The 114,478-nt window shown below is 44.4% G+C and carries 107 protein-coding genes and 1 pseudogene (1 of these 108 running past the window's edge); 66 read left to right on the top strand and 42 right to left on the bottom strand.

Going from position 1 to position 114,478, the window contains the following annotated elements; genetic code table 11:
* A protein-coding gene (locus E4665_RS01380; protein WP_135347003.1) for a DUF58 domain-containing protein crosses the window boundary here: on the bottom strand, positions 1–246 show its 5' end (the start). Its footprint begins 957 nt before the window's first position; the window shows 246 of its 1,203 coding nt (coding positions 1–246); its start codon is at positions 244–246; its stop codon lies off the left edge, out of view.
* Complete coding sequence (locus E4665_RS01385; protein ID WP_135347115.1) at positions 246–1,187, bottom strand: AAA family ATPase; 942 nt, start codon at positions 1,185–1,187, stop codon at positions 246–248. Before E4665_RS01385 ends, E4665_RS01380 begins: the two co-directional genes overlap by 1 nt.
* A gap of 165 nt (positions 1,188–1,352) precedes the next feature.
* Here E4665_RS01385 and mutS point away from each other — a divergent pair, with 165 nt between their 5' ends.
* From mutS to E4665_RS01400, 3 genes are all read left to right on the top strand, one after another.
* Positions 1,353–3,983, top strand: coding sequence for a DNA mismatch repair protein MutS (mutS, locus tag E4665_RS01390; RefSeq protein WP_135347004.1), 2,631 nt, complete (start codon positions 1,353–1,355; stop codon positions 3,981–3,983).
* A gap of 37 nt (positions 3,984–4,020) precedes the next feature.
* Positions 4,021–5,892: a DNA mismatch repair endonuclease MutL gene (mutL, locus tag E4665_RS01395; protein WP_135347005.1), complete on the top strand. Its 1,872-nt coding sequence runs from the start codon at positions 4,021–4,023 to the stop codon at positions 5,890–5,892.
* 270 nt (positions 5,893–6,162) lie between these two features.
* A complete protein-coding gene (locus tag E4665_RS01400) occupies positions 6,163–7,047 on the top strand; it encodes a G1 family glutamic endopeptidase (RefSeq protein WP_135347006.1) in 885 nt (294 codons plus the stop codon).
* Between the two features lie 758 nt (positions 7,048–7,805).
* On the opposite strand, the gene E4665_RS01405 is transcribed toward E4665_RS01400, so the two are convergent.
* A complete protein-coding gene (locus E4665_RS01405) occupies positions 7,806–8,990 on the bottom strand; it encodes a trans-sulfuration enzyme family protein (protein WP_135347007.1) in 1,185 nt (394 codons plus the stop codon).
* A gap of 759 nt (positions 8,991–9,749) precedes the next feature.
* On the opposite strand from E4665_RS01405, the gene E4665_RS01410 reads away from it, so the two are divergent.
* Positions 9,750–10,736 carry an aldo/keto reductase gene (locus E4665_RS01410; RefSeq protein WP_135347008.1) on the top strand — a complete coding sequence of 329 codons (987 nt, stop codon included), beginning with the start codon at positions 9,750–9,752 and terminating at the stop codon, positions 10,734–10,736.
* Positions 10,737–11,011: 275 nt separating this feature from the next.
* Here the strand turns inward: E4665_RS01410 and E4665_RS01415 are convergent, their stop codons facing one another.
* The gene (locus E4665_RS01415) at positions 11,012–11,326 is read right to left on the bottom strand and encodes an AzlD domain-containing protein (protein WP_135347009.1); all 315 of its coding nucleotides are present in this window, start codon (positions 11,324–11,326) and stop codon (positions 11,012–11,014) included.
* On the bottom strand, positions 11,319–12,008 hold the full coding sequence (locus tag E4665_RS01420; protein WP_135347010.1) for an AzlC family ABC transporter permease: 690 nt from the start codon (positions 12,006–12,008) through the stop codon (positions 11,319–11,321). The genes E4665_RS01415 and E4665_RS01420 overlap by 8 nt, the downstream gene beginning before the upstream one ends.
* Before the next feature lie 197 nt (positions 12,009–12,205).
* Between E4665_RS01420 and E4665_RS01425 the strand changes: the two genes are divergently transcribed.
* Positions 12,206–12,778: a helix-turn-helix domain-containing protein gene (locus E4665_RS01425; RefSeq protein WP_135347011.1), complete on the top strand. Its 573-nt coding sequence runs from the start codon at positions 12,206–12,208 to the stop codon at positions 12,776–12,778.
* A gap of 58 nt (positions 12,779–12,836) precedes the next feature.
* Here the strand turns inward: E4665_RS01425 and E4665_RS01430 are convergent, their stop codons facing one another.
* Positions 12,837–13,523 carry an aspartate/glutamate racemase family protein gene (locus E4665_RS01430; RefSeq protein ID WP_135347012.1) on the bottom strand — a complete coding sequence of 229 codons (687 nt, stop codon included), beginning with the start codon at positions 13,521–13,523 and terminating at the stop codon, positions 12,837–12,839.
* Positions 13,524–13,822: 299 nt separating this feature from the next.
* On the bottom strand, positions 13,823–15,061 hold the full coding sequence (fabF, locus tag E4665_RS01435) for a beta-ketoacyl-ACP synthase II (protein WP_135347013.1): 1,239 nt from the start codon (positions 15,059–15,061) through the stop codon (positions 13,823–13,825).
* 126 nt (positions 15,062–15,187) lie between these two features.
* On the opposite strand from fabF, the gene E4665_RS01440 reads away from it, so the two are divergent.
* The gene (locus E4665_RS01440) at positions 15,188–16,021 is read left to right on the top strand and encodes a helix-turn-helix transcriptional regulator (protein WP_135347014.1); all 834 of its coding nucleotides are present in this window, start codon (positions 15,188–15,190) and stop codon (positions 16,019–16,021) included.
* A gap of 125 nt (positions 16,022–16,146) precedes the next feature.
* Here the strand turns inward: E4665_RS01440 and E4665_RS01445 are convergent, their stop codons facing one another.
* From E4665_RS01445 to E4665_RS01455, 3 genes are all read right to left on the bottom strand, one after another.
* Positions 16,147–16,779, bottom strand: coding sequence for an NADPH-dependent F420 reductase (locus E4665_RS01445; RefSeq protein WP_135347015.1), 633 nt, complete (start codon positions 16,777–16,779; stop codon positions 16,147–16,149).
* Positions 16,780–16,797: 18 nt separating this feature from the next.
* Complete coding sequence (locus tag E4665_RS01450) at positions 16,798–17,637, bottom strand: aldo/keto reductase (RefSeq protein ID WP_135347016.1); 840 nt, start codon at positions 17,635–17,637, stop codon at positions 16,798–16,800.
* A gap of 95 nt (positions 17,638–17,732) precedes the next feature.
* Positions 17,733–21,512: a hypothetical protein gene (locus E4665_RS01455; protein WP_135347017.1), complete on the bottom strand. Its 3,780-nt coding sequence runs from the start codon at positions 21,510–21,512 to the stop codon at positions 17,733–17,735.
* Positions 21,513–21,794: 282 nt separating this feature from the next.
* Here E4665_RS01455 and miaA point away from each other — a divergent pair, with 282 nt between their 5' ends.
* The 7 genes from miaA to glnA all read left to right on the top strand — a co-directional run bounded on the left by miaA (position 21,795) and on the right by glnA (position 28,772).
* On the top strand, positions 21,795–22,745 hold the full coding sequence (gene miaA / locus E4665_RS01460) for a tRNA (adenosine(37)-N6)-dimethylallyltransferase MiaA (protein ID WP_135347018.1): 951 nt from the start codon (positions 21,795–21,797) through the stop codon (positions 22,743–22,745).
* A 174-nt stretch (positions 22,746–22,919) separates the two neighbouring features.
* Complete coding sequence (hfq, locus tag E4665_RS01465; protein ID WP_100487826.1) at positions 22,920–23,153, top strand: RNA chaperone Hfq; 234 nt, start codon at positions 22,920–22,922, stop codon at positions 23,151–23,153.
* A gap of 215 nt (positions 23,154–23,368) precedes the next feature.
* The gene (locus E4665_RS01470) at positions 23,369–24,334 is read left to right on the top strand and encodes an AAA family ATPase (protein WP_135347019.1); all 966 of its coding nucleotides are present in this window, start codon (positions 23,369–23,371) and stop codon (positions 24,332–24,334) included.
* Positions 24,335–24,349: 15 nt separating this feature from the next.
* On the top strand, positions 24,350–25,603 hold the full coding sequence (gene hflX / locus E4665_RS01475) for a GTPase HflX (protein ID WP_135347020.1): 1,254 nt from the start codon (positions 24,350–24,352) through the stop codon (positions 25,601–25,603).
* A 5-nt stretch (positions 25,604–25,608) separates the two neighbouring features.
* A complete protein-coding gene (locus E4665_RS01480) occupies positions 25,609–26,880 on the top strand; it encodes a methionine gamma-lyase family protein (protein WP_422067237.1) in 1,272 nt (423 codons plus the stop codon).
* A 115-nt stretch (positions 26,881–26,995) separates the two neighbouring features.
* Positions 26,996–27,382: a MerR family transcriptional regulator gene (locus tag E4665_RS01485; protein ID WP_135347022.1), complete on the top strand. Its 387-nt coding sequence runs from the start codon at positions 26,996–26,998 to the stop codon at positions 27,380–27,382.
* Between the two features lie 55 nt (positions 27,383–27,437).
* Complete coding sequence (gene glnA, locus E4665_RS01490) at positions 27,438–28,772, top strand: type I glutamate--ammonia ligase (protein ID WP_135347023.1); 1,335 nt, start codon at positions 27,438–27,440, stop codon at positions 28,770–28,772.
* Positions 28,773–29,279: 507 nt separating this feature from the next.
* Here glnA and E4665_RS01495 read toward each other — a convergent pair.
* Entirely contained in the window at positions 29,280–29,483 is a 204-nt protein-coding gene (locus E4665_RS01495) for a hypothetical protein (RefSeq protein WP_135347024.1), read from the bottom strand.
* 946 nt (positions 29,484–30,429) lie between these two features.
* On the bottom strand, positions 30,430–30,705 hold the full coding sequence (locus tag E4665_RS01500) for a hypothetical protein (protein ID WP_241654583.1): 276 nt from the start codon (positions 30,703–30,705) through the stop codon (positions 30,430–30,432).
* A 529-nt stretch (positions 30,706–31,234) separates the two neighbouring features.
* Between E4665_RS01500 and E4665_RS18035 the strand changes: the two genes are divergently transcribed.
* Positions 31,235–31,396: a hypothetical protein gene (locus E4665_RS18035; protein WP_167815072.1), complete on the top strand. Its 162-nt coding sequence runs from the start codon at positions 31,235–31,237 to the stop codon at positions 31,394–31,396.
* A 24-nt stretch (positions 31,397–31,420) separates the two neighbouring features.
* Positions 31,421–31,627 (top strand): hypothetical protein, encoded by a 207-nt coding sequence (locus tag E4665_RS01505; protein WP_135347025.1) that lies wholly within the window; start codon positions 31,421–31,423, stop codon positions 31,625–31,627.
* A 150-nt stretch (positions 31,628–31,777) separates the two neighbouring features.
* Here E4665_RS01505 and E4665_RS01510 read toward each other — a convergent pair whose 3' ends face one another.
* Entirely contained in the window at positions 31,778–31,936 is a 159-nt protein-coding gene (locus tag E4665_RS01510; RefSeq protein WP_135347026.1) for a YjcZ family sporulation protein, read from the bottom strand.
* A gap of 150 nt (positions 31,937–32,086) precedes the next feature.
* Positions 32,087–32,356: a polysaccharide deacetylase family protein gene (locus E4665_RS01515; RefSeq protein ID WP_241654584.1), complete on the bottom strand. Its 270-nt coding sequence runs from the start codon at positions 32,354–32,356 to the stop codon at positions 32,087–32,089.
* A 203-nt stretch (positions 32,357–32,559) separates the two neighbouring features.
* Here E4665_RS01515 and E4665_RS01520 point away from each other — a divergent pair, with 203 nt between their 5' ends.
* Positions 32,560–33,246: a YetF domain-containing protein gene (locus E4665_RS01520; protein ID WP_135347028.1), complete on the top strand. Its 687-nt coding sequence runs from the start codon at positions 32,560–32,562 to the stop codon at positions 33,244–33,246.
* Between the two features lie 143 nt (positions 33,247–33,389).
* On the opposite strand, the gene E4665_RS01525 is transcribed toward E4665_RS01520, so the two are convergent.
* The 4 genes from E4665_RS01525 to E4665_RS01540 all read right to left on the bottom strand — a co-directional run bounded on the left by E4665_RS01525 (position 33,390) and on the right by E4665_RS01540 (position 34,602).
* A complete protein-coding gene (locus E4665_RS01525; RefSeq protein ID WP_241654586.1) occupies positions 33,390–33,506 on the bottom strand; it encodes a YjcZ family sporulation protein in 117 nt (38 codons plus the stop codon).
* Positions 33,503–33,736, bottom strand: a complete 234-nt coding sequence (locus E4665_RS01530) for a hypothetical protein (RefSeq protein ID WP_135347030.1) — start codon at positions 33,734–33,736, stop codon at positions 33,503–33,505. The genes E4665_RS01525 and E4665_RS01530 overlap by 4 nt, the downstream gene beginning before the upstream one ends.
* Before the next feature lie 65 nt (positions 33,737–33,801).
* Positions 33,802–34,140, bottom strand: coding sequence for a hypothetical protein (locus E4665_RS01535; RefSeq protein WP_135347031.1), 339 nt, complete (start codon positions 34,138–34,140; stop codon positions 33,802–33,804).
* A 249-nt stretch (positions 34,141–34,389) separates the two neighbouring features.
* A complete protein-coding gene (locus E4665_RS01540; protein ID WP_135347032.1) occupies positions 34,390–34,602 on the bottom strand; it encodes a hypothetical protein in 213 nt (70 codons plus the stop codon).
* 234 nt (positions 34,603–34,836) lie between these two features.
* Here E4665_RS01540 and E4665_RS01545 point away from each other — a divergent pair, with 234 nt between their 5' ends.
* Positions 34,837–35,442: an ECF transporter S component gene (locus tag E4665_RS01545; protein WP_135347033.1), complete on the top strand. Its 606-nt coding sequence runs from the start codon at positions 34,837–34,839 to the stop codon at positions 35,440–35,442.
* A gap of 140 nt (positions 35,443–35,582) precedes the next feature.
* On the opposite strand, the gene E4665_RS01550 is transcribed toward E4665_RS01545, so the two are convergent.
* Both E4665_RS01550 and E4665_RS01555 read right to left on the bottom strand, forming a co-directional pair.
* Positions 35,583–35,930 (bottom strand): hypothetical protein, encoded by a 348-nt coding sequence (locus E4665_RS01550; protein ID WP_135347034.1) that lies wholly within the window; start codon positions 35,928–35,930, stop codon positions 35,583–35,585.
* A gap of 149 nt (positions 35,931–36,079) precedes the next feature.
* Positions 36,080–36,514, bottom strand: coding sequence for a DUF4395 domain-containing protein (locus tag E4665_RS01555; RefSeq protein WP_135347035.1), 435 nt, complete (start codon positions 36,512–36,514; stop codon positions 36,080–36,082).
* Between the two features lie 162 nt (positions 36,515–36,676).
* Between E4665_RS01555 and E4665_RS01560 the strand changes: the two genes are divergently transcribed.
* From E4665_RS01560 to E4665_RS01570, 3 genes are all read left to right on the top strand, one after another.
* Entirely contained in the window at positions 36,677–37,624 is a 948-nt protein-coding gene (locus E4665_RS01560) for a putative RNA methyltransferase (protein ID WP_338325991.1), read from the top strand.
* Between the two features lie 91 nt (positions 37,625–37,715).
* Positions 37,716–38,501 (top strand): DeoR/GlpR family DNA-binding transcription regulator, encoded by a 786-nt coding sequence (locus tag E4665_RS01565; RefSeq protein WP_135347037.1) that lies wholly within the window; start codon positions 37,716–37,718, stop codon positions 38,499–38,501.
* 138 nt (positions 38,502–38,639) lie between these two features.
* Positions 38,640–40,541, top strand: a complete 1,902-nt coding sequence (locus E4665_RS01570; RefSeq protein ID WP_135347038.1) for a PTS fructose transporter subunit IIABC — start codon at positions 38,640–38,642, stop codon at positions 40,539–40,541.
* A 255-nt stretch (positions 40,542–40,796) separates the two neighbouring features.
* Here E4665_RS01570 and E4665_RS01575 read toward each other — a convergent pair whose 3' ends face one another.
* On the bottom strand, positions 40,797–41,987 hold the full coding sequence (locus tag E4665_RS01575) for an MFS transporter (protein WP_135347039.1): 1,191 nt from the start codon (positions 41,985–41,987) through the stop codon (positions 40,797–40,799).
* Positions 41,988–42,185: 198 nt separating this feature from the next.
* Here E4665_RS01575 and gnd point away from each other — a divergent pair, with 198 nt between their 5' ends.
* Positions 42,186–43,085: a phosphogluconate dehydrogenase (NAD(+)-dependent, decarboxylating) gene (gene gnd / locus E4665_RS01580; protein WP_135347040.1), complete on the top strand. Its 900-nt coding sequence runs from the start codon at positions 42,186–42,188 to the stop codon at positions 43,083–43,085.
* A 307-nt stretch (positions 43,086–43,392) separates the two neighbouring features.
* Here the strand turns inward: gnd and E4665_RS01585 are convergent, their stop codons facing one another.
* Positions 43,393–45,120, bottom strand: a complete 1,728-nt coding sequence (locus E4665_RS01585) for a pyruvate oxidase (protein ID WP_135347041.1) — start codon at positions 45,118–45,120, stop codon at positions 43,393–43,395.
* A gap of 265 nt (positions 45,121–45,385) precedes the next feature.
* Between E4665_RS01585 and E4665_RS01590 the strand changes: the two genes are divergently transcribed.
* Positions 45,386–45,976: a hypothetical protein gene (locus E4665_RS01590; protein WP_135347042.1), complete on the top strand. Its 591-nt coding sequence runs from the start codon at positions 45,386–45,388 to the stop codon at positions 45,974–45,976.
* 127 nt (positions 45,977–46,103) lie between these two features.
* Entirely contained in the window at positions 46,104–47,363 is a 1,260-nt protein-coding gene (locus tag E4665_RS01595; RefSeq protein ID WP_135347043.1) for an MFS transporter, read from the top strand.
* A 19-nt stretch (positions 47,364–47,382) separates the two neighbouring features.
* Here E4665_RS01595 and E4665_RS01600 read toward each other — a convergent pair whose 3' ends face one another.
* The 3 genes from E4665_RS01600 to lexA form a co-directional block, all read right to left on the bottom strand.
* Complete coding sequence (locus E4665_RS01600) at positions 47,383–49,062, bottom strand: ABC1 kinase family protein (protein WP_241654589.1); 1,680 nt, start codon at positions 49,060–49,062, stop codon at positions 47,383–47,385.
* A gap of 5 nt (positions 49,063–49,067) precedes the next feature.
* On the bottom strand, positions 49,068–49,421 hold the full coding sequence (locus E4665_RS01605; protein WP_135347044.1) for a phasin family protein: 354 nt from the start codon (positions 49,419–49,421) through the stop codon (positions 49,068–49,070).
* 181 nt (positions 49,422–49,602) lie between these two features.
* Positions 49,603–50,214 carry a transcriptional repressor LexA gene (lexA, locus tag E4665_RS01610; RefSeq protein ID WP_135347045.1) on the bottom strand — a complete coding sequence of 204 codons (612 nt, stop codon included), beginning with the start codon at positions 50,212–50,214 and terminating at the stop codon, positions 49,603–49,605.
* Positions 50,215–50,384: 170 nt separating this feature from the next.
* On the opposite strand from lexA, the gene yneA reads away from it, so the two are divergent.
* The 7 genes from yneA to acnA all read left to right on the top strand — a co-directional run bounded on the left by yneA (position 50,385) and on the right by acnA (position 57,963).
* Positions 50,385–50,678, top strand: coding sequence for a cell division suppressor protein YneA (gene yneA, locus E4665_RS01615; RefSeq protein WP_135347046.1), 294 nt, complete (start codon positions 50,385–50,387; stop codon positions 50,676–50,678).
* Positions 50,679–51,090: 412 nt separating this feature from the next.
* Positions 51,091–51,312: a YneF family protein gene (locus E4665_RS01620; RefSeq protein ID WP_135347047.1), complete on the top strand. Its 222-nt coding sequence runs from the start codon at positions 51,091–51,093 to the stop codon at positions 51,310–51,312.
* A gap of 195 nt (positions 51,313–51,507) precedes the next feature.
* On the top strand, positions 51,508–52,437 hold the full coding sequence (locus E4665_RS01625) for a Gfo/Idh/MocA family protein (protein ID WP_241654591.1): 930 nt from the start codon (positions 51,508–51,510) through the stop codon (positions 52,435–52,437).
* Between the two features lie 55 nt (positions 52,438–52,492).
* Positions 52,493–52,972, top strand: a complete 480-nt coding sequence (locus tag E4665_RS01630; RefSeq protein ID WP_135347118.1) for a CcdC family protein — start codon at positions 52,493–52,495, stop codon at positions 52,970–52,972.
* Positions 52,973–52,990: 18 nt separating this feature from the next.
* Positions 52,991–53,827, top strand: a complete 837-nt coding sequence (locus tag E4665_RS01635) for a DUF72 domain-containing protein (RefSeq protein WP_135347049.1) — start codon at positions 52,991–52,993, stop codon at positions 53,825–53,827.
* An 84-nt stretch (positions 53,828–53,911) separates the two neighbouring features.
* Positions 53,912–55,087: an N-acetylglucosamine-6-phosphate deacetylase gene (gene nagA / locus E4665_RS01640; RefSeq protein WP_135347050.1), complete on the top strand. Its 1,176-nt coding sequence runs from the start codon at positions 53,912–53,914 to the stop codon at positions 55,085–55,087.
* A 134-nt stretch (positions 55,088–55,221) separates the two neighbouring features.
* Entirely contained in the window at positions 55,222–57,963 is a 2,742-nt protein-coding gene (gene acnA, locus E4665_RS01645; protein ID WP_135347051.1) for an aconitate hydratase AcnA, read from the top strand.
* Between the two features lie 302 nt (positions 57,964–58,265).
* On the opposite strand, the gene E4665_RS01650 is transcribed toward acnA, so the two are convergent.
* Entirely contained in the window at positions 58,266–59,636 is a 1,371-nt protein-coding gene (locus E4665_RS01650) for a dipeptidase (RefSeq protein ID WP_135347052.1), read from the bottom strand.
* A 209-nt stretch (positions 59,637–59,845) separates the two neighbouring features.
* Between E4665_RS01650 and E4665_RS01655 the strand changes: the two genes are divergently transcribed.
* From E4665_RS01655 to dat, 4 genes are all read left to right on the top strand, one after another.
* Positions 59,846–59,965, top strand: a complete 120-nt coding sequence (locus E4665_RS01655; RefSeq protein ID WP_135347053.1) for an FbpB family small basic protein — start codon at positions 59,846–59,848, stop codon at positions 59,963–59,965.
* A 128-nt stretch (positions 59,966–60,093) separates the two neighbouring features.
* Positions 60,094–60,621 (top strand): GrpB family protein, encoded by a 528-nt coding sequence (locus tag E4665_RS01660; protein ID WP_167815073.1) that lies wholly within the window; start codon positions 60,094–60,096, stop codon positions 60,619–60,621.
* A gap of 135 nt (positions 60,622–60,756) precedes the next feature.
* Positions 60,757–61,401, top strand: a complete 645-nt coding sequence (locus E4665_RS01665) for an SGNH/GDSL hydrolase family protein (RefSeq protein WP_241654609.1) — start codon at positions 60,757–60,759, stop codon at positions 61,399–61,401.
* A 124-nt stretch (positions 61,402–61,525) separates the two neighbouring features.
* The gene (dat, locus tag E4665_RS01670; RefSeq protein WP_135347056.1) at positions 61,526–62,380 is read left to right on the top strand and encodes a D-amino-acid transaminase; all 855 of its coding nucleotides are present in this window, start codon (positions 61,526–61,528) and stop codon (positions 62,378–62,380) included.
* Positions 62,381–62,513: 133 nt separating this feature from the next.
* Here dat and zwf read toward each other — a convergent pair whose 3' ends face one another.
* Positions 62,514–63,986, bottom strand: a complete 1,473-nt coding sequence (gene zwf / locus E4665_RS01675; RefSeq protein ID WP_135347119.1) for a glucose-6-phosphate dehydrogenase — start codon at positions 63,984–63,986, stop codon at positions 62,514–62,516.
* Positions 63,987–64,357: 371 nt separating this feature from the next.
* Here zwf and cshA point away from each other — a divergent pair, with 371 nt between their 5' ends.
* Together cshA and E4665_RS01685 are read left to right on the top strand one after the other, a co-directional pair.
* Entirely contained in the window at positions 64,358–65,815 is a 1,458-nt protein-coding gene (cshA, locus tag E4665_RS01680) for a degradosome RNA helicase CshA (RefSeq protein WP_135347057.1), read from the top strand.
* A 196-nt stretch (positions 65,816–66,011) separates the two neighbouring features.
* Positions 66,012–66,239, top strand: coding sequence for an IDEAL domain-containing protein (locus E4665_RS01685; protein WP_135347058.1), 228 nt, complete (start codon positions 66,012–66,014; stop codon positions 66,237–66,239).
* 210 nt (positions 66,240–66,449) lie between these two features.
* Here the strand turns inward: E4665_RS01685 and E4665_RS01690 are convergent, their stop codons facing one another.
* Positions 66,450–67,358: a DMT family transporter gene (locus tag E4665_RS01690; RefSeq protein ID WP_135347059.1), complete on the bottom strand. Its 909-nt coding sequence runs from the start codon at positions 67,356–67,358 to the stop codon at positions 66,450–66,452.
* Positions 67,355–67,780 (bottom strand): reverse transcriptase-like protein, encoded by a 426-nt coding sequence (locus tag E4665_RS01695; RefSeq protein WP_135347060.1) that lies wholly within the window; start codon positions 67,778–67,780, stop codon positions 67,355–67,357. The genes E4665_RS01690 and E4665_RS01695 overlap by 4 nt, the downstream gene beginning before the upstream one ends.
* Before the next feature lie 177 nt (positions 67,781–67,957).
* Between E4665_RS01695 and E4665_RS01700 the strand changes: the two genes are divergently transcribed.
* The 4 genes from E4665_RS01700 (at position 67,958) to E4665_RS01715 (ending at position 71,891) form a co-directional block, all read left to right on the top strand.
* A complete protein-coding gene (locus tag E4665_RS01700; protein WP_135347061.1) occupies positions 67,958–69,649 on the top strand; it encodes a formate--tetrahydrofolate ligase in 1,692 nt (563 codons plus the stop codon).
* Positions 69,650–69,725: 76 nt separating this feature from the next.
* Positions 69,726–69,992, top strand: a complete 267-nt coding sequence (locus tag E4665_RS01705) for a DUF2164 family protein (protein WP_135347062.1) — start codon at positions 69,726–69,728, stop codon at positions 69,990–69,992.
* A 192-nt stretch (positions 69,993–70,184) separates the two neighbouring features.
* Complete coding sequence (locus tag E4665_RS01710) at positions 70,185–71,111, top strand: VIT1/CCC1 transporter family protein (protein WP_135347063.1); 927 nt, start codon at positions 70,185–70,187, stop codon at positions 71,109–71,111.
* Positions 71,112–71,135: 24 nt separating this feature from the next.
* Positions 71,136–71,891: an SDR family oxidoreductase gene (locus E4665_RS01715; RefSeq protein WP_135347064.1), complete on the top strand. Its 756-nt coding sequence runs from the start codon at positions 71,136–71,138 to the stop codon at positions 71,889–71,891.
* A 17-nt stretch (positions 71,892–71,908) separates the two neighbouring features.
* Here E4665_RS01715 and E4665_RS01720 read toward each other — a convergent pair whose 3' ends face one another.
* Positions 71,909–73,180: a BaiN/RdsA family NAD(P)/FAD-dependent oxidoreductase gene (locus E4665_RS01720; protein WP_135347065.1), complete on the bottom strand. Its 1,272-nt coding sequence runs from the start codon at positions 73,178–73,180 to the stop codon at positions 71,909–71,911.
* 213 nt (positions 73,181–73,393) lie between these two features.
* Between E4665_RS01720 and trhO the strand changes: the two genes are divergently transcribed.
* Positions 73,394–74,332 (top strand): oxygen-dependent tRNA uridine(34) hydroxylase TrhO, encoded by a 939-nt coding sequence (gene trhO / locus E4665_RS01725; RefSeq protein WP_135347066.1) that lies wholly within the window; start codon positions 73,394–73,396, stop codon positions 74,330–74,332.
* Between the two features lie 21 nt (positions 74,333–74,353).
* Here trhO and E4665_RS01730 read toward each other — a convergent pair whose 3' ends face one another.
* The 3 genes from E4665_RS01730 to E4665_RS01740 form a co-directional block, all read right to left on the bottom strand.
* A complete protein-coding gene (locus E4665_RS01730) occupies positions 74,354–74,701 on the bottom strand; it encodes a YhjD family protein (protein WP_135347067.1) in 348 nt (115 codons plus the stop codon).
* 486 nt (positions 74,702–75,187) lie between these two features.
* Positions 75,188–75,988 carry a protein-glutamine gamma-glutamyltransferase gene (locus E4665_RS01735; RefSeq protein ID WP_135347068.1) on the bottom strand — a complete coding sequence of 267 codons (801 nt, stop codon included), beginning with the start codon at positions 75,986–75,988 and terminating at the stop codon, positions 75,188–75,190.
* Positions 75,985–76,968, bottom strand: coding sequence for a hypothetical protein (locus tag E4665_RS01740; protein ID WP_135347069.1), 984 nt, complete (start codon positions 76,966–76,968; stop codon positions 75,985–75,987). The genes E4665_RS01735 and E4665_RS01740 overlap by 4 nt, the downstream gene beginning before the upstream one ends.
* A gap of 144 nt (positions 76,969–77,112) precedes the next feature.
* On the opposite strand from E4665_RS01740, the gene E4665_RS01745 reads away from it, so the two are divergent.
* From E4665_RS01745 to E4665_RS01760, 4 genes are all read left to right on the top strand, one after another.
* On the top strand, positions 77,113–77,907 hold the full coding sequence (locus tag E4665_RS01745) for a thymidylate synthase (RefSeq protein WP_135347070.1): 795 nt from the start codon (positions 77,113–77,115) through the stop codon (positions 77,905–77,907).
* The gene (locus tag E4665_RS01750) at positions 77,904–78,389 is read left to right on the top strand and encodes a dihydrofolate reductase (RefSeq protein ID WP_135347071.1); all 486 of its coding nucleotides are present in this window, start codon (positions 77,904–77,906) and stop codon (positions 78,387–78,389) included. The genes E4665_RS01745 and E4665_RS01750 overlap by 4 nt, the downstream gene beginning before the upstream one ends.
* 84 nt (positions 78,390–78,473) lie before the next feature.
* Positions 78,474–78,695 (top strand): hypothetical protein, encoded by a 222-nt coding sequence (locus tag E4665_RS01755; protein ID WP_135347072.1) that lies wholly within the window; start codon positions 78,474–78,476, stop codon positions 78,693–78,695.
* 439 nt (positions 78,696–79,134) lie between these two features.
* Positions 79,135–80,586 (top strand): NADP-dependent glyceraldehyde-3-phosphate dehydrogenase, encoded by a 1,452-nt coding sequence (locus tag E4665_RS01760; protein ID WP_135347073.1) that lies wholly within the window; start codon positions 79,135–79,137, stop codon positions 80,584–80,586.
* 301 nt (positions 80,587–80,887) lie between these two features.
* On the opposite strand, the gene E4665_RS18770 is transcribed toward E4665_RS01760, so the two are convergent.
* Positions 80,888–81,250 carry an LSm family protein gene (locus E4665_RS18770; RefSeq protein ID WP_135347074.1) on the bottom strand — a complete coding sequence of 121 codons (363 nt, stop codon included), beginning with the start codon at positions 81,248–81,250 and terminating at the stop codon, positions 80,888–80,890.
* Positions 81,251–81,395: 145 nt separating this feature from the next.
* On the opposite strand from E4665_RS18770, the gene E4665_RS01770 reads away from it, so the two are divergent.
* The 5 genes from E4665_RS01770 to E4665_RS01790 all read left to right on the top strand — a co-directional run bounded on the left by E4665_RS01770 (position 81,396) and on the right by E4665_RS01790 (position 85,146).
* Entirely contained in the window at positions 81,396–81,884 is a 489-nt protein-coding gene (locus E4665_RS01770) for a GNAT family N-acetyltransferase (protein WP_135347075.1), read from the top strand.
* 318 nt (positions 81,885–82,202) lie between these two features.
* Positions 82,203–83,771 carry an ABC-F family ATP-binding cassette domain-containing protein gene (locus tag E4665_RS01775; RefSeq protein WP_135347076.1) on the top strand — a complete coding sequence of 523 codons (1,569 nt, stop codon included), beginning with the start codon at positions 82,203–82,205 and terminating at the stop codon, positions 83,769–83,771.
* Between the two features lie 85 nt (positions 83,772–83,856).
* Positions 83,857–84,186, top strand: a complete 330-nt coding sequence (locus tag E4665_RS01780; RefSeq protein WP_135347077.1) for an ArsR/SmtB family transcription factor — start codon at positions 83,857–83,859, stop codon at positions 84,184–84,186.
* A gap of 88 nt (positions 84,187–84,274) precedes the next feature.
* On the top strand, positions 84,275–84,520 hold the full coding sequence (locus tag E4665_RS01785; protein ID WP_135347078.1) for a hypothetical protein: 246 nt from the start codon (positions 84,275–84,277) through the stop codon (positions 84,518–84,520).
* Positions 84,521–84,687: 167 nt separating this feature from the next.
* Complete coding sequence (locus tag E4665_RS01790) at positions 84,688–85,146, top strand: Fur family transcriptional regulator (RefSeq protein WP_135347079.1); 459 nt, start codon at positions 84,688–84,690, stop codon at positions 85,144–85,146.
* On the opposite strand, the gene E4665_RS01795 is transcribed toward E4665_RS01790, so the two are convergent.
* Both E4665_RS01795 and E4665_RS01800 read right to left on the bottom strand, forming a co-directional pair.
* A complete protein-coding gene (locus E4665_RS01795; protein WP_135347080.1) occupies positions 85,133–85,582 on the bottom strand; it encodes a hypothetical protein in 450 nt (149 codons plus the stop codon). The two genes, E4665_RS01790 and E4665_RS01795, sit on opposite strands and share 14 nt — an antisense overlap.
* A 2-nt stretch (positions 85,583–85,584) precedes the next feature.
* Positions 85,585–86,349 (bottom strand): hypothetical protein, encoded by a 765-nt coding sequence (locus E4665_RS01800; protein WP_135347081.1) that lies wholly within the window; start codon positions 86,347–86,349, stop codon positions 85,585–85,587.
* A gap of 209 nt (positions 86,350–86,558) precedes the next feature.
* On the opposite strand from E4665_RS01800, the gene E4665_RS01805 reads away from it, so the two are divergent.
* The 10 genes and pseudogenes from E4665_RS01805 to E4665_RS01850 all read left to right on the top strand — a co-directional run bounded on the left by E4665_RS01805 (position 86,559) and on the right by E4665_RS01850 (position 98,025).
* Positions 86,559–87,215: a DUF4004 family protein gene (locus tag E4665_RS01805; RefSeq protein ID WP_277752198.1), complete on the top strand. Its 657-nt coding sequence runs from the start codon at positions 86,559–86,561 to the stop codon at positions 87,213–87,215.
* Positions 87,208–87,948 carry a hypothetical protein gene (locus E4665_RS01810; RefSeq protein ID WP_135347083.1) on the top strand — a complete coding sequence of 247 codons (741 nt, stop codon included), beginning with the start codon at positions 87,208–87,210 and terminating at the stop codon, positions 87,946–87,948. Before E4665_RS01805 ends, E4665_RS01810 begins: the two co-directional genes overlap by 8 nt.
* Positions 87,949–87,959: 11 nt before the next feature.
* Positions 87,960–88,685, top strand: coding sequence for a polymer-forming cytoskeletal protein (locus tag E4665_RS01815; RefSeq protein ID WP_135347084.1), 726 nt, complete (start codon positions 87,960–87,962; stop codon positions 88,683–88,685).
* A 10-nt stretch (positions 88,686–88,695) separates the two neighbouring features.
* Positions 88,696–90,222: an MDR family MFS transporter gene (locus tag E4665_RS01820; RefSeq protein WP_135347085.1), complete on the top strand. Its 1,527-nt coding sequence runs from the start codon at positions 88,696–88,698 to the stop codon at positions 90,220–90,222.
* A 158-nt stretch (positions 90,223–90,380) separates the two neighbouring features.
* Positions 90,381–91,301, top strand: a complete 921-nt coding sequence (locus E4665_RS01825) for a S66 peptidase family protein (RefSeq protein WP_135347086.1) — start codon at positions 90,381–90,383, stop codon at positions 91,299–91,301.
* A gap of 54 nt (positions 91,302–91,355) precedes the next feature.
* A pseudogene (locus tag E4665_RS01830) lies at positions 91,356–92,440 on the top strand (mandelate racemase/muconate lactonizing enzyme family protein).
* 17 nt (positions 92,441–92,457) lie between these two features.
* Complete coding sequence (locus tag E4665_RS01835) at positions 92,458–93,360, top strand: C40 family peptidase (RefSeq protein WP_135347087.1); 903 nt, start codon at positions 92,458–92,460, stop codon at positions 93,358–93,360.
* A gap of 178 nt (positions 93,361–93,538) precedes the next feature.
* Positions 93,539–95,521 carry an NAD(+) synthase gene (locus E4665_RS01840; RefSeq protein ID WP_241654594.1) on the top strand — a complete coding sequence of 661 codons (1,983 nt, stop codon included), beginning with the start codon at positions 93,539–93,541 and terminating at the stop codon, positions 95,519–95,521.
* Between the two features lie 46 nt (positions 95,522–95,567).
* Entirely contained in the window at positions 95,568–97,286 is a 1,719-nt protein-coding gene (locus E4665_RS01845) for an ABC transporter ATP-binding protein (RefSeq protein WP_135347121.1), read from the top strand.
* 316 nt (positions 97,287–97,602) lie between these two features.
* Positions 97,603–98,025, top strand: coding sequence for a GNAT family N-acetyltransferase (locus tag E4665_RS01850; RefSeq protein ID WP_174845431.1), 423 nt, complete (start codon positions 97,603–97,605; stop codon positions 98,023–98,025).
* A gap of 122 nt (positions 98,026–98,147) precedes the next feature.
* On the opposite strand, the gene ald is transcribed toward E4665_RS01850, so the two are convergent.
* On the bottom strand, positions 98,148–99,287 hold the full coding sequence (ald, locus tag E4665_RS01855; protein WP_135347089.1) for an alanine dehydrogenase: 1,140 nt from the start codon (positions 99,285–99,287) through the stop codon (positions 98,148–98,150).
* 297 nt (positions 99,288–99,584) lie between these two features.
* Between ald and E4665_RS01860 the strand changes: the two genes are divergently transcribed.
* The 3 genes from E4665_RS01860 (at position 99,585) to E4665_RS01870 (ending at position 104,949) form a co-directional block, all read left to right on the top strand.
* Positions 99,585–101,258 (top strand): PucR family transcriptional regulator, encoded by a 1,674-nt coding sequence (locus E4665_RS01860; RefSeq protein ID WP_338325992.1) that lies wholly within the window; start codon positions 99,585–99,587, stop codon positions 101,256–101,258.
* A 108-nt stretch (positions 101,259–101,366) separates the two neighbouring features.
* Positions 101,367–103,112, top strand: a complete 1,746-nt coding sequence (locus E4665_RS01865; RefSeq protein WP_135347090.1) for an ABC transporter ATP-binding protein — start codon at positions 101,367–101,369, stop codon at positions 103,110–103,112.
* A complete protein-coding gene (locus tag E4665_RS01870) occupies positions 103,105–104,949 on the top strand; it encodes an ABC transporter ATP-binding protein (protein ID WP_206663545.1) in 1,845 nt (614 codons plus the stop codon). Before E4665_RS01865 ends, E4665_RS01870 begins: the two co-directional genes overlap by 8 nt.
* Positions 104,950–104,973: 24 nt before the next feature.
* Here the strand turns inward: E4665_RS01870 and E4665_RS01875 are convergent, their stop codons facing one another.
* Together E4665_RS01875 and hpaB are read right to left on the bottom strand one after the other, a co-directional pair.
* Positions 104,974–105,687, bottom strand: coding sequence for a DUF421 domain-containing protein (locus tag E4665_RS01875; protein ID WP_135347091.1), 714 nt, complete (start codon positions 105,685–105,687; stop codon positions 104,974–104,976).
* Positions 105,688–105,785: 98 nt separating this feature from the next.
* On the bottom strand, positions 105,786–107,225 hold the full coding sequence (gene hpaB / locus E4665_RS01880; RefSeq protein ID WP_135347092.1) for a 4-hydroxyphenylacetate 3-monooxygenase, oxygenase component: 1,440 nt from the start codon (positions 107,223–107,225) through the stop codon (positions 105,786–105,788).
* Positions 107,226–107,449: 224 nt separating this feature from the next.
* On the opposite strand from hpaB, the gene E4665_RS01885 reads away from it, so the two are divergent.
* The 3 genes from E4665_RS01885 to E4665_RS01895 all read left to right on the top strand — a co-directional run bounded on the left by E4665_RS01885 (position 107,450) and on the right by E4665_RS01895 (position 111,781).
* On the top strand, positions 107,450–108,019 hold the full coding sequence (locus tag E4665_RS01885) for a winged helix-turn-helix domain-containing protein (RefSeq protein ID WP_135347093.1): 570 nt from the start codon (positions 107,450–107,452) through the stop codon (positions 108,017–108,019).
* 91 nt (positions 108,020–108,110) lie between these two features.
* On the top strand, positions 108,111–109,361 hold the full coding sequence (locus E4665_RS01890) for an MFS transporter (protein ID WP_135347094.1): 1,251 nt from the start codon (positions 108,111–108,113) through the stop codon (positions 109,359–109,361).
* A 410-nt stretch (positions 109,362–109,771) separates the two neighbouring features.
* On the top strand, positions 109,772–111,781 hold the full coding sequence (locus E4665_RS01895; RefSeq protein ID WP_135347095.1) for an acyltransferase family protein: 2,010 nt from the start codon (positions 109,772–109,774) through the stop codon (positions 111,779–111,781).
* 27 nt (positions 111,782–111,808) lie between these two features.
* Here E4665_RS01895 and E4665_RS01900 read toward each other — a convergent pair whose 3' ends face one another.
* From E4665_RS01900 to E4665_RS01910, 3 genes are read right to left on the bottom strand one after another with little or no spacing between them, the layout of a single operon-like run.
* Positions 111,809–112,495: a DUF1361 domain-containing protein gene (locus tag E4665_RS01900; protein ID WP_241654595.1), complete on the bottom strand. Its 687-nt coding sequence runs from the start codon at positions 112,493–112,495 to the stop codon at positions 111,809–111,811.
* A gap of 29 nt (positions 112,496–112,524) precedes the next feature.
* Positions 112,525–113,397, bottom strand: coding sequence for a DUF3307 domain-containing protein (locus E4665_RS01905; protein WP_135347096.1), 873 nt, complete (start codon positions 113,395–113,397; stop codon positions 112,525–112,527).
* A gap of 19 nt (positions 113,398–113,416) precedes the next feature.
* Positions 113,417–114,190: a hypothetical protein gene (locus E4665_RS01910; RefSeq protein WP_135347097.1), complete on the bottom strand. Its 774-nt coding sequence runs from the start codon at positions 114,188–114,190 to the stop codon at positions 113,417–113,419.
* Positions 114,191–114,478 lie beyond the last annotated feature (288 nt).

The raw sequence follows: 114,478 nt of genomic DNA on the forward strand, positions 1-114,478 counted from the left end.
CGTCAGCACAAGGCGGCCGCTTTCGCCGGTGGACAGCCGTACAGGCAGTGCTGAATTATCCAGATAAAAGTGCACGACCATATACATCAAATATTTTTTTGAAAGAAAAGCGATCCCCAATAAAAAAAGGCCAGCAGAAATAAGAATCAGCGTATTCATGAAAAACCCGAGCAGAAATACGATGAAGCCCAGCGTATAGAGAAATGACTGAATCTGCGTTTTCTGATCTTCCACGGACCAATTCATTAATGTCGGACACCCGATTCAAGAGGGACCTCAATTTGTTCCATCAATTGGTTCATCATCTGTTTTTTGGTCGTGTGCAGATCCCCCTCCATTGACAGGACGAGACGGTGCGAGAGGATGACGGGTGCCATTTCCTTTACGTCTTCGGGTACTGCAAAATTCCGTCCGCTTAAAAAAGCTTTGCCCTGAACGCCGCGCATCAGGGCAAGAGTACCTCTCGGGCTAACGCCGCTCGCGATCCATTCATGATCCCGGGTCGCGCGAACAATCTTCAGCAAATAATCTTCGACTGGTGTGTCAATCTGAACTTGTTTTACTTTCTCCTGTAAGGACTGGATCTTATCCAGTGAAAAGACAGGTTTTAGAGTTTCGAGAGGATCATTCTCACGGTACAGATGCATCATTTTTCTTTCTTCATCAAGAGAAGGATATCCGGCCGAAATTTGCATGAAAAATCGGTCCATCTGTGCTTCAGGAAGTGTAAATGTTCCCTGAGATTCAATCGGGTTCTGAGTGGCGACGACCATAAAAGGGGCACCTACAGGCAATGTTTCGCCTTCGATGGTTACCTGACGTTCCTCCATCACTTCCAGCAGGCTGGATTGAGCGCGCGGTGTCGCGCGATTGATTTCATCCGCAAGCAGAATATTGGTCATCACCGGACCTGGCTTAGTTTCAAAGTCCTGTGTCTTCGGATTGAAATATTGAATGCCTGTAATATCCGAAGGCAGGATGTCAGGCGTAAACTGTATCCGCTTGAAAGTGCCTTTGATCGATTTTGCCAAGGCTTTGGCAAGCATTGTTTTACCGGTACCGGGCACATCTTCCATCAGCAGATGGCCGCGGCAGATCAGTGCAATCATCATCTGTTCGACAAGTCCATCCTTCCCAACAAGGACCTGCTGCACATTTTGCTTCAGCTGCTCCAGCTCTTCGATCATGGTTACCAACCTTCTTCCCCCATTTGTTTTTATCATTATAACATTTAATGGACATCACCTTATGGGAAAAAATCTCATCTTGGGGAGCAGTTTCAAAGTATCCCGTTTGGGCGTACGTGTGTGCTATAATAAAACGATGAACACAAGAGGCTGGGGTGGACGCGGATGAGTTATACACCAATGATTCATCAATATTTGGATATAAAAGCGCAGTATCCGGACGCTTTTTTATTTTTTCGTTTAGGCGATTTTTATGAACTGTTTTTTGACGACGCAGTGAAAGCTTCGAAAGAGCTGGAAATTGCGCTAACGTCACGCAACGGAGGAAAAGACGAATACATACCGATGTGCGGCGTGCCCTATCACGCTGTCAAACAATATATTAAAGTGTTGATCGATAAAGGGTACAGGATTGCGATCTGCGAGCAGATGGAAGATCCCAAACTCGCAAAGGGCATGGTTAAGCGTGAAGTGATTCAGATGATCACGCCGGGGACGATCATGGAAGACGAGTCTCTTGAGCCTAAGAAAAATAATTATCTAGCGGCACTCAGCTCGTTTGACGATGGCTCGTATGGCTATGCGATGAGCGATCTGACAACCGGAGAAACGAAAGTGACGATGATTTCTGCATGGGACGGTGTCATTGAGGAACTGGACGCCAACGATGTCCGAGAGATTGTGCTTGATCCCGCTTTTGATCAAAACAGGAAAGAGTGGCTGACTGAACGGCTGAATGTGACTCTCTCGGAAGACGCTAATGATATTGTTCCGGAACATCTGAAAGCGATCGTTTCTGGCATTGATCAGGAAAAACTGCTGCGGCCGCTCGGCAGACTGCTGAATTATCTTGTGATCACGCAGAAACGTTCGCTGGACCATCTTCAGCAAGCCGATGTCTATCATATTAACGAATATATGATGATTGATCCGCATTCGCGGCGCAATCTTGAACTGACTCAGACGAACCGCGATAAAAAAACATATGGCTCATTGCTCTGGTTGCTCGACGATGTGAAAACTGCCATGGGCGGCAGGCGGCTGAAGCAATGGATCGAAAAACCGCTTCTAAGCGAGAAAAAAATCGAAGACCGGCTCAATGCAGTCTCGGCTCTTAAAACACATATGCTGGAACGTGAAACGCTTCGTGGATCGTTAAATGAGGTATACGATCTAGAGCGCTTGGTCGGAAGGGTTTCTTTTGGAAACGTGAATCCTCGCGAGGTATTGCAGCTGAAGCGTTCACTGGATCAGGTGCCTGACATTAAAAAAACACTCGCGGAAATTTCTGACGAAGCTCTGAAAACCTACGGAGATGAAATGGATCCGTGTGAAGCTGTCCGATCCCTTATTGCCCAAGCCATCGTTGATGATCCGCCATTCTCAACTGCTGATGGAGGAATAATCAGAAAGGGCTACGATGAGACGCTTGATCGTTACCGGGACGCCTCAAAAAACGGCAAGCGCTGGATCGCTGAACTTGAAGCGAAAGAGCGACAGGAAACCGGCATCAAATCACTGAAAATCGGATATAACCGTGTTTTCGGTTATTATATTGAGGTTTCCCGGCCTAATCTGAAACTGCTTCCCGAAGGCCGCTATGAACGGCGGCAGACCCTGTCAAATGCCGAACGGTTTATTACACCGGAACTGAAAGAGAAAGAACAGGTGATCCTGGAGGCAGAGGAAAAGCGGGTCGGGCTTGAGTATCAGCTTTTCAGTGATGTCCGTATGAAAATTAAGGAATTTGCGGCCAGATTACAGAAGTTGGCTCGGTTGGTCAGCGGTCTTGATGTACTGCAGAGTTTTGCCTCAGTCAGTGACAAAAATGGTTATGTCCGGCCCACATTTTCAGAAGATCGTACACTTGCGATTGAAAACAGCCGCCATCCGGTGATTGAGAAAGTGATGAAAGACGGCGCGTTTGTTTCTAATAATGTACATATGGACAAAACCTGCGATATGTTGCTGATCACCGGTCCTAACATGGGCGGAAAAAGCACGTATATGCGCCAAGCTGCGCTGACAGCAATCATGGCCCAGATTGGCTGTTTCGTGTCTGCAGATCAAGCGGTCCTTCCAATTTTTGACCAGATCTTCACCCGAATCGGTGCGGCAGATGATCTAGTGTCCGGGCAAAGTACCTTTATGGTTGAAATGGATGAGGCGAGGTATGCGCTCACCCACGCGACACAAAACAGTTTGATTTTGCTTGATGAAATCGGACGGGGAACTTCGACCTATGACGGAATTGCCATCGCACAGGCTATTGTTGAATATATTCATCAGCATATTTCTGCTAAAACTTTTTTTTCAACACATTATCATGAACTGACATTTCTGGAAGATAAATTGCCCCGACTGAAGAATGTTCATGTCGGCGCTATGGAAGAAAAGGGCAATGTAGTTTTTCTACACAAAGTCCTGAGCGGTCAGGCGGATAAAAGTTACGGGATCCACGTTGCAAAGCTGGCCGGGCTTCCCGGGGATCTAATTGATCGTGCAGACGAAATATTGGAAGGACTGGAGAAAGAGAAGGGGAAACAAGTTCCGTCAGATCAGGTTGCAGTAATCAGGGAAGAAGCAGCAGCCGAAGAACATCCTGTATCCCGTCCTCACGATGAAAAACCGGAACAGCTTGACCTGTTTGGTAGTCCTGAGCCGAGCCGTATCGCAAAAATAAGCCGCCGCGAGCAGAAAGTCATTCATGAACTCGGAAAACTGGATCTGATGACGATGACACCGATGGACGCGATGAATCAGCTGTTCACGCTCCAAAAAGAATTGAAGAAATGAATCCTTTGCCGAGATGAATTGAAAGAAGGGGAACAGATTGGGTGTAATCAAAAGACTGAGTGAATCGCTCGCCAACAAGATTGCCGCCGGTGAAGTGGTGGAACGCCCGGCATCTGTTGTCAAAGAGTTAACAGAAAATGCGATCGATGCCGGAGCGACGACGATCAGAATTGACATTGAAGAAGGCGGTCTTCAATCCATCAAAGTGACAGACAACGGACGGGGTTTTGCACCAGAAGACTGCCTGATCGCTTTTGAACGTCATGCGACGAGCAAAATTCATGAGGATTCCGACCTCTTTCATATTAGTACACTCGGCTTCCGTGGAGAAGCGTTACCGAGCATCGCTGCCGTTTCATACCTGGAACTAAAAACTTCGGACGGCGTGAATTCTGGTACCCACCTTGTCCTGCAGGGCGGACATGTGATTCAGTCGGGACACACTCAGAGCCGCAAGGGAACGGAAATAACGGTCAGCCGTCTTTTTTACAATACACCGGCAAGGCTGAAATACCTGAAAAGCATTCATACCGAACTCGGCCAAATTACAGATGTGGTTAACCGCATGGCACTGTCTTACCCGCATGTCCGTTTTATCCTGACTCACGATGATGGAAAAGTTGTTTTCCAGACCAACGGCAGCGGAGAACTGAGCCACGTGCTTGCTTCAATTTACGGCGTTAAGACGGCCAAAGCCGCCGTTCCCTTTACCGGTGACTCTCTTGATTTTCATGTGGAGGGTTTGGCGGTTCATCCGCAGATTTCCCGTGCCGGGCGCCAGTATGTCTACATTTTTGTCAATGACCGTTTTATCAGGAACTATCCAATCTTTAACAGTATTACTGAAGGCTACCATACTTTGCTGATGATTGGGCGTTATCCGATCTGTGTCATTCATATTAAAATGGATCCCTCACTGATTGACGTCAATGTTCATCCGGCTAAACTGGAAGCCAGAATCAGCAAGGAAAAAGATCTGTGTGAATTGATCACAAAAACAATCCGCGAAACCTTTCACCAGGAACGGCTGATACCGACTGTAAACACAAGGGAACGCCAGCCGCGTCTTCAAAATACGCAGCAGTCGATGGATTTCTCTCCTGACGTTGCCATCGGTCCGGATATTTCTGGCGTTCATGAGTCTTTTCAGGAATCGTCACCGATCGGTGAGAAAGAAAATTTTCTGGAGCAGGTTCATGAACAAGGGCCTGAAGAATTATCTGAAGACAAATTTTTTCGGCAAGCCTCGGTTTCTGCTGAAACAGATGATTTGAGAGAACCCACGGATTATCCGAAACAGACGGATGAAGAGCCCGAAACATCCAGACGTATGCCGGAGCTCTATCCGATCGGGCAAATGCACGGAACATATATTTTTGCCCAGAACGAAGACGGTCTGTACATCATCGATCAGCATGCCGCCCAGGAACGGATCAATTATGAATATTACCGTGAAAAAGTGGGCGAGAATGCGCGTGAAGTGCAAGAACTGCTTGTCCCGATGACTTTTGAATTCACGGATTCAGAATATGAAGCCGTGATGGAGTACCATGATTACCTGAAAGAAATTGGTCTTGATTTCGAACCCTTCGGCGAGCGTTCATTGATTGTCCGTTCACACCCGACCTGGATGCCGAAAGGACGCGAGCCCCAGATGATTGAGGATACTGTTCAACAGCTGATTGAAAGCGGAAAAATCTCAATCAAAAAGCTGCGGAATGATTTGGCCAAAATGATGTCCTGCAAGCGGGCAATCAAGGCTAATCACTATCTGCGCCCGGATGAAATCCAGGCGCTGCTTGATTCACTCAACAAAGCGAAAGATCCTTTCACTTGTCCGCATGGACGGCCAGTGCTGGTGCACTTCACCCCCTACGAAATGGAAAAGATGTTTAAACGCGTTCAATAATACATTTCTGAGATGGATAAATTCGATCTGCTCATGATTTGTCCATATGATTTTTATTTGTCCAGATGCTAGCAACCAATGTTCATATTCTTCTTACTTCCCTGGCTTTGCCGGGATACATAATAAAATCCGGTCAGTGAACTTCTGATAAATAAGTTAAAGATTAGACTATGTAATTTTTTTAGATAAGTTTATAGATTTTATAGCATAGCAGTACGATGACTTTTGTAAGGAGGTAAATACGTAAATTTGTAGAAAGGAGAAAACATTTTGAGAGCTAAATTAATTTCCATGATTTTATTGACATTTGCCGTTACTTTTACAGTTTCTATTCCGACAAGTGCCAATTCCGTTAAAGCCTATATCGCTCACAATGCCGTATATGAAGGACACGCGCGAAAAATTGTGGCGGCTAAAGCTTTTCAGATCAAACTTCCTGTCGGGACTGAAGAATCATCGAATTGGGCCGGATATGCGGTTACTCGTACTGATTCTCATTTCTACACAAATGTAGGCGGTAGTTGGACTGTTCCAAGTGCTTCTGTTATTTCCTCTTCACTTGGATCTCAGTGGATTGGTCTTGGTGGTGTAAGCTCTGGAGACCTTCTTCAAATGGGAACCATTGAGCAGTTTCAAGGAAAACGTGAAATAACCACTCTTTTTTGGGAACAGCTTCCTGCTAATGCCCAAGACATTATGACGGTTCCTACTGGATCCAGAATTAATGCGAAAATCTATCAGGGGCACAATAATACATGGTCGCTACAATTTCAGGTCATTGAACCAAATGGTAAGAGAGTCATGAAAAATATTTCGACTAAGCTTAACAGTGCTTATGCTCAAGGAATAGGGACTTCAGCAGAATGGATCAGTGAAGATCCATCTGATGGAAATGGGAACCTGTATCCATTAGCTAATACAGATGTTGTCAGATACACAAATACAACAGCAAATAATGAAGCAATCGACGGTAAGGGTAACAAAGTAGATCCATTAGCCGTTGTGAATTCTCAAAACAGAATTTTGATTGCTCCGTCGGCCTTAAGCTCAAAGGGCACGGCATTTTCTACAACTAATATTGGAAACAGATATGTATCATTGAGAGCGCACGGTATCCATCATTTCCGTGGAGGGCGTCATTGCTTCAGAAGATAAAGATTAGAAAAACTGTGATGTGTAGTCAAGTGAATATGATTAGATCCTTTGTCAATTTTGATAGGGGGTTTATTTTTTATATCATAAAAAATTCAGTGTAGGAATAAACGCTCTCAGAAGTTGTTCATATCAGATCAGCTTAGATAAAGCAAGGCAGTAAAAGTAAAAACAATGTGCTGGTAGACCGAGAAGCTGTTGTCCTGCATCTCAAGAATTTGGCCATTGCAAAATAAAAAACCTATACCGAAGTGTAGGGAAGCTGTTATGCTGTATAATCTTTATTAATTAACAAATGACGAACGTGAGGGTTATCAGTGAATAACGAAAAGCAATTAAGAATTAAACATGTACTCAGTATTATTCAAACAATATTATTTCTCATTTTTCTATTCTTTTTTGTACAATTATTTTTTGTTAAACCCGCGTTAGATTTCTCGTCGATACGAACCAAAGCAGGCTTATTTTGCTTTTTATATGTCACCCTTACACTGTCGAAAAATTTTATCGCAAGAGAATTTTCAAAAGACAATTAATTAGACAGCATAAAGATTAATTTCGCAATGATGCCGAACTCATCAAAGACAATCATCTGACGCGTGATCATCATGCTAGCCCAAATTCTCTTTTTTAATGTTTGGATATTGTCCTCACAGTTGCCCTAATTTGCCCATGTCGATTTGCGTGCAGTAAAAGAATTTTAAATGAGAAAAATACAAACGAAAAAAGAACCCGTTTGCACGGGTTGTAAAAAGTGATGATTATAATCCTACCTTTTCGAATGCCTGTTTCAAGTCTTTGATAATGTCGTTTGCACTTTCAAGGCCGACGCTGAAGCGCAGGAAACCATGGTTGCGAAATTCTTCGGGATAAAAATCAATCCGTTCATCATCCGGCCCGGTATAGACGATCAAACTTTCATCGTGACCGATGGAGACAGCGGAGATGATCAGTTGGAGTGCGTTCACAAAATCATTGTGACGTTGGACATCTCCTTCAATGCCAAAAGAGAGCACACCGGAATACAAACCATGCATCTGTTTCTCAGCAATCGCGTGTTGCGGATGGCTTTTGAGGCCAGGATAGGCGACAAAAGTGACTCCAGAATAAGATTCAAGGAATTCGGCAACCTTTTGCGCGGTTTCGCTGTGCTGCTTCATACGCAGCGGCAGGGTAACGATGCCGCGCATAATGAGCCAGGCGTTAAACGGACTGATTGCCCCACCGAGGTTGACCATTGCTTCGCGTTTAATTTTATCGATCAAGTCGTGTCGTCCGATTACGGCTCCTCCCATCGCATCGCCGTGACCGTTAATGTATTTGGTAAGGCTATGTACCACCAGATCGGCACCGAGTTCTAGCGGACGCTGAATATAGGGTGATGCAAATGTGCTGTCAACGGAGACCAGTGCCCCTGCTTCGTGTGCCAGTTTGGTGATTGCAGCAATATCGCTTACCCGTGTGGTGGGATTCCCTGGTGTTTCCAGATGGATCAGCTTGGTATTTGGACGGATCGCTTGCCGAACCTGTTCCAAATCTGACGTGTCAATTAGCGAAACTTCGACACCGTATTTTTCTGGAAAGTATTCATGGAGCAGCCTATAGACTGCAATATACGAAACATCCGTGCAAATCACATGTGCGTTTTTGTCAATAAAACTGAAAAATACGCCTGCCAGCGCAGCGACTCCCGTAGCGAGTACGACACAATCTTCGCCGCCTTCGAGTGAGGCAAGACGCTCTTGCAGATACAATTGGTTCGCCGATGTCGTCCGTGTATAAATAATATTATTTGGATCGCTCCAGTTGAGTGTTGATGCGTCGTCTGGCAAGCGATAGCTGTTAGCCATTGTAATTGGTCTGCGAATGGCTCCTGTCTCTTTATCAATATCATTCCCCACATGAATGCATCGAGTTAAAAACTCGGCATTGTTGAAATTGACCATAAGGTTCGCCCCCATTTTAGTTTCCGGATCCGTCAAGAATTTTGTTTACGGATTCTAATATATTCATCGTAAATTCCGCTTATCAATTAGTCAACGATTAATCTCAGTATTCTTCTGTTCTTTGTAAGCTTAGATTTGGAGACAGACCTTGATGTCATAGGATAAAACAGCTCTTCATGCGATTAATTGGCACTTATTAGAGCATGTTCAAGGGGAAAAGTATAAAGCCGGTCATTGAACGGAATAAGAATTTATCATCCGCATTGTATTTTAACGATGAGAAGGAGAGAATGAAACAGACCTTAAAACGGGCAAGTTTAAATATTTGTAAATGACGATCAGTAATCGATTGTTGATCGTTTTTAGGGTGTTGACTGTATGACAGAGTCCATGAGTGTGTGGACTCCTTTTAAATCACTTTTGTTTATAATCCACATGGGACAACGATTCAAGCATTGAAATCGATAAACCATCTGACGTCTGACACGATTGGTCCTGATCAGAAACTTTATTTGAAATAATCGAGCCCCCTTGGAACTGAAGGGGGAATACATAAATATGCTAATATCTCTGCGTTGAACGTCTGACTGAAATGAGTCTGGAGACTCCTTATAATGCTTAAAGATAATGTAATATCCTTTACTCTCATACCATCGTATATTTAATAAAACAAAATATTGGCTTGGATCGCACTCCTCGTTGTAAAGTTATCTTGTAACCCGAAAAATTAATGCCATGTTAAAGCGGGGAGGATTAAGCGTGGAAAAAAGAAAACTTGGTAAGACAGGACTGGAAGTTTCAGCTCTGGGACTGGGCTGTATGGGAATGTCTGAGTTCTACGGAACGACAGACGATAAGGAATCGATCCGAACGATTCTTTATGCACTCGAATTGGGTCTGGATTTTCTGGACACGGCGGATATGTATGGCAATGGTGTAAACGAGAAACTGATTGGGCGGGCTATCAAGGGCCACCGTGACCAGATTATTCTGGCCACTAAGTTTGGAAACGTCCGTGACGAGACAGGTGCTTTTCTAGGGATCAATGGACGTCCGGAATATGTAAAAAAAGCTTGTGATGCTAGTCTGAGGCGCCTCGGTGTTGATTATATCGATCTGTACTATCAGCATCGCGTAGACACGGATACGCCGATAGAAGAAACAGTAGGTGCCATGTCTGATTTAGTGAAGGCGGGGAAAATCCGTTACATTGGTCTCAGTGAAGTTTCCGCGGAAACGCTTAAAAAAGCGAATAAGGTTCATCCGATTGCTGCTGTACAAACGGAGTATTCCTTATGGTCCAGGGATGTAGAAGACGAAATTTTGCCTGCCTGCCGGGAACTGGGTATCGGGTTTGTTTGCTATAGTCCACTGGGAAGAGGTTTTCTCACTGGACAAATTAAAAAGTTTGATGATCTCGCGGAGGATGATTTCCGGCGCTATTCACCGCGATTCCAGGGAGAAAATTTTCAAAAGAATTTGCAGCTTGTGGATCGCATTCAGGCAATAGCTCAGGAAAAGAATTGCAAAGCTTCGCAGCTGGCCTTAGCCTGGTTGCTTGCACAGGGCAAAGATATCGTTCCTATTCCCGGAACGAAAAGAATAACCTATCTGGAAGAAAATTTGGGTGCCGTTGATATCCGGTTGACGGAAGAAGACTTGAAACGGATCAATGAAGTCATGCCGAATGGAGCTGCCTCAGGAGAACGTTATCCAGAAGACGGTATGAAAAAAGTCAATCTGTGAATTAATACGGCTGCTATCTAAGGCCAAATAACGAGAGGTATCAGTCAAACCCGATTGATGCCTCTTGTGTTCTGATTTCAAGAAGAAGTGATCGTCCGTTTATTAATTGTAAAACGAACATAAAGGGAGATTAGATAATATGTCCCTGCGTACGGTTGGTATGCTGTTGTTCAATGAGGTGGAAGTATTATGTATGATTGGAAGCTATTGAAAATAATAACTTACAAGTTTCATTCTGCTTTTTGTGCACTCGCCCATTGTATGTAAACGGATCATTACAATAAGTAACGAGAGAGTAATCCTATCAGTATACCTATAACAGCGGAGAGTAAGAACTTTTTCGTGATTTTTATTACAATTGCCGTCGAAATACAACTTATAAGGACAGGAAATGAAAGGTCAAGATGTCCCTCTGATGGAATGAAAATCTGCTTCACAATCAGAGCAGATATAATAGCAATCGGCACATAATTAAAATAAAGGCGTAAAGCGGGGCGCATTTTTCGTCCAGCCATAACTTCCACACCGATAATCCGGGACAGATACGTGGAAACAGCAAGTGCTCCAATTAACATCCACTGATTAAGCATGCTTTGACCTCCTCTCTATATAAAGACCCACAAGGGGTGCAAGAAGGCCAGTAATGATAATGGTTAGTTGATTACCCGGTGCAAAATATTCAAGCACGATGGAGATAATCACCGCTGCAAGCGCGGTTCCGATGATCGGTTTCCCTTTAAGACCAGGAACAAGCAAAGCTGCAAAGGTAACCGGAAAAGCGAGATCCAATCCCCACTTTTGCGGATCCATTTGATTGCCCATTAAAGCGCCAAGAAGTGAGGCGAAGATCCAGGCGAAGTAGAAAAGACTTGCGACAACTGCAAAATAGAGCGGGTCCGGTCCCACTTTTTTAAATCGTGAACTGGCTAAAACGAAAGGTTCATCCGACACTCCAAATGCAAGCAGCCTTTTCCATTTCTTGGACGGAGCGAGTCCTTCGGCAAGTGCCGCGCCATATAGCAAATTACGTAAATTGAGCAGTAGTGTCGTCAGAAGCACACTAATCAGACCTGCACCGCCAGCCAGCATAGCGACCGTGACCAATTGCGCAGATCCGGAAAACACCAAAAGAGACATGGCAACTGCTGTGACAACGCTGAATTTGGCTTGTACCGCTAGTACGCCGTAGGATAGACCATATGTCGCGATCGCAATTGCGAGCGGCAAAGCTTCCATAAAAGCTGATTTTATCGTTTCTTTTTTGTTATCCAAGTTGTCTCATCCCTTATCCCTTTATTTGATTTTGTTCGACTAAGTCAGGTTATTCATTTGGTGTAAAGGAAACGAAATAATAGTATAATATAATTAACTTATTTGTTTATTATAATATGAAAAATTGGTTTAGTATAGTTTAATTTACTATTAGTAAATAATAATATTTTGAAATGAGTATGAGGAGGAAGGAAAAAATGAATGCCGAAAACCCTTGGGAAGAAGGCGATGCAGGGAAACGCATTGGAGTAAACCTGCGGCAAATTCGATTGAATCAGGGATTTAGCATAGAGAATCTGGCTCAAAAAATCGGGGTTAGCAAGTTAACATTGATCAAGATCGAACGTGGAGATGCAAACCCCACATTGTCGGTCATCTGGAAAATCGCTAATGGTTTAAAAATCCCGGTAACCGCTTTGTTATCTATTGAATCAGATGTCTCTATTAGCAGGAAGAAGGATGGGTTGAAACTGAGCAGCTCAAATGATGTATTTATCGCGGAGCCTTTGTTTCCTTCTCATGGCATGTTTGAACTTTATCGAGGGTACTTGCAGCCCCAGGGAGAATATAGTTCAGAACCACATCAGTCAGGAGTTATGGAATACGTTACCGTTATGTCCGGTCGATTGATGATGGAAGTGGATGGCGATACTTATGATTTGAACGAGTATGACTCCATTCGTTTTAAAGGTGATCGTCCTCATAAGTATGGCAACCCCACCTCTTCCTTAACGATTTTACACTTTGTCATTTCTTATCATAATCTTTAACTAAAAATCACCGTCCTTTTTATAGGGACGGTGAATTGTTACTTCATTTATTAACTGTCTACAACACGAAAGAAGCAACTTCTTTCGCATGAAGATAGGTTGTATCAAATAATGTGACTGGGCTATCTTGTTGTTTGATGAGCAGAGGTATTTCAGTGCAGCCAAGAACGATACCTTCTGCACCTTGAGAAACGAGTTTATCAATGATCCTTAAACACTTATCTTTTGAAGATTGTGAACAAATACCCTTGCAAAGTTCATCGTAAATCATATTGTGAACAACCAGACGATCATTTTCATCGGGAATAATCGTTGAAATACCGTGTTTTATCAAGCTATCTTTATAAAAACTCTGCTCCATTGTAAATTTTGTGCCGAGTAAGCCGACTTTCGTTAATCCTTGTTTCTGAATGGCTTTGGCTGCCGCGTCCGCAATATGAATCAGCGGGACGGAAACGGCGGCTTGCACTTCCGGTGCCATTTTATGCATGGTGTTTGTGCAGATGACAAGAAGGTCCGCTCCCGCTTTTTCCAGTTTGATGGCCGCCTGGACCATGAGATCCGTTGCTTTTTCCCAGTCTCCTGCTTTTTGAAGAGTGGCAATCTCATCGAAATCAAAAGAATACATGAAGCATTTGGCGGAATGCAGACCACCCATTCTCTCTTGTACCATTGTATTTATATAGCGGTAGTAATCTACTGTTGACTCCCAGCTTAATCCGCCGATCAACCCAATTGTTTTCATAGAGACAATCGTCCTTTGTATTTTTACTAAATACTAGCATGGTATACTGGCATTTAACAGGTCCAATTATTAAAAATTTCAATAATAATTAATCAGGTAATTGAGTGTGCCGTTTATCTGTGTCAATCGCAATTGAAAAAAGTCTGACACCACTGGCTAAGTAAATTTATGAGCAAATTTTCAGAGACGTTCTGAGTCGGGATGAAAAAAATAGGGGACTTATGGCTTCATAAGGTCCTCTATCAAGATGGTTCTTCGTCTTGAAAGTTCATAAAAACAATTTGTGGTCACAGACTCAGTTATGATGAATATTTCTTCAAGACAAGAACTGCATTATGTCCACCGAAACCGAAAGAGTTGGAGAGTCCAATCTTCAGTTCCTTTTTACGAGCGACATTCGCGGTATAGTCCAGATCACATGCAGGATCTGTCTTTTCTTGATTTATGGTCGGAGGAATGATGTTTTCCTGAAGGCTTTTGATCAGGGCAATGGCTTCCACACCCCCTGTTGCGCCAAGCATATGTCCGGTCATTGATTTGTTTGCCGTGATCGGAATGTCGTATGCTTTTTTACCAAACAAATGCTTAATGGCTGCAGTTTCGGACAAATCACCCGGTTTCGTACTCGTCGCATGTGCACTGATCACGTCGATTGTGTCAACTGATACTTCAGCATCGTCTATGGCTTTCTTCATCGCCAGGTATGCACCTTTTCCTTCGGGATCAGGAGCAACCATATTATAAGCATCTGAGCTGGCACCATAGCCAATCATCTCAGCATGAATGGATGCCTTTCTGTTTAAAGCGTGGGTCAAAGATTCCAGAATAATGATGCCTGCACCGTCAGCCATGACGAATCCATCTCTGCCTGCATCAAAGGGCCGGCTCGCTTCCTCTGGATGATCGTTTCTGGCGGATAGCGCGGTCGCATTCTCGAAACCTGCTAATGAAAGTTCTGTAACTGCAGCTTCTGTTCCGCCGGCAAACATGACATCCGTTTCACCGTCTTGAATGAGTTTATATGCTTCACCAATCGATGTATTGCCAATCGCGCAGGCGGTTACGGGTGACATCGAGGGACCCAATGCCTGCCATTTGATACTGATTTCGGCAGCCGCCATATTTGCGATCATCGTTGGCACCAGCAACGGACTGACTCTCCGTGGGCCACGTTCTCGCAGCTTTTCGGCATTGCTCAGCAAGGTTTGAATGCCACCAATACCCGAACCCACGTATACACCCATCCGATCAGGTTTAACCATACCAGAATCAAGCCGAGCATCATTCCAGGCTTGTGCAGCTGCTGCCAGTGCATAATGGCAGAAGGGGTCGAGTCTTCTTGCGTCTTTTTTCCCAATTAATTTTGCTGCATCAAAATTCCTTACAAGGCCGGCGATTTTCGTTTTATAGAGCTCTGTATTGAATGTATCTATTTTGCGAATACCTGATTTTCCGGTGACTAAATGATTCCAGAATGTTTCTACATCGTTTCCTATTGGAGAAATGACTCCCATCCCAGTAACGACAACTCTTTCCAATCCCAGCTCCCCCTTAAACTAATTGATGATCTTCCATTTTATTTTTACTCCAAAGTTATCCTATTACAAGTTGTCTTTTATACTGGTATAATTGATAACAGAATAAGATGCAGTGAGGGATGAAACATGAGTGACAAAGTAAGACATGAAGCTCTTTCAAGTTTTTTAAAAAAGAAACGTGCTTTAATTTCACCCCAGTCTGCAGGTTTCCCAATAGGAGTCAGGCGCAGAACACCAGGACTCAGGCGGGAAGAAGTCGCTCAATTAGCAAACGTTAGTACCACCTGGTATACCTGGCTGGAACAGGGAAGGGATATCAAGGTTTCATCGATCGTATTGGACAGTGTTTCTTCCGCTTTACAACTGACTGAAGACGAGCGGACATATCTTTACAATCTGGCACTTGATGTAAATGCAAAACTCTTACCAAAAAAGACGATACAAACAAAGATAAACCCATCTTTGAAGACGATATTAAAAGCACTGAACTATTGTCCGGCTGTCGTTACTGACCGCTATTGTCAGATTGTCGGCTGGAATGCTGCGGCTGCCTATGTTTTTCTTGATTTTGAGCAGATTCCGATTGATCAGCGCAATCTGATTCGCCTGCTGTTTACTCGAAAGGAACTGAAATCCCTTGCTGTCAATTGGGGACACTTTGTCAGAGGATTCCTTGCTATCTTCCGTGTCTATTATGGGCGGTATGTAGAAGATGAATGGTATAAACAGTTTATTGATCATATGAGCCTGCTGCACCCTGAATTTCAGCCGCTTTGGCAGCAGAGTGAGGTCAATACCGCTCCTGATGTACTCATTGAATTCAGGCATTCAAAAGCCGGTAAAATGGAATTTAATCTAACATCCCTTGAGGTACAGGGAAACGCTGATTTGCGTCTCAGTATTTATACACCAGTGCCAGAAACGTCAACAGAGAAAAAGCTAAGAGAATTTGTGCACTAATTACATGGCTTCATTTGCTTGCCTATCTTGGATTTCCTATTTGAACTCTTTTGAATCGATCAGATAGCAAATTTTATATGCCAAAAAAGGCATCACCTGATTAATAGGCGATGCCTTTCTAAGTATTAACCTTTGGCCTGTTCTAACAGTTGGACCAGTTTTTCACGGTTAACTCTGGCGCAATAGGCAGGGGTTCCATTTTCAAACCTGAAACCCTCGTGAAGCGTTCCGGCGTCATAAACATCAAAGCCAATGGACTGAATCAGATCTATAACCGTCCTTTTTGCAGCCGCATCATCTCCGGCAATTGGGAGTGTACGGCGCTGTGGATCGTCCTCAGGCCAGGCAGTTGTCTCAATGTCCGCTGCATAAATGGAGTTAAATGCCTTGACCACGTGAGATTGGGGCAGGTGCTTTGCAGTCAATTCACTGGTTGTCGTCGAACCGTTGTCCAGTTCCTGAATGTGACCGTCCCGCTGCGGGTAATAATTCATCGTATCAATCACCGTTTTTCCGACAAGTGGCTCGACCGGAACTTTTGGAAGAGCAAACAGTGGTACCGTGACCACTACGATTTCACCTTCACGCGCTGCCTCTTCTGCCGTAGTTGCCGTTGCCTGAGGGCCGAGTTCCTCAACCAAGTCTGATAAGGTTTCCGGACCGCGCGAATTTGACATCACGACTGAATGGCCAGCGCGAATCACACATTTTGCTACTGTTTTACCAATATTACCACTGCCAATAAAACCAATTTTCATTTTTACACTCTTCTCTTATTAAAATTCTTCATATCTTGCAGGGTCCTGATCAAAGGTTCGGCCATCCGGTCGGCTCAGCGAGGCAATGGTCTGCATCTCGCTTTCACTCAACTCAAAATCAAACACAAACAGATTCTCTGCCTGTCGCTTTGGAGAAGAAGATTTCGGCAAGGGAAGTGCCCCAAGCTGAAAATGCCAGCGCAAAATAATTTGTGGAATCGATTTATGATGATTTTCAGCAATCTTCAGGATTGCTTGATCCTGTAATAAGTTATTGGCCCGCCCTAGTGGACTCCATGATTCGGTTAATATTCCATGCTCCTGGTCCCATGCGCGCTGTTTCTCTTGAGAAAAATAAGGATGCAGTTCAACCTGGTTCACACTCGGTGTTACACCAGTTTCATCAATAATTCGTTCCAAGTGTTCCGGCAAAAAGTTGCAGACACCGATGGATCGGATCAGGCCCCATTTTTTTGCATCAATGAGTGCTTTCCACGCTTCAACATACAGATCCTTGCTCGGGTTTGGCCAGTGAATCAAATACAGGTCATAATAATCAAGCCCGGCGCGATAAAGGGATTCCTGAATCGTCGTCAGCGCTTCATCATAGGAGTGGTGCCTGCCAGGCAGTTTTGACGTAATTCGAAGCTGTTCCCGCGGCACGGAACTCCTGCGAATGGCTTCGCCAAGCGCACCCTCATTCTCGTAATTAAACGCAGAATCAAGCAAACGATACCCCGTATCAATGGCGCTCACGATTGAGTTGACCCCGGCAGCACCGTTCAGCTTATAAGTTCCAAAGCCTATGGCCGGAAGTGTCAATCCGTCATTGAGTGTAATTTCAGGTATTGCAGTCACAGTGATCACTCTCCTTTTTATGCATCCCAAGTTTAGCATTACAGATTAGCGGTGTCGAAGAAAATGGCTCTGATTGGTATTTTCATATTTTCCAGTCAGTGCCAGGAACTTAGATAGCTTTTTAATCTCTGCAGAAACGTTGTTCTGGGCGGCCGTCCCTGTCTCTGGCGCCTGATTTTGTCCTGCCGGTTCCACTCCACACCGCTTGCCAATGTAATCAGTGCAAACCCTCCAATGACAAGGTAAAACCACCAGGGCAATTCGATCCAGATATGCCGCCTGTTATAGAGCAGACTGATCAGCAGCGCAACAATACCGACAAAAAAGTAAGCTTTATATTTTAAGAGAAATCCGATGATCGTCCCTACCAGTGCCACAATAGCGAAAGTGAGTAATGTCCATGTGCCTCCGGTAAAAAGGGCGAGCAACATTAAGCGCAGATAGACAAGGCCTGCCGCCGACCATTCAATCCACGGCATTTTTTCAATGATGTTCCATAACCTGCGGCTGGATACCGAAATAATTAAAAGCAATAGAGCGAGAAAGAGTACATTGTTAATAAATGATGGAAATGGGCTTTTTTCAAGTGCAATGGCCGCGGGCCAAAGCAGAAGAATAAGGGCTCCGTTCAGCCATAACTTACTTTCAAGAGCACTTGTACTTCGACGTGAAATTAATAAGCAATAAGTAACAGACAGGCATGCTGCAGACAACTTGCCAAGGAAAAGAGCATGATTCGCCATAAAACCATAAAAGGCGAGCAAATAAATGAATGATGTGATCAGCTCATAATTAATCGAGAACGGTATGGTTTTCTTCTGAATCTGAAAAACAGAGGTCCGCTGCCAGAGCGACAGTAGGAGTAACGAAACAGAAGCAAACAGAAAAGCTGTTGTTTTCCATACAAAAGTGGCGGTATCGAAATTTCCCCAGAGCAAAAGCGACAGGAACACCATAGGTAGGAAAACCCAGTCTTTATAGCGATACAAATACATAAAAATCAGCAGCAAAATGACTGCGGTGACTCCGATCAGTGTATCGAGAATGAATGCAGCATGCCATGATGTATTGACCGCTGCCAGAGCGGAAAGGGAAAGAGTAACCAGAATGAACAGATGCAGGATTCTCCTCCATTCTTTGAATAGAAACCAAACGATGAGTTCAACGGCTGCAGTGAGCGCTAAGGCATCAATCAGTATATCCGTCAGCTGCAGCTGGTACAGAATACGCAGCCACCAGAGAAAAATCAATGAGAATACGAGATGGCTGAAAATATATTTTTGATGGATTTTTATTGATTTCCAGGCAAACCACGTAAAACCGGCAACCGGGATGATCATCCAATAAAATTGATCACTGAATGTGGTGATGACAGACAAACCAAGAAAAATCATTGCCGGACCAAAGGCCGTTTTTCGTCCTGCCTGATTGGTTCTAAGAATAAACAAGAAGATGATTAATGCGGTAAGTGGAACACAGTGCCAGAAACTAATCGTTGTTATAAACCAATAGCTTCGTATATTTTCTAAAAAACCTAAAATGAGTAGGGATGAATAATAGCCGGATATGCTGCGAAATATGGAATTCTTTGTTTTAAAAGTATAATAAATGTAAGAAGCGGCCGAGATAGCTGAGACAACAGGGAAAGCGGGTTCGGCCATAAAGCTGATCCATGTAAGGGTAATAACAGGCAGCATAAGCGTGTGTGCGAGCCAGTAGTAAACTGCGTAAGGGATTGGCGTCTTTTTTTGCTTGAGAAGAATACTTACAGCCGCGGATCCTAAAGCTAAGGCCTCGATAAAAAGAATGATCCAGGTATCGGAGATTCCATGAAATTCAAGCAGCCAGGCCAGGTAAAGCAAAGCTGCTCCTGTGAACACTCCATGAAAAATCTGCCATAAAGCTTTAGCTTTTTGTGCACTGGTCGTAAAAATAACGGACAGAGCCGATCCGAAACACAGAATAATAAATGCGGGGACATTGGGATGATCCATTATGGATATGAGATCAAGAAGACCTATGGCGTAAAAGCTTCCGCTCGTATAAAGTATCGTTGAATGATATGAACGGTATTCTGTACGCTGAATCACAATTCTGTAGATCAACAGAGCCACACTGACCAAGACGAGCTGAACATAAGTCGGCCAAGTCTCCGGAAATAACACAATCAGTACAATCCCAAGCCACGCCGGGTTAGAATGTCCTGCCCATTTCCTGACTATCCCGGTTTTCAGACCGCAGGTCAAAAGCAGAATGACCCAGGCTGCTGCGCCCCACAGCGCCCACTCCCCGTTTGTAATCAGATTGAAGGAAGAGAACAGGCTGATAAAAAAGACACCTCCTGTCAATATAGGGAGTGATACCCGATATTTTTCTGAAAGATGAGCCCCCTGTTTCGACAGATATAATGAAGTGTAGAGGAGCAGACTGATCAGCATCAGGGTGCGTAACTGGGCAGTCAGAGAAAATCCATAAATGATATATGCATTGACTTCAATCAAGTAAAAGTTAAGGATGGCCATATAAGGAAACCATGGTTCACGATGTTTTTTTGCCAGATCGATTAAGAGGACATCTATGACCGACAAGGATAAGAGTGAGATTCCGAACGAATTACCTGGAAAATAAGCTAACGGGTTTATAAGTGTGTTATAGGCCGTAATAATAAGCGTCCAGAAACAGAGGGAAGCCACATTGAAATTTGTGTAGATGCGTTTCCATGTTGTACTGGAGATTCGCTGCATCACGATTTCTCCAAAGAGAGTATACAAGATCAAGAGGATCGTCCACAAACTTACTCTTTCAGCATAATCATTGGCAAAAAAAGTTGCCTGCAGAAACCCTAATACATAAAAAAACAAATATCCCGCATGATAGCCTCTCGACAACTTTTTAAAAATACACCATGAAAAGGCACCTGACAAAATGAGGGTGACCGTGATGTAACTGATGCCTGATTGCCAGAATATCAGGGCCAAAAGGGCATTCATGCCAATGATGCACTGGGTGAGTATCTTTTCATTTTTTGGAGAAAATTCGAAAAACTTTGAGCGGCGCGCTGCCAGCCAGAATTGAAGCACTGCGAGCCATACCATTCCTGCCAGATTGATCAGTATCAACCAGGCGGTCAGCTGATGTGTAACAAAGTAGGCAGCAAAGCACAGGGCACCATAAACAGATAACAAAGAAAGACCCTCAAAAATGCGTGAAACATACCGTTTAGCGATCCATCTATAGATGAGTACAAACAGGGACGAAGCAATAAAACCAAGCAATGAAGCGCCATAACCATTAAGTGACAAATAGCTGCCTAATAACTGATAGTAAGAGGCGCAGACAACGACTATAGGAAGGAACAGTGCAGAAAGTGTTGTGAAAGCGAATGCAGTTTGGCGTATGTTGAGCTTTCTCGCAATGTAACTCATGATCAAGAAAAGAATTGAAACGGAAAGGATGCTCATCATTTTAACAAAAGCATTCATGCTGCCCCAATTGGTCGTGGCCAGAATCAATCCACCAAGCAAGAGAAATGACACGCCGAGAATCAGGATCAGTGTCAGATTTCTTTCACGGATCTGCTCTTTTGTCAGTGGTGTTCTGACCGGAAGTTTTCTTTTGGTGGGATTAAAATTGGTCCCTGTCTGTCCGTTTGACTGAGCCGCATTGTCAGCAGTTTTTAAAGCAGCGGAAACGGGCTCCAATTTACCACCGCTTCCAGGTGTGGCAATTTCAGCTTGGAGATTTTTCAGGTTCGTGTCGTATTTTTCATAGGCTCTCCGGATCATTTCCTCGTCATGACTCGTAATATAACCCTTTTTTAGCAGCGTTTTCAGTTCGATTAAAAAAATTTGTTTGCGTTTTTCCCGCTCATCCACACTCGTCCGCCTCCATTTGAAGGATGCTATTCAGTTCTGTTTGAGTCACTTAAAAAGCACTCTTCCCTAAGTATCTTTCTTCAACAATGTAGCGTCAATTATTTTCATCATAAATTAAGAAAACACTTTCAATGGTGCTTTCTTTTCTGATCAGTATTGTGCGCAAGGACATCGTGTTTGGCAGATCTTATGGTTTCTTCAAGAAAAGAAACGTCCTGTGCTATACTGGGTATAAACATTCTATCGCAAGGAAATCATTGATTATTAGGAGTTTATGACTTTATGAAAGATAAGCTGGTGGTCCTTGTCGGGCCGACCGCAGTCGGTAAAACAAAACTAAGCATTGAACTTGCGAAGCATCTTAATGGTGAAATTGTTAATGGTGATGCTTTCCAAATATACAGGGGGATGGATATAGGGACAGCCAAAGTTTCTGTTGAGGAAGCCGGGGGTGTGCCGCATCATCTGGTCGACATCCGCGACCCCGGAGATAATTATTCAGCCGCCGAGTATCAGCGTGATGCTCGCCGGGCCATTCACGGGATCGCTGAACGGAGGAAGCTTCCGATCCTTGTTGGTGGCACTGGATTTTATGTCAAAGCTGCGGTCTATGATTATCATTTTTCGGCCAATGGATCAGATCCGGCATATCGAGCGGAATTAGAAGAATTCGTGGATCGGGAGGGAGCGACTGCTCTTCATGCAAAGCTCCAGGCTGTCGATCCATCATCTGCAACCAAAATTCATCCTAATAATACTGTAAGGGTGATCCGAGCTCTTGAAGTATTTCACGAAACAGGGAAACCCTTCAGTCTACAACAGCCGGACGAGAAGCCTTTGCCAATCTTCGATACGGTGTTTATTGGCTTGACAATGGGCAGGAATCTTTTATATCAGAGAATTGACAGTAGGGTGGATCAGATGATTGCAGAGGGGCTGCTCGATGAGGTTCAACTTCTCTATTCCCGCGGACTGAAGGATGAGCAGGCCCTTCAGGCTATCGGTTACAAGGAATTTTTCCCGTACTTTGAAAACAAGTGTTCTTTGGAGCAGGCTGTTGAGAGGTTGAAACAGAATTCGCGGCACTATGCGAAAAGGCAGTTTACCTGGTTCCAGGGACAAATGGATGTCCAGTGGTTTGATATGAGCAGCGCACTGGATCAGTTTAACGAGAAAGCGGGTGAGATCATTCATTTTGTTAAGGAACGTCTCAAACGTTCATCATCCTCTTGATTATTTGCGGAGAGCCTTTGCAAATGATGGAAAATTAAAATATAATCATGTTGAGCGATCTTTCTGATTGGACAGAATTTTCCTTCTCAGAAATAAGTCATTCGCATTTTTTTTGCAGGAAAGTTGGATCAAAAATCGAAGTATCTTTACTAGAGAGAAAAGAGGAGGAATAAAATGAAACAGTCGATCAATATTCAGGATACCTTTCTGAACCAATTGCGCAAGGAAGGAACGTTCGTGACTGTTTTTCTGGTCAGCGGCTTCCAGCTTAAAGGAAAGGTCAAGGGTTTTGACAATTTTACCGTCCTTTTGGACAGTGAAGGCAAGCAGCAATTGATTTTTAAACATGCGATTTCAACTTTTACACCATCAAAACCGGTGAATTGGACAAATCAGGACGAAACATAATAGATTTGGGGAGGCAGCGGTGAGCTGTCTTTCTTTCTTTTTAAGCTCTTCTTGGTTCTTCCTTCTGAACGGCCGCGGGCAGTCATAAAATGATGGAGTTCACAGATGTTTTTTACATGGATTCTGCTCATGAATCACGGCGATGTCCGGGCTTGCCTGTTTCGGCATAGCTGATGTCGCTGACCGACAGTCAAAGAAGCGGGGTGGTTGGAAAGATGCGGGAGGCTTACACATATACGCAGAACAGCCAAATTAATGTGGTTTTTAACCGGAAAGAAGAAAACAGAGTGGCTGCGCCCTTTCCTATGGATGAGAAAGTAAGCCATGCGCCGCTTGAAAAACTGGAGTCGTCGCTCGATCAAATGGTTGGCATGAGTGACGTTAAGAAAATGATCAAAGAACTTTATGCCTGGCTATATGTCTATAGAAAACGTGAAGAGGCGCAGTTGAAAGTGGGGAAGCAGTCTTTTCATATGCTATTCAAGGGGAACCCGGGGACCGGGAAAACCACGGTCGCCAGGCTTCTCAGCGATTTGTTCCGCGAGATGGAGATTTTGCCAAAGGGGCAACTGGTTGAAGCTGAACGGGCAGATCTTGTTGGTGAATACATTGGTCAGACAGCGCAAAAAACAAGAGACTTGGTTAAAAAATCTCTGGGTGGTGTTCTATTTATTGACGAAGCCTACGCTTTGGCGCGCGGCGGAGAGAAAGATTTCGGCAAGGAAGCCATTGATACGCTTGTTAAACAAATGGAAGATCACAATACAGAATTCATTCTCATTCTGGCCGGTTATTCTGACGAGATGGATGATTTTCTAGAGATGAATCCAGGTCTTCCTTCGCGGTTTCCGATGATCTTTACCTTCCCGGACTTTTCTGGGGATGAACTGTTGCAAATTTCCGCCCAGATGATCGAAGATAGGGAATACAGGATGACTGCGGAAGCGCGAAAAAGATTATCTCGCCATTTAAATCAGAAAATACTTGAACACGACGCCCATTTCAGCAACGGACGCTATGTCCGTAATCTGATTGAAAAAACGATACGCCGGCAAGCTGTGCGCTTAGTCAGAGAAGTCAGATTCGACCGGGAGTCTCTTCTGACCATCCGGGCCTGTGACCTGGCGACCGATGATGACCGTTTTCTTTTAAACGGAGAAGATACATTAAATGACGTTTAGAGAGAGAGGAATTTTATGGAAAATGTGATACTTGCGGGCTGCCAGCTGCCTGGCCAGACGGATGATCACTTTGAATCATCGCTTCATGAGCTTGTGGCCCTGACAAAAACAGCAGGCGGGCAGGTTGTCGGCGTACTGACTCAGAAAAGGCAGCAAATTGATTCCGCCACATATATCGGGAAGGGAAAACTTCAGGAGCTTGAAGCTTTGGAAAAACAGCTTGGCGCAGAAACAATTATTTTTAACGCAGAGCTTTCCCCAGGACAGCAAGGACGGCTAAGCAGTATTCTATACGCAAAAATACTTGATCGTACTCAGCTCATTCTGGACATATTTGCCATGCGGGCGCGTTCAAAAGAGGGGAAGCTTCAGGTCGAACTTGCTCAGCTTCAATACTTGCTGCCGCGACTGAGCGGCATGGGCCAGTCACTGTCAAGGCTTGGCGGAGGAATAGGTACCAGAGGGCCTGGTGAAACCAAGCTTGAGACGGACCGCCGTTACATCCGTAACCGAATGAAAGACATCGGTCTTCAACTTCAGAATGTGGTGAGTCATCGTCAGCGTTACAGGGATCGGCGGGTAGACCGTAATCAGTGCCAGATCGCTCTTGTTGGTTATACAAATGCGGGAAAATCGACGCTGTTCAATCAGCTGACATCCGCACATACATATGAAGAAAATCAACTGTTTGCAACGCTGGATCCTCTGACGCGAAAACTCAGGCTGCCTGACGGTTTTACCTGTCTACTCTCCGACACTGTCGGGTTTATTCAGGATCTACCGACACAACTTGTAGCTGCATTCCGTTCGACACTTGAGGAGGCGGCCGGTGCACAGCTGATTATTCACGTGATTGATGCTTCAGATCCGGATTTACTCATTCATGAACAGACCGTTCGGGAACTAATGACGGACCTTGGAGCCGATCAGATTCCTGTTTTAACTTTATACAATAAGAAAGATTTACTGCGCACAGCGTTTATCGCGCCTAAAGATGCGATTCTAGTCGCGGCGCGAGACAGCGCTGATCGTCAGCTTATCTTAAACGCCATTGAGGATTTCCTGATTCTTCAAATGGCCCCTTACCGATGCAGAATTCCTGCCTCGTCTGGTTCACTCTTGAATGATATTACAAAGTATTCAATACTCAAAGAACAAAGGTATATCGAAGAAACGCAGTCATATGAAGTGGCGGGTTTTATCTATCCGGAAACACCTCTGGGCTCAAAACTGTTAAAATCCAGTGACGGAGAAGATGGGGAGAATTAATCATGTTGTTCAGTACGCTTAAATTCGGAAGAGCATTAAGAAAATTGGCTGATGAAGCAGATAAAAAAACAGAAGAAAGAAGAAAAGCCATCGACGAAACGGCTTTGGAAAATCAGTTCCGTGTTCTTTCGAGTTTCAGAAAAAATAAAATCAGCGATGCACATTTCAGTGGTACAACGGGATACGGTTATGATGATTTTGGAAGAGAGGGGATCGAACAGGTGTATGCGGACTGCTTCGGTGCTGAATCCGGGCTTGTTCGTTCCCAGATGATTTCAGGCACTCATGCCATCACAACGGCATTATTCGGAGTGCTGCGGCCCGGTGATGAACTCATGTATATTACCGGAAAACCTTATGATACACTTGAAGGTGTCATCGGCATCACGCCATCGGGCCAAGGATCTCTTAAGGAGTTTGGTATCGGGTTCAGTATGATACCTCTCAGAGAAGGATGCATTGATACCGAGACAGTCAATCGTGCGATTACTGCCAAAACAAAAATGATTGGAATTCAGCGTTCGCGGGGGTACGGGGATCGTCCGTCCATTCCTGTCTGTCAGATTGGCGAAGCAATTACGGCAATCAAAAAAGAACATCCTGATGTGATTGTGTTTGTTGATAACTGTTATGGAGAGTTTACTGAGACGGAAGAACCTTGCCATGTCGGCGCCGATCTGATGGCCGGTTCATTGATTAAAAATCCCGGGGGTGGATTGGCGAAATCTGGAGGTTATATTGTCGGTAAGAAGGACCTGGTTTCCAAATGCGCCGAAAGGTTGACTGTACCCGGTCAGGGCAAAGAAGTTGGTCCCACATTGGGAGAATTGAAGGACCAGTATCAGGGCTTTTTTCTTGCCCCCCACATCGTGGCACAAGCTTTGAAAGGAGCCGTCTACACGGCCGCTCTGATGGAGATTCTTGGAATGGAAACTTCGCCTTCATGGGAAGCTCCGAGAACGGATTTGATTCAAACGGTCACGTTTCACGATCCGGAGCAGATGACCGCATTCTGCCAGGCCGTCCAGATGGCTTCACCGATCAACTCGAATGTTAAACCGTATCCTAGCCCCATGCCGGGTTACAAAGACAAAGTCATCATGGCTGCAGGAACATTTATACAGGGCGCAAGTCTTGAACTTACGGCGGATGGTCCGCTCCGCCCCCCATACACCCTTTATTTCCAAGGTGGGTTGACCTTTGAGCACGTAAAATCCGCACTGATGATTGCGGTCAATCATCTGGCTGAGTCGCACCTGATCGAATTTGGTGAATGATAATTGTGACAATTGTGTCAAAATCAATTATCATTGACTGTGAGATAAGCTAACATCGTTTGACAACAATATTATCAAAAGCTATAATGTTTCTGTGAAGGGGGCGTGAGGCGATATGGATGACAGTGTGCGCCGTTCAATGCCTTTGTTTTCCATGGGTATTGTCCAGAAACTGACAGGACTCTCGGCGAGGCAGATTCGCTATTATGAAGAAAATGAGCTGATTTTTCCTGAACGGACTGAAGGCAACCGTCGGGTTTTTTCTTTTAATGACGTTGATCGTTTGCTGGATATTAAGTCTCTGCTTGATGAAGGAGTAAATCTGGCCGGTATCCGGCGTGTTCTGAGTGAAAAGCCTGTAGCCGTCAATCGCCCGGCAGAAGACAAGAAAAGACTGTCCGACGCTGAACTCATGAAATTCCTTAAAACTGAACTCGTCAGTGCTGGCAAGTTCGGAAAAGCTTCGTTGATACAAGGGGAGCTTTCACGTTTTTTTAAGTGAGGATTTCCTGTATATAAATTTGTTACAAAGAAACTTATTTTGGGGAGGATCACGAATGGCAAAGTTTACGAAGGAAGACATTATTTCTAAGGTAAATGAAGCAAACGTAAAGTTCATCCGTTTGCAGTTCACTGATTTGCTCGGAATTATCAAAAATGTTGAAATTCCGGTGAGTCAGCTGGAAAAAGCTTTGGATAACAAAATTATGTTTGACGGTTCTTCTATTGAAGGATTTGTAAGAATTGAAGAATCGGACATGCTTTTGTTCCCAGACTATGACAGCTTTGTCGTATTCCCTTGGACAGCTGAAAAAGGAAAAGTTGCCCGCCTGATTTGCGATATCCACAAACCAGATGGTACGCCATTCCCAGGGGATCCTCGCAACGTCCTTAAAGCACAGCTGGAAGAAATGAAAAAACTCGGTTTCACCGCATTTAATATCGGACCGGAACCGGAATTTTTCCTGTTCAAGGTAGGCGACGATGGAAAGCCAACACTTGATCTGAACGATAATGGCGGTTACTTTGATTTGGCACCTACAGATCTTGGTGAGAACTGCCGTCGCGATATTGTACTTGAACTCGAGGACATGGGCTTTGAAATCGAAGCTTCGCACCACGAAGTGGCTCCGGGCCAGCATGAAATCGATTTTAAATATGCAGATGCTGTTAAAACCTGTGATAACATTCAAACATTTAAGCTGGTTGTGAAAACCATTGCACGTCAGCACGGATTGCACGCAACATTCATGCCGAAGCCTTTGTTCGGTGTGAATGGTTCGGGAATGCATTCAAACATGTCTCTGTTCACTGGGAAAGAAAATGCCTTCTATGATGAGAGTTCTGAAGATGGACTGAGCGCAACAGCGAAAGCATTCATTGCTGGTGTTCTGAAACATGCACGTGCCTTCACGGCTATTACCAACCCGACGGTTAACTCTTTCAAACGTCTGGTACCAGGCTATGAAGCGCCAAGCTATGTTGCATGGTCTCTCAGCAACCGCAGCGCTTTGATCCGTATCCCGGCTTCCCGTGGCTTAAGTACACGTATCGAAGTGCGCAGCGTTGACCCTGCCACCAACCCTTACCTCGGTATGGCGGCATTGCTTGCAGCCGGTCTTGACGGTATCAAAGAAAAACTGACACCTGCTGATCCTGTAGATCGCAGTATTTATGTCATGAATGACGAAGAACGTGAAGAGCTCGGCATCCATGAACTACCTGCTTCATTGAAAGAAGCTTTGGATGTTTTCAATTCTGATCCGGTTATCACCGCTGCTCTTGGTGAACATACTGTTTCCCACTTTAACGATGCAAAAGAAATTGAATGGGATATGTTCCGCACTCAGGTTCATCAGTGGGAACGCGATCAATACATGGAACAGTATTAATCAGTCTGAAATTCTCAAACCCCTTGGCGCTGCTGGCGTTGAGGGGTTTTATTATGCATTTATTTAGCGGTCAAAATCACGCGCCCGAAGATTGATCATCATCTTGACTGCTTTTTGACCGCCGGTTTAAAATTTTATCTGTATGTTTTCAAACTTCTCGATACTGTCCATCTGAATGATCTTGCTTGTGTGACCATAAAGTTCATCCGTGATGTGTTCGCTCGCATGACCAAGTCTCTCGGGTAGATCCTTCATGATCACCTGTAATCGGAAATGCTCGTTCAGATAGGTATTAACACCACTTATGGAAATAAGCTTTTTATGACCACTGCAGTATGTGTATCTATAGTTAAAACTAATATTTTGCCATATGAACCAACTATTAGAGAACGGGGAACCAGTATTACCTGCATACGGTGAATACCAACCGATAGTTTTTATCCACTATAAGTAGTTGAAAGCGGGCTATTAATAAATTGTTGGTTGCTATATTTGAATCGCGAATGGTCACATTGGTGTTCCAATCAGAAGATCTTTATTATGAATTAGTTCGATATTCGGTTTTTTTTCAAACGCATTTAATTGAATCTGCTGCATTGCTTTAGTGCTTTTAATTGGGGCATTTATTTTTTCCGCATTAGCAGGACTGATTGAAATTACGGAAAAAAATAATAAAGTTATAATTATAGGCAAAAAAAATTTTGCTTTCACAATCAATCAATCTTCGTATTATGAATATTATTCTTTATTCAAACAACTCCCAATACTGCGTGATAGTCTTTCGTTCAGATTATTTTGAAGTTCCTTGCCTTAAAAAGCGTGAAAATAATTTTGTTGCGATGTTAAGCAAGATATAAAAAAAGATCAGATTAAGTAAAAAGTTGAGTCCGTGGAACCCAAATGTACCCCCTTGATAAAAAATAATATAATGAAATGGTAATCCAAGGGTCAAAAAAGATCCTTTCCAAAAGGGGAAAACAGATACACAGATACAGATGATTAAGCTCATTATCATTTGTCGATTCTTAGAGGACCTTTTAGATTCAGGGTTAGAATTCATGTTCTTACCTCCAATCATTAGTAAAGTGGCGTCGCTTGTTCTTCCAGCTTTTGATTTTTGAAAAATTATATTAAATGATAAATCAGCTACAAGGAAACTATAAATTCTTATTTTTATAAAACTAGATGAGTAAAGCAATAGGATAAAAGCCTATAAAAATATAATAATTGTAAAATTCGACAAAATACGATATTCCTTATTACACCATGATTGAAGTGGGAATGACCTTGAAAGTTTAGGCTTTCAGGCTCTTTTTTATGTCGGAATCGATACTTTTGAATAATTGGGACAAATAAGATTTAAGTCTACCTTGCGTTAAAGTTGCAGAACTTAAATCATGTACATAAAAACCTTATTAAATCAAGTATCTGTGGAGACCGTCTTCATTTTTTAAGCGTCATCCTACAGTTATCGAATAAAAAAAAGCATCGATATTAAAGAAATTAACAAAATCAAATGATTTTGCACGGGCATACAAAATCATTTAATGCCAGACTTGGGTGTATTCTGAATCACGTGTTAAAGTTCAGGGAATAGCAATAATGGACACCAAAACGTTCGGTGTCCAGATAGAAAATATCTGTGGGTCTCTATTAATCAATAAGGCTGATGGGGATAAAACATTTCATCAATTTCCCATGATTCAACGGTTTGCCTAGCCATCATGAAATCGTATCCCATGCCCATTAGATAAGCAATTGCAGCAGTTTCGCGTAGTGCATGAGGAAATGAAGTGTGTTTCCCCTCTTTCAAACCATATTTGACTAGGGGATCAACAGCAGACAAAACCGAGTCTTTTAAGCTTTTTGCACTCGGTTTGGGATTAGGGTTGGGGTTTGGATATGGAATGGGGTTCAAATTAATGTTTGGCATTTGGTGGGAGCATTGTAAGGGTTCAAGTAATTTGGATTCTGATTCGCACGATAAGGGCCATAAAAGTCATAGCTCATTGAAATCACTCCTTGTTAATTTTAGCAACAAGAGTAATGTATGTGCTTCTTTATCATGCTCAACGGCGAATGCCTAGAAGACGAGACATTCATACAAAAAGGATAGAGCTTTGAAAGGGAGGCCTTGAATGGTGAATATAAAAGAAATTCGCCTCCTATAGTATTATCGAAATGATGGTTGAAATTGCTCACCAGACAGCTCTAACAAAGGATTGAAAATAAGATGAATTTTGGAGAAGCATTGAAACTTTAAAGTAGTTTCTTGATGCTCAGGTAGTCACTTTCAAGATCTTGTTTTATCAACCTTTTTAAATCCCGTTATTTTCTTCTGACCCCCTTTTGGGATAGCTTTTTGATTCAGACATCTTGGGCTAGCACCTAATCAGAATAAATTGCATACAAATGAAATCAGCTGAAGTCAGCAATTCTAATGCGCGAAAGAGGTTGATTAGGTGAATAATATTCAGGCTGGCGTTATTAAGAATGAATGGAACAAGGTCCTTGCATCAGGCCTCAATTTATTTGGATTGGTGGTTGTTTTAATTGGTGCAGTCATTGCCTTCAGGGCAGTCTATCGTTCATACGTCTATGCCACTGAAAATATATCGGTATGATTCCACGATCGGGGGACGCACTTCATGTATGAAGAATACACAAAACGGTTATCTGACATTCAAAAATTGATTGATTTTGCGTGCGAAAACAATATGAGTATAGACAAATTAGTATCATCATTGGAGTTATTAAAAACGATGAAATTGGATGAAACCAGGCAAGCAACAGATAACCTATTAAAAGGATCTGATGATTTGTTTAAAAAAATACTTGGAAATATTGAAATGTAGCATCCTTTGCGGTGCTTTTTTTAATGGATGATAGAAGACTTATTTTTGAAGAAAGTATAAGAGAGCACCCGGTAGTGGGACGCCCTCTGAAGGAGTGATCTAAAGATGGACCGATGGTTACGGATTAACTCAAAAGGTGGCAAGATTGGATTAATAAACGAAAGAAGCACCAATGATAATGAGCAAAATGAACAATACAATGATCAAGGCGAACCCTCGGCCAAATCCATAGCCACCATATCCGTATCCGTGACCGCAGCCGCACGCACCGTCAACAGGATAACCAGGATAACCAGGATAACCCCACATAAAAGACACCCCCTTATCGATTGATGATGCATTATATGAGCGGATAGACGGATGAGGAATGATTAATATGCCCAATTGAGAAGTGCAGATAGGGCGAACCCAAAAATTTGCATCACCCCTGCATCAAATTTTATTTGTTTAAAATTTTATCTAACCCGTGAGTGAGATGTGAGAGAAAGTATGGTTGCCCATTTCGTACTCCTCAACGACCTCACATTTAACAAGATACGGATAAACCAGCATGCATTTACCGATCAGAAAAAAGGTGGCTTTGGCATGGTATTGCTTAAGCACATCGAGTATTTGGGGCGTGTAGACTGGGTGGGGTCCGTCATCAAAAGTCAGAGCAACGAGCTTCTGATGATTCGAAACTTCCCCAACGACGTTTCCCTTGGGGTCATAGTCAAAACGATCAATCATGGCATTAGCTGTTTTACCAAAAACACATTGTAACAGCATGCCGAAAGATAGTAAGAAAAATGAAATCTTAACCTAGTAACAACATTCTTAACAACGTCGCTTCTCTATTTTCGAAGACGGTGCAATACGCAACAGTGGCATGGAGCCATGATTATTTTCTTTTGAATAGGCAAAAATAAAGAAAAAAATAAAGGGGAATTACCTTGAATTTTTTCGAGATATTAGAAAGATCACTCGGAGCTTTTTTTATATTGCTGCTTTTGACACGAGTTTTGGGAAAAACTCAGTTAAATCACTCAACTGCTTTCAATTATGCAACTGGTATTACCTTAGGATCGATTACCGCAAATATTGTAATTGACAAGAATATTTCTGTTTTCCAGGGCTTTGTAAGCTTGGGCATTTGGACAACTGCTACGCTTTTCATTGGTTACCTAAGCCTTAAATCGTCCAGAGCAAGAACAATTCTTAATGGTGAACCCTCAATTATTATAAAGAAAGGGAAAATCGTTGAAAAAGCCATGCGATCGTCGAAACTGAACATGGATACCTTAAAAATGCTGCTTAGATGTAATCATATTTTTACCATTGAAGATGTTGACTATGCGATTCTTGAAACAGATGGTCAATTAGCTGTACTTAAAAAATCTGGTCGGCAAACGGTAACCAGGCGGGATATTCAAGTTACGTCGGCGGAACCCTTATATTTACCGTCTGAAATCATCGTTGACGGGAAAATTGTTGTGCATAATTTAGAAGAGCTAAACCTGACTAGAGAATGGGTGCAAGCTCAAATAAAAAATTTTGGAATTAATTCAATTAACGACGTTTTTTATGCTGAACTTCAGAGTGACGGAACGCTTCATATTGACAAAAGAGAGATTTACTAGTCACGTCACGATCTGTGAATCAATCCAGAAAAGATGTTATCAGGAATTATTTATCTGAGAAAAGGTAAAAAGGGCACCCTGGTGTGAGGTACCCTCAAGCAAAGGAGGTGCTGAATGGAACCGATGGTTAAACGGCCCCATGATTAGTAACAGAATGCGGTTCCAACAATGATCAACAGAATGAAAAGGACGGCGATCAGGGCAAAGCTATTGCCGTGACTAAAGCCACCGCTATATCCGCCATCACTCAATTTATTCACCTTTTCGCACTGACTGCCTCAACATCTGAAATTCTCTCAATTATTTTGGCGACATCTGCCTGTTCCTCAACAAGGAGATAAGAGCTGATCGCTGTCTCATTGATAAGCATATATTTGGTTGCAAGATAATCTGATACCTTGCCGTCAAGGCCGGCTTTCTCAAATTGCTTTGCTATTTCAACTCGTACTTCGTATAATTTTTGATAGATTTTTTCCTTTTCGTGTTTCAATCCTTTCGCCTCTTTCAGTTGTTTCCAGGTCTTATGATTCATGTGCGGTCATCAAAACTATTTTTCTAACAAAAAATCAGAGGCTGGTCGTTTCGCGCGGCCAGTTCCATCCCCCCAGCTAAGGATAATGCTTCCTCGACATAGTCTTCTTCGCTCCAGTCAGCGACCAGCTCCCTCAGTCTTGGTGCCACTTGTGAACACTCTTTGGCGGTCATTTCGCCTTCACAGTCTGAGTGGTTGAGGAGCGGAATGATCGCGTCATCGAAATCGCTGAAGCGTGTATTTCCTCCAAATCCTTCCATCCTATTCAGATCCATTCCAATTTCTCTGGCTAACTTTTCTCTGAAGTCATGAAAAAGGCCGTAACTCCAGTGCGCGTCGCAGTGGCTGAAATTTAATCCCATGTTTCATTCTCCCCTTAATGAAGTGTTATAGCTTCAATGCCTGATTCATTTATAAAAAAAAATTCGGCAGGGATCAAACGGGTAAAATAAGGATTTTTTATTGTTTGAAGTACTTTATAAACAAAAAGTGTGAAATTTCATTATGGGGAAAGTGTATTTTTAAAAATATAGAGCTTTATTAATCGGAGCACAATGAAGTAAGAAGGACAATTAAAAATGGAGTCAGTTAAGCCATAATGATCTTCACGGTCATTTTGCAGTTTTTTTGGATCTAATGATTTCACCTGGATATACATTCATCATTGGCGTTGAACCGGCGGTATAATTGACTACCTCATAAAAATGTTCAAATGCGCTGACGTATTCGTCAATATTTTCTCTCGGATGCTTCTCCATATAAGCGATGGTCAGATCCTTCGCAATCTCACTGAAAAACATCGGACTTTTATTGTCTTCGCTCATGTAATCTCTCCTATTGTAGAAATTTGCTCCAGCAACCCAAGTCAGTCCGTAGCTATAATTTATATCGTGCGAAACCGCTTTTTTCTTTATGTTTTTCCAGGTGACTCATACGAAACAAAAAGAATTGTGTCAAAGAAATACAATTTTAGGTACTATTAAAATTTTAACAAGGACTTGTTTGTGATATCATTATAAAAAGAATTTCCATTTTCCGGCTGCCAAAGGGAGAAAACCATGGGAACTTATATGAAACAAAACCGAACGTTCAGGCTTGTGTTAATCAGTATCTTTACAGCGATCATTATTCTTCAGAACTTTGTCCCTTTTTTGGGAAATATCCAAATTGGAGCATTTAGCTTGACTCTGATGCATATCACTGTCATTATCGTTGCCATTGCTCTTGGACCTCTTGATGGTGCGATTATCGGTGGTATTTGGGGTGTGATTACGTTTATCAGAGCATTTACTTTTCCAAGCAGCCCGATCGCACCAATCATTTTCACGAATCCTCTGATCTCAATTCTCCCTAGGATACTCATTGGAGTGGTTGCGGGGTATACTTTTTTGGCTCTCAGAAAAACAAAACTGTTTGAAGTTGGATCGATGTCTATAGCCGCGCTTTTGGGGGCGCTGACAAACACTGTGCTCGTACTTGGTCTAACCTATGTCTTTTTCAGACTTCATTTTATTATTTTTACCAGTATGAATTTGAATGCGGATCAGGTTCTTCCATTCCTTCTGGGCATCGTTTTCACTAATGGAATTTTTGAAGCCGCAGCGGCAGTTGTTATAGCTCCAACAATTGCCAGGATATTGATTCATATCAGTCAGAAAAACTAATATCTACATTTTCATTCCGAATCAATAGAATTGTTGAAATGCGGCATCCGTGAAAGTGGGTGCCGCATTTCAATATTTTTACGCATGATGGATTGTACTGAACTAAAACTCCCATCCGGTGGGAAAGCGCTGACTGTATCCTACCTGTGGTGTGGAAATGGAAAGAGGAACGGGAAAGCAAAAAGAGAGAATGGAAATAAGAAACGGCGAAAACGGCGGAATCTGGGCCGTTGCCCGGTAAACTGTCTCTGATCTTCCTCAATATCTTCGGGAACAAGTATCACAATGCCATCATTCCTGATGCCATCAATAATGCCTTCCTGTCTGGATCCGTCTTTTAATTGCGCAATGACGTGATAATTCATGTACTTCCGACCGATATTTTGGATTTCTGCCTTGTTGTCAGAGTTCTCCGGGTCCCTCATGGTCATTTCATGTGGTGTATACAATGGCTGATTCATCGGCCACTGGCCGTAGTTATCAGACATGTTCGTCACTCCTTTTTTACCAGGATATTCACCCAAAAAGTACATGTGACATGACCCTGTTCAGAAAGTCCCGACCATATTTTTAAGGCATAGAAAGAGCGGGACTCTCATCCCGCTCTTTCTGAAATTTGTCAGACCACTTAATTCTTTCAAGATTCTATTTTTGCCTTTCTGCGCTGCCTGTACTGTGACCATTGAAAATGTATGAAGCAGCCGATGCAGAAGCCGAGAATAGCAATGAATGCTGCCAATCCTACGATCGCCGTGAAAACAATTGCCAGAACAGTCCAATGGATGAGATAGCTAAAAAATCCGACAATGAGACAGGACACAGCAATTGTCTGGTTAAATTTTTGCTGATCACGGTCCTCTGGAACATAAAAGGATGCTGGTTTTCTTAAAAAATGTTTCGCAAGCTGCATCACTGGATTGTAGTGGAACAAAAGGCCGGACAATCCGGACAGAAGGGGAAGCAGGAGAACCCAGTAAAAACCTGTGATCCACGTAGCAGCAACACTGGCGACGATAACCCACTGATTGGTACGGACAAGAGGACGAGGGATGGATGAAGGACGCTGAGACAATTTAATCACACCTTTCCCATATGAATATATTAATATTACACTTTTCCATACATCATGTGAATCCTTTTGCACTGAACTTCTTGTAAGACTTTTGCATAACGAATAGAATAAATAGGAATCGGCTGTTTGAAGGCCGTCATATGAATTTTACGATGCGACCTTATGAGAGGTCAGTTCGACTTAAATTATTGCGGATCAGGTGATTTTTTGTCACAAATCAGTAAACGGGGCTTTAGTGCCAACTTGTTCAGGGGAGCCGAAACCATTTTTAAGTGTCCGGTTTGCGGAGAACGAATCAGAGTGGTCGAAACGAGAAGCATAATCTGCCCGAACCATCACACGTTTGATTTTGCCAAACAGGGTTATGTCAATCTAGTGCCCCACTCCGTGCGCAGCGACTATGACCGTGACTTGTTTGAAGCCCGGAGAAAAATCATTGCGGATTGCGGTTTCTTTGATCCGCTGATAGAGAAGATCGTTTCATTAGTCGGATTGCAAAAGAACAATGGGAGAGATCCCTTTTATTTGCTGGATATGGGCTGTGGGGAAGGATCACACCTTTCAACTATCTGCGGCCAGCTGCGAACGGGAGGGAGTTCAGATATTAGGGGAATTGGTATAGATCTTTCAAAGGCGGGAATACATCAGGCGGCTTCAGAATACTCACAGGAGATGTGGGCGGTTGCGGATCTGGCGAACCCTCCGCTCAATGATCGGACGATCAGCGTGATTCTGAATATCCTTTCCCCCTCAAATTACAATGTATTTGACCGTCTGCTTAAAGAGGACGGAATGGCTATCAAGGTTGTGCCGCGTAGCGGTTATTTACATGAATTGAGGGACTTTTTCTTCAATGACACTGAAAAAAGGATCTATTCCAATTCGGATATTATTGAGAATTTCAGGCTTCACTTTCGCGCTTTTCAATCATTCAAAATACACTATGTGAAGAAATTAAGCCATGACGCTATGCAATCCCTTATACGGATGACGCCGCTTACATGGAAAGCGGGCGAGGAGAGGCGACGGCAGTGGATGGACGGGGGATCCTCAGAGATTACGATTGATCTCGATTTAATTGCAGGAAGAAAAAAAGACATCATCCATTGAAAACGAATTTTGTAAGCGCTGAATGTTTTTGATGCAAAACGATTGATTTTGAATGAAAGCGTGTTAAAATAATGTCGTGGAGGAAAAGAATATGTTAGCTGAAGAACGACAGCAGATTATTTTGCAGAAGCTTGCCGAATCACCTGTGGTCAAACTGCAGGATCTGGTACAGGATCTTAAAGCTTCGGAATCGACAGTTCGCCGCGATCTGCAGGAACTCGAAGCCTGTCATCTGCTGCGTCGGGTGCATGGCGGGGCCTCGTTGCTGCAACCACGCAGTGAGGAGCTGGATATGGAAACGAAAACCTCCAAAAACGTTCAGCAAAAAAAGGCGGTCGCTCGGTTGGCGGCGGATCAGATCAAGGATAATGAGTGTATCTATCTTGACGCAGGAACTACGACCCTAGAAATGATACCTTATATTAAAGCTGCAAATGTAACCGTTGTCACTAATGGCCCTGCCCATGGCGAAGAACTGGCGAGGAAAAATGTCGTCTGTTACTTAATCGGGGGAATAATGAAACGGACGACGAAGGCCGTGATCGGGAGCATGGCTTTGCAGAATCTGAATTTATTTCGCTTCGATAAAGCTTTTATTGGGACGAACGGGATCGATAAGCAAATGGGTTTTACCACACCGGATCCTGAGGAGGCAGCCGTGAAAAAGCGTGCTCAGTCGCTTTCAGCTCAAACATTTGTTGTTGCTGACAGCAGCAAATTTTCCGAAGTGTCTTTCTGCAAGATGTTTGATCTTGGTCAGGCAGCCATCATTACTGATAAAATGCCTGATATCATAGAATCTGAAATAATGGGCAGGACAAAAATCTATTGCGCTGATCAGGATTCGGATCCTGCATTTGTACCGGTAAAGCATTAATGGTTTGTGGAATGGATTCATAAATTCGAACCCGTACAGGAACTTTTTTCCTGAGATATTGGGAAAATAAATACTGCCGCATCTGCAGAAAACAGTGTATTGTGTATTACTTTTAAAACAACAGGGAGTGAATTTAAAGTGAAAATTACGGATCTAATGATTGAACGCGCCATGGTGATAGACATGCAGGCGACAACAAAAGAAGAAGCCATAGACGAGCTCATTTCCAGCCTTGATAAGAACGGGCGGATTAATGATCCGAAGCTCTTCAAAGAAATGATTCTGAAGAGGGAAGCGGAATCAAGTACAGGGATTGGCGATGGAATTGCCATGCCGCATGCGAAGACAAAAGCGGTCAATGAGGCAACTGTTGTGTTTGGGCGCAGTAAAAATGGTGTGGATTATAAGGCTCTGGACGGACAACCTTCCTATCTTTTCTTTATGATTGCGGCGCCTGAGGGGGCAGCTAATGTACATTTACAGACGCTCGCCGCACTTTCACGGCTTCTGATTGACCAGGACTTCGTGGCTCAGGTTAAGAAAGCTGATACACCTGCTGAAGTAGCCAAACTGTTTGATGAAAAGCAGGCAGAGAAAGAAGCAAAAGAAAAAGCTGATGAGAGTCAGCATGAACAAAAAGCTTCAGATGACGGAAGTTTTGTTGTCGCGGTTACCGCGTGCCCGACAGGAATTGCTCATACGTATATGGCGGAAGACGCTTTGAAGAAAAAGGCTGAAGAATTGGGTGTTCCGATCCGTGTCGAAACAAATGGTTCGGAAGGCGCAAAGCATGTTTTGACCAGAGATGAAATTGCGCGTGCAGCGGGGGTCATTGTCGCGGCAGACAAGAAGGTTGAAATGGCGCGTTTTGATGGCAAAAAAGTTTTGCAGACACCGGTCAGTGACGGTATCCGCAAGCCTGAAGAACTCATTAATAAGATTCTGAATGGACAGGCTCCTGTTTATCACGCGGAAGGTGGAGCGGAAGCAGCCTCAGCGCCAGGAGAAGGCGGCTCGGTGTGGAGCAAGATCTATAAAGATCTGATGAACGGTATTTCTCACATGCTTCCATTCGTTGTGGGTGGTGGTATTCTCCTTGCCATCTCATTTATATTTGAAAGACTAGGCAAAGATAATACAATTTATCAGATGCTCAGTGCTGTTGCGGGTGGGGACACCGGCGCGTTCCACTTTCTAATCGCGATTCTGGCAGGCTATATCGCCGTAAGTATTGGCGACCGGCCGGCTCTGATGCCCGGTGTTGTCGGTGGTTTCATGGCCTATTCGTCAAACGCGGGCTTTCTTGGCGGCCTTGCGGCAGGTTTTCTCGCAGGCTGGCTGGTTGTCCTGCTCAAGAAGGTATTCTCAGGTCTGCCAAAGACGCTGGACGGTTTAAAGCCAATACTTCTTTATCCGGTTTTTGGCCTCCTTCTTACAGGCGGGCTAATGTATTACATTTTTGATCCGATCTTCAAGTGGATCAACAGCGGCCTAGTTGGCGGTCTGGGCCACCTTGGAACGGGGAATGCTATATTACTCGGCATCGTTCTCGGAGGCATGATGGCTGTCGATATGGGCGGCCCTGTAAATAAAGCGGCATATACATTTGCAATCGGTGTCTTCACAAGCGGGGCTGCGAATGGCGGATTGATGATGGCTGCAGTTATGGCTGGTGGCATGGTGCCCCCACTTGCAATTGCCCTGGCTTCGACATTCTTTAAGGATAAATTTACGGAAGATGAACGAAAAGCAGGTATCACAAACTATGTTCTCGGCCTTTCTTTCATAACGGAAGGCGCGATTCCGTTTGCAGCATCCGATCCACTGCGAGTGATCGGCTCAAGCGTTGTCGGAGCTGCGATTGCTGGCGGGCTGACACAGTTGTGGAGCGCTAATATCCCTGCACCGCACGGCGGCATTTTCGTTGTTCTGTTAAGTAGTCATCCGTTCCTTTTCATCTTGTCTATACTGATCGGAGCAGTGATTTCCGGCCTTATACTGGGTCTATGGAAAAAGACAATTGTCCAGAAGAAGAGTTAAGCATTTTACTTTAAATTTCTTAATGAGCACTTATGTATTTGAGCACGACGGGATCGGTCCTCAGGGACTTGATCCCGTTTTTTTGATCTTGAAAAAATCAGTGAAATTGATATTTCAAAAAAATCGAAGCCTCAGAAAATTAAACTTTGGGGATAGTATTTAAATATTAGCTGGAGGTTCGGTATAGATAAATGCTATTAGATAAAACAAAACCCGGAATCCGGGTTTTGTCGAAAAACGATATTTTTTTGGAATTTAAGCTTTTGTCGATGCTGATGCAAGAGATGAAGACTTTTTAACTTTATTGATACCATACAGCTGAATGAATAATAGCACTAATCCGATTAATGAGAGAAGGGGGGCGGTCAGTGACAAAAATTTAATGGGCAGAAAGTTTACGGATATGCCACCAACAAATGCGCCGGTCGCGTTTCCGACATTCATCGCAGACTGATTCAACGTGCTGGAAAGCATCGGGGCATCTTTTGAAAGCAGCATACTTCTATACTGAAGGATCGGGCCTTGTGAAAAGGCAAGGACGCCGAATATAAATACCGCCAATATCATTGGAAGCGCGAAAGGCTGAACGAAGAAAAGTACGATGAAGAATAACAACAGAATAATGAGCAGCCCGACTAATGACTGATTCATTTTCCAGTCTGCCAGTTTGCCGCCAATTAAGTTGCCGACTGTAACTCCAATACCAAAAACAACAAGGGTTATGTCTACCGCCTGATCACTAAAGTGGGTGACTTCCCGAAGCACCGGTGTTATGTAGGTGAAAAAGGCAAAGACACTTCCGAAACTGAATAATGAAATCAGCAAGGTAATCCATAACCGACCGCTTTTCAGAATGGCTAATTCGGTAAAAAGGGATGTTTTTTGCTTATTTCCCTGTTTTGGAACAAGCAAAAAAAGTCCGGCAACAGCGATAAGTCCGATGATACTAATGATCAGGAAGCTGGCACGCCAGCCCAGGCGTTGACCGATCAGAGTTCCAAAGGGAACACCAACAATATTGGCTACAGTCAGACCGGAAAACATCAGTGCCATTGCAGATGCTTGTTTATTCTTCGGTACAAGGCTTGCGGCCATAATGGCTCCGAGTCCGAAAAAAGAACCATGCGCTAGAGCGGTAACCACTCTGCTCAGCATGAGTAGTCCGTAATTGACGGATAACGCGGCGAACAGGTTACCGACACTGAAAATGCCCATAAGAAGCATTAATACACTTTTTCGGGCCATTTTATAAGTAGCAATCACAATCAGCGGACCACCGATAGCCACACTCAATGCATAGCCTGTAATCAGCTGTCCGGCGGCCGCCGTTGAAACATGCAGATCTGATGCGACGTTGGGCAGGAGACCCATAATGACAAATTCAGTCATGCCGATCGCGAAAGCGCCGATGACAAGTGTCCATAGTGACAACGGATAAGTTTTCATGATGATCCTCCTTAGTTTATAAACAAAAAAATTTTAGCAAATGAGATCTGATATGTGAAATAATCTGCCTCTGTGTAAGGTAGGGTCATAGTGGCATCAGGCCGGTTAAAAAATGCCTTGGACGTGTATAAGGTAAATGAGGTAAACTTAATATTGGATACAGCCTCATTGGATAATTATTGAAATCAGGTGAATGGAATGCAAATTGGTTTAGTTGGATTGGGGAAAATGGGATTTAACCTTGCTCAAAATATGGCAGAGCACGGTTTTCAAGTTAATGCTTTTGATTTGTCCGCAGAAGCTATTGGGAGAGTCAATGGCGTAAAGGGGATCAAAGGATTTTCTTCCATCAAGGAGCTGGTACGCAGTTTGGACAAGCCACGAACTTTCTGGATGATGGTTCCTGCCGGTGCGCCAACAGAAGAGACGTTATCCTCCCTGCTTGAACTTCTGGATCAGGGAGACATAATTCTTGACGGTGGAAACTCAAAATATACAGATTCGTTGCGACGCTATCGGATTTGTAAAGAGAAAGGCATTTCCTTTATGGATGTAGGTACCTCCGGTGGCATGAGCGGTGCGAGAAGTGGCGCTTGCGTTATGGTGGGCGGTGAAAGAAAGACTTTTGATTACCTTGAACCGCTCTTTTGCGCCATTGCGGTAGAAGACGGTTATCTGTATACAGGAAAAGCGGGGAGCGGACACTTTCTGAAGATGGTGCACAATGGTATCGAGTATGGCATGATGCAGTCCATCGCCGAAGGATTTGAAGTTTTGCAGAAAAGTGATTTTGAGTACGACAATGAAGCAGTCGCAAAAGTCTGGAACCACGGTTCAGTGATTCGTAGCTGGCTGATTGAATTGCTGCAGGATGCATTTTCAAAGGATGGAAATCTGGAGAAGCTGAGCGGCATCATGGCCTCCTCTGGAGAAGGAAAATGGACACTTGAGACCGCACTGGATATGCAGGTACCGACGCCGGTCATCGCGCTGTCCCTTTTGATGCGCTACCGTTCGCTTGAGAGCGATACGTTTTCCGGAAAGATCGTGGCAGCTCTGCGTAACGAATTCGGCGGTCACGCCGTGGTTAAAAAGTAATTCTCTTGAGATAGATCGTATAGAGAATTCGTTTATTACAAAATCTAATCATAAAATTTATGTTAAATTAACAATAAATTGCTATGATGTCTATGAGAACGAGGTAAGATCTCCCTGTTTCTCACGTCATACTCCATTATTTTGGCCTGTCGGGGCCTTTTTTTTATAGTTGGCTATGTTTTAAATTCAATGTTGATTTTGTCCTTCGTTGATTGGAGCGAAAAACAACTGACAAGTTTAACAATGCCTTATAATAAAACAGGGAGCTGGTCTTTTTAACCAGCTCCCTGCCTGATTCGAATATTAATCAGAGAAAACGGCGGACAACATCCTTCATTGGAGGCATTTTCTCAAATTTGTGATTTTCAATAACTGATTTTGACGCGAACTTGGCATATCCTTTGGCCTCATCCATTACGATCTTTCCCGGAAGCGGAGCGGCATTCTGATCTACAGCTACATCGAGAATAACCGGAACATCTGATGCTTTTGCAGCTTCAAAAGCATCATGCAGATCTTCATATTTTTCAACGCGGTATCCCTTGCCGCCGCAAGCTTCTGCAAACTTAGCATAGTCGATGTCCTCAAGGTCAATCCCGTAATTGAGCTGACCGGCGGATTGCTGCTCATACTTGATGAATGATAGTTGTTTGTTATTCAGTACAACAACAATAATTGGCCATTTGTATTTAACAGCGGTCACGAAATCCTGCATAACCATCGAGAAAGCACCGTCGCCGCAAATGGCGATTGCCTGACGGTCTGGAAACGCCTGCTTCGCTGCCATTGCTCCTGGAAGACCGCAGCCCATGGTTCCGAGCCATGCAGAAATAATGAAATCCTGATTGGTCACGTGAAGGTAACGAGTTGACCATACAGTCGCTGTACCGACATCCGCAGAGAAGATCGCATTGTCTTCTGCAATGGACTGTATCGCTGCCATAACGGCCTGAGGGGCAATAGGCGTTTTCTTATTGTCTTTATCTTCATCCATCCATGCCCACCATTTGGCCATTCTTTCCTGACAGGTTTTGAGGAACGGCCGATCAGAAACTGGTGTGGTGTGTTCATTCAGATAGGCTAGCGCTTCAGACGCGTCGCCGACAATACCAACGGATACTGAGTATCTTTTGCCAATCTTCAGGGGATCAATATCAATCTGAACACACTTTGCCCCCTCCGGAAGATAAGCGGCGTACGGATAATCGGTACCAACCATAACCAAAAGATCCGAACTTTTCATTGCTTCATAAGCTGGCTTTGTACCTATCTTCCCGATATTTCCCAGGAAGTTCGGATGTTCATCAGGCAGTGCACCTTTTCCAGGCAATGTGACAGCGACTGGAGCAGAAATGCGTTCTGCGAAAGTTTTAAGTTCTTTCTTCGCATGCTTTGCTCCGACTCCAGCCAGAATAACAGGATTCTTTGCTGCATTGATCAGCGCAACCGCGTCGCTGAGGTCATTCTCAACGAGGCCAGGTATTTTTTTCTCAAAAATGGTAGACAGCTGAGCTGCATGGTCTGAAATTTCACCTTCCGCTATATCATCGGGAATCGAGAGAACGGCTACGCCGCGCTCCTGATAGGCGGTACGGATCGCTTGGTTGACAACGGCAGGGAAGCTTTCGGCGCTGGTAATTTCTTTGTTATAAACAGCGACATCCTTGAAAAGCTCGACAGTGTTGACTTCCTGAAAATAGTCAGTTCCAGTTAATCGTGATGGGATATGACCGACGAGAACAAGCATCGGTACATGATCCATTTTCGCGTCATACATACCGTTTAACAAGTGAATGGCACCAGGGCCGCCGATCGCGAGACAAACACCGATTTTGCCCGTCAGTTTTGAGTAAGCTGCTGCAGCCAGCGAGGCCACTTCTTCATGGCGGACTTGATAGAACTTAATATTACTTTCTTTCTTTCTTAATGCTTCAACCATTGTATCGATGGAATCACCGGGGATACCATAAATATGATCAATGCCCCAGTTCTCAAACAATTTGATAACTGCTTCACTTGCCTTGATCTTTCCCATAGAGAAAGTCCTCCTCCAGATTTAATGATTTGCTTGAATTACAAATAAAGTCATGTTTCAAGCTTTTTCTCTTTTGTAAATTTGACAATATAGTGAACCTTACGAGTCTATTTTATGACATTTTTATGAAAATGCAAATGCTTATACTTTATAAGTTATATAACTATTAGCTATAGTTTAACTAAACGGTTCGATTCGCGGCCAGAATTAATGGTATATCCATTATGTTTATTAAGGTGGAATTACCGAGTTAGGAGTGGTTGTAATGAGTTTTGTTTCGATTATTGCTTCACCGGAGTGGGCTTCAGTGGTCAGTGATGGCCAACTTGTAGACTTAGCGAAAAATGGTGAACGGACTGTTTTGCCCGGGATGAAACCTAGCGTTCTCAGAATATCGGAACAACAATTACTGGTTTGTACGGGGAGCGCTTCAATTCTGAAAATAATCAGAGAGAAATTTCCTTTTCAAAAAGGGGCTTACGTTATAAATGAATCTTCGATCAGAATCATGGAGGAACTTGTTCGCAGTGTCCCATTTGAATCACAGGATGTCCTAGTCGCTTTAGTCGATGCTTCCGGTCCGGTAAACTGCAGGCTTTTTTCAAATAGTCCAAATGACAGTTGGCAGACGCTGACTCCTGATCATAAAAGGCTGGCTTCGCTCTTTTTGGCAGGTCGTAATATAAATGAAGAAAAAATTAAAAGGATATCGAATGAATTTAATCGCCTGATCCTAATTTATGGAAAAGAGACGGCGAATCAAGTCGTTGAGGCGCAGAAGGACCTCAATCGGTTGGCCGGGGAATTTGACCACACCGTAAGTCAGCGCATCTATAGGTTTCTGCTTCAGAGATAAGCCACTTAAAAATCAGTCCCGGGTCGGAGATTAAACCAATCATAAGGTTGTTTTTTCAGCCTCCTAATCTATTTAAGATAGATCTGTAAGGTTGAAGAAAATCAAAAAACTGGGATGTGGAAGAATCATGGCCAAGACATTTTCCATCTTTAAAGACAGGCGTTACACATTTTTATTTTCAGCATCGGTTACTTCGCAGCTCGGCAGCGTGATCGGCATGACTTCACTCGTGTTTTATCTTCTGGACCGATTCAGCAGTCAGCCGTATCTTGCGACATTTAACGAACTGATGTCCACACTTCCTTCTTTGCTTGTATTCTGGCTGGTTGGCGTGGCCGCGGATCGGATGGACCGACAAAAGATCGCTGCCAACTGTGATCTGATCAGTGCCGGATTATCTTTGGGCTTGCTCTTTTCTCTGCTGACGAATCTTCTCTGGCTGATATTCGCTATGATTTTTATCAGAGCAGCTGTATCTAAATTTTTTGCCCCGGCTGAGCAGGCTATTATTCAGGGTGTTCTGACGAAAAAAGATTATCCGGTTGCAGCAGGATTAAATCAGATGGTCAGCAGTCTTTTCATGATCTTTGGGAACGGGCTGGGCGCAGTTGTTTACTGGACAGCTGGGGCACCCGGAGCAATCTTTATTGATACGCTTTCTTTTATTATCTCGGCAATATTGATCCGTTCACTGAATCTCCCAAAATCAGTCTGTTTGCCCAACGGGCGCCATCGCTGGAAGTCCTTTAATTTTAAGACGATTGGAGCGGACTTCGGACAAGGATTTCATTACATTATTCATAACAGGCTGCTCGTTTCATTGATTGCCAGCTTTGTCGTTTTTGGTATTATTAACGGAGGCTGCAGTGTGATGCTGATTTTTATTTTAAAATATAAACTGGTACCCGATTCCTATCAATTTTTTTCAGTATGGGGTGGTATCGTTGCTGGCATCGGGATATTGGTTGGGAGTCTGCTTGCCTCGATCGTTTCGGGGAAATGGCCCTATAAAACAATGATTGTCGTTGGCCTTGCTTTTAGCGGTGCATTCATTATCGCTGCCGGTTATGCTCAAAATGTCGTTTTTTTCCTTGCACTCATCTTTTTTTCTATGCTGTTTGTTCCGTTGGTGAATGTGGCGATAGGCGGTTGGATGCCTTGCGTCGTTGATCCGAAGATGATGGGAAGGGTGGAAAGCTGGAGTACGCCCGTCATGATGCTTTCACAGTCTCTGACTCTTGGATTCATCCTGATTGCTTTTCCGTCCTTGATATCCATTGAGTCAATCTTCTTTTTTGTCGGGCTCTTAACCATTTTTTCTGCGATTTACTACGGGTGCTTTGTACAGGAAAGTTTGAAGATGATTGACGCACCGGCCGCAGAGTAAGCGACAAACTGAGGAGTTCTCATAATCTTCCTGAGCGGAAGATGGCGAAAAGAACAATAAGAAACATGAACAGGACGATGGTGATGGCAATATCGAAAATCGGAATGCCGCTGAAAACCGGATGGCTGCCAAAAGCTTCACTAAGCATGATTCCGGCCAGAACGATGCTGAAGGCGAGGAGAATAATACTGAACGAAATTCTGTTGGCGGCGCGGTCCAGCTTGATTAACAGCATCTCAAGCTGCGGAAGCTCCATTTCGACATGGGTTTTTCCTTTATAGAGATGGACAAGCGCTTTTTTTAAGAGTCCCGGAATCTGAATGCTGTTTTCCGCTGCGTCGAGTAAGCTATTGAAAAATCTCTTGGAAAGCTGGTCGGGGTTCAGACGGTTCAGCATAATTTTTCTTCCATAGGGCTCAGCGATTTCAAGAATGCTGATTTGACTGTCCAGCTGCGTGATTAGCCCTTCAAGCGTAATCAGGGCTTTTCCGAGAAGCGAGTAATTTTTCGGGATGGAAATGCGGTACTTCTTCGTTATCTCAAAAATGTCGCGAATGACCTGGCCAATATGTATCTCTTTAAAGGGAAGGTTATAGTACTTGTCGCGCAACAACTCAAGATCAGTCTTGAACAATCGTTCGTCCATGCCGTCAGGCATCGAAGACATCAGAAAGATCGTTCTGAACAGAAGCTCGGTGTCTCCCTTCATAAGGCCAATGATTAGGTTCGCAAAATTGTGTTTCATTTCTTCATTTAATATACCGACTTGTCCAAAGTCAATGTAAGCAATTTTGTTCTCGGGGAAGAAAAAAAGATTGCCAGGATGCGGGTCACCATGAAAGATACCCGCGTTTAATGCCTGATCCAGAAAGGAACGGACAAGACGCTTTGCGATAACAGTATGGTCAAAATCATTCGTTCTGGTATTGGTCAGATCACTGAATTTTAAGCCGTGAATATATTCTAAAGTTAGTATTTGCCTGGTTGAATAGTCCCAATAGACTTTTGGAATAACAATATCGATTGTTTCGGAAAAATAGTGATAAATTTTCTCGGTATTTCTGCCTTCTCTGAAATAATCCATCTCGAATTGGATGGCTTGAGAAAATTCTTCGACCAAATCGCAAATTTGAAAATTTTTGGCCCAGGAATAGTGCCTTTCAATTAATACGGCCAGGTCTCTAAGAATCTCAATATCGTTGCCCACAACTGTTTCGATATTAGGTCTTCTGATCTTGACAGCCACTTGCTCACCGGTCACTAATACAGCTCGGTGGACCTGGGCGATTGATGCTGCAGCGATACAGTTTTCTTCAAAGCTGGAAAAAAGTTCTTCGGCAGGAACACCGAGCTCTTCTTTGATCAACGATTTAATAATTTGAGGATCAACCGGTGTCACATGGTCTTGAAGTTTCCTCAGCTCATAAGCAATCTGATCGGGGATCAGATCTGTCCTCAAACTAAGAAGCTGTCCGAGCTTAATAAATGTCGGCCCCAATTCTTCAAAAACCAGTCTGATTCTCCGGCCGAGTGGTTTTGCATCGCCGCTACTGCCAGAAAAATCAGAAGCAATCTGCTTGGGGAGGGAAAGAAGATGGATCAGACCCACATCTTTGACAATATATCCAAATCCATATTTGACAAGCACAGTAACAATTTCGCGGTACCGCTGAAGATGCCGGATATGCTTACCAATCATTGAGCTCACCTGTCCGCTTTTTCTTTTTTCACTTTGTCAATTTCAGAAGGGCATACATTTTGATCCAGTGAACTGAGTTTTTCAAGCGCGCACAGTCGTTCTCTCAGTCCGTTGTATTCCTCTTTAGTGACAAATCCTAAACCTTCGATGGCCTCTCTGGCTTCTTGTCTGAAATCATTTTTCAATTCGTTCTTCTTTGCTTTACCCTTATCAGACCATTTTTCCAAATAGGACTTTGTTTCCTCTGACACGGCGCTTCCCTCAGCAGAAAACTCACGTAGGTATTTCTCCGCTTTATCCTTGCCTGCTGCGGCTATACCCAGACCGATGAGAAAAAAATTTTTTAAAGGTTCATTCATTTGACTCACCCCAGTCGTCTTTTTTATATTTTAACCAACTTTACCACTAAAGTATATGAACGTGGGCGCAGGAGGGGGCATTAATGCTGAAAGGATTTTTTCGTTGTAGACAAAAATTCGGGAAGAAACTAAGAAGCTTCTTCCCGGATAACAAATATGTAATGTTAAGAGACATGTTTGATTAATGAATGGACCGGAATACACCGACCACTTTGCCAAGGATGGTGCAGTTGTCAAGAAGAATCGGATCCATAGAAGGATTCTCCGGCTGAAGCCTGACATGGTCTTTTTCCTTGAAAAAGCGTTTGACTGTCGCTTCATCATCTTCAGTCATAGCGACAACAATTTCTCCATTCTCAGCCGTTTTTTGCTGGCGGACGATCACTTTATCGCCGTCAAGTATTCCGGCGTTGATCATGCTTTCTCCTGAAACGTTTAGAATAAACGCTTCATCGTCCTCAACCATAGAAAGCGGAACTGGAAAATACTCCTCAATGTTCTCAACTGCGCTAATTGGCATTCCGGCGGTTACTTTTCCAATAACCGGGATGGGAACAGATTTTTCACTGAAAACATTGCTGTCATGATCAAGTACTTCGATCGCGCGGGGCTTTGTTGGATCTCGGCGGATCAGCCCTTTTTTCTCCAGCCTTTCGAGGTGGCCATGAACAGTGGAACTTGACGCCAGGCCGACGGCATTGCATATCTCACGAACCGAGGGAGGATATCCCTTGGTCGCGACTTCATGTTTAATAAAATCCAGTATGGATTGTTGGCGATTAGAGAGTCTCATTACGCTGCTCCTTTTCGTATTCTTTTGCTTATTATACCATTTGACTATTTTACATGCAAACATTCGTTCGAACTATTGACGCAAACTAATGTTCGCACTATAATAAAAACAACGAACAAACATTCCTAGGAACATATATTCCATATTGATAAATAACGGAGGGACTATTAATGAACGTATTTGCTGAACGCCATCAAATAAAGGGTATTTCATACATTTTAGTGCTTTTGGTTACAACTGTTATTCTGTTTCTGACTCTGACGAGCCACGTCACCGCTGACAGTAGTTACAGAACAATTACAGTTGAGAAAGGGGACACGCTCTGGTCAATTGCCCAGGAATATCATCAGAAAACTCCGGGGCTTTCAAATGAATCATTTATTGAATGGGTCGAGAATAAAAACGGACTTGTTCGCAACCACATCGAACTGAACCAGAAGTTAATTATCCCCGTCGCTCAATAACATCACTTCAAAACCGCAAATTAATTAATAATGGAGGCTGCCTTTTTGTTTGCAAGGCAGTTTTTTTATGTTATACTGTTATACAACAAGGAAAGAAATTGATTGTTGTAGTGATACAATTTACGACAACTGTTTAATCGCGTGTATTTCAATTTTTGAAATACCGATTAAAATATGATTCATTCCTTTCGGTGATTTGACCTTGCCTTTCACCGACAGGTTATTTTTCATCCTCCTTCAGACGGACGCTTTATGCAATCTCAAAATAAGGCGTTCTTTTTTATGTGGCTTTTTGTTGTTTTCGACATTCCGACAAATAATATTTATGTTCCCTCTCTATGTAAGGTTGACCTGATTTCATGCGATAGTGTAAACTGAGAAATGGAAATTTGACACAAGGAGGAACAGGCATATGCTGTGGCTGTACATATTAGTGGGCATTGTCAGTCTGGCTGTGGGATTAATCCTCGGCTTTTTGATTGCCCGTAGATATATGATGAACTATCTCAAGAAGAATCCGCCAATCAATGAGCAGATGCTCCGCGTGATGATGACACAAATGGGTCAGCATCCATCTCAGAAGAAACTGAACCAGATGATGAAAGCCATCAATAATCAATCGAACCAACAATAAGCAACTGGCCCGGCCGGGCAATGAAATCCGGCTGGGCCTTTGTTGTTTACAAGGGATATTGATAACTTTTTGGAGGGAGGGCGAACCGGCTGAAAATTCGTCAGCAGAACTGGAAATAGTGCGTTTTACCAAGTGCGAAACATGATAGAATGAAGGGAGAAAATCGGTTGAATTCTGAAGGAGATGATGAATCTAATGAAAATCGGAATTATCGGTATTGGCTCTATTGCTGAGAAAGCTTATCTGCCTGTTTATGCCGGTTTGAGCGGCGCCGAGCTTCATTTTTGCACCCGAAATGAGCAGAAACTCCGTAAAATCAGTGATAAGTACAGGTGGACTCACCTTTATCAATCAGTCGATCGGTTAATTGAAAGCGGTATCGATGCAGCATTCGTACATGCGGCGACCTCGGCACACCCTGCAATTATTTCAAAACTATTAAATGAAGGTATTTCTGTATATACGGATAAGCCAATAGCCGATCATTATGAAACGGTTAAAAAACTGACAGAGCTTGCTGAAAAACAAAGGGTGCTATTGATGACCGGATTTAACCGTCGTTTTGCGCCGCTCAACCGTGCCGTTTTTGAAGCGCCTGGCAAGTCCATGATTATTTATCAAAAAAACCGGGTAAACGACCCTGCGGATATTCGGAAATTTGTATATGACGATTACATCCATGTAGTGGATACAGCGAGGTACCTGCTGAATGAGCCTGTTGAAGCCATTAACGTTTTTGCGAAGAAAAATGCCGAAGATCTTTACACGAATCTCAATGTTGTCTTACATGCGGGCAGCAAGCTGGCGGTCACATTTATGAGCAGGGTGAGTGGAGGAAATGAGGAAATTCTTCAGGCTATGTCCCCGGAAAGCGAGTACCGGGTCCGTAATCTGGCTGAGTTTGAACAGATTAAGGGCAATGTCAGGATCCAAAAGCCATTTGGGGACTGGACGACGACTCTGTATAAAAGAGGTTTTGTGCAGATCGTTGAAGCCTTTCTCGATTCCGTAAAACATCATAAAGAAGAACCGATTTCAAAGGCGGATGCTTTGGAAACTCACCGGATTTGTGAGAAAATAGTACAGGCGGCAGCGAACCAAAGCAATGCCGGGTCTTTTGCCTGAATGCATAGATACGAATTCGCCAATGCCTGTTGTTCATAGTTGGAGGGTGAGTAAGATAGCAGCTGAATTAATCGGGTTATCGATCGGCGTTCTTTTTGCCGGTCTGGTGATTTTTATCCGTCTGAAAGCATCTAAAAAACCGACAAACGCGAAAAAATTACTGCTCCCTCCGGTATTCATGTTAACCGGTTTTTTGATGTTCATCGAACCGAAAACATGGATCCCTTTTTGGGAAGCGGGGATCGCTTTTCTTGTTGGTATGGCTTTTTCTTTTTTCTTGATCAAGACATCAAAATTTGAACGCGTCGGAAACGATGTTTATTTGAAACGTTCCAAAGCATTTGCGTTCATCCTGATCGGATTGCTGCTTGTTCGAACAGTAATGAAATTGGCGATGGAACAAGCCGTCAGTCTGCCGCAGACCGCATCATTCTTTTTCATCCTTGCATTGGGTATGCTTTTACCGTGGCGTCTGTCCATGTATCTCACCTATCGCAGATTGCTTGAAAATGGACCGGCTGAATCAGAACGGTGAGAAGACAGGTGGGAAACTTTGAATTGGATTGGTTTGACAGGTTGGGGTGACCACCCAAGTTTATATGAATCTGGTACAAAATCTTCGAAATTGGAAAGCTATTGCAGCCATTTTCCTATTGTAGAAAGTGACAGTTCGTTTTACGCAATCCAACCCGAGAAAAATTACCGGAACTGGGTGAATGAAACACCGGACAATTTCCGTTTCATTGTTAAGGCTTATCAGGGAATGACAGGACATCTTCGCGGGAAAACAAGCTTTAAAAATATCGGGGAAATGTTTGATACCTTTTGTTCGTCCATTGATCCGTTGCTTCAGTCAGGCAAATGCACGATGGTCCTGTTTCAATACCCTCCCTGGTTTGATTGTACTGCTGAAAATATCGAAAAACTCCGTTATACAAAGAAGAAAATGAGCGGAATACCAGTGGCTCTTGAGTTCCGAAATCCGAGCTGGTTTTTGCCGGAAACAAAGATGAAAACGTTATCATTTATTGAAAGAGAAGGATGGACCCATACGATTTGCGATGAACCTCAGACAGATACCGGATCCATTCCTCTGGTATTATCCGGGTGGGGCGATTCAGTGCTCATACGGCTTCATGGGAGAAATACTGCCGGATGGTTGAATCATGGACCAAATTGGAGGAAGGTGCGCTGCCTGTATCGTTATGATAGCAAAGAGCTGAATGAATGGAAGCAGCGGCTGATGATCCTCAATCAGAAAGTTAAAAATGTTTATATGCTTTTTAACAATAATTCAGGCGGTGATGCCGCAGATAATGCGAAGCAGATGATCGACATGCTCGATCTCAGCTATTCAGGGTTGGCGCCGAAACAGCTCGGTTTATTTTGATCCCCAGCGATTGAAAAATTGCAGCTGATGATTTTATTGCCTGAACGCTTTGCGATATATCCATATATAAAGGGAGTGACTGACATGTTGAAAAAGATAGCCGGATGCGCCATTTATTCGGATCATGACTGGATTCATAACGGTAATATTTCTTTTGATCAAGGTAAAATCGTCTCCATCGGTTATCAGACCGATCAAGATAGCGATACCATTGTTCATTTTCCGCCGGAATATAAATGCCTTCCTGGAATGATCGACATGCACATCCACGGAGCAAATGGCTCAGATATGATGGATGCTACACCTGACGCACTGAGAACGATAGCGTCAGCTCTTCCGGGAGAAGCGACAACTTCATTTCTGGCCACGACAATGACGCAATCCCCAGAAAAAATTGAAACGGCCCTGGAAAATGCGGCTCAGGTGATTGGTCATCAGCAACATGGAGAGGCTGAGATTCTGGGCATTCATCTGGAAGGCCCATTCATCAGTAAGGAGAAAGCAGGGGCGCAGAGATCGGAGCACATTATTGAAGCGGATGCTGATCTTTTTGATAAATGGCAGGAGCTTAGCGGAGGAAATATTAAAGAGGTCACACTTGCACCTGAAATCCACGGGGGTCTCACTCTGATCCGTCATCTCTCTGAACAAAATATTGTCGCTTCGATCGGGCACAGCAATGGCTTGGATGTAGATGTGCTTAATGCAGCAGCAGCTGGAGCAACACAGGTCACACACCTCTATAACGGGATGAGAGGTATGCATCAGCGTGAGCCGGGTATTCTCGGAGGCGCACTCCTGCATCATGAGCTGTACACCGAACTGATCTGTGACGGACGGCATATATGCCAGGGCATGGTCAATTTGGCATACAAGCTGAAGGGCAGTGACCGAATGATTCTGATTACTGACGCAATACGTGCAAAATGCCTGAAAGACGGGGATTATGAACTTGGCGGGCAGGAGGTCCATGTAAGAAACGGCCTGGCGCTTCTTTCTTCCGGGACGATCGCCGGCAGCTTGCTGAAGATGGACCAGGCAATAAGAAATATGCTCTCTTTCACGGATGCGACACTTGAGGATATCGTCCAGATGGGTTCAATTAATCCGGCACTTCAGTGCAATGTGTTCAACCGCAAAGGCTCTCTTGAAGTCGGGAAGGATGCTGATTTGATCATTCTTGACGGTCAGAATCAGTTAGTGATGACTGTATGCCGAGGAACAGTCTCTTACCAGAGAAAAGGAGAAGTACTCTGCTGAGCTTTTTGCAATGGGATATATCAGGAAAAGCTTATTTTAAGTCTTGATTTGATATTGTTTTACTTATTCGCATCGATCATTTAAGATAAAATTAGCGTTGTATATGATATACAAATCATAGAGAGGGTGACGGTATGGCGACAGCTGCAGAAAGAAACACATCCGGACAGAAGGATTTTTTTCACGCGCTTAATCATTTTGACAGCAATGGGAAAACATACAGTTTTTACGATCTCGGCGTCCTTAATCAATTCGGTGATGTTGAGCGGCTTCCTTATTCAATTAAAGTATTACTGGAAGCGGTTTTACGCCAGTGCGATGGCAAGGTTATTAAACGGGAACATGTTGAGAATCTGACAAAATGGGGGACCGAAGAGCTGAATAAAAGCATTGATGTCCCTTTCAATCCTTCGCGGATCATATTGCAGGATTTTACAGGTGTTCCAGCTGTCGTTGATCTGGCCTCTCTAAGAAAAGCATTAGCGGATCTCGGCGGTAACCCGGAGAAGATCAACCCTGAAAAGCCTGTTGATCTCGTTGTTGATCATTCGGTACAAGTTGATCGCTTTGGCACCAATGATGCTTTGAAATTCAATATGAACAAAGAATTCGAACGAAACGGCGAGCGCTATAAATTCTTGAAATGGGCGCAGAAATCCTTTGAAAATTTTCGTGCGGTTCCACCGGCAACGGGGATCGTTCATCAGGTGAATCTTGAATATCTCGCTTCTGTCGTGCATTCAGTGACTGATGACGATGGCGGTTTGCTGGCCTATCCAGATACACTCGTAGGAACCGATTCCCACACGACAATGATAAACGGTTTAGGTGTCCTCGGATGGGGCGTCGGAGGCATTGAAGCAGAAGCGGGAATGCTCGGGCAGCCTTCCTATTTTCCTGTTCCGGAAGTGATTGGTGTCCGCATCACTGGAAGTCTCCCCGATGGAACCACAGCGACTGATCTTGCATTGAAGGTAACACAGATCCTGCGGGAGGAAAGTGTCGTTGGAAAATTTGTTGAATTTTTCGGCCCCAGCCTGTCTCATATGTCCCTTGCCGATCGGGCAACGGTTTCAAATATGTCTCCGGAAAACGGAGCAACGACCACATTTTTCCCGGTTGACCAGGTAACACTGGATTACCTGCATCTGACAGGTCGGTCGGATGAATCCGTTCGGCTGGTTGAGGATTATTGCAGGGCAAACGGACTCTTTTACTCACCGGAATCAAAGGATCCGCGGTTTACGAAAGTGATTGAACTGAATCTCTCAGACGTGCAACCGTCTCTTGCCGGTCCAAAGCGTCCTCAGGATCGCATTGCGCTGACAAAAATCAAAGATGAATTCGCCGCCTCCTTAACGAGAGAGTCTGGCAATCATGGATTCGGCCTGCAGAAGAATGAAATAGACAAAAAGGCCTTCATTGAGCATCAGGATGGGAGCAAAACGGAACTGAAAACCGGGGCGGTTGTGATCGCGGCGATTACCAGCTGTACGAATACAAGTAATCCGAGCGTGATGATCGGTGCCGGTCTGGTAGCCAAAAAGGCTGTTGAAAAAGGGCTGACGGTTCCTGATTATGTAAAAACCAGTCTGGCGCCTGGATCTAAAGTGGTCACTGATTACCTTGAATCTGCGGGACTCATGCCTTATCTTGAGCAGCTTGGATTTAATCTGGTTGGCTATGGGTGTACGACATGCATCGGTAACTCCGGACCGCTTCCTGAAGAAATTGAAAAGGCGGTTACCGAGGGAGATCTGACGGTTTCCGCTGTCCTTTCCGGAAACCGTAATTTCGAAGGACGGATTCATCCTCTGATTCGCGCCAATTATCTGGCTTCTCCACCACTTGTTGTGGCTTTCGCATTAGCCGGAACAGTACACTTTGACATGCAGCATGATTCTTTCGGTAAGGATAGCGAAGGGAATGATGTCTATTTCAAAGATATCTGGCCGTCGCGTGAAGAAATCGAAGAGGCGATCAATCAATCGGTCAGCCCGGATATGTTTAAGAAGGAGTATTCCCGTGTTTTCACTGAAAATCAGCGCTGGAACGCCATACAAACAAGCGTTGGGGAACTTTATGACTGGGACCCGGATTCGACTTATATTCAAAATCCCCCGTTCTTCGAGAATCTTTCTGCCAATCTAAACGAAATTAAACCGATTGAAAACCTTAGGGTCATCGGTAAATTCGGCGATTCTGTGACGACGGATCATATTTCTCCGGCGGGTGCGATCGCTCAAAAAAGCCCAGCTGGACAATATTTGCTTGGGAAAGGTGTCAAACGTTTTGATTTTAATTCATATGGGTCACGTCGCGGAAATCATGAAGTAATGATGCGAGGCACGTTCGCCAATGTACGCATCCGTAACCAGATTGCTCCCGGAACGGAAGGCGGGTATACGACATACTGGCCAACCGGAGAGATTATGCCGATTTATGATGCGGCTATGAATTATAAGAAAGATGGTACCGGTCTGATTGTCCTTGCAGGCAGGGACTATGGTATGGGAAGCTCGAGGGACTGGGCCGCTAAGGGAACGAATTTGCTCGGGATCAAAGCTGTGATCGCTCAAAGCTTCGAGCGGATCCATCGTAGCAATCTGGTTATGATGGGCGTGCTTCCACTTCAATTCAAGGATGGCCAGAGCGCAGATTCACTCGGCCTGTCCGGAAAAGAGCAAATCAGCATCGAAATTGATGAAAAGGTAATCCCGGGACAGATTCTTCAGGTTAAAGCAGTTTCTGTGAGCGGTACTGTTATTCCGTTTGAAGTTATTGTACGTTTTGACAGCGAAGTCGAAATTGATTATTACCGTAACGGAGGCATTCTCCAGACCGTTTTGCGCCGGAAACTGAATGAGAATTCATGAGGAAATTTATATCCGCAAGAGAATAAATTGTGACTTTGCGGGCATGATAATGAACGAAGTAGATCAAAAAGTATTTAGTCCTTCAGCTTTTATCTGAGGAGAGGATTCCATTGGATCAATCAACTGGCTCAATGCATTCCGCTCGGCGTAAAGCCCTCTGAAAGATAATAACCTGTAAAGTCTGAATCCATTTCATCTTCTTCATCTGGGGGACTGTCCAATTTTGGACGGTCCCTTTAATTTTGATTATAAAAAAACGGAGTGGAAAAAATCCACCCCGTCTTGGTTTGCGCCAAAATGATTTATTTTTGCTCTGGAAGAAAGTTAAGAAAATCAATTAAAGCTTTCAGACCGCGATCAAAATTAACAAGATGGAAGTGTTCATTGGGCGCGTGAAAATTTTCTGTGTCAAGGCCAAATCCCATAAGGACTGGCGCAAGCCCTAATTTATCATGGAACGTATTAACAATTGGCACCGATCCACCCTGTCTTGAGAAGATTGGGTCGACATGATACGCGTCCTTTAGCGCGGCGCCTGCGGCCTTTAATGCTGGATGATCCAGCGGCATGACAAAAGGTTCGGCATGATCCATTAGCCTAATGTCCAGTTTCACACCCGCCGGGAGATGCTTCTTCAAGTGTTTGTTCATAAGTGCGCCAATCACAGCTGGGTCCTGGTTTGGAACGAGACGACAGGTGATCTTCGCGGTCGCGGTGGAGGGAATGACCGTCTTCAAGCCTTCACCCTGAAATCCGCCGAAAACACCGTTAAGTTCAACAGTCGGGCGTGCCCAGATTCTGGCTGTGGTCGAGTAACCTGGTTCGCCTACGAGGGTATCGACATCCAGTTCTTTTCTTAACGCTTCGTCATCAGAAATTTTTTCACATGTATTTTTCTCTTCTTCTGTGAGCTCTTCGACGCCATCATAAAAACCATCAACAGCAATCTTTCCATCTTTGTCATGAAGGGTTGCAAGCAATTCAACCATGGCATGAAGTGTATTTTGAACCGCGCCACCGTACACGCCCGAATGCAGGTCGCCTTTGGGTCCGCGAAGATGTACTTCAAGTCCGCAGAGACCGCGGAGTCCGTAGCTTACCGCAGGTTGATTGATCCCGATCATCGTTGTGTCGGAGACGAGCAGAACATCGCCCTGGAGCAGATCCAGGTGGGTATCAACAAAATCATCCAGATGCGCGCTGCCGATTTCTTCTTCGCCCTCAAAGCAAAATTTAATATTGACCGGGAGCTCTTCTTTGACCGCAAGAATAGATTCAGCTGCTTTGGCGAGCATGAAAACCTGTCCTTTATCATCACTGCTTCCCCGGGAGTAGATGATGTTGTCTTTAATCTCAGGTTTGAACGGGTCAGTATGCCACTGATCGATCGGGTCAACCGGCTGAACATCGTAATGCCCATAGCAGAGTACGGTTGGTTTGCCCTCCGCTCTCAGATAATCGGCATAGACAACCGGATGGCCCGCAGTCTCAAGAATCTGTACATTTTCCAATCCGCCATTCTCCAGATCATTTGCCAGCCACTCCGCAGCTTTTCTGACATCTGGTTTATGTGTTGAGTCGGAACTGATACTTGGAATTGAAAGAAATTCGATCATCTGTTTCAGATGCAGCTCCCGATTGTTTTCCAAATAAGAAGTGATTTGTTCATCCATGAAAAAGCCTCCCAAACAATAATCTGTCTTATCTATTGTATCAAATGATCAGCCATTTGATAAAAAACGGGGGTATGTTTGAAAAAAAGATATTTGGGGAAAAATAGAAATATGATAAAATATTCACACAATTACGGAAAACGTTTCCTCTTTTTATATAATGGGTGTGTGAAAAGGGCTGAACGAATAAAGTGAAGGGAGGCCGTATCTTGAGGAAGAAACAAGTGTTTAAGGAATTGGTTCTCAAGAACAAGTCTGAAATACTGAGAAATGAAAAAGTTCTGGAAAAGATCGAAGAGAAAATTGATCAGAGACACGCTATTAAGTAAGGCAAGGGGCAGCGGTGCATCCGCTGCTTTTTTGTTATGTTGGATGCTGCAATGAAATCCATATGCTAAAATAATATCTGTCCGGTTTTTGAGGACAATTTACTATCTGCAAATGGGAGCTGGGCTTTTTGACTCAAAGGCATATTGTTATCGAAACCTACCAGATTGAATGGGAACAGGAATATAAAAGGGAGGTGGGAAGAATATCCCGCATCATCCATCCTGTTTTAAGGGCCATACATCATATAGGGAGTACATCAATACCGGGAATGTCTGCAAAGCCGACTATAGATATTCTGGCTGAGGTATCAGATTTACCATCTTTGGACCGGATTTCTTCCCGTATGGATCCATTAGGTTATGAATCCTATGGAGAAAACGGTATTGCCGGACGTCGCTATTTTTGTAAAACTGATGCTGAAGGCAATCACCTGGTTCATCTTCATATTTTTGAAGAAGGAACAGAAGATGTCGTGCGTCACTTGGCTTTTCGTGATTACCTAAAGGTTCATGCCGATGATGCAGCGTTTTACAGCAATTTGAAAGAACAGCTGGCGGCCGCGTTTCCTTATGATGCAGAAAGTTACATTCAGGGAAAAGACGCTGCAGTGAAAAAAATAGAAGAACGCGCGCTGCTGTGGTGGTACGGAGAATGAATCAGTTTATCGGAGAGGTGCAGGATCATTAAGAAATTTTTCACATATACAATAGCCATTTTAGTTATTCTAATAGCCGCAAGTTTAGCAATCTACCATTTCTGGCCGGAACAAAAAACCCAGAACAATAAGAAAATAACGTATTCCTACCGGATCGTTGCGCTTGGCGATTCACTGACGCAAGGTGTCGGCGACCCGAAAAATCATGGTTATGTCGGAATGACCGCTGATGCACTTAAAAAGCAGAAAAATGTGAAGCAGGTTTCTTTTGAAGACCTGGGCCATCTTGGCGACACATCAGCCGATCTGCTGAACGTGCTGAAAAAGCCACAGGCCAGAGAGACAATCAGGCATTCGAACACCATCTTTCTGACTATAGGCGGTAATGACATTGTCCATGTACTGAAAAATCATTTTATGGATTTAAGCACCAGTGACTTTAATGCGGAGCAGAAGGTGTTTTCAGCACATCTGGAAACGGTTTTCTCCGAAATCAGAAAGCTTAACCCTGATGCACCGATCTATTACTTCGGGCTTTATAATCCATTTGAAGATTATTTGGGCACAGCCAATAAAGACTTTGTCCCAATCCTGAACAGTTGGAATGCTAACAGTAAAAAAATTGCCTCGCGGTACCGGAACACGACTTTTATCCCGACGTTTGATATTTTTAAAGGTAGAGGCAGCACACTGCTTTATGCCGATCATTTTCATCCAAATGAGAAAGGGTATAGTCAGCTTTCCTCACGGCTGATGACGGCAATCCGGAAGAATCAATAACCTTTTAGTTTACAAAGTAATGCGGTTATTTTTGCCCCGGCCAAATAATCATTGTTTCTTCAAAAAACAAGGAATATACTGAATAAAAGCAGCTTAGGGATATGTAATTAAGGGGGGAAACGTTGTGTCTTTTATCTTGTTCCAGGATCAGATCATACCGCGTGAACAGGGGAAAGTGGATATTGAAGACCGCGGATACCAATTCGGTGATGGAATCTATGAAGCCATTCCTGTTTATGGAGGCCAGATGTTTCTTCTCGATCTCCATATGAAGCGCTTGAAAAGAAGCGCGAATGAACTGCGGCTTCAGCTGCCTTTCAACATTGATTTGTTGACTGAAAAACTGAATAAACTGATTGGTTTAAACAGGATCAATGATGGAATCGTCTATTTTCAGATTACACGCGGCTCCGCTCCGCGCCAGCATTTCTTCCCTGATCAAGCAGGCTCTATTCTGACGGGATCGGTTGTTAGCCATGACTGGAGAGGCAATCATGATTCCGGAATCGAAACGAGTCTGGCCGAAGATATCCGCTGGCTTCGATGCGATATCAAGACGCTTAACCTGCTTGGGAATGTTCTTGCCAAGCAGTATGCACATGAGCAGGGTTCACAGGAAGCAATTCTTCATCGGGGAGAAAACGTGACGGAAGGAGCTTCCAGTAACGTGTTTATTGTTAAAAACAATCATCTGATCACTCATCCTGCCGACCACTTAATTCTGAATGGTATTACACGCCTCTTTGTTCTTGAACTTGCAGAGAGGCTTGGCATAACAGTTGATGAACAAACTTTTACTTTAGATGATCTGTTTTCCGCTGATGAAGTGTTCATCACAAGCACTGGCAATGAAGTAATGCCAGTAGTGAAAATTGATGGCAGAACGGTAGCGGACGGTAAGGCGGGGGATGTGACGTCGAAGTTAGGTGAAGCTTTCACCGGGGAAGTTACGCAATTTATCGCATCCGCGATATCCTGATCACTGGCGCGTTTAATGTTAGCGGTTCGTGGATAAATCTGTATAAAAAGAAGGCTTAATAGGGTTGGCCGGGTTATCTAATAACTGGGTCGCCAATTAAGCCTTCTTTTGTTCATATAGCAATGAGATTACTTTATTCCATTCGAGTAAGCGGCCACCAGCAAAATCCATCAAGCGCGAGAAGCCTGTCGGATGAAGCGGGCCCCATTGTGCCGGCCTCATAATAATCGAGGGGTATATCTTTCCATGCGGCAACGATGGAGTCAGTGAGCGACCAGGAAAAGGCGACTTCATCCCATCTCGTGAAATTTGTGGAATCTCCCCTCAGACAGTCGGAGAGGAGACGTTCATATGCGTCAGGAGTGTGGGTATCCGCCTGACGCTTTACGTTGTTGCTGAAATTCATCGCAATTGGAACAGTCTCCCCTTCTTCACCAAATTCCTTGACATTCAACTTCAGTGACAGTCCCTCATCCGGCTGTATATGGATAACGAGGAGATTAGGGCCGATGTGATTGAATTCGTAAAGGTACGGATTGTTCGGAATATCTTTAAACTGGATGACAATTTCCGTTGACTTGGCCGCAAGACGCTTTCCGGTACGGATATAGAAAGGGACTCCGGTCCAGCGATAATTATCGATGAAAAGTCTGGCTGCAACGAAAGTTTCAGTATCTGAATCCGAATCAATGTTGTTTTCATCATGGTATCCGCCGATCCGCGTTCCATCAGGCATAACGCCTTGCTTATATTGAGCGCGCACGATCTGATTTGTGATCGCATCCGAAGACATGGGACGGATGGACTTCAGAACTTTGACTTTTTCCTGGCGGATGTCTTCCGGTTCAAAACGGCTGGGCGGTTCCATGGCCGTCAGTGTGAGCAACTGCATGATGTGGTTCTGCACCATGTCGAGCAGAGCGCCGGTCTGGTCGTAGTAACTCGCCCGGTCCCCGACACCCAGTGTCTCGCTGAGCGTAATCTGAACGTTTGCGATGCTTCTGTGGTTCCATACGGATTCGAAAATCGGATTAGCAAAGCGGAGCGCTTCGATATTTTGTACCATCTCTTTACCAAGATAATGGTCAATCCTGTATATTTCAGCTTCGTCAAAAACTTCAAGAAGATCATGATTCAATTTTTCAGCAGATTCCAGGTTGTGCCCGAATGGCTTTTCAATAATCAGACGCTTCCAGCCCGAAGTTTCAGTCAGGCCGGCCTTTTTCAGATTTCTTGCAGCGACTCCGAAGAAGCGCGGTGCCAGCGAAAGATAAAACATTCGGTTCCCATTCAGCTGGTACTGTGTGTCAATCTGGTCGCTGATATTTTTCAATCGAGCGAAATTTTCCGGCTCGGTAATGTCAAGAGGCTGATAATAGAACCGATCCAGGAATTCCTTCCTTCGGTCAGCGCCCTGAGGCAATGCGCGGTCCACCATACTGCGGTAGGATTCATGGGTATGCTGTCTTCTGGCAAGACCGATGACAGCAAACTCATTACCTTTTTTATATATTTCGTAAAGAGCCGGGTAAAGTTTTCTGCTGGCAAGATCTCCGGTAGCCCCAAACATGAAAATCAGTGTTGGCTCTTTTGTCGTTTCAACCATCATTCATGTACCTCGTTCCTCTATCTGTATAGTTAAATGTTATCACACTTAATGATCAATGTGTTACACTTAAATTAATCATGTATGAATGGATTGTGAAAACCTGCTCCGCTGTGCCTGAAAACCTCATAATAATCCGTCTAAATAATCCGTCTAAAAAAACTCATCAGCTTAAATCGTTGCATTTCATTTCTGTACATGTTATTGTGAAATTATGCGCTTAGGCAATAATAGGGATGGAAGAGGCTTGCTTGTTGAACACAAAGATGAAATTTGCTCAATGTTTAGTAGGCATTTTCCGTCCGTTGCGGGGAATGCCTAAACATTTGTAAAATAAAAACTGAACAGTAAAAAGGAGACTTTACGACTTAATGAAATTTTCAGAACTAGATGTAAGCGAAGAAATATTGAAAGCAACCGAAAAAATGGGATTTCAGGAAATGACCCCCATTCAAGAGCAGGCGATACCTGTTGCAAAAACAGGAGTCGATTTAATCGGCCAGGCACAAACAGGAACAGGAAAGACAACAGCTTTCGGCATTCCGATGATTGAAGCTGTGGATTCGGCCGATTCTGATATTCAGGGAGTAGTCATTACTCCGACACGTGAACTTGCTATTCAAAATGCTCAGGAACTGAATTCGCTGGGTTATTTCAAAAGAGTAAGAACAGTTGCTGTTTATGGCGGTCAGGACATTCAGAAACAGATCCGCGATCTGAAGAGGCATCCAGCCATTATCTCGGCAACTCCGGGAAGATTGCTCGACCATATCAAAAGACGCACGATCCGGCTTGATCAGATTAAAGTGATCGTTTTGGACGAAGCGGATGAAATGCTGAATATGGGATTTATTGATGACATCCATGAAATTCTTGAGAATACCCCGCAAGAACGTCAGACGCTTCTTTTTTCGGCAACTATGCCAGGACCGATTCAACACCTCGCAGAAAAATTCATGAAGGATCCGAAAAAAGTCCAGATCAAAGCAAAAACGCTGACAGTTTCTCTTATTGAGCAGAATTATGTCAAGGTCAGAGAACAGGAAAAATTTGACGCACTGACCCGTTTCCTCGATATTCAGATGCCGGAGCGTGCGATTGTTTTTGGACGGACTAAGCGGCGTGTTGATGAACTAATGCGCGCACTACAGAAACGAGGCTATGAAGCAGAAGGCATCCATGGGGATCTGACCCAGTCAAAACGTGATTTGGTTCTTCGCCGTTTCAAACAAAATGAAGTCAAATTACTGATTGCTACGGACGTTGCCGCCCGCGGACTGGATATCAGCAATGTCACCCACGTTTACAATTTTGATTTGCCGCAGGATCCGGAAAGTTATGTACATCGTATCGGACGTACTGGGCGCGCGGGAAAAACCGGCCAGGCACTAACGTTCATCACGCCCGGTGAAATTTCCCATCTTAAGGCTATTGAGCGTCTGACAAAACAACCGATGAAGCAGGTCAATGCACCGAGCTACAAAGAAGCACTTGCTGGTCAGCAGAAGGTTGCCGTAGATGCGCTCAAGCAATCCCTTGAGAATGACAATTATCATGATTATGAAACAAGAGCTGAGGAACTGTTGTCGGATAATAGTCCCGCAGATATTGTTGCTGCGGCACTGAAGGTGCTGACAAAAGAACCGGATACCACACCTGTTCATTTGACACGAGAGGCGCCGTTGATGGTTAAGAGAAGCAACCGTCATCAGCAATACAACAGCAGAGACGGAAGAGGAAGAAACTTTCATTCCTACGAACGTAACGGCGAACGGAGACAGCACAGCGGTTATCGTGGTAGAAGCAGGCAGAAGTCACAGAATTATTAATGTAAACCGTTAACTAACTGGAAGAAGCTAAGGCTTCTTCTTTTTTATACAATAAATTCATTTAACCAATCCTTTAATTTTTTCCAAATATAACTAGTCTAAATAGTGGGAAAAGTTTAAAGAAAATAAACAAAAATGGTTGTAACTTTCAGAAAAGTATTGTAGAATGATGAAAAGTGCAAAGGGGGCAATAAAGATGAACAATGATCACTCTTCCCAACAAAATACGAAGGCGCTTGTTCTCTATAAGGAGCAGCAGGCGAAGGTCTCAGTTGTCGAAATGTATGCCCAGATGATCCTTGACGAAATGGAATTTAACCAAAGAGTGAAACATTTGCAGTCTGAAATTGATGCCAGTCTGGATTCCGGAGATAAAGCACTGTTTATGAAACTTACCGATGAGTATAAGGAATTAGTTCGATGAAAGTAATTTAATTGTGCTAAATAGATTTGGATATGAATTAAGCTCCCTTGCGTTATTAAGCGGTTGTCAGTCCCAAGCGGGCAGAGGAGGTCATTAAGGAACAGGCGGCTGACTGTGATTAACTGAATGAACAGTAAAAAAGAATCCAGATCTGGATTCTTTTTTTATGGGTTCGAAAAAATCTTTCTAATAGAGTGGAATGGATGTTATTTAGTGCGACAAGCTTTTTCTTCCGTCTGGCCACTCCGCAAGCAGCATGCCGATCAGAATGAATCCGCAGCCGGCCAGTTCGGCGGTGCCAAGGTGCACATGCTGAAAAAGAACTGAAGTCCAGGCGGCAAAAACAGGCTCCATTATATAGATAATGCCTACATGTGTCGCTGGTGTTTCCTTCTGAAGAAGCGTCTGAAGAAGGAAAGCGAACGCGGTGGCAAATAGAGCCATAAACAGGATGACTCCCGCGACATCAGGTTCCAGTAGCGTTTGAAAGTCCGCGATGCGCAACCCCTCAGTTGAAAAACCAAAAACAAGGCTAAGCAGAGCCACAACGGTTAGCTGAACGATCGTCAATGACAGACTGTTGTACTGATCAGTCACTTTAGCGGTAAAGACGATGTGCAAAGCGAAAGCAGCGGCGCAGATCAGAACAATCAGATCTCCGCGATTTAATGATAACTGTCCCCTTGTTGTCAGAAAAAAAAGCCCGACAACAGCAAAGAGTATCCCCGCGATGGCTGCAGCAGGTGGCATTTTTCTGAGCAGCAATGCGGACAGAATGGGAACCAGCACCACACTCAGTCCTGTAATAAACGCGGCGTTTGACGCAGATGTATAAAGAAGTCCGATGGTCTGACAGGCATAACCGATAAACAGAAAAAATCCTAGGAGAGTTCCTGATCCAATCAAACGGACCAAATGTTGCCGACTCTTTTCGGAGTTCTTTTTAAAAAGCAACTTCCAGATTGCAAGAAAGAGGGCGGCAATTAAAAACCGCCAGGCATTGAAAGTCATCGGGGTCAGCTTATCCAGAACATTCTGGACGATAATGAATGTCGTTCCCCAGACGAATGTGATGCCTAGTAGAGCGGTATCTGCGGTGAGCGCGCGCCTGAGTGTCATAGTGGATCACACTCGCTTTTTCCTGGTTTCTGCTGTGAACGGATAGCCAGCCTTGCTAAAGAGTCCGCGTTTTTATTCTTTACATCCGGAATCCATTTGCAGAAGAATAGGTTGAATTGATCAATCAGTGCGAGTGCCGCACTGAGATAGTGGGAAAATTCGGCTTTTTTGACATATCTCTTTTCAATGGCCTGGTTGACTAGCTGTGAATCGGTACGGAATGAAACATTCCGGTAACCCTTCTCATGGCAGAACTGAAGTGCGCGCACCAGCGCGGCAAATTCAGCTTCGTGGTTGCTCAGCAAAGTTCCCAGGGGAAATGATTCTCTAATCTCATTGCCGTTGCCTAAATTTATATAGATGCCTCCGCCAGCAAGTCCTGGGTTGCCAACTGAAGCGCCGTCAAATGAAACTTCAATCAAAGATTCCCATCCTTCCTCAATATGTATTACCTTTCAAATATTAGCATACAACAAAAATCTGTATGATGAAAAAATATATTTTTTTTCATGCCTGTATTTGAGGAACGTACGTTATGTTATCATAGGAAATGAAATGGACTCGGATAACTAATAATGTGATTGGGTGATCAGTTAAAAATGACAGGCAAATCAAGTGCGGTAAAATCCGATATTGAGATTGCTCAGGAAGCTAAACTCGCTCCGATCAGCGAAATTGCCTCTGGTCTTGGTCTTGAGGAAGAAGACTGGGAGCCATACGGACGCTACAAAGCAAAAGTTTCGGTGAAGACGCTGAAGAAATTTCAGGAAAAGGCTGACGGAAAAATCATTCTTGTCACTTCCATCAATCCGACACCTGCCGGTGAAGGCAAGTCGACGGTTACAGTCGGGTTGGGCCAAGCTTTAAACAGAATTGGAAAGAAAACGGTTATCGCCCTGCGCGAACCTTCACTAGGACCGACGATGGGATTGAAAGGCGGGGCAGCAGGCGGCGGATACTCTCAAGTTGTCCCCATGGAAGATATTAATTTACACTTTACGGGCGATTTTCACGCGATTACTGCGGCTCATAATGCATTGGCTGCTCTTCTGGACAATCATATCCATCAAGGCAATGAATTGAATATAGATCCAAGACGTATTGCTTGGAAGCGTGTTGTAGATCTGAACGACCGTGCACTCCGTCACGTGATTATCGGTCTTGGAGGAAAAGCGAACGGCGTTCCACGTGAAGACGGATTTGATATTACAGTGGCTTCTGAAATTATGGCCATTCTCTGTCTCTCTGAAGACCTCAAAGATCTGAAGGAACGGCTCAGCCGAATGCTGATTGCCTATACATATGACGGGAGACCTGTATTCGTTAAAGACCTGAAAGTTGAAGGTGCTCTGACACTGCTTCTTAAAGAGGCGATCCATCCCAATCTTGTACAGACATTGGAGAATACACCTGCATTCGTGCATGGCGGCCCGTTTGCCAATATAGCTCATGGCTGTAACAGTGTTCTGGCGACCAAAATGGGCGCGAAGCTTGGAGACTATGTCGTAACGGAGGCTGGTTTCGGTGCTGACCTTGGTGCGGAAAAATTCCTCGATATTACGACGCGTGCCGGACATTTTAGGCCTGGCGCTGTTGTGATTGTTGCGACGATACGCGCATTGAAAATGCATGGTGGTATGAAAAAAGAAGAGCTTAAAAATGAGAGCCTTGATGCTCTGGCCAAAGGGATGGAAAACCTTACCTGCCATATTGAAACAATTAAAGCTTTTGGCTTGCCTTATGTGGTTGCCATTAACCATTTCATTTTTGACACAGACAACGAAGTCAAGTATGTGAAAGAGTGGTGTGCCGAAAACGGACATCCGGTTGCTTTGGCTAAAGTCTGGGAAGATGGTGGAAAGGGTGGAGAAGAATTGGCACAGCTTGTTGCCGACACGGTGGAATCTACTGAAAATCACTTTAAACCTCTCTACAGCTTGGAGGACTCAATTGAAGACAAACTTTCAGCTGTAGTGACGAAAGTATACGGTGGAAAAGAGATCGAATATTCTCCGAAAGCACAAAAACAGCTCGCCAAGATTAAAAAGAACGGTTGGGATAAGTTCCCTGTCTGCATCGCAAAGACTCAGTATTCACTCTCAGATGACCCAAAACTGATCGGACGGCCGACAGACTTCATCATTCATGTCCGCGAACTGAAAGCCTCAGTTGGTGCAGGCTTCGTTGTTGCTATGACGGGAAGCGTTCTGACTATGCCCGGATTGCCCAAGGAACCTGCAGCTCTGAATATGGACGTCGGTCCTGATGGAAAAATTGTCGGCTTGTTTTAATATAATCGGAGAAGAAGCGTTTCGTACCGGAGGGACCGGACGAAACGCTTTTTTCAACTGAAAGGGGATTGGTAAAATGAAACTTTCAAAAGTACAGAAGGATCAAATCATTGAGAACCTGCAGTCCTATTATTTTGATACTTATCACGAACAACTTGGTCTGATCGGCGCGGAAAATATTTTCTCTTTTTTTATGAAGGAATGTGCTCCGATGATCTATAACATGGCGCTGAGAGACGCTAAATTTGTAGTCGACCGGCAAATGTCGTCTCTTCAGGAAGAACTGGATGTCCTGGAGAAAAGGGAAGCCATTGGGGCAGAACTCTATGAAGACCACGGTTAAATGATAAATGAATTATGTAAATGATAATGATAATTAAAATCATTTGTAAATAATCCATCTATATACAAGGAAAACGGAAGATGAGTTACTTTTTATTTTATTATAATAAGATAATCATTATAGTTGAACTGTTGAATAAGTCGTGATAAGATGAACCTGTCCAAGAGAATGAGAGTTTAGGAGTTTCTCGTTATGGTACATGAAATTAGATCGCTTTTTCACGTAGCGATAACAAAGACAGGTGTAAATAGAGTGACGGCAATAAAGAAAAATTTTTTCGGGATTGAGAAACGGCTGTTTTTGCAGCTTTCTCTTTTTAGATATTGGAAAGAAAATTTAAAAATTGAGCATAACCGGCAAACGTACGCGAAAATCTCTGAGGCTGAAGAAAAACTAATATCTTCTGTTTTCCCCGGTGAACATGGCATTGATGTAGGCAGGTTGTTTCACTTCTATGTTTTTCTTAGCAAAATGCTGGGCTTTACTTTTGTCACTCAGCTGATGATGAAGGTAAAGGAGCGCCGGCTGCACCGGATGGTCAATCAGTCTGCTGACTATTCAGTGGAAAAGGTACAGAGGATCGACTCTTTAATTTCACAGGAGAGAGAGTTGATCGCACAATTAAAAGAAGTGCGGCTTGATTTTGTCGGAGCGATCATTCTTGGCATGAATGACGCGCTCGTCGAAATCACGGGCAGTGTCGCCGGATTTACACTTTCAATGTCTAACACAAAAATTATTGCTGTTGCCGGTCTGATCACCGGTATTGCAGCCTCATTCTCGATGGCTGCGAGCGAGTTTATGGCCGAAAGGTCTGCTGGAAATATGAAGAAGGCAGCTACAGCCGCAATTTATACGGGCTTTTCTTATTTGCTGACTGTTATTTTGCTGGTTCTTCCGTTTTTCACGCTTCCAGCTCACGAGTATATGCTTGCCCTCTTGTTTACAGTCATTATAGCTGTCGTTGTCATATTCATTTTCAGCTATTACATGGCTGTCGCAAAAGAAATCAGTTTCAGGCAGCGTTTCTTTGAAATGGTATTTGTTAGCCTTGGTGTTGCGGCGCTGACGTTTTTCATTGGATTCATTGTTAAGAACTACATGGGCATTTCGGCATAATTACTGGATCAGAGGTGTCAGAAGATGATACTTTCAGGGAAAAATGTATTAGTAACAGGTGGTTCCCGCGGACTGGGAAGGGCAGTTGCCGAAACACTGGCAACATCCGGGGCCGCAGTCATTATCAATTATGCTCACCATGAAGGAGATGCGGTTAAAACAGCTGAAGATATAAGGAAAAAAGGCGGCCGTGCCTATGTGGTTCATGCAGACGTGACTGATGAACACTCGGTGAATCAGCTTTCTGAAAAAATCATCGATTTGGGGATTGGTACTGTTGATATACTGGTTAATAATGCAACAGGTCCCCAGCCTGAAAAGAATATTGAAGAATGCAGCTGGCAGGACTATCTTGACCAGCTTGTTTTTACTGTCAAAGCTCCCTTGCTCCTCACAAAAATGCTTTTTCAAGCAATGAAAGAGAAGCACTGGGGCAGAATCATCAACATCGGCAGTGAAGTTGTGCAGCTGGGGAGTGGCGGCTTTTCAAATTATGTGACAGCAAAGTCAGCAATGATTGGTATGACTAGATCTTGGGCGACAGAACTTGGCCCCTTCGGAATCACTGTCAACCTTGTCAATCCCGGTTTTATCCCGGTAGAGAGACATCAGGGGACAGGTGCCGCTGTGCTGGAATCTTATTCGGCAGGTGTGCCCTTAGGACACATGGGTAAACCGCAGGACATTGGCGAAATGGTTACTTTTCTTGCTTCAGAACGGGCAAAATTTATCACCGGACAATCCATATCGGTTAACGGTGGCAATACATTTGGTATTTAAGTGTGGCTTCAGGTCAGTCAGTGTATTGTCGCTGCCCGTTGAGCAGCCGTCGTTCCTGCCGCATGGCCGGTTACAAAAGCGGATGTGATGTTGTATCCTCCCGTGTATCCATGGATGTCCATGATTTCTCCACAAAAATATAATCCCGGCATGATTTTTGACTCCATCGTTTTCGGATTTATTTCCTTCAAAGAAACGCCTCCGCCTGTAATAAAAGCCTTTTCAATCGGAAGTGTGCCATCCACCCGAACAGGAAATGCTTTAAGCATCTCCGACATTTTTCTAATGTTTTCTTTTGACAGCTGGCTGAAATTTTTTTCGGGTGCGATCCCGGCCTGATTCAGTAAGAACAGCAGGTATCTCTCAGGTACGATACCCTTCCATATGTTTCTTACTTCCTTTTTAGGGGCGGATTGAGCGAGATTCAGTAATTGTTTGCTTATGTCTTCCCCGCTTCTGTCGGGAAATGCATCAATCCGAATCTCGACATTGGGTTCCCCGTATTTTTTCAGTGCCTTGACAACGAATTGACTGAGACGCAGAATGGCGGGCCCGGACAGGCCAAAGTGGGTGAAAAGCAGATCCCATCTGTGTGTCTGTATAGCTTTACCCTTGGGACTGACCAGAGTGACCGCCACGTCACGCAGAGAAAGACCTTGTAAAGTTTTCGCCTGAATAAAGGGTTCGGAGGATGTAAGCGGTACTTCTGTCGGGTACAATTCTGTAATCGTGTGTCCCGCGGTCTTGGCCCATGGATAACCATCACCTGTTGAACCGGTCTGCGGTACAGATTTCCCACCGACGGCAATAATGACGCATGGAGCTTCTATTTTTTCCCCCGATTTTGTTTTCACGCCTTTCACACATTCACCAAAGAGAACAGCCTCTACGGGCTGATTGATCCTGATTTTTACGTCCAGTTTGCCAGTTCTTTTTAATAGGGCACGAACGACGGATTGGGCATTATTTGATACGGGGAACACACGTCCGTGATCCTCTTCTTTTAGCTGAATGCCCAGATCTTCAAAAAAATGGATGATGTCCTGATTATCAAATTCCGAAAAAGCGCTGTATAAAAAGCGCCCGTTGCCGGGTATGTGACGAATCAGTTCATCGACCGGCATCGCGTTTGTGACATTGCAGCGTCCGCCCCCTGAAATAGCGAGTTTTCTGCCAAGCTTGTCTCCCTTATCTAGGAGGCAGACGTTTGCGCCGTTTTCAGCGGCGGCAATAGATGCCATTAAACCCGCCGGCCCTCCCCCGATAACTATTACATCATATTGATTCACGAATTAGCCCCTCGATCTTTTCTCAAAGCGAATTTATTTTTAGCTTCTGCTTTTCCATCTTAATACAAGCGTATACGATATGAAACTGAAAATAAAGGGAGTCCATTGAAATAGGTGCGGTGTGATGTTTGTCACACATTTTATTTTTTGATAGGATAGTGAAGAAAATACTGGTGATTAAATTGCCGGCAAGTATCGATCGAGGTGGACAGCATGGCCGAAGAAAAGCCATATCGGGTATTACTCTTTTATAAATATGTCACTATAAATGAGCCTGAGGAGTTTGCGCGGAAGCATCTCGCCTTTTGCAAAAGTCTCGGGCTGAAAGGACGTATTTTAATTGCCAATGAAGGCTTGAACGGGACTTTGTCGGGAACTCTTGAACAGACTCAGATCTATATGGATACCCTGCATCAGGATCCGCGGTTCAGTGATCTGGTGTTTAAAGTGGATCAGGCGGACGGACACGCATTTAAGAAAATGCACGTGCGGGCACGTAAAGAAATTGTAGCTCTGAAACTTAGGAACGATATTGACCCACATGAACTGACTGGAAAACATTTGAAGCCAAAAGACTTCCGTGAAGCGATGGGGCAGGAAGACACGATTCTGATTGACGCCCGGAACAATTATGAAACGCAGATCGGCCATTTCAGGCATGCTATTCTCCCGGATGTGAAAACATTCCGCGATCTGCCGGAGTGGATTGAACAGAATCTGGCTGATTGTAAGGACAAGAAAGTATTGACTTATTGCACGGGCGGTATCCGCTGTGAAAAATTCAGCGGGTATCTGCTGAAAGCCGGTTTCAAAGATGTCAGCCAGCTGGACGGGGGAATCGTCGAATATGGCAAGGATCCTGCAGTGAAAGGAGAACTGTACGACGGAAAATGTTATGTTTTTGACAAACGCATTTCTGTTCCTGTCAACCGCACAGATGAGGATGTCGTAGTTGGACATTGTCACCATTGCGGAAAAACGTGCGACCGGATTGTCAACTGTGCGAATCCGGAATGCAATAAGCAGTATATCTGCTGCGAGGACTGTGAAAAAAAGTATCACAGATCCTGTAGCGATGCCTGCCGCACACATCCGCACAATCGGTATAACATGGAATTAAAGCAGCAGGTGGAGGAGACCGCGGAAATATAACGGCCGAAACGACGGGGGCGTCTATGCACCAGTCAGATACTGTCCGATCCGTTCATAAATCCAGTCGCTGGCCGCACTTTTTTGGTAACTGACTTCAAAAACACGGCCCCTTGCATAAACTTCATAATCGAGCCATGTTCGGCGCGTCATATGAATATGATACTTGAATAGATCATCCTTATTCTTTCTCATGTCCTCCGTCACGCGCCGCATGGCTTGGCCAAGGAGTTCAATATACGGTGCCTTGAATTTTGCGTTGGTCCGTGCGAGGATTTTCCTGTCATGTTCAAGAGCCATACGGATCATTGGGAGAAATATATACTGCTGGATAATTTGCTTTTCCAGTATTGTCAGCTGATGGGCATCCATTTTGATCACCTGAGTCTATTATATGCGAACTAATGTTCTACAATCAATACCTTGATAATTATTTTCTTTATTTACCATTTGTTGACGTTAAAAAGGGCTTTCCTACGTGATGTCGGGGAGTCCTTTTTTCATGGACTGAATTCTGGAAATCTTTTAGAATGACTGAGTTGGCCGCCAGATTCCGGATGAGAGGGGCGGCAATCACTTCAAATCAGTTCTGCCACAGCATCGGCAAACGGTCGGTTCTGCAGTCTCCGGCACTGATTTCAATGCACGCCGCTGAAAACTATCCAGGCAGAAAAAAGAACCCGGGGCGGGTCGTACACAATTTGCCTATGCTTATCCAGCCAGATGGCAGAGAAAAAGCTGCAGGAAGGTATCTCACAACCCCTGCGGCAGGTGCTTCTTTACGGAACTTAATACATTTTTGTATTGACCATGCTGTTCGCCTTTTTCCCAAAAAAGAGCCCTACTTCATCCGAACACTCAGAAGGTATAAAATGAGGTGCCTGCGGCAACACGGATGCCCTCTGTTTGCGATCCGTTTGCCAAAGATGACAGCGACAGGTAATCCGGGCGGGTCGCATTACTCATCAGGAAAGCGGAAATTTCTGCGCCTCTTCTCCGGTATTTATTCAGCTCAGTAATGATCTGATCAGGTGACAGGATACCGATACCATGACCATAATAAAGATGATCCGATAAATCTACTGCATTTTCACCCTGCCATTGCGGCGTCTGCGGACTGACCTCCGGATTTTTAAAATAGCGGACGTCGCCCGGTATCCCCTGTCCAACGCGATAAGCGTTTTTTAATGGAAAAAAAGGGTGATTTTGCCAGTCCCAAAGGAAAAGGTGCTGAAAAATTTCATTGAAGCGATCTTCAGAAATCGTCTCGATCAACGCTTTGTAAAACACGATCATCATTGCGGTGGCACATTCAAAAGCGTACGATTCCCCGTTGTTGAAAATGTCGCGTATTGCTTCAGACGCGGGAGACCCCGGCCGGAGTTCAAAACCGCCGTCCCCGGTAAGGGACCAGAATCGATCATTGCAGGCTGAATAATAAAAGGTTGCGAATGCGACCCCACTGGAAAGCAGAGCGTGAGAAGCTTCGATTGTCTCGTTCCTCATTTTGATTTCAAAAGTTAGTTCAGCACGTGATGGATAGGCAAATAGTTCCTGCGAATCGGCCATCCTGCGAAATATGGCCGGCGCATATCGCCCGGATCCTGTGAACCCTCCGTACATATCTGCAGTCAAGGTTTGGCCGGATGCGATAATCATGGATTCTCACCTCCGGCATATGGCATGCTGAGGGAAACAAGTTGTCTCTGAATTGGCTGGTTGATCCAGGCGCGCCAGCTTTTCGGCTGTTGTTTCCTCATACGGGCGGAACCGGATGAAAGGCTCACCTGTACCCGGGCCGGGAGTTTGAGAAAATCAGTATAGTTTTGCTTCTCACCCGGCAGCATCTCCTGTATGGGTTCGCCGCTCTTGGCATTAACCGCTTTTCCTAAATATTTTGCACTATAGTGAATCCGGTATGGACGGCCACCCGGCACCGCGTCATTGGTTTCTCCCGTATAGACCAGGTAGTGTTCATTTTCTTCATACCACGACTCGAAAGACAGAAAGGCCGTTTCGTTATCGGGTGTATGGCGCACTTCGGGGATAAAGCCAAGCATACGCCGAGCATAATCGCTTTCCACACTTTGATCGGAAAGCAGAAAGTTTGCCTGATAGATAAGTGAAATGGGATTGGCGGTGTCAAGGAGCGCACTGATCAGATAGTGGCGCTGGCTTTTATTTTTATAGCGGTAGAAAATGAGATTGGTCATCCCCTTAATCCAATCCTGATGATAAGTATGAAGGACATGTATGGCGGTCTGGTCAATGACCTGGGTATAATCCGTTGATATAATGTTTTTCCATCCGGTATCGAGTATCCACAGCAGTGAGCCGACAACAAGATCATGCTGATCGGGAAAAGGGGCGCCTTCACTGATCCCGAGATCCGCGCCGTGCAGCACGTTCTGAATCTGCGAGAGTGCGATCCTTGGACGCAGTTCGAGATCCGAGTCCCGCTCCTGAAGCTGATCTTTCAGCATAAAAAGGACGGGGAATTCAAGCTGTGGATCATTGATCAGTTCAAAGGCGTGCCGCTGGTCTGTCCGGCGCCATTCAGACCATGCATTTTCAAGCTGATCCGGCTGAGTGCGGCGCAATTGGTTCAGGGGATTTTTCTGATTTTCATCGGCTTCCATGACGATTCCTCCCATTAACAGAGCCTCGTCATATCCTTATTCGCTCCGGAACCTGAATATGAACGGGAGAAGAAATGAGCATTTCCGGCTTGGAAAAGTTATGATAAACTAGATCCCAGAGAGAAACGAAGGGTGGACTGGGTCATGAAACAATATCTGGATCTGTGCCGCAAGGTGCTTGAAGAAGGTCACAGAAAATCCGACCGGACCGGAACCGGAACGATCAGCCTTTTCGGTTATCAGATGCGTTTTAACCTTCAGGATGGTTTTCCGCTGATGACCACGAAAAAGCTGCACTATAAATCAATTATTTACGAGCTGCTCTGGTTTCTGAAAGGCGACACCAATGTAAAGTATCTACAGGATCACGGCGTGCGCATCTGGAATGAGTGGGCGGATGAAAACGGCGATCTGGGTCCGGTCTACGGGAGCCAGTGGCGGTCGTGGCCTGGAAATGCCGGAGAAACCATTGACCAAATTGCTCAGCTGATCGATCAGATCAAAAGCAACCCGAATTCCCGCAGGCTGATCGTCACTGCCTGGAATCCTGCTGAGATTTCGGAAATGGCCCTGCCGCCTTGCCACTGTCTGTTCCAGTTTTATGTGAACGACGGGAAACTGAGCTGTCAGCTTTACCAGCGCAGCGCTGATATTTTTCTCGGTGTCCCGTTCAATATCGCTTCGTACGCGCTTCTGACGTGTATGGTCGCTCATGTGACGGGTCTCGAATGCGGGGAATTCATACATACGCTGGGTGACGCGCATATCTATCTGAATCACATCGATCAGGTGAAGGAACAGCTTAAGCGAGCACCACGCCCGCTTCCCCAACTGAAAATAATGCGTGACGTGCCATCGATTTTTGATTTTGACTATGATGATTTCAGGATTGAAGGGTACAATCCATATCCCCACATCAAAGGTGAGGTGTCGGTATGATTTCCTTCATGCTCGCTATGGATCAGAATGCTCTGATCGGCCGGGATAACAGCCTTCCATGGCATCTGCCCGATGATCTTCATTATTTTAAAAAAAAGACCGTGGGCCATTCTGTGATTATGGGCAGAAAAACTTTTGATTCTATGGGCAAACCGCTTTCAGGGAGGCACAACATTGTGCTGACCAGAAATCCGGATTTCGCTCCTGAGGGTGTTTCCGTCTGCCATTCCGTCGAGGAACTGCTGAGCAGCGGGCTAACTTACGGAAAAGAGTGCTTCGTCATCGGCGGAGCACATGTTTTCAGTGCCCTGATTACTTATGCCGACAGGCTTTACATCACAAAAATTGATGCCGAATTTGAGGGAGACACCTACTTTGAATCCTTTGAGGACAGAGAGTGGCATCTTGTTTCCAGTACACTGGGCCTGCTTGATAAAAAGAATATTTTTCCACATTCATTTCTCATTTACGAACGCGATTGAGCTTTGCCGGATCCTGATTGTCTTCCGCTCACCTTTTATCTTGCACCGCATAAGCTGTTAAAAAGAGTGACGGAGCTGATAAAAATGATCGCAAGCTATCTGCAGCTGCTGATTTGCTACTTTTCAGTCGGATTGCTTATGGGATCGATGCTGGGTCTTCTACCTTTTTGGTGCATGTGGGAAAAAAAGCACGTCGCCGCATTTGCTCTTTTGTTGGTCGCTTGGCTTCCAATAGCTTTGGCAGCTATTTTTGCGGCACCGCTCGTCAGCCATTTTCAAGTGCGGGAAGGATCAGAATTCAGGTAAGCGGTTCCGGATATCCGGAGCCGCTTTATCTCGAAACACGGCAGGATGGTGTCCGCTAGTTTAAAGTGATTTGGGACAAGCTATTCATTTTAAACAGTGGAAATTTACTTTAGCGTTTCTACGTCAAATTTTGCACGGGAACAATGAGCATCAAAAAACAATATCCTTTTGATGCAAATCACTTTGGAATTATATTTCTTGACAAAATTGTGATTTTCCTTTAAAAAATATAATTAAACAGTTAAAATTAATTGTGCTGAAACTTTTTTTAGGATGATTTTTATTTGCTGTGTGAGCAGAATACTGGAAAAATGTCACTATCCGTGCCATGATTCATATATGGATCCAGAAAAAACATTTTGCTCTGCAGATTCGCAAGAAGGAAAATAATTGTCAATAAGTAATAGTGTATTGGCAAATAAAGGAGAAATGAATAGGTATGGCTTCTAATGTTTCAGAATTGACCACCTACAATGCATTTCTGGCCGGCGAATGGAAAAAGAGTTCGTCCGGCGAGACCATTGCTATTAAGTCTCCATATCTCCGTGAAACGATCGGTTATGTACAGGCCGTGACACAGGACGAAGTGGATCAGGCAATCCAGGCGGCTCATGAAGCTCAGAAAAGCTGGGCTCTTCTGTCCCTCAGTGAACGAGGTGCCTATCTTGAACGATGGGCGGACGAACTGGAAAAAAATGATAAGGAAATTGCTACTGCGATTATGCAGGAAGTCGGCAAAGGCTATAACGATGCCAGAAAGGAAGTTGTCCGGACTGCGGATCTGATCCGGTACACTGTGCAGGAAGCATTGCATCTTCATGGTGAGAGCCTGAGAGGCGATGGCTTCCCCGGGGGATCACAGAAGAAACTTGGAATTGTTGAACGCGTTCCGCTGGGTGTTGTCCTGGCTATTGCACCGTTCAACTATCCGGTAAACCTTTCCGCTTCCAAAATTGCTCCGGCTCTGATGGCAGGAAACGGCGTGATTTTCAAGCCGGCCACACAGGGTTCAATCAGCGGCATCAAAATGGTTGAAGCGCTAAGCCGGACCGGTCTTCCAAAGGGTATAATCAGTCTGACAACCGGACGCGGATCAGTGATCGGCGATTATTTGGTTGAACATAAAGGTATCAATATGATCAGTTTTACAGGCGGTTCAAGCACAGGCCGACATCTGTCCCAACAATCGGCTATGATTCCGCTTGTGCTCGAACTGGGCGGTAAGGATCCGGCGATCGTTTGCGAGGATGCGGATCTTGATGTTGCAGTCAAAAGTATCATGAACGGCGCCTTCTCCTATTCAGGCCAGCGTTGCACAGCGATCAAACGTGTCCTGGTCAATGAGAAGGTTGCGGATGAGTTGGTGTCAAGACTGAAGGCCGAGGTGGAAAAGCTAACGGTCGGTTCTCCCGAAGATGACAGTACAATTGTTCCACTGATTGATGATAAAGCAGCTGATTTTGTTCAGGGTCTGATTGACGACGCTCTGGACAAAAATGCGACGCTTGTAACGGGTAATAAGCGTGAGGATAATTTGCTTTATCCAACGCTGCTTGACAATGTGACTGAAGAGATGAAAGTGGCCTGGATCGAACCGTTCGGTCCTGTGCTCCCTGTAATTCACGTTCAGTCGGATGATGAAGCGATCGCACTTGCCAATAAATCCGAGTTTGGCCTTCAAGCCAGTGTCTTCACTCAGGATATCGACCGTGCTCTTGACGTTGCAAGACAGGTTGAAGCCGGTACCGTCCAAATTAATGGGCGCACGGAGCGTGGGCCGGACCACTTCCCATTCTTGGGTGTCAAGGCATCTGGCATGGGCGTACAGGGCATTCACAACAGTCTGATTTCAATGTCCCGCCAGAAAGTCACGGTAATGAACTTAAAATAAGAAATAAACAAGAAGGGGGGTGCCGAATCCCTCTTTTTGTTTACAAATAAATGTAAGCAATTACATTGCAGAACAACGTAATATCGTTTGCTAAGGAGTTAATTTGCAGAAAGCTGCACAAAGGAGCGATAAAAAATTAAACGTATTGCCGTAAATGAATCTTATTAGTATTAACGTTTCATTTCAGGGACAGGTTCAGATGATCTGAACTGTTGAAGAAAAGAGAAACCAAATAGACGATTCTGACCGGAGCCTGTCCAAAATTAAATAGAAAGGGGAATGGATTTCCCCTGTGCCCTGATTAATAAAATGGACCCGGTCCATAGATCGGACCGTATGGCGGAATTGACCCGGGTCCATAAGGACCGTACGGGCCATAGGGTCCATAAGGACCGTACGGACCATATGGCCTGACACCAATAATCGACCCCAGCCCAACCCCCAGCAGACCTCCGGCGAAACCTCCGAAAAAAGCCGGCAGTCCGAATCCTGGGAAAAATCTGCTGTCCGTATCGTCTCTTTGCATTCCGTTTTGTTCCAGTGGCTGAATGTATACATTTTCCTGATCGACAGACTCAATAATTCCAATTAAAACAGATCCGTCAGTGCATTTTATTTCAACCGGATGATGAATGAGCGATTGATAGTAGTCTATACTCACCATGCAGGCACAACCTCCTCAGCAATATCCTCAGATGCCTATGTTTAATGTATGCACAGGGATGGAAAGAGGGCGGGCGCCTGCCTAATTATAAAAGTAATTAATATCTTCGAACAACCAGAAAGTAATCGTTGGCAGGTGTTGAAAATTGAGCTTATCCATTCATCCAATTGAAAGTTGCAACAAACATTTAGTCAGTGAATTAGTAAAAGAACGCTGGGGAGACCGGATTATGGTCGTACACGATCAGAAGTTTGATCTAACCCAATTGCCCGGCTTTGTGGCTATGGAAAAAGGTAAAACGGTAGGCTTGATCACTTATCGCGAGGACGGTTGTTCATTCGAAATTATGTCTTTGGACAGTTTCAAAGAAAATCAGGGAATCGGTTCGTCATTGGTTTCTGAGGTGATTCATCTTGTGGAAAAAAAGGGAGTGGAACGTCTGTTTCTGACAACCACCAATGATAATCTGCACGCACTTGGTTTTTACCAGAAAAGAGGCTTCACGTTGACGGCTCTGCGACTGGGTGCGGTAAACCGAGCCCGACAGGAAAAGCCGTCCATTCCGCTGAAAAGCGAGGATGGGATTCCTGTTGAGCATGAGATTGAATTGGATTATCTTTTGCATGATCAATAAGATTTGATATAAGCGCCGGAATAGCGTAAAATGAAATTAAATTTCGAAAGGGGAGTGGAAGGATCTATGTTTTTATCCGTTGTTCTCGAACTCAGATTGGCTTGATGGGGGTGAAGTCTGCCTTTTTATCAAAGAACATTCAGCCAATCGGGTACGGTAACGGATAAAGGATGTCTTCTGCTTGAATCGCGGCTTGCCATGCGGATCAAACAAGGGATGGAGCATCTTGACTCTGTCCCTTTTTGTTGTGGATGGATTCGGATACTGTCCTTTCTATAGTTACCGGCTCAATGGCTGGCATGAAAGGGGAAAAGAAACATGCTGTTAATTGAAGCTAAAAATATGTCTTTTTCATATGGCGACAAACTGATCTATAAAGAAATGAATTTCCGCCTGATGGAAGGTGAACACATTGCGCTTGTTGGAAAAAACGGCGCGGGCAAGTCGACTTTTCTAAAACTGCTCACGGGCCAGCTTCTTCCGGACGGCGGATCAATCGAAAAAAAGCGCAACCTGCACGTTGGGGTGATTGAGCAGCACCTGCATTTTGGGAATGAGCACAGCATTTATACTTTTATGAAGAGTGCTTTTCAGCCTCTTCTGAATGCGGAAAAAAGAATGAATGACTTGACGGAAAAGATGCAGGATCCGTCGGTTGATGAAGCGTGTATTGAAGAATATGGCCAGTTGCAGGATTTTCTAATGACGAATGATTTCTATACGATCGATGCCCGGATTAGCGAAATGGCTGACGGGCTCGGGCTTTCAGCGATTGGTATGGAGACGACAGTCGACCGGATGAGTGGCGGTCAGCTGACCAAACTGTGTTTGGCGAAACTTCTGCTTCAGGCTCCTGAAATGCTGCTTCTTGATGAACCAACCAACTATCTGGATGTAGCGCACATCGAATGGCTGACGGATTATCTGAGAAGCTATCGTCACGCTTTTATTGTTGTTTCCCACGACACGGCGTTTCTAAACCGAATTTCAGAATTTGTCTACCACCTTGAGAACCATGAGCTGGTCCGTTATGTCGGCAACTATCAGTCTTTTCTCAAACAACATGAAGCACGGGCCGAGCAGCAGGAAATCGCCTTCCGCCAGCAGCAGAGGGAAATAAAGAAGCTTGAAACATATATTCAGAAGAATAAAGTGAGGACAGCGACTGCCAGACAGGCCAAGAGCCGTGAGAAAACTCTAAGCAAAATTGAGCGGATTGATCCACCTGCGACGGTTCAGAAACCTAAATTCCATTTTAAAGTTGACAAAGAGCCGGTACGGGTTATTTTCTCGGCGGAACAAGTGCAAGTCGGCTACGATCAACCACTGCTTCCGTCGATTGATTTGAGAATCATGCGCGGCGACAAGGTGGCACTTGTCGGCCATAACGGAATCGGGAAAACAACTTTTCTGAAAACATTGCTGGGTCTGATTCCGGTATTATCAGGGAAAGTGATGACTGGAGACCGCGTAATGCCCGGGTACTTCGCCCAGCTGTCGGCTCCGCCAGAGCAAACACCGCTCGAATGGATGAAGGATCAGTTTCCAAAGCTTGAGGAAAAAGTGCTTCGTCAGCATCTGGCTCAGTGTGGTGTCTTTGCTGAACATATGCGTCAGCCGATGAGCACACTGAGCGGCGGTGAAGAAACAAAAGTGCGGATCGGCCGGTTGATGCTGCAGAAAAGCAATGTCCTGATTTTTGATGAACCGACGAACCATCTTGATGTCGAAGCTAAAGAGGTGTTGAGTGAAGCACTGGAAAAGTATAACGGCACCGTTCTTGTCGTCAGCCATGAAAGCAGTTTCTACGAGCGCTGGGTGACCAAAGTGTGGGACATTGAAGATTGGTCCAGAAAAGAGCAGACCGCCGGATTCCAGAACAAGTAATGAATGTGGTGCAAGCGGGTTGACAGTCTGAACGCACTTTTGCTACGGTAATCAGAGATGTAAGGGACAAAGGGTGGTTGATCAGATGGCGGAAAAACAAGCAACGAGTCTTGATCCGGACACGCTTTCTACTGTTTCACAGATTTTTAAAGCTGTATCGGATCCATCGCGTATTCGGATTCTTTATCTACTGTCACAACAGGAGTGTTCGGTCACTGAGATCGCCAATCATCTGAATCTGCAGCAATCCGCTGTTTCACATCAGTTAAGTTTTTTAAAAAAACTGCGTCTGGTCAAGTCACGACGGAGCGGTAAAACGGTCTTTTATTCCGAGGAAGATGAGCACGTTATGAATCTGGTCGCACAGACAATTGTCCATGCGCAGCATGGGCTTGCGGATGAAAACCGAGATTAGTTTTAACTAAGGTTGGACAGTTGCCGCTTCACGGATCACATGTTTCGCATAAATTGTGAAGGACATGATCAGTGAGGAGGTTTTTGACTTGGCCTGTGAGGCGATACATGAGCAGTGCAGAAATCTGTTGAATCAGTCTGTCGAGATCCGTTGTCATGACGGCTCGGTGCATCGCGGTGTCCTGACACATGTTGATGGGCGCAATGCCTATCTTCAGATGTCCGGAGATCCTGGATTGGACAGTCCTGGGCTCTTCTTGTGGGGCTGGGGTTGGGGATTCCCGATTGCACTGGCATCCATAGCGACAATTCTGGCAATTGGATTTTTTTGGTAATTGAACCATTGTTATTTTTTAGGGAAAAAGGGGTTTCTCCTGATGGAGGAGCTCCTTTTTTAATGGATCACACTTTTTCCTGTTTTTTCTCTGTAAAAGTTGTTATGCTGTTAATAAGAACAGATGACCACCGTCAGAGCGTTCGATTTGAAAGAGGGGCTTACTCAATGAACAAGAGCGAAGCATTAATGATGCTGAAAACTAAGGGGTTTAAACATACTGATAAAAGAGAAGATATCCTGGAACTTTTTGAGAACAAAGGCGGCTATCTCTCAGCTAAAGAAATCCAAACCGCACTGAAGGATTCTTACCCCGGTATCAGCTTTGACACCATTTACCGGAACCTTTCTCTTTTTAAAGAATTAATGATTCTTGAAGAAACGGAGCTTGAAGGAGAAAAAATCTTTCAGTTCCACTGTACGGAACACCATCATCACCATCTGATCTGTCTGCGATGTGGGAAAACGAAAACGATTGAAGCCTGCCCGATGCAGGATTTGTCCCGTCTGGATCCCGAATTCAAGGTAACCGGTCATAAGTTTGAAGTATATGGCTATTGCAGGCAATGTCAGAAGGAAATGAGCGATTCTGATAAGGCAGAGCCTGATCTTGTCAACACTCGATAACGGCCAGTCCGAGTGACTGATTTTCCCATAATATTTGTTCTACGTTATACTGCATATCATTTCGGCACCGAATAATAATTATTATTTTTGGTGCTGAAATTTGTTTTTTTTTATTTTTAATGACAAAAGATTCGATGGCAAAACCAATCAGAAATCCGACAATACTGGCCGCTATTCCCCAGATGATAGGGCCCCAGTAAAGACGGAATCCTACACTTGCTCCGATGACTCCAAACGCGGTCGCAAGGATAAATCCCAGATCAATCCGACTGTACCCGTCATAACTGACAGGTACCGAGGCCTTTTTTTTTCGCCTCGGTGGCTGTTTCAGGGGTACTGCCATCATACTTTTCTGGTCCAGGCCTATACTCTTCAGTGATGTGAGAACAAGTTCTACGGATAGGGATTGTTCGAAAATGCTCAGTATTTCAATCAATGTCATTCCCCGTTTTTTAAAAAAGATGGTTTAAAATCATTAGATTGCCACTTTTCATGAATAAAGTCTCTCTGTTCCCTTTCAAAAAGTCTGTTGTATTCAATCGTGGTCACATAAGCGTCGAATGCGGCACCAAGGGCGAGAGAAGGTATAAAAAGCAGCCACTCCATATCGACTTTTTCTGTTGAGTGAATAAAATCTCCTTCAAAAAGCAGCTGCAGGCTTTCAAGATCGCGTGAGTAAAAAGTGATCACCAGTGTCCAGACAAGAAGAGAGAATGCTGTCAGTGTCCGTCGATTATAAAGCTGCCCGAGACCAGGCAAAAAGAGTGACCAGATGGAAGCTGCGTAAGGAATGCGTTTATCAAGATAACACAGTTCAAAATTTTTCATTACATAAACAGGCATGTGAACGGGCAGAGGTTCAGTGAGTAGAAAAAGTTTATTAACGTCGATAGTGGAGCGATAGCTGTCCCAGATGCAAAATATGTAAAAAGGAATGTAAATGATGATCCAGCGGGTATTCAGCACGTTCCGCGCCATTTCAAATTGCCCCGAGAATGTATATACCGTAGCCAGGTTAAGTTGAGAATTGACATTAATGACGATCTCAAAGAGGAACAGAATGTTTCCCTTGAGATGCATATTTAGCAGCATGTGTCCGAATCCAGGAAATGCGGCGGACCACCAGGCGACAGTTGTCGGCCGCCGGTACGTGATTTGCGATGTTCCAAAGCAACTTAATACGGCCTGATTTCGCCGCTCCATACACCCTGCCCCCTGACTCAAGATAGTGCGCTCCTGCATAGAGGTTTTCTAAGATATAGTTTGTCGCTGAATGATCATTTCATGCATCAGCCATCAAAAGTGAATAAAGAAAAAGATGTACCTTTACAGTGTAACAATGTTATGTTATATTGGCCGAAGAGACATATAGGTAACTACGGAAGGAGGCAGTCACTATAGAGAACGAACTGATTACCAAGAAGGACCTGCTGGAGAAAACGGGTATTTCATATGGACAGCTGTATCGCTGGAAACGAAAAAAGCTGATTCCGGAATCGTGGTTTATTCGCAAGGCGACATATACAGGTCAGGAGACTTTTTTCCCGAAAGAAAAAATAATGAATCGTATCGCCCAGATCACTGAATTAAAAGATTCTCTTTCGCTTGACGAACTGGCCAGCCGGTTTTCGCCGCTGACGGTGAAAAATATGACCATGTCTGCTGAAGAGGTACTTGAACGCTCTATTGCCTCAAGGGCTTCGCTTGATCTGTTCCTTAAGCATGGCCATATGGAAAGAATGTTTCATTTTCCGCAATTGCTCTCGCTTTTCCTGTTGGATCAATTGCTCAGAACCGGAAAAATGAATGTCAGTGAAGGAGAAGGTTTGCTCCAGGTTCTCGAAACACATGGGCTGAACAACTTTGAAAAAAACAGTTGCTTGTATTTTATCCGGAAGATGGGAGTCCCATTTTTTTTCATTGTATTGGAAGATTCGGAAGTTTATTTTGATGAAGAGACACACACAGTTGCGCAGCTGCAGCTGCAACCTTACGCTGAAAGGCTGACGGCAATAGTGAACGGACGATCTTTTGAAGAAGGCAACGGGGAGGGAAAAACAAATGGTTGATGATAGGAACAGAAATCTGACAATTATGGGTGAAAGCTCTACAGCCGGCGGAAAGTTTGACAAGATGCGCGTCATGGGAGAATGCCAGGTCAATGGAGATCTGGAGGTACGGTCTTGCAAAGTTATGGGTAATTGTACGGTGAACGGCGGCATGACCTGCGGCTATTTCCGTAATATGGGTGAGGTGACTGTACATGGCGAGCTGAACGCTGACGAGATGCGTCTGATCGGACAGACAAGTGTAAAGGAACAATGTTCTGTTCGCAAAGCTGGCATTTATGGTGAACTAAACTGTGAGAAAACACTGTCAGGCGAAGAAATGCTTGTCCGCGGTATGTTACATTCAAGAGGAAATGTATCTCTTGAGAAACTCGATATGAAGGGCGGAATTTTTGTTGATGGACTGTTGAACTGTGGAACTATTGAGATTGTACTGAAATTTGACGCGGATAATTATGTGCGTGAGATCGGGACCGGAAGTATTAGCGTCAAGAAAAAAAGATCTATTTTCAATCATGCGCCTGTCGTTAACTTTCAGGCTGATTTGATTGAAGGTGATGACATTGATCTCGAATACACAACGGCAAGAGTTGTCCGGGGCGCCCGTGTTGCCATTGGTACAGGATGCAAAATTGACCGGATTGAGTACACAGAAACATATACATCAGAGAGACATACTGAGGTTGGAGAAGCTGTCAAAATTCTGGAAGAGAAAAAAGAAACGGAAAAGTGAGGAATTTGATTATGGATGATCAGGTCAGGGATCTGACAATATCCGGATCGGGTACCGCCCCCGGAGGAGATTATCGCAATGTCATTATTAACGGCAGCGGCAACGTTCAGGGAGATCTCCAGTGCCAACGTCTAGAAATCAACGGTTCAGGCAAAATACTGGGCAATTCGAAAGTGGTTGAACTGATTGTCAGCGGATCAGGTGTGGTGGAAGGAAATGTGACTGCACGGAAGATCACAATTAACGGAAACTCCAGAATTGAAGGCAATGTGACGGCTGAAGATCTTCAGATCAACGGGACAGCAAAAATCACCGGAACAGTTCATGGTGAAACGATCAAATCATATGGCATTCTGACGGCCAACGGCGAAATAGAGGCTGAAGAGCTGATTGCCGAAGGACGGATCCTGGTAGACGGCCTATGCAGCGCAGATCGCATCGATTTGAAAATCAATGGCAACTTGTCCAGAATCAGGGAGATTGGCTGCAGTACACTTGAAGTCAGGCGCAGACCCTTCGCAGGGTTTCTTAGTTTTCTGATCAGGGGAATCAGGAAAACAGGCTTAACAGTTGACAGCATTGAGGGCGATGAGATATATCTGGAAGATACAGTTGCCCGAGTTGTCAGAGGGAATAGCCTTGTGATCGGTGAAGGATGCGATATTGAAAAAGCAGCTTATAAAAATGATTATCGGCAGGCAGACAACGCTAAAGTAAAATCGGCAGTCAGGGAATAGGGGGGCTAATATGGAGCAAACGAGAGATGATGTTCAAAAAAAAGCCAGTACATGGGTGATGGCGGCATTAATGCTTGGCATTTTTATCTCATCGATGGATCAGACCATTGTTTCGACCGCGATGGGTACTATTGTGTCGGATCTTGGAGGACTTGATCAGTTTGTTTGGGTGACCTCCGCCTATCTGGTTGCTGAGATGGCGGGAATGCCGATCTTCGGTAAATTGTCCGACATGTATGGTCGGAAACGATTTTTCATTTTTGGACTGAGCATGTTCCTGTTCGGATCCATCCTGTGCGGCACAGCCGGATCAATGGTACAGCTAAGCATCTATCGCGCGCTGCAGGGTATTGGCGGTGGATCACTGATGCCTATCGCTTTCGCTATTATTTTTGACCTGGTACCCTTAAATCAGCGCGGCAAGATGAGCGGTATGTTCGGAGCCGTTTTCGGTTTGTCCAGTGTGCTTGGCCCACTGCTAGGCGCATTCATCACCGATCATCTGAATTGGCACTGGGTGTTTTATATTAATGTGCCGCTTGGGCTGATCGCAGTCTCGCTGATCAGTGTTTTTTACAAAGAATCGAGGACACACTCCAGGGAAGCGATCGACTGGGGAGGGGCAGGGACGCTTGTTGCTGCGACTGTCAGCCTAATGTTTGCCGTTGAACTGGGCGGGAATAAATATGACTGGGCTTCACCGGTGATTATTGGATTATTTGCTTCCTTTGCCGTCTTCTTTATTCTTTTTCTGTTCGCAGAAACAAAGGCGGCAGAACCGATTATCTCATTTAAAATGTTTCACAGCAGGTTATTTGCTTCCAGCAATCTGGTAGCTGTTATTTTCGGTGTTCCATTTGTGGTGGCAATTGTGATGCTTCCCATCTATATTCAGGGTGTCTTTGGTGGGAGCGCGACAAATGCCGGCCTTATGCTGCTGCCGATGATGGTCGGTGTGACGGCGGCCAGTGTCGTAGGAGGCATTATGGCCCAACACGTCAGTTATCGGAACATCATGCTGCTACATGGTTTGATCCTGTTAATCGGGCTGAGTCTGGCGGGAACGATGTCCAGTGGCACATCGTTCTGGGTCATTCTGATTTACATGGTGATTATCGGATACGGAGTCGGTGCTTCTTTTGCCGTACTTGGCATGGCGGCGATCCATGGCTTTAAACCCTCTCAATTTGGAGCAGCAAATGCGACACTCGCCTTTGTCAGGGAATTTGGGATGACTGTCGGCATTACGATATTCGGCACAATCCAGAGCCATATTCTTTCATCAAAGCTGAGGGACGCATTTGCGGGGCATGGCAAAAATGAATTTTTAAGTCACATGAGCAATCCCCGTGCGCTGCTGTCACCGGAAGCAAGGGCACATATGCCTGGAAATATTCTAACTCAGTTAAAGGATTTGCTGGCCTCATCCATCACGCAAACGTTCTTGTGGGCGCTGATTCCGGCGACGTTTGCCATACTGCTTATTTTGTTAATGCCGGGCGATAAGCTTGCTATTAACAGAAATATTAATAACTGATAAAAATCTGATACACAACGAAGCATCTGTTTCTGATATAATCTAATTAGTGTTAAATGAATATTAAGTGCCACTATTGATAACGATCCAGAGCCGTTTTCCTCTTTCGGAAAGCGGCTCTTTGCAGAATCACGAGAAAAAATGGAGGCGATGTTCTGATGATTTTTCCCGAACATCTTCGTGAGGGAGATATAATAGGCGTGATCAGCCCGGCGGGACCGCCGGATCCCAAGAAACTGAACCGGGCCGCCGAATGGCTGACCGGCCTGGGATTCGTTATTAAATACGGGAGGTTCATTGATCAGACGGATGATTATCTTGCTGGATCAGACGAACAGAGATTGTCAGATCTGCATGAAATGTTCTCAGATGATTCAGTACATGCGGTTATCTGCGCCCGGGGCGGCTATGGGACAGCAAGATTTGCAGATCACGTGGATTATCAGCTGATCAGGAATCACCCTAAGATATTCTGGGGGTACAGTGACATTACGTATCTGCATACAGCGATCCGTCAAAAATCCGGGCTTATCACGTTTCATGGCCCGATGCTTGCCTCTGATCTCGGAGCGGAGGATGTCCCCCTATTATCCAGACAGCTTTTTTCACAGTTATTTGAGCCGACATCGCTGAGATATGATGAGCATATCTCATCCTTAAAAAGAATTTGCGGTGGTTCTGCGCAAGGCATGCTTGTCGGAGGAAACCTTTCACTTCTTGTCAGCTCGCTTGGAACCCCTTTTGAGATTGATACGAGAAATAAACTGCTGCTGCTCGAAGATATAGGCGAAGCGCCATACAAGGTGGACCGTATGCTCAACCAGCTTCGTCTGGCGGGAAAACTTGAAAAAGTGTCAGGCTTTGTTATCGGTGGTTTCAGAACAGACGATTCTCCAGATCCGGCAACAGTGCTATCTCTGGAAAAAGTGATTTCTGAATATATAGCTCCATTAAAAAAGCCTGCTCTCAGCGGATTTCTGATTGGGCACTGCCGGCCGAATTTTTCTGTTCCCCTTGGAACCGAGGCGCTGCTGGACGCTGACGAAAAACAGCTGTGGATTCAGGCTGGCGTAGTGTAATAATAAATTTATCTTTCTCATCAGAAAAAGCTGCCAATAAGGGGGATTGTAAAAATGAAAATTATAGACATAAGAACCCGGAGGCTTTCCATACCGCTGATCAAGCCATTTAAGACGGCACTTCGAACGGTTCCCCGGTCGGAAAGCGTCATTGTATCCGTCATCTGCGACGACGGGACTACGGGAATCGGCGAGGCGCCGCAGACCTCGGTAATTACAGGCGACACCCTGGAAAGTATTGACGATACAATCCTCCACATTCTCCGTCCTCAGTTGATTGGCATGCAAATTGAAGAAAAGGAAAAGATTAACTGGATACTTGATAAAGCGGTCCGGCACCATTCTAGCGCAAAGGCGGCCGTGATATTGCTGTATTTGACTGCCTTGGAAAATTGGCCGGCCTGCCGCTTTATCAGCTGCTTGGCGGGTATACTGACCGGCTTTCAACTGATTTTACAGTCAGTGTGAATAGCGCAGAAGAAATGATCGGGGATGCGCTGTCATTGGCAGCCAAAGGATTTGATACTCTAAAAGTCAAAGTGGGCCATTCGGCGGTGGAAGAAGATGTTGAACGGGTCAGGGCTATTCACCGGGCTGTCGGACCTCACGTCAAGTTGAGGCTGGATGCCAATCAGGGCTGGAGTGCGAAGGAAGCCATTTCAGCAATTCACAGGATGGAAAGGTTGGATCTCAAAGTAGAGCTTGTTGAACAACCGCTCCCAGCCTGGGATTTTGAGGGGATGAGAAGAGTGACCGAGAGCGTTGAAACGCCTATTATGGCGGATGAAAGCGTATTTGATCCGCATGATGCGGCGCGCCTTCTTTCTATGCACGGATGCGATATCATCAACATAAAATTGATGAAAGCCGGAGGAATCACGGGTGCCGAGAAAATCAATGCACTGGCAGAAGCCTTTGGCATAGAATGCATGGCGGGATGCATGATTGAATCCAAAGTGTCAGTAACGGCCGCCTGCCATTTTGCGGCATCTAGGAAAAATGTGACACGGTGCGATTTTGACGCACCATTGATGTTAGCCGATGATCCGGTTGTCGGAGGAATCCGCTTTAATGGCCATCAGATTTTGCTGCCGGCTGATCCGGGCCTGGGCATCAGAAAGATTAATTTTACGGATTAAGAGAGAGGGAGAGAAGCATGAAAAGAGCGCGCGTCGCGGTCCCCGTTGCCACTGTCTGGACAGATCCACAATCGGTCCGGAATGTGGATGCTCCCGCCTTGCAGAGATACCCGGACATTACTTCCTGGCTCTCCTCAATGACAGAGGAAGAAAACATTGCCCTCTGCAGTGAAAAAAGGCTGCAGACCCAGGTTTTATTTGGTGATGAAGTCCTCGTCGATCAGCTCCGCGGCGAATGGGCCTATGTGTTCGTTCCGTCTCAGCCCTCGGTCAAAAATCCCCTGGGTTATCCGGGATGGATCGCTTCCGCGCACATAAAAAATTGGGTGCCACTGACTCATTGCACAGAAAAAGTGATGGTGCACCGTAAATTTGCCTCTTTATCCACTCTGAGTGAGGAACCTGATCTTGATCTCAGTTATGGAACTTTTCTGGATCTTCTTGATGAAGACGGGGCAGTAGTTAAAGTTGACGGCCCGATCGGTGCAGGTTTTCTGGATCGCGGCGCCGTCATTTTTCCGTCCCGGGAACCTCGATCATCCGGCAAAGATATTCTAAAAAATGCCCTCTGTTTTCTCAATCTTCCTTATCTCTGGTCCGGAATGAGTGCTTATGGCTATGACTGTTCCGGATTCAGCTTTTCTATGCTGCGTGCGGGCGGATATCAAATTCCACGTGATGCTTGTGATCAGTTGTGTTGCGGAAAAGAAGTTGGCACAGATTCGATGAAACCCGGTGATCTTCTTTTTTTTGCATATAAGAGAGGGACGGGTAAAGTACATCATGTGGGCATCTGCGCAGGCGCTGGGAGGATGGTGCATTCTCCGACACCCGGTGAAAAAGTCAGCCTGACAGAGCTGGCGGGAACAAAATTTGAAGAAGAGTTGTGCGCCGTGCGACGTTACTGGGAGAGCGAGTGACGCCTGAATCTGGCATCAAAGTTCATGCGACGGACGTACGTCAAAGCACGGCGTTTATTGACAAACTTTTTTACCCGATTTAGAATGAACTTAATATTTGAGAACGAACTGAAGCAACGATTTGAGGATCACCAATTGAAAAACAACAAGCCTCTCTGGAATTAGGGAGGCCTTTTTTGTGAAAGATACACGGATCGTGGTCTTGAGAAGAGAAAATGATCCAGACGGAGGGTTACGAATGGCTGATTTAAACTTTATCAGAGTGGCGGCAGCCTGTCCGGTTACGCGCGTGGCGGATGTTGCTTTCAATATTGCGAACATCAAGTCATGCATTGATACGGCAACTGAGGAGCAGACAAAACTTATTGTTTTTCCTGAACTATGTATCACATCCTATACATGCGGCGATTTGTTTCTTCAGAAGAAACTTCTCGACGCGGCAGAAAAAGGGGTGGATGAACTACGAATCTATTCAAAGAATAAAGATGTTCTGATTGCAGTCGGCGCGCCTCTTAATCTTCATACGGCTGTCTATAATTGCGCTTTCGTCATTTATGACGGCAGCATTCTTGGCATTGTGCCCAAGAGTTTTATACCCAATTATGAGGAATTCTATGAACAGCGCTGGTTTACTTCCGGAAAAACCATTACGGACTGTCGGGTTGACCTCCCTTTCCAGAAAAACATTCCATTTGGAGTCGATCTGCTTTTCACCAGCACCCCTTTTGAATTCGGGTTTGAAATCTGTGAGGACCTCTGGAGTGTGATTCCGCCGAGCAGCAATCTGTCCCTTGCCGGAGCCAATGTAATTGGAAATCTTTCAGCGTCCAATGAAGTGGTGAGTAAATCCGATTACCGGAAACAGCTTGTTTCCACACAAAGCGCAAGGTGCATGTCGGCATATCTCTATGCAGGGACAGGTGTGGGCGAATCATCAACCGATGTCGTTTTCGGCGGGGAGCTTCTAATTGCTGAAAACGGCAATATGATTGCTGCTAACGAGCGCTTTCAACGTGAAAATCAAGTGATTACCTCAATCGTCGATGCCGACCGGCTGAATTTGCAGAGAATAAAGAACATTAGTTTCCGTGAGGCCGCTTCAATCGTTCCCTGGCAGGCAAGAAAAATCAATTTTTCATTCAAAAGTACCGGATATGGCTCTTTTGACCGGAAAGTAGCCAGGCATCCATTTGTGCCCTCAGACGAGAAACAACGTGAACTACGGTGCAGAGAAATTTTCAGTATTCAGACAGCTGCTCTTGCGAAAAGATTGGAGCATACCGGATTGAAGCGGGCGGTGATTGGCATTTCCGGAGGGCTGGATTCTACCCTTGCCTTGCTTGTCATCGTTAAAACATTTGACCTGCTCGGATTTCCGAGAAAAGATATCCTGACAGTCACGCTTCCGGGGTTTGGAACAACGGACAGGACATACAATAATGCTGTCGAGCTATGCAAAAATTTGGAAACCGATTTTCATGAAGTCAATATTGTCGCGGCTTGTCTGCAGCATTTTAAAGATATCGGGCATGATCCGGAGATTCATGATGTGACCTATGAGAATGTGCAGGCACGTGAACGAACGCAGATCCTAATGGATATGGCCAATAAGAATCAAGGCCTGGTAATAGGAACAGGGGATCTGTCTGAACTGGCACTCGGCTGGAGTACTTATAACGGAGACCACATGTCGATGTACGCGGTCAATTGCTCGGTTCCGAAGACGTTAGTCCGATATCTTGTCCGATATGTTGCCGAGAAACAGTCTGAGCAGGTGACAGCGGACATTCTTTTGGACATTCTTGATACTCCAGTGACACCGGAACTCCTACCAAAAAACAGCGAGGGTAAGATCACACAGAAAACCGAGGATATTGTCGGGCCGTATGAATTGCATGACTTTTTCCTCTATTATTTTGTCAGAAGCGAATTCACACCAGAAAGAATCTTGTTTCTGGCGAACGCTGCTTTTGACGGCAAATACAAAGAAGAAACACTTCGTAAATGGCTGAAAGTTTTCATCCGCCGTTTCTTTACTCAGCAATTTAAGCGATCGGCCATCCCTGACGGTCCGAAGGTGGGCACGGTCAGCCTTTCACCACGCGGAGACTGGCGGATGCCTTCTGATGCCAGCTTCAACACTTGGTTGAACCAGTTCTGATGATTGTTAACCAAGGAACATCATTTGCCAGAGAGGAATGGATGAATTGATCAGGAGCTTTTTCTCGTACTATCGTCCTTACAAAAAGCTTTTTTTGCTGGATTTCTCATGCGCTGTGATCGCGGCTCTTCTGGAGCTCGTTTTTCCAGTCGCGGTCAACCAGGTCATTGATAAGCTGATGCCGGGGAGGGATTGGTCGCTGATTGTTTTGGCGTCGGCCGGCCTTCTGTTCTTTTACCTGTTCAATACTTGTCTGCAGTACATAGTGACTTATTGGGGCCATAAGCTCGGGATCAGTATAGAAGGCGATATGCGTCAGGAGTTGTTTGAACACATACAGAGACAGTCGTTTCATTTCTTTGATAACCATAAAACAGGACATCTGATGTCACGGCTGACAACGGATCTGTTTAATATTGGCGAAACAGCCCATCACGGACCTGAAGGTGTATTCATCGCCCTGATGTCGCTGATCGGCTCATTCTTGCTGATGCTTTCAATTAACTGGCAGCTCGCATGCATTACCTTCGCGCTTGTACCGATTCTGACCGTTTTTCTGATTGTTTATAACCTGAAAATGACACACGCTACGGATAAAATCTATCAGGATATTGCCGTGTTCAATGCCAATGTGGAAAATGCGGTCGGAGGTGTCCGTGTCGTCCAGGCTTTTTCAAATGAGGAATATGAGAGCCGGCAGTTCAGAACAAATAACAAAAAATACCGCGCTGCGAAGTTATCCTCATACAAAATTCTCGGTGCGGACGACTCCATCAATTACTTAATGGTTCGCCTGATCACTTTGTTTACTCTGATCAGCGGGGCGTGGTTTGTCATTCACGGAGGACTGACGGATGGACAATTTGTTGCCTTTCTGCTGATTGCCAATATCTTTGTTCGACCGATCGAAAATATTAATATGATTATCGAAATCTATCCTCAAGGCATGGCTGGGTTCAAACGCTTCAAGAAGATGATGAGTATGAAGCCGGATATTGTGGATGCTGAGGACGCGCAGGACATTCCCCGGGTTAGGGGGGACATTGCCTATCACGATGTCAGCTTCGGTTACGAAGGAAAACGCATGGTTCTCAACCATATTAATCTGGAGATCTGCGCCGGAGAAACCGTCGCTTTTGTCGGACCAACCGGTGCCGGCAAAACAACACTTTGCAGTCTGCTCCCGAGGTTTTATGAGGTGAAGGATGGATCGGTAACTATTGACGGGATGGATATCCGCCGGATGACTCTGGCTTCTCTCCGCCGTCATATAGGTCTCGTCCAGCAAGATGTTTTCCTTTTCTCAGGGACACTGAGGGAAAATGTTGCGTATGGCAGACTTGATGCAACGGATGAAGAAATCTGGAGGGTTATACGTCTTGCACGGCTTGAGGAAATGGTTTGCAGCATGCCTGATGGCTTGGATACAGTCATCGGCGAGCGCGGAGTCAAGCTCTCAGGGGGACAGAAGCAGCGGCTTTCAATCGCCCGCATGTTTTTGAAGGATCCTTCGATACTGATTCTCGATGAAGCGACCTCGGCTCTAGACACAGCAACGGAAGCTGCCATTCAGCAGTCTCTGGAAGAATTATCAGAGGGGCGAACGACCCTGATTATCGCCCACCGTCTGGCGACGATTAAAAATGCTGACCGGATCATTGTTGTCACTGAGAATGGGATCAGTGAACAAGGGACTCACCAGGAATTACTTGCAAAAGGCGGCGTCTACAGTAAGCTGTATGAATCACAGTTTGCCATGGGTTAAAAATATATACTGAAATTCACCGTTAGCTAGAAGTATTCCATGATATACTTCTAGAATGGACATTATTCACTGAAAAAAATAAATTTTCAATTTAATGACTAAAGAGGGAATAAAAATGTTGGAATTATTTTTACCTCTATTCATTTATTTAGCTATTATCGGTTTGGGTATTTATATTGTTATCACAGTCTTAAAGTCTATGAAAATGAGAAATGTATATCTGAGAGGAATTTTGGAAGAACTGCGAAAGTTGAATGACCAGAATAAAGAGTAAAAGACAGAAGGGAATCATACTGTGGGTGAAATCAGAGAATTGATGAAACAGTCCGAGTGGCTGAGCGCTTATCCAGTGATTCATCAGCTGCGGACAGATTTGGATGAAGAAACTTATTTAGAACTTGTCGAACAGTCACAACGCAATGAGGGCTATCATCTATTTGCTTATTTTGAGAAGGAAGTGATTGTCTCAGCTGTCGGATTTATGCCGATGACGACGCTGTATCATGGTCCGTCTGTCTGGGTTTGTGATTTAGTGACCGATGCGGATCAGCGTTCCAAGGGCTATGGTGGACAATTACTTTCATTTGTTTATAACTGGGCAGCGGAAAACGGCTATTCCGTCGTTTCTTTGTCCAGCGGTTTGCAGCGGAAGGATGCACATCGATTTTACCAGGAGAAAATGGGTTACGATCGAGAAAGTTACGTTTTTAACAAAAGAATGGATAATGAAGAAACATAAATAATATTATGTAAACAAAGTGGCTTCTGCCGATAAAAAAACTCTCCTACCCGGACAGGCAGGAGAGTTCATTATTTTTTAAGAGTCGCAAGGGTCAATGCTTGATTCAGTGACAGGGGAGATCAGACACGGCTTGCAGCAGCGAGCAGCTCCCGCGCGTCCTTGTATTCCAGATCATGAGCTTCGGCAACTGCTTTGAAGGTCACATAACCATCCAAGGTGTTCAGTCCTTTCAGAAGCGCCTCGTCTTCGAGACATGCTTTCACATAACCTTTTCCGGCAATCTTGGCGGCATAAGGGATGGTGACGTTGGTCAGTGCCAGTGTTGAAGTTCTCGGAACGGCGCCCGGCATATTGGCAACAGCGTAATGAACAACACCGTGTTTGATATAAGTCGGATCATCATGGGTTGTACTATGGTCGGATGTTTCGACAATGCCGCCTTGGTCAATCGCCACATCGACAATCACTGAGCCCGCAGGCATTGAAGCAACCATGTCCTCTGTAACTAGTTTAGGAGCTTTAGCGCCAGGGATCAGAACACAGCCTACAACAAGATCCGCGTCTTTGACGGCTTCGGCAATGTTGTATGGGTTGGACATCATCGTATTAAGTGATGTGCCGAAGATATCATCCAGATCACGGAGACGGTCTGCACTGATGTCAAGAATAGTGACATCTGCTCCGAGACCGATCGCAATTTTTGCGGCGTTTGTACCGACAATACCACCGCCGACGATGGTGACTTTTCCGCGAGAAACGCCGGGAACGCCGCCGAGCAGAATACCTTTTCCGGCTCCGTCACTGAATTTTTCAAGATATTGTGCGCCGATCTGGACGGCCATTCTGCCTGCAACTTCGCTCATTGGCTGAAGCAGAGGGAGAACGTGGTCCGCACGCTGAACAGTTTCATAAGCAATAGAGACAACTTTACTCGATACGAGTGCCTTGGTCAGCTCCGCTCCGGCAGCTGGTGCGAGATGGAGATATGTGAATAGAATCAATCCTTCATGGAAGAACTGATATTCCTCCGGCTCCGGCTCCTTAACCTTAATGACCATTTCCGACGACCATGCTTTTTCAGCGGAAGTTATAACTGCGCCCGCATCCTGGTATTCCTGATCAGAAAAACCTGCACCTTCGCCCGCTTTTGTTTCCACATACACAGTGTGACCTTCATGAACCAGATGAAATGTGCCGGCCGGTGTGATCGCTACACGGCGCTCATTGTTCTTCAATTCCTTTGGGATACCGATGATCATGACTATTCCTCCTGTTTTTCTAGCTTCATCCAATCGGCTTAATTTATTGGCTATGTTTAAATTCAATGTTGTTTTTACCTCGCCGTTGATTGGAGCGGAAAGCAAGCGCCTGGAGCGAAAAACAACAGACAAGTTTAACAAAGCCAATTTATTAAAAGCCTGCGGATGTTGTCCTTAATTAGAATAGTACAAATAATAGAAACAAATAGCATCTTACATTCTGTCAACTAAAATGACACAACTGTTTGACATTTTTGCTTGCTGGCATTTAATATAACATCAGATGGAAGAAAACATGTGGAAGAGTTGATTCGAATGGCTGAAGAAATGTCTTTTTGTGTCAGAGATGTGATGAACAGACCCCTCTTTCAACGTGCAAAGCTGATTGCTGGTAGAAGCGGTGGATACAGAGAGGTGCGCTGGGTTCACATCCTTGAAATCACTCACGCAGCACCATATGTCAGCAAAAATGATCTGATTCTGACGACGGGATTATGGCTGAAGCGATCTGTCCATTCCGGACTTGACTACATGCGCCAGATCATTGATCATGAGACGGCCGGTCTATGCATCGAATTTGGAACAACCATTGATGAAATTCCTGGAGAGATCATCAGGCTGTGCGATGATCACGACTTTCCGCTCATCCTTTTCAGACAGCCGGTTCGTTTTGAGGAAATTACCCAGGACATCCATTCCTTTCTGATCAACAGGCATTTCGGATTAATGAAAAAGCTGGAGGAATTTTCACAGAAACAGCAGCAGCTCATTCTGCAGAGTACGGATATTCCCGCGATTCTGAGACTGCTGCAAAGCTATACGGAAGGTCAGATCGTCTATCTTTCATCAATAAAGTCAAATAAATTTTATCCGTCTGTGAAGAAAGAGACGGCGGAAGCCATTAACAGATTCTGTAATAACAAGTTAAAGAACTTTGACCAGTTTAATGAAACGCAAGTGTGGAAAATGGACGACACCACATCAATCGTTGTTCAGCCGGTCATTTGTTTCGGCCAGGTATTTTCTTATATTGGCCTGATGATTCAGCTGCCTCATCTGACTGAATATACGAAACTTCTACTCGACTATGCTTCCAAAGCAGTCGCAACCGTTCTTCTGCGCACTCAATTTCTTGAAGAAAAGATTCTAAGAAATCAGAATGAACTAATTCAGGATATCCTAAGTCAGCAGATTGATAGTGAGGAGCAGGCTCAGATGCGTATGGGGCTGCCGTCACCCGATGAAAGCCGATATCTGTTCATTGGCGGTATCATTGAATTTGAACATAATGTGTTTGAAGACGGGCCAGAACGCATGGAAACGATGAACCAGGATCTCTCTGTCTTGATCCGGTCGTTGCTCAATCGATTTCAGATGCACCATTTGATGATGATGAAGAATAATCAGTTCTATCTGCTTTGCGCGAAAGAAAAAGTAAGTGGCGAATCAACTGAATCGCTTAAGCAAAGCATATTAAATATGATTTCCGGTCTTAGAAAATTTGCTGAAGAAGCCCTTGGGGGATTAAATTTCCATGTCGGATTTGGCAAGACGAGAAACCAATTAGTAGAGACCTGGAAAAGCTTTAAGGAAGCCTATCAGGTGATTGAAGTCTCACAAACCGTTCCCGCGATGAAGCATTGCTGTTTTTACGATAAAATCGGAATTTATCAGCTCCTGGAAGCAGTACCTGAACCACTTCTGAATTCATTCGTCAACGATCATCTTGGTGCTCTGATTTCTTATGACGTACTTCATCACCTGAATCTTATTGGAACACTTGATGTGTACTTCAAATGCATGGGCTCAAAAGGGGAGACGGCTAAAGAGTTGTTCATACACCGTCAGACTTTATACAACAGGCTCGAAAAAATCAGTGATATACTTGGAGAGGATTTCTTCGAACCTCAGAAGCGATACTGTCTTGAAATGGCACTGCTTGGGTATGAATTGCTAGGCGAAAATGGATAATTTGCAGTGCTTTTCTGTTCATATGGTTCATCAATCAATGCCGATCATTTGAAAGTGTCCGTATTGACCTGGGCACTTTTTTATTTTTAATTGATGGAGGTGCTGTTTATGGGCTATCTCAAGCCCTATTGGAAAAATTACAGACTTCGGTTTATTCTTGCTGTCCTTTTTCTCTCTCTTGAAGCACTGGCTGACCTGATGCAGCCGGCGTTGATGTCCCGCATTGTTGATCAGGGTGTCGCACACTCAAAATTTTTTTTCATTGAAAAATTTGGCTTGATAATGTTTCTGATTACTTTGGGAGGCGCTTTCTGTGCCTGCATGCGCAATGTGCTTTCAGTGAATGTCTCACAGAACTTTGCAAGGGATCTGCGGCAGGACCTGTACATAAAAATTCAGCGCTTTTCCCTGAAAAATATTGACCGATTCGGCAATGCGACTCTGATTACGCGGCTGACCAACGATGTCACGCGTGTGCAGACGTTTGCCAACGGATTGATGCGGATGATGCTGAAAGCCCCGCTAGTCGGCATTGGAAGCCTTATTATGGCGGTAAACCTGAATCCGAAACTTTCTCTGATCCTGCTTGGGGTCACCCCTGTCATTGCACTTATGATTTATCTGAATATGAAGATCAGCTATCCGTATTTCAGAAAAGTTCAGGGTGCTCTGGATCACGTGAACCGATCTGTTCAGGAGTATCTTTCAGGTGTTCGGGTTGTCAAGGTTTTCAATCGATTCTCTTATGAGGAGGAACGTTTTCAGCAGAATAACCAGCACCTCGGCAACCTGTCTGCCATGGCTGCAAAAGTCGGGAGCGTATTCAGTCCGCTCATTAATCTGGCTGTCAATGCGGGGATTATTGCCATTATCTGGTTTGGCGGAATAGGTGTCGAGTCCGGTTCGATGCAGGTAGGATCGATTATTGCTTTTACCAATTACATGATGCAGATCCTTTTTGCAATCATGATGGTCAATAATGCGTTCAATATGTTTGTTCGTGCGAAAGCCTCAGCCGAGCGAATCGGCGAGATCATGAATACGGAAGAAGATATGGCGTTTCCCGAACAAGAAAATAGACCAATTGCCAAAAAAAAAGGTGCGTTGCTTTTTCAACACGTCTGTTTTTCATATGATTCAATCGCTGGCCAGCGGGATCCCTTTCTGAAGAATATTGATTTTTCTGTACTACCTGGTGAGATGTTGGGCATCACCGGCCCGATTGCTTCAGGCAAGACTACGCTTGTCAATCTGATCCTGCGGTTCTATGATCCCGATCAGGGGCGTCTAATTCTGGATGGAACAGATGTTCGGTTGTTCAGTGAAGAGGAACTCAGAGGAAAAATTGCGCTTGTTCCGCAGCGTCCACTTCTTTTTTCGGGAACAGTCAGAGAAAATATCCGCTGGGGTAATGAGCAGGCGAGTGAAGAGGAAATCTATGAGGCCGCAAGGGCTGCTGAAGCGGATGAATTTATCCGGCAGACCCCGGATGGTTATGATTCGATGATCGGTCAAGGTGGTGTGAATTTTTCCGGAGGTCAGAAACAGCGGATTTCGATTGCCAGAGCTTTAATTCGTAAGCCTGAAATTTTAATTCTTGACGACGCGACCAGCGCGGTTGATGCACGGACGGACAAACGGATCAGACGAAATATATCGATTGCTACCCGCCGCCTCACGTGCATTGTTATCTCTCAGAGAATCACGTCGATTGCAGATGCTGACAAAATCATTGTCATGAACGGCGGTAAAATTGATGCGATAGGCACGCATCAGGAGCTTATCCGCGAATCGGACTATTATCGGGAGATTCTTCAATCTCAGCTTGGAAAAGAGGTTGAGAGCAATGGCTGACAGAAAAAGCACTGAACCGGCTTTCGAACGCTCTATGCCCGGTCGAAGAGGGGGGAGACGGCGTGGTGCTGCGCGTTTCGCACCTGTCGAGAAGCCGAGAAATATGAAAAAGACACTGCGCCGACTCTGGAATTTCTTCGCGCAAGAAAAGAAAGCACTGATAACGGTTTCAGGTTTCGTAATCGCTGATGCTTTGGTGTCACTTCTGATACCCTATTTTATTGGACTGGCAGTCAACCAGATCGGCATGAGGACGGGTGCCGTCAATTTCCCGATTCTGATTAAAATACTTCTTGTTCTTGGTCTGTTTTACATGATGGATGGCCTGCTGACTCTGTTACAGGGCTGGATTATGGCTTCTTCTGGGCAGAAAATAGTGATGAGTCTGCGGAAAAGCATGTTTTTGAAACTTCAAAAATTGCCGATCGCTTTTTTTGACCGAAATCATCATGGTGATATTATGAGCCGGCTGACGAATGATATCGAGAACATTGATGTGACTATTTCCCAGTCTACCGTGGAGCTGATGAACGATATGATCATGATTGTCGGATCTCTGGCACTGATGATCTGGATCAGTCCGCTTCTGACTCTTGCCAGTCTCATCATGGTACCCCTCGTCTTTATTCTGACAAAAACGATTGCTTCGAGGACGACAAGATTATTTGTCGACCAGCAAAGGGAACTGGGGACGCTCAATGGTCAGATTGAAGAATCTGTTCAAGGCCTGAATGTGATTAAAGCTTTCAGCCATGAAAATGAGGCAATACGGGATTTCAGCGCGATTAATAAACGGCTCACAGATGTCGGTATGAAAGCACAGGTCTGGTCCGGCTATATGATGCCTCTGATGAATGTGATCAACAACCTCGGCTTTACAGCAGTCGCATCGGTAGGTGGTTTTCTTGCCGTCAAGGGCATGATTACCGTAGGCATGATTGCCAGTTTTCTCACTTACTCCAGACAATTTTCAAGGCCGCTAAATGATGTGGCCAGCATCTTTAATACGCTACAGTCTGCCGTAGCGGGGGCTGAGCGTGTTTTCGAGATACTGGACGAAAGAGAAGAGCCGGATGATCGCACAAACGCAAAGGGGATCAGTGTATTCAAAGGCAGAATTGTTTTTGATGACGTTTCTTTCGGCTATACGTCTGATCACCCGATACTGAAGCATGTCAGTTTTCGTGTTAACCCCGGGGAATCCATCGCTCTTGTCGGGCCGACGGGAGCAGGCAAAACAACGATTATTAATCTGCTGACCCGGTTTTATGATTCGGACAGCGGCACAATATTGGCTGACGGTGTGGATATCACGGACTATCGGCGATCGGAATACCGCGGCTTATTCGGAATCGTACTGCAGGATACTTATTTATTTCATGGCAGTTTCTTGGAAAACCTGCGCTATGGTAAACTTGATGCGACGGAGGAAGAAGTGATCAATGCCGCGCGTACAGCTGACGCAGACAGCTTTATCCGAAAGACGGAAAAGGGTTATCACTCGGTCCTTCAGGGGAATGGCGATAACCTGAGTGAAGGGCAAAAACAATTGTTGACCATTGCCAGGGCTTTTTTGTCTGATCCTGCCGTTCTAATCCTAGATGAAGCGACGAGTCACGTTGATACGCAGACGGAGCAAAAGATCCAGAAAGGGATGGCCCGGCTGATGAAGGGGCGGACAAGTTTTATCATTGCTCACCGACTGTCAACAATTAAAAATGCAGATAAAATACTGGTTGTTGAGGACGGAGAAATTGCCGAACAGGGGACACATCAGGAACTTTTAAAGAAACATGGAATTTACTATGAGATGTTCATGGACCAGTTCAGCGGATAAGACGGAATCCGTACTTTCCATTTGTCAGGATTCGGTATCAATGGGTGATGTGATTTTGTCATCAAAAAGATCGAAATATAATTGATGGTTGGTACCGCGAACGCAATAGGAGATACTGGACGGGGCCAACCCTCGCCGTTTTATTTCCTGCAGCAACCAGCTTTGGGTCAGATGGTTCTGTTCAAAATTTTTGCTGATCATCTGTCCGTCCATAATTAACTCAACAGGAAATGAAGAAGGACCTGAAGTGAGAATGCCCAGGTCTTTTTTTGTGACAGCCTGATAGGGTTTTTTCTTTAAAAGGGACAGTTGTCCGTCTGCTTCAATAGTTGCGTAGTCCACCTCATCAATATCAAATGCATTTTTTTCTCTGAGTGCTTGATTTAAGGAATCCATTGTCAGCTTCAACTTGTTCATATTTTTTTCGAGTATTTTTCCATCTTCAATCACAACAGTTGGTTCGCCATTAAAAATGACCCGCGCTTTTCTGCTTTTTAATGAGATAAAGGTTGTCATGAAAATAATCCCGCTGAAAAGCAGGGCTGCAATCATAAAATTACTGAGATGTATGGACGTATTAAATGTCAGATTACCTGCAATGGATCCCAAGGTAATAGAAGCGATAAAATCATGGTAGGTCATCTGAGAAATGGCTTGCTTGCCGATGATATGTGCAATAAAGATAAATAAAATAAAAGTAACCACCGTCCGGATAATAACCTCTAGAGTGCCATCCATGGAAAATTTATCCCTTCCTCTCTGCAACGGGTGTATGATACCTTTTTATCCATCTTTGACAGGGTATATACATTCCGCATGAGGTCAAGGCAGGGACACTAATCCTTTCTGTTCAGAAATTCTTCCACCTGTCTGACGAATTTTGTACGATCATAATCCCGGTAGAGTCCGGATGCGAGGCGCACGGGATCACCAAAAAAGAACCGTTCATAGAGTTCTTGTCGGCCGGCAAATCCGCTCATCGACAAATCCCAGGCAAGCCGGAACAGCTGTACCTTGCTATATCCGTCACGATCAGCGGCCTGAAGATACTTTCTCAGATCCGGCCCATTCTCGGAAGCAAAATCTTTCTCGCTAGGGATCGAAACCAGGCCGCTTGCTCCAATGAGCTGGATAATTTCAATAAATCGGGGATAGATCTTCGGGAAGAAGTTCATCGCCGCCATCAGCGGTTTCCGATCGGGGGTCATTGTTCCCCAAGGGTCGACGGACGCGTGCACTTCGGAAGCCGTGAGCAAGGCTTTTAACGTTTCAAGGCTGATAATGACCTCGGCAATCTTGCTCTGGACGTGCTGGTATTCGCTGATGTTGATTGCGTCCACTAATGATTGCAGAACGCCGAGGACAAATTCTGTTTTTACAACATTTCTTGAAGTCACCTGATGAATTTGTTGCGGCAGAAAGCCACTGTCGGTATAAAGCCGCGTTGCAATTTCCGTATTCCCGTTCAGGAAGACTCTTTTCCAGGGAACGGTGACATGGTCGAATACAACAATGGAATCGACTTCTTCGAAACGGGAACTGAGCGGATGGTCATATGAACGGCTGCCATCTGCTAAAGATTCACGGCACAGAAACTTTAACCCCGGCGTGTTGGAGGGAATGGAAAAAGCATAGGCATAGGCTTCATCAAAGTGAAAAGCGCCTGTCGGAAACACAAGAATTTCATCGGTCATTCCGCCTTGAGTTGCCAGCAGACGTGCCCCATGCACGACAATTCCTTTATCGTTTTTATCAATCACTTTGGCGGCAATTGCATCCCCGCCATTTTCGAAATAGAGAGATGAACGGTTAACCTGAGGCTGAATGAATGTGTGGGTCAGAGAAATATCACTATTTTTACAGAAATCATAAAACTGCCGCATATTTTCGCTGTACCTGGTCTCACCGAAAAGATCCGCACAGGCGGCGAATGTCATGACAACTGTGTTCATGTAGTCAGGTGATCGGCCCATCATGCCGGCGCTTTGTCGTGCCCATATCTGAAACGATCTTCTTCGCTTGGCAAGATCTTTCTTCGTTTTCGGTTCAAGATAGGATGTACCGTATCTTTCACCGCTTTCCGGATTCCTGCAAGTCAGGATGTCCCGGTATGCTTTCTCGTATTGCATATCATATAATTTTGCCTGGCTTTTCATCGCTCCTGAAAAAGAAGGATGATCTGATATATTGCCTGTAATTTTTGAACCGTTGATCCAAACATTATTTTGGAGGCTATTGATCCGGTTGAGATAGGTTTTTCCATTGATGCATGCCATGTCTCTCCGCTCCCATCCGTTGATAAATGTTCTTTCTTAAAAAATATGAATGAATTCTAAAGTAATGCCAGCTTTATCAGACCCGAATCAAGTCTGAGACAATGAATCGTTCTGGGCCTGATTTACCCGGACCAGATTCTTTACATGATGTATTTTTTGATCTATATTATTATTAAACGTGCAAATAAATTTGTACGTTTAATAATAATTGTTGGGGTAGGCTCATGAATGATTTTTTTTACATTACAGATCTGGAACAACTCAGGGTTTTCAGTGATCCTCTGAGAGTCAAAATTTTATGGTCGTTTTATGGACACGAAAAAACGGGAAAAATGCTGGCCGATGAATTTAATATGGCACCACCGAAAATCCGCTATCATTTGACCGAACTAGAGCGAGTTGGGTTAGTGAAAGTTGTACGGACGGAGTTGAAAAATGGTATTCAACAAAAATTCTATCTGCCTGTAGCGGAAAAATTTTCGCTGGAAAAAGTCTCTTCTTTACTTAACGGTGAGAATTTTTCAAATCTGGATGACGTTTTAAAAGAAAATGCTTTTTATGCCTTGGAAGAGATGAGAAGAAATCTGGCCGAAGCAAGTTTTGAAAAGCATGAATTGCTCCAGATCTCATATAAAGTCTCATTAACAAGACAAGAAAAAAAAGAACTTGCAGGAAAACTAACGGAAATCTATGAGTTCGTGCAGCAGAAAAGCAACAGAAAGACAGCAGAGTCTACTCAGAATTACTATATTAATTTGACCATGTTTCCTATAGTTAAAGATCCGAAGGCGTGATTAGGGATTGCAGATTTCTTTTTTTTTGGTTGACATACAAAAAATATTGTACGTACAAAAATAATTTTATTGTAAATAGGGGGTGTTCATTATGAGAGATTTATTAATACATAACAAAAGCTTTCTAATGCTCTGGATTTCGATGCTGACGACACGCTTTGGTAATGCACTGACGATTACCGTCTTAATGTATCATATTGGTACGCAGTCTCACAGCCCAATGATGATCAGCATGATCCTGTTTGCTCAAATGACACCGATGGTTCTTATAGGCATCTTTGCGGGATCGATTGCGGATCGTCTGCCGAAATTTGCTGTGATGATCGGCAGCGAATTTTTTCAGCTGCTGACAGTCACCACGATGATTTTTTTCTTGAACCGACCATCGCTGCTGATCTTTCTGATTTTTCTTCAAGGGTTAGGTGCGGCTTTCTACGGACCGGCAAAAACTGCCTATTTACCATATCTCGTGAAAGAACAAAACCTTCCTGAAGCGATCGGGCTGTCTCAGGGGACCACTCAGGCCACAGATATGATCGGACCCCCCATTGCAGGGGTGCTGCTTCTTATCATTAAGAGTGGTCAGATCCTGATGATTGATGTATTTACTTTTTTAATTTCGGCCGTGCTTATTTTGGTTTCCTACCTTTTTATAAGAAGAAAGAGTGCGATTTCGGAAACTAAAGCTAAAGAGCCATTATGGATCTCAATCATTCAGGGCCTGAAAGAAGTTTCCGCATTGCCAGCACTAAAATTTCTCATAGTAATCGTTTTTGTTCTGATGCTTTCTGCCGGTGTGTTCAATGCGACATCTGTTGCCATCGAACTTCAGTTATTTCATGTAACCGGTTTTCAATACGGGCTGCTGGAATCAGTTTCCGGGATTGGGGCTATTGCCGGTTCCTTTGCCGGTCCTTATCTGATTAAAAAGATACATCCCGGAAAATTTATTATTTGGGCGGGCGTACTTCTTGGGGTGTGGATGGTACTTATTCTATTTGTTCAGATCTTTTATATTCAGTCGGGACTTCTGTCATTGTTTGTTTGGATCGCAGGGCTCGGTTTTCTGAATTCCTGTCTAAATATTCCCGTAAGCTCTCTTTTCATTGTGATCACACCTGAAAAATTCAGAGGCCGGGCAGTGGGTACACTGCAGATGTTTTCTTTCCTCGGGTGTATTATCGGACTGCTTGCCGGTGGGGCGTTAGCCGGATGGATCGGCCTGATTCATATGACTGTAATTGCCGGTTTGCTGATGGCGGTGGTATCGACAGGGTTGACCGGAACCAAAGGATACAAAAATTTGACTGCTGTTCGTAATAGGCAAAATTCCGAACTATGAAAAATAGTTTAGCAGACTTTGCTCGTGTTTTTCACTCAGGAAAACTATTTTTATTGTCAAAATTCTCTAGTATTAGGATGTAATTATCAATAGACCATGACATTTATTTTTCTTTTCTACAACAATTAATAAATGCGTGTGTTTTGGAAGATCGTGACATTGACTGAATCGGGAGCAATGTTTATTTTTAATTTATGGGCAGGTAACTCGACTGTGATAGGCTCCGGGAAGTGGTGATCTTGGCTGTTCTAGGCACTAAGGGGAACAGCTATTTGTTTTTTTATTGAGTTAGCTTGGAGATTTTTTGCCCTTTTAACTGAGCACTGATGAGCTTGTAAATCCGACAATCAAATAGCTTGTGTGCGGGTCAGATTAAGCAGTAAACATTTTAGAAGGGATTCGATTTTCCAATGAAGCACACAATGGAACACTTGAATGATAAAGATAAATTTCAAAAAATAGATGATGAACATGTTGCGTCACTAACAATACATAGCAAAAAAACACCTGGGTTGTCTCGTGCACCCCGTCGTCGATATATGCCCGGTTTGGATGGATTAAGAGCAATCGCCGTTCTTGCAGTTATATTTTATCATCTCGGTTTCCCATGGGCAGACGGAGGGCTGCTCGGCGTCAGCATCTTTTTCGTTCTTTCCGGCTATTTGATTACCGACATACTCCTTGCTGAATGGGAGGCGCGGGAATCCATCAGCCTTAAAGTTTTCTGGTTGAGAAGAGCGAGACGATTGCTTCCGGCACTCTTTTTTACTTTAACTGTTCTGTTCCTATGGCTACTCTTTTTCAGGCCGGCAATGCTGGCTTCTTTCAAGGGAGACGCACTGGCCGCAATTTTATATGTCAGCAACTGGTGGTATATTTTTCACCATCTTTCCTATTTTCAGAGCTATGAAAATCCCTCACTGCTGACACATTTTTGGTCACTCGCGGTTGAGGAACAGTTCTATGTGATCTGGCCACTGTTTGTTCTGTACGCGCTAAGGCACCCGAAAGTCCGCCGTTTCTTATTTGGTATCACGATTGTGGGAGCGGGTCTTTCTGTGGCACTGATGGCTGTTCTTTACCAGCCAGAAGCTGATCCGAGCAGAATTTATTATGGTACAGATACGCGGGCGTTCTCCATTCTTATTGGAGCCGCACTTGCTATGGTTTTGCCCAGCAAAAAATTAACATGTGTTTTGTCGAGAGGGACACGTATTTTACTAGAGGCGGCGGGTACTCTCGCCTTGATCATCATTCTCTCGATGCTTGTCTTTACGAATGAGTACGATGGCTTCATTTATCAGGGGGGAATGTTCGGACTGTCCGTAGCGACGGCTGTTGTTATTGCAGCCGCCGCTCATCCATCCACCTGGTTTGGAAAAGTGCTTGGTATCCTGCCGCTACGGTGGCTCGGGATACGATCCTATGGTATGTATTTATGGCAGTATCCGATTATTATCCTGTCACTGAACAATTTTGACGCAGGTATCCCACGCCTGGCACGGTTTATTGTCGAGATGGTATTGATCATCGCGGTTTCTGCACTCTCTTTTGAACTGGTAGAAAGTCCATTTCGTTCCGGCGCAGTTAGCAGTTTTTTTAAAAATTATATTTTTAGTAAATCGGCGTCAGTCAAATGGTACATTTTAGGGATCATGTCCCTATCCCTGATCATTGCTTTTGCCGGAATTGAAGTATATGCACAAAGTAGGATACAGAAGCCGATGCATGCCGCAGCCATTCAGAAAAAAGAAACGGGTCAATCTGTTTCGGACATTCATCATGAAAGTGTTTCTAAAACAAGGGGGCAAAACATTACCTCTGAGAAACATAAAACAGCTGCGGGAGCAAAAGCTCAACCGGTCTCAAAATCAGGGACGGTTAATAAGAGACCCAGTTCAACCACAAAAAGTGCCGGAGAGCCTAATTTGTCGGCAGTCCTGCAGCGGCAACATGTGACGGCTATTGGCGACTCAATCATGGAAGATATTAAACCTTATCTAAGCAGCAGATTCAGGTATATTACGATCAACGCGAAGGAGGGGAGACACATTGAAGAAGCTCCGGCCATAGTCAGTCAGATGAAGAATAATGGAACACTCGGCAATATTGTGATTCTGGAACTGGGGACAAACGGTCCGGTAACAATAAACCAGATGAATTCATTAATTAAGCAAATAGGATCAAAAACCCAAATGATTGTGACGACCACTCGTGTTCCAAGACCTTGGGAGGACCAGGTTAATCAGACAATGCGGCAATCCGCAGCCGCGTATCCGAACGTCACCCTTGTCGACTGGTATTCTGCCAGCAGCGGCCATCCTGATTACTTTGAGCCCGACATGGTCCACCTGAATCAGACTGGCTCTCAAATATTTACGAACCTTCTTGTTAACGCAGCAAAATCAATAGCGAAGTAATAAATACCCGCTGATATTAAAAGTAGTTCATCGGTGTTGAAAAGAAAAAACTATTTCAAACAACCAGAAGACGAGTAGGATATAGAGCGAAAAAAGCAGAGATATGCCTGCTGAGAACAGGTTAAAGTGACTGAAAAGCTGAGATAAGAAAGCAGCCGGTCTGAATATGTCCCAGGAATTAAATCTCAGAAATCGGCCTATGTACACTGCGTAGCCGCTGATCAGGCTGATCAGTATGACGACGACATGGGTTGCTGCAATTCCAATATTTCGGATCAAAGCCGAACGCACAATATGAAACGAAAGCATGCCGGAATACGTTCCCATCAAAACGCCAATGCCGATGTGAATCAGGCTGATCCAGATCGACAGGTGTGTGGAATACACCATCTGAGAATCTTGAGTGTTAAAGGTGTAGAAGGAAAATCCCTGAAGATGAATGAAATCTGTGATCATATATGGGGCGTTGGGGAAGAAAAGCAACCAAAGCACGCCAAACAGCCAGACACGCTTCTTGTCCCTATTGATCCAGCCGGACGGGAACTGAAGAGAAAAAAACAGGGGCAGGAGGGCCAGAAATACGTTCCAGATCATCATAATGTGAATGAACCTTCTCGTAATAATAATGACGGGCAAGCTGATCAAAACATAAATTGCGAAAAAGAGAATCATCGACTGTTCCGTTGGCCCCATTTGGTTTTTCAGTTTCAGCAAACTTTTCCCTCCTCGTGCGGGCTTAATCATTAAAATAAAACGAGTCTCAGTATAAATCCGTAGATCATTCCGAAAAAAATAGAAGTTAGTGTCCCAAGTAAAAAATATTCTGCGAACTGCCGGTCGTCCATTTGTTTGAACCGGGCAATAGACTTGGCAGCGACAATAAATCCGATACTGGCATACGAGCTGCTGACGATCAGGATAATGACCAGCAGCCGTTCAACGTAGCCGATGATTTTTCCTCTCGACCGGTCGCCTTTCTTATTAACTACGTAGTTGAATTCTTCTTCAAACGAAGGCTGCGGCTTCTGTGATTTCATTTGATCTAACGGTCCGTGGCTATTTGTCAGGGTGTACTTCCCTTCGAAAAGTGAAAGATGCTCAGGTATGGTTCCGACCAGCAGCCGAATTAAATGCCCTGTAAAAGTAGTTGCCAGTATTATGATAATTCCGCAGAATAAAATTTTATCATCTAAAGAGACATTTGGAATTCTTTTTTGGTTGATCATCTCCGCCACAAAGTTTTCAAACAATGATAAGGGCAGATAAAAGAAGGTAGCACCGGCAAGAAGTATGACGGTAAAATGGAGAATCTGATCCGAAAGAAACAAATAGGCCTGCCCTATCTGGCTGCCTGATATAAAGCGCGTTGTTCGTATTTTCAGAGTATCAATTGCGTAATGGCTTAGAGCAAGGATTAAGGATGGCAAGGCAATCTGAAACAAGAACCGGCTGACGGACAAGGTCCATATATATAATACGAGCAAAAGGCAAAAATAGAGCACAAAATGGATCAGGACATGCCTTATCAGATATTTTTGTTTGCTGGCAGCCATCCGATCGGTCTGCAGGTAGAAATCCCCAACTAAGTGAGCGAGGATAAGGATAAGTACTGTCATTTCATTTTCCTTCCTCAGATCAGACTTTTCCCAGATCCGGATAGAAGAATCCGAGATGGTTTTCCATGAATGTCCTGATTGAATCGTCCAATTGATGCATTAAAATAATCAGAGCATGGTCTGTGTTTTCTCCTGACTCTTCGCTGCAAAGCATCTTAATCATGGTCAGGAGTGAACGTCGGAACAATTCGCTTTCTCCCTTGCTGTATTGAATTGAGATGGTCGAGGGCGTTTTATGAAGCAGTGATGCTATCTTTTTTTGTTCTTTATAAATGTAAGAAAGTGAGCAAACGATTTTCTGATTTTCGGACTGCTTCTGACGCAGCTTCCACAGAGTCTCAGCCAATAAATTCAGGATCTCCGGAGTCGTAATGATTCTCTTTGTGCCCAGGTGATCCGAAAACATGATGCTTGTTTCTCGTTTTTTTAATGTCTTGATCTTTTCACTTTGCAATCTAGCCTGTTTAATGAGCGGATGGTTCCAGATCTCGATGTCGAGATCATCAAGATTCTCCTCAATAAACCCATAAGATATCCCGAAATACGGCTGCTGCGCCACAAACTTCCATTGCAGGGCCATATTGACGGCAATAGTGAAGGCAGTCATATAGTGCTCAGCAACGAATAAAATTTCATCACCTCGTCGATGTGAAATCTTTGCTTTGACCACATTTCCACACCATGATTGAATCACCTTTTCCCACTCCTGCAGGTGTTCTGTTACTTCATTCCAGTTTCCCAGTGATGACGAGTGGGCGATGTCCATGATAAAAACAGATGCAGCCTGTCTCATAATTTACCTCCATTTTAGCATAAGAAACATATGTTCGTATATATTTTATCCATTAAAAAAATAATCCGTTATTATTTGATAATATGATCTAATTGTATATCGATTAGATTATATTATCAAATTAAGAATAGATTGAATAAATGATTCAATGCAAGCCATAATGTTATTGATGCCTGATTTTAGCCGAAAGTTGACGGGATTGCCTGTCCAATAAGTGCCAGCTATAATGTCCGTAGGACTTTATAGCTGGCATTTATTTTGCGAAAGGAAAAGGGTATCCCTTCACCG

Source organism: Sporolactobacillus shoreae, assembly GCF_004684935.1.
Taxonomy (GTDB): domain Bacteria; phylum Bacillota; class Bacilli; order Bacillales; family Sporolactobacillaceae; genus Sporolactobacillus; species Sporolactobacillus shoreae.

Excerpts from the sequence above, each read along its gene's own strand:
- E4665_RS01885 (WP_135347093.1), top strand. The coding sequence starts at position 107,450 with ATGAATGATTTTTTTTACATTACAGATCTGGAACAACTCAGGGTTTTC.
- E4665_RS01825 (WP_135347086.1), top strand. The coding sequence starts at position 90,381 with ATGATTTTTCCCGAACATCTTCGTGAGGGAGATATAATAGGCGTGATC.
- cshA (WP_135347057.1), top strand. The coding sequence starts at position 64,358 with ATGAAATTTTCAGAACTAGATGTAAGCGAAGAAATATTGAAAGCAACC.
- E4665_RS01775 (WP_135347076.1), top strand. The coding sequence starts at position 82,203 with ATGCTGTTAATTGAAGCTAAAAATATGTCTTTTTCATATGGCGACAAA.
- E4665_RS18770 (WP_135347074.1), bottom strand. The coding sequence starts at position 81,250 with ATGGTGAGTATAGACTACTATCAATCGCTCATTCATCATCCGGTTGAA.
- E4665_RS01505 (WP_135347025.1), top strand. The coding sequence starts at position 31,421 with ATGTATGAAGAATACACAAAACGGTTATCTGACATTCAAAAATTGATT.
- E4665_RS01605 (WP_135347044.1), bottom strand. The coding sequence starts at position 49,421 with ATGAATGAACCTTTAAAAAATTTTTTTCTCATCGGTCTGGGTATAGCC.
- E4665_RS01905 (WP_135347096.1), bottom strand. The coding sequence starts at position 113,397 with ATGACAGTACTTATCCTTATCCTCGCTCACTTAGTTGGGGATTTCTAC.
- E4665_RS01600 (WP_241654589.1), bottom strand. The coding sequence starts at position 49,062 with ATGATTGGTAAGCATATCCGGCATCTTCAGCGGTACCGCGAAATTGTT.
- E4665_RS01730 (WP_135347067.1), bottom strand. The coding sequence starts at position 74,701 with ATGGATGCCCATCAGCTGACAATACTGGAAAAGCAAATTATCCAGCAG.
- hfq (WP_100487826.1), top strand. The coding sequence starts at position 22,920 with ATGAAACAGTCGATCAATATTCAGGATACCTTTCTGAACCAATTGCGC.
- nagA (WP_135347050.1), top strand. The coding sequence starts at position 53,912 with ATGTTGAAAAAGATAGCCGGATGCGCCATTTATTCGGATCATGACTGG.
- E4665_RS01790 (WP_135347079.1), top strand. The coding sequence starts at position 84,688 with ATGAACAAGAGCGAAGCATTAATGATGCTGAAAACTAAGGGGTTTAAA.
- hpaB (WP_135347092.1), bottom strand. The coding sequence starts at position 107,225 with ATGGCATGCATCAATGGAAAAACCTATCTCAACCGGATCAATAGCCTC.
- lexA (WP_135347045.1), bottom strand. The coding sequence starts at position 50,214 with ATGAGACTCTCTAATCGCCAACAATCCATACTGGATTTTATTAAACAT.
- E4665_RS01500 (WP_241654583.1), bottom strand. The coding sequence starts at position 30,705 with ATGCCAAACATTAATTTGAACCCCATTCCATATCCAAACCCCAACCCT.
- E4665_RS01585 (WP_135347041.1), bottom strand. The coding sequence starts at position 45,120 with ATGGGAAAGATCAAGGCAAGTGAAGCAGTTATCAAATTGTTTGAGAAC.
- E4665_RS01590 (WP_135347042.1), top strand. The coding sequence starts at position 45,386 with ATGAGTTTTGTTTCGATTATTGCTTCACCGGAGTGGGCTTCAGTGGTC.
- E4665_RS01430 (WP_135347012.1), bottom strand. The coding sequence starts at position 13,523 with ATGAAAACAATTGGGTTGATCGGCGGATTAAGCTGGGAGTCAACAGTA.
- E4665_RS01415 (WP_135347009.1), bottom strand. The coding sequence starts at position 11,326 with ATGCTTAATCAGTGGATGTTAATTGGAGCACTTGCTGTTTCCACGTAT.
- E4665_RS01875 (WP_135347091.1), bottom strand. The coding sequence starts at position 105,687 with ATGGATGGCACTCTAGAGGTTATTATCCGGACGGTGGTTACTTTTATT.
- E4665_RS01835 (WP_135347087.1), top strand. The coding sequence starts at position 92,458 with ATGAAAAGAGCGCGCGTCGCGGTCCCCGTTGCCACTGTCTGGACAGAT.
- E4665_RS01625 (WP_241654591.1), top strand. The coding sequence starts at position 51,508 with ATGAAAATCGGAATTATCGGTATTGGCTCTATTGCTGAGAAAGCTTAT.
- E4665_RS01870 (WP_206663545.1), top strand. The coding sequence starts at position 103,105 with ATGGCTGACAGAAAAAGCACTGAACCGGCTTTCGAACGCTCTATGCCC.
- glnA (WP_135347023.1), top strand. The coding sequence starts at position 27,438 with ATGGCAAAGTTTACGAAGGAAGACATTATTTCTAAGGTAAATGAAGCA.
- E4665_RS01685 (WP_135347058.1), top strand. The coding sequence starts at position 66,012 with ATGAACAATGATCACTCTTCCCAACAAAATACGAAGGCGCTTGTTCTC.
- E4665_RS01760 (WP_135347073.1), top strand. The coding sequence starts at position 79,135 with ATGGCTTCTAATGTTTCAGAATTGACCACCTACAATGCATTTCTGGCC.
- E4665_RS01740 (WP_135347069.1), bottom strand. The coding sequence starts at position 76,968 with ATGGAAGCCGATGAAAATCAGAAAAATCCCCTGAACCAATTGCGCCGC.
- E4665_RS01650 (WP_135347052.1), bottom strand. The coding sequence starts at position 59,636 with ATGGATGAACAAATCACTTCTTATTTGGAAAACAATCGGGAGCTGCAT.
- E4665_RS01715 (WP_135347064.1), top strand. The coding sequence starts at position 71,136 with ATGATACTTTCAGGGAAAAATGTATTAGTAACAGGTGGTTCCCGCGGA.
- E4665_RS01735 (WP_135347068.1), bottom strand. The coding sequence starts at position 75,988 with ATGATTATCGCATCCGGCCAAACCTTGACTGCAGATATGTACGGAGGG.
- E4665_RS01850 (WP_174845431.1), top strand. The coding sequence starts at position 97,603 with ATGAAACAGTCCGAGTGGCTGAGCGCTTATCCAGTGATTCATCAGCTG.
- gnd (WP_135347040.1), top strand. The coding sequence starts at position 42,186 with ATGCAAATTGGTTTAGTTGGATTGGGGAAAATGGGATTTAACCTTGCT.
- E4665_RS01550 (WP_135347034.1), bottom strand. The coding sequence starts at position 35,930 with ATGTCTGATAACTACGGCCAGTGGCCGATGAATCAGCCATTGTATACA.
- E4665_RS01425 (WP_135347011.1), top strand. The coding sequence starts at position 12,206 with ATGAATGCCGAAAACCCTTGGGAAGAAGGCGATGCAGGGAAACGCATT.
- acnA (WP_135347051.1), top strand. The coding sequence starts at position 55,222 with ATGGCGACAGCTGCAGAAAGAAACACATCCGGACAGAAGGATTTTTTT.
- E4665_RS01545 (WP_135347033.1), top strand. The coding sequence starts at position 34,837 with ATGGGAACTTATATGAAACAAAACCGAACGTTCAGGCTTGTGTTAATC.
- E4665_RS01440 (WP_135347014.1), top strand. The coding sequence starts at position 15,188 with ATGAGTGACAAAGTAAGACATGAAGCTCTTTCAAGTTTTTTAAAAAAG.
- miaA (WP_135347018.1), top strand. The coding sequence starts at position 21,795 with ATGAAAGATAAGCTGGTGGTCCTTGTCGGGCCGACCGCAGTCGGTAAA.
- E4665_RS01485 (WP_135347022.1), top strand. The coding sequence starts at position 26,996 with ATGGATGACAGTGTGCGCCGTTCAATGCCTTTGTTTTCCATGGGTATT.
- mutS (WP_135347004.1), top strand. The coding sequence starts at position 1,353 with ATGAGTTATACACCAATGATTCATCAATATTTGGATATAAAAGCGCAG.
- E4665_RS01910 (WP_135347097.1), bottom strand. The coding sequence starts at position 114,190 with ATGAGACAGGCTGCATCTGTTTTTATCATGGACATCGCCCACTCGTCA.
- E4665_RS01815 (WP_135347084.1), top strand. The coding sequence starts at position 87,960 with ATGGATGATCAGGTCAGGGATCTGACAATATCCGGATCGGGTACCGCC.
- E4665_RS01385 (WP_135347115.1), bottom strand. The coding sequence starts at position 1,187 with ATGATCGAAGAGCTGGAGCAGCTGAAGCAAAATGTGCAGCAGGTCCTT.
- yneA (WP_135347046.1), top strand. The coding sequence starts at position 50,385 with ATGAACGTATTTGCTGAACGCCATCAAATAAAGGGTATTTCATACATT.
- E4665_RS01895 (WP_135347095.1), top strand. The coding sequence starts at position 109,772 with ATGAAGCACACAATGGAACACTTGAATGATAAAGATAAATTTCAAAAA.
- E4665_RS01750 (WP_135347071.1), top strand. The coding sequence starts at position 77,904 with ATGATTTCCTTCATGCTCGCTATGGATCAGAATGCTCTGATCGGCCGG.
- trhO (WP_135347066.1), top strand. The coding sequence starts at position 73,394 with ATGGCCGAAGAAAAGCCATATCGGGTATTACTCTTTTATAAATATGTC.
- E4665_RS01800 (WP_135347081.1), bottom strand. The coding sequence starts at position 86,349 with ATGGAGCGGCGAAATCAGGCCGTATTAAGTTGCTTTGGAACATCGCAA.
- E4665_RS01575 (WP_135347039.1), bottom strand. The coding sequence starts at position 41,987 with ATGAAAACTTATCCGTTGTCACTATGGACACTTGTCATCGGCGCTTTC.
- E4665_RS01405 (WP_135347007.1), bottom strand. The coding sequence starts at position 8,990 with ATGGTCAATTTCAACAATGCCGAGTTTTTAACTCGATGCATTCATGTG.
- ald (WP_135347089.1), bottom strand. The coding sequence starts at position 99,287 with ATGATCATCGGTATCCCAAAGGAATTGAAGAACAATGAGCGCCGTGTA.
- E4665_RS01690 (WP_135347059.1), bottom strand. The coding sequence starts at position 67,358 with ATGACACTCAGGCGCGCGCTCACCGCAGATACCGCTCTACTAGGCATC.
- zwf (WP_135347119.1), bottom strand. The coding sequence starts at position 63,986 with ATGGTTGAAACGACAAAAGAGCCAACACTGATTTTCATGTTTGGGGCT.
- E4665_RS01470 (WP_135347019.1), top strand. The coding sequence starts at position 23,369 with ATGCGGGAGGCTTACACATATACGCAGAACAGCCAAATTAATGTGGTT.
- hflX (WP_135347020.1), top strand. The coding sequence starts at position 24,350 with ATGGAAAATGTGATACTTGCGGGCTGCCAGCTGCCTGGCCAGACGGAT.
- E4665_RS01705 (WP_135347062.1), top strand. The coding sequence starts at position 69,726 with ATGAAACTTTCAAAAGTACAGAAGGATCAAATCATTGAGAACCTGCAG.
- E4665_RS01745 (WP_135347070.1), top strand. The coding sequence starts at position 77,113 with ATGAAACAATATCTGGATCTGTGCCGCAAGGTGCTTGAAGAAGGTCAC.
- E4665_RS01535 (WP_135347031.1), bottom strand. The coding sequence starts at position 34,140 with ATGGGATTAAATTTCAGCCACTGCGACGCGCACTGGAGTTACGGCCTT.
- E4665_RS01755 (WP_135347072.1), top strand. The coding sequence starts at position 78,474 with ATGATCGCAAGCTATCTGCAGCTGCTGATTTGCTACTTTTCAGTCGGA.
- E4665_RS01710 (WP_135347063.1), top strand. The coding sequence starts at position 70,185 with ATGGTACATGAAATTAGATCGCTTTTTCACGTAGCGATAACAAAGACA.
- E4665_RS01515 (WP_241654584.1), bottom strand. The coding sequence starts at position 32,356 with ATGATTGATCGTTTTGACTATGACCCCAAGGGAAACGTCGTTGGGGAA.
- E4665_RS01560 (WP_338325991.1), top strand. The coding sequence starts at position 36,677 with ATGAGAGGTCAGTTCGACTTAAATTATTGCGGATCAGGTGATTTTTTG.
- E4665_RS01620 (WP_135347047.1), top strand. The coding sequence starts at position 51,091 with ATGCTGTGGCTGTACATATTAGTGGGCATTGTCAGTCTGGCTGTGGGA.
- E4665_RS01810 (WP_135347083.1), top strand. The coding sequence starts at position 87,208 with ATGGTTGATGATAGGAACAGAAATCTGACAATTATGGGTGAAAGCTCT.
- E4665_RS01565 (WP_135347037.1), top strand. The coding sequence starts at position 37,716 with ATGTTAGCTGAAGAACGACAGCAGATTATTTTGCAGAAGCTTGCCGAA.
- E4665_RS01865 (WP_135347090.1), top strand. The coding sequence starts at position 101,367 with ATGGGCTATCTCAAGCCCTATTGGAAAAATTACAGACTTCGGTTTATT.
- E4665_RS01780 (WP_135347077.1), top strand. The coding sequence starts at position 83,857 with ATGGCGGAAAAACAAGCAACGAGTCTTGATCCGGACACGCTTTCTACT.
- E4665_RS01595 (WP_135347043.1), top strand. The coding sequence starts at position 46,104 with ATGGCCAAGACATTTTCCATCTTTAAAGACAGGCGTTACACATTTTTA.
- E4665_RS01820 (WP_135347085.1), top strand. The coding sequence starts at position 88,696 with ATGGAGCAAACGAGAGATGATGTTCAAAAAAAAGCCAGTACATGGGTG.
- E4665_RS01445 (WP_135347015.1), bottom strand. The coding sequence starts at position 16,779 with ATGAAAATTGGTTTTATTGGCAGTGGTAATATTGGTAAAACAGTAGCA.
- E4665_RS01510 (WP_135347026.1), bottom strand. The coding sequence starts at position 31,936 with ATGTGGGGTTATCCTGGTTATCCTGGTTATCCTGTTGACGGTGCGTGC.
- E4665_RS01540 (WP_135347032.1), bottom strand. The coding sequence starts at position 34,602 with ATGAGCGAAGACAATAAAAGTCCGATGTTTTTCAGTGAGATTGCGAAG.
- E4665_RS01700 (WP_135347061.1), top strand. The coding sequence starts at position 67,958 with ATGACAGGCAAATCAAGTGCGGTAAAATCCGATATTGAGATTGCTCAG.
- E4665_RS01890 (WP_135347094.1), top strand. The coding sequence starts at position 108,111 with ATGAGAGATTTATTAATACATAACAAAAGCTTTCTAATGCTCTGGATT.